Below are 112,256 nucleotides of genomic sequence, written 5' to 3' on the forward strand. Positions count from 1 at the left end.
AGGTCATCGTCAAGCTTCTAACACCAAACCCCCCATCTGCTTACGCAGATGGGGGGTTTGTCTTTGGGCTGCGAAAAAATGCCGCAATAGATTCGACTACACTTAGCTATTTCCGAGGCGTTAAAAAGCCACCCTTGGGTGGCTATTGTTTTGCTGTGCCATCAGTCGCCGCGGTATTCGCATCCACTGGTGCATGTCTCATGTATTCGGATGCGTGAAAGCTCTGGGAGCAGAGGCTTGAGCTCCTGCCATATCCACTTTGCAAGCACCTCACTGGTCGGGTTTTCCAGGCCGGGAATGTCGTTCAGATAGTTGTTTCCAAATACCGATTTTCGGAATGCGCAGCTCAGTTGAGGACTTAGGTTATCCGTTGTCTCAAGCGAGATGGCCGTAGGGTGGGGTTTGACAGCAAAGCGCGTATCCCCTTCCCTAGCAGCGCCAACGCTCGTTTAGAATGAGCGCCCATGAGGCCTGTATGAATAATTCTCCCAGCTCTAAAGAGCTACTCGAGCTTCCGCTTGAAAAGCTGATTGCCTGTCATGAATGCGACCTGTTGATGCTCAAGCCGGAGCTGGCCGACGGTGAAACCGCTGAATGTCCGCGTTGCGGTTTTGAGCTGTATACCAATCGGCATCAGGTTGTACGTCGCAGCATGGCGCTAGTGATTGCAGCATTACTGTTGTACGTACCTGCAAATTTCTACCCGATCATGCGGCTCAATCTCCTTGGGCAAGCCAGCGTGGATACGCTTTGGAGCGCTGTGGTGGGGCTTTACAACAACGGCATGGAAGGCGTTGCTGTGGTGGTGTTTCTCTGCAGCATGGCCGTACCTCTGCTCAAGTTGCTTTGTCAGTTTGCGGTGCTATTGAGCATCCACTTCAATATCGGTCGCAGTTATGGCCTGCTGCTCTATCGGATTTACCACCATATGCGCGACTGGGGCATGCTTGAGGTCTATCTGATGGGCATACTCGTCGCGCTGGTCAAGTTGGCAGATATGGCGGATGTGACCCTGGGCATGGGCCTGATGTGTTTCATCGCCTTACTGCTCGTTCAGATTTGGCTGGAAGTCACCATGTCCCCGCATCAGATCTGGGAAGCGTTATCGCAGGAGCAGCCACATGCGGGCAATTGATGCGGGCTTGCTGCTCTGCCATGAATGTCATCAGCTCAACCCTCTGCAAGCCGGTGCTAAAAAGCAGTTTTGCTCTCGTTGTGGCGGTTTGCTGCATGCACGGCGACCCAACAGCCTGGTGCATACCTGGGCGTTATTGCTGACCGCTGCAATTCTATATATCCCCGCGAATGTTCTACCGATCATGACGGTCAGCTCGCTGGGCTCGTCGGCGCAGGCAGATACCATCATGTCCGGTGTCATCGAGTTGCTGAGCTACGGCATGTACCCCATCGCGGCGGTGGTCTTTGTCGCCAGTATCGTGGTGCCTACCTTCAAGCTGCTTGGTATCGGCTTTTTACTGTATTCGGTGCAGCGTCATCAGGTGATGTCGAGGCGTCAGCGGGTGTTGATGTATCGCTTTATCGAGTGGATAGGGCGTTGGTCGATGCTGGATATATTCGTCATTGCAATCCTGGTCGCGGTCGTTAAGTTTGGCAGCTTGGCCAGCGTCGAACCGGGATTGGGCGCGGCGGCCTTTGCCAGCGTGGTGATTCTGACCATGTTGGCAGCACTAACCTTTGACCCTCGTTTGATCTGGGACGACACGGAGCTGGATGACCACCATGAATGATTTGCCGATGGCTAAAACCCGTCCTGCTTCCAACTGGTCCGCAATCTGGGTACTGCCCCTGATCGCGTTGCTGATTGGCGGCTGGCTTGGTTGGCGGGCTTACAGCATGGCCGGCATCGAGATTCAGGTGATCTTTCCAAGTGGCGAGGGGATCCAGGCGGGTAAAACCGAAGTGGTCTACAAAGGCATGTCGGTCGGCAAGGTCACGGCTCTGACCCTCGACCATCAGGCCGAAGATGCCCGCGTGATCGCCACTATCGAGATGAACCAAGAGGCCGAACCGCAGCTGCGCGCAGGCACTCGCTTCTGGGTGGTCAAACCTAGCGTGACGCTGGCCGGTGTAAGTGGCCTGGAGACGTTGATGTCTGGCAACTACATCAGCATGAGCCCGGGAAGCGGCGAGCCCGCGTTGCAGTTTCAGGCGCTGCGCGAGCCGCCTCCCATGTCGGACACGCAGCCGGGCCTGCATCTGGTGTTGAAGGCGGAGCGGCTGGGCTCGCTTAATCGTGACAGCCCGGTGTTTTACAAGCAGGTTCAGGTCGGGCGGGTAAAGAGTTACGAACTGGCCGCTGATCAAGGCATGATCGAGGTCAAGGTCTATATCGAACCGGCGTTTGCCAGCCTGGTACGCAAACACACACGGTTCTGGAATGCCAGCGGCATCAGCATCGACGCCGATCTGTCGGGACTCAAGATACGCAGCGAATCCCTTTCCAGCATCGTGGCAGGCGGCATCGCGTTTGCCACGCCGGAGCACCGCAAGGACAGCCCGCCAACCGATCCGAGTCTGCCATTCCGCCTCTACGAGGATTTCGATTCCGCTCAGGCTGGCATCAAGGTAATGGTCAAGATGACCGACTTCGATGGTCTTCAGGCCGGACGTACACCGGTGCTCTACAACGGGATACAGGCCGGTACCTTGAAGGCGCTCAAGGTCAATGACGACCTGGCCAGTGCCACAGCGGAGCTGACGCTCGACCCGCGTGCCGAGGACTATCTGGTGGAAGGCACGGAGTTCTGGGTAGTCAAGCCGTCGATTTCCCTGGTGGGCATCACCGGGCTCGATGCGCTGGTGAAGGGTAACTATATCGCCGTGCGCCCAGGCGAAAGTGGCGCCGCGCCCAAGCGCGAATTCGAAGCGAGGCGCAGGGCTCCGCCACTGAATCTGGATTCGCCTGGTCTGCATCTAGTGTTGTTCAGCGCCAGCCGCGGATCGCTGGAGGTGGGCAGCCCGGTGTTGTACCGCCAGATGCCGGTGGGCTCGGTGCAGAGTGTGCAGTTATCCCGTACTAACCGGCAGGTCGTATTCGGTGTGCACATCGAGCCCGAGTACGCCAATCTGGTCAACGGCAGCTCCCGTTTCTGGAATGCCAGTGGCATCACGCTTAAGGGTGGCCTTTCCGGCGTCGAGGTGAAGAGCGAGTCGCTGCAGACCCTTCTGGCCGGCGGAATCGCGTTTGAAACCCCAGACCTTGATGCAGGCAAAGCCACCAAGAAGGTTCAGCGCTTCAGCCTGCACGACAGCCAGGAAAAGGCCCTGCAGAAAGGCCAGGTCGTCACCATCAAAGTTGCCAGCGGGGAAGGGCTGAGCCCAGGTACGGCGATCCGCTATAAGGGCCTCGACGTCGGCAAAATAGAATCCATCGAGCTGACCGACGACCTTCAGGCGGTGATTCTGCACGCGCACATTTCCCAGGCGACCAAGCAGATTGCCCGGGTGGGTACGCAATTCTGGGTGGTTCGGCCCGAGGTCAGCCTCACCCGAGCGGCCAATCTGGAAACCCTGGTCACTGGTCAGTACCTCGAGGTGCTACCGGCCAATAAACCGGGCGCGGAGCAAACCAGCTTTACCGCCAGCGAAGCTCCGCGGTCTGCCAATGTTCGCGAGCAGGGCTTGCGCTTGGTGCTAAGCGCAGCGCGGCGCGGGTCGATCAAGCCGGGCGTGGCGGTCAGTTATCGGGAGATCCCGGTGGGCAAGGTCACCGACTTCGAACTTGGCCCCACCTCGGATCGCGTGCTGATCCATATTCTGATCGAACCGCGTTATGCGCCTTTGGTGCGCAGCGGCAGTCGTTTCTGGAATGCCAGTGGCATTGGCGTGGACGCCGGTCTGTTCAGCGGCGTCAAAGTACGCACCGAGTCCCTGGAGGCATTGATCGAGGGCGGGATTGCCTTCGCTTCGCCGAACAACCCGGAAATGGGCGGCCCGGCCCAGCCAGGGCAGACCTTCGCGTTGCATGATGAAGTCAGGCCGGAGTGGCTGAGCTGGGCGCCGAAGATCGCGCTGGAGCAGTAAACAATAAGGGCCGCATGAGCGGCCCTTAGCATTTCAGGCGGTTACCAAATTAAGCCGGCTCGGTAGTTGCAGTTGCCATTTCGGTTTTGCTCTTGGCGCTTTCGCGGCGCTGGATGTACTTCCAATCCGCCTCGTCGATGTAGATGCCATTTGGCCCGCTGCCGCCTTCCAGGTCGATGGCCACATGGGCCGAGACCTGCGGTTTGACTGACGCCAGGATCGGCACGAAGCCGAGCTGCAGGCTGGTTTCGATCAGCGCCTGCTGGTTCTTCTCGTCGATATCCGCCGCTTCGTCCAGGTAGTACGGCAAGCGCACGCGACCGGCCTGGTCACGGTCCATCAGGTGCAGCAACAGGTACATGTTGGTCAGCGCCTTGATGGTCATGGTGGTGCCGTTTGACGCGGCGCCATCGATGTCGGTGTGGATCACCGGCTGACCGTGCACCTTGGTGATTTCGAAGGCCAGTTCGAACAGATCCTTCAACCCCAGCTGGTTATGGTTGGCGGCGACCAGACGTGCCAGATACTCCTTGGCTTCCTCATTCTTGCTGTCCTGATCCGCGCTCTGTTGCAGGTCGAATACCGAGAGGGTTTCGCCTTCCTCGTATTGGCCGGCGCTGTGGATGATCTGGTCGATATGCTTGAGCGCGTCCTTGTTCGGCGCCAGCACGATGCGGAAGCTTTCCAGGTTGGACACCTGGCGCTTGTTGATCTCGCGGTTGAACAGCGCCAGTTGGTGTTCCAGGTTGTCGTAGTCGCTGCGGATATTGCGCAAGGTGCGCGCGATATCGGTAACGGCTGCGCGACGCGCCTTGGCCAGGGTGATGGCCTCATCCTGGCGGTGGGCATAGGCGTTGACCAGCAGGTGCAGGCGGCGTTCGACGTCATCCTCGCTGTCGAACTTGGCCACGCCTTTCAGGCGCACCTGGGCATACAGCGCGTCGATCTGTCCGTCGATGCGCTGCAGCCCCTGCCAGGCATCTTGGTAATCGTTGAGTAGCGGCAGCAGGTTATCTAGCGAGTCGTCCACCGGATCGGTAAACGGCGTGCCGAAAGGCAGGTCGGCCGGCAGCAATTGTCGGCGACGCAGGGCGTCTTCCAGGGTGCGTTGCTTGGCTTCCAGATCGGCGAGCTGGCGGCCGACCAATTGCAGCTTGGCGGACAGTTGCTGCACGCGCTCGGTAAAGGCATCCGAGGCGCGTTTGAGTTCGTCCTGGGCGGCTTCCAGTTGCGCCAGCTGTTCCAGTTTGCTGTCCTCTTCCACCGCCAGGGTCTGGCTGCGGCGGTAATCTTCCAGGGCTTTTTGCGCGTCCAGTACGGCCTGGTACAACTGCTCGGCCTGGGCCTTGCTCGCAGCGCGGTCGACGGCCACCGCTTGCTGGGTTTTCAGCTGTTTGTACTCGCGGTCGAGACGATCTTTCTGGTCGCGCAAGGCGGCGCGATCGGCCAGCGCTTGCAGCGCCGGTGGCTCGATATGCGAGAGGTCGATGGTCAGGCCGGGTACTTCGAAGTGCTCGCCTTTAAAACCGTCGAGGATGGTTTCGAGGGATTTGACCCAGGCGTCGCCGTCGGCCACCTGAATGCCTTTCTCACCGAGCGGCAGGCTGAACAGCTGGCCGTTGAACAGGCGCATCAGGCGGTCGACATCGGCCTGGGAGAATTCTTCGCGCAGGCGCGAATAACTGTTGTTGTCGGCGTGATCGAGTTGCTGTTTCACCGATTTGAGGCGCTTTTCCAGGTCGCGCAGACGCTCGTCGAGGTCCTCGCTGGAGAATTGCCGCGACTGCGCCAACGCGCCGGCTAATTCGTCGTGGGCATCCTTGGCAGCCAGCAGTTGCGCTTCCAGCACCTGCACATCGTCGATAAGGGCGAAACGGTTCTTCAGCACGGCCAGCTCGCCGAGCCAGCGTTGGATTTCGCTGATCTCGCGTTCCATGCGCATCAGCTCGGCGGTGCCGCCACGTTGCTCGTGTTGCAGGCCATCCTGCTCGGCCTGGTAATGCTCGGCCTGGATCACCAGCTCTTCGCGACGTGCGCCGGCGTAGTCCTGCCAGGTGCCGAGCAGTGAATCGAGCAGTGGCGAGAGGCGATGCAGCTTGCCGCGCAGTTGTTCGCGTTGGGCCACGCCCGCGGCAAGCGCCTCGATCAGCGGGCCGGCGGTAACCAGCGCCTGATAGTCACTCTCCATCCGCCTAACATCGCGAAACGCCTCTTCGGTGGCGGCGATGTAGTCGACGCTGCCCGAACGCAGGCTGTGCTCGAAGGCATCGAGGAACAGCTGCTTGAGCTTGGCCGCAGTAATCTCCCTCATATGCAGCAGGTTGATAAAGAGCGCGCGGAAGGTCTTCAGGCTTTGCTCGCTGGTGGAGCGCAGCGGAATAAGGGTGAGATCCAGCGGGATCGAGGTGTGCCCGCCGACCAGCAGGCGCCGCAGCTCTTCCGGCTTCAATTCATAGGCCTTGATGCCGTCGCGTTCCAGTGCGTTGAACAACTCGCGCTGACGCAGGCAGGTGCCGTCTTTCTGATAGTGAGCCAGGTCCAGTTCACCCTGGTAGGCGAAGAACTGGTGACCGAAGCCGCCGCCTGGACCGCGCCCGGCTACGCCGATCACATGGGGGCCGTGGGGCAGGGCGACTTCGACGAGGATGTAGCTGGTGTCGGTGGCGAAGTAGAACTTGCGCGACTGTTCCAGGCTGTACTTGCCGAAGCTCATGTCTGACATGCGCGCCAGAATCGGGAACTGCAGGGCATTGATCGAGGCAGATTTGCCCAGGTTGTTAGCGCCGTACACCGACAGCGGGTTTTCCAGGGGAAACAGGCCGAGGCTGTAGCCGGCGGTGTTGAGCAGGGCGAAGCGGCGGATGCCATAGCGTTCCTGGGTCATGCGTCTTGCTCCTGTGTGGCGCGTTCTTCGGCCATGGCGCGGGCCAGTGCGGCCGCCTCTGAAAGCTCCGGATCATCGTCGGCGAGGCTGATGATGTCCTCTTCGTGCTCGTCGTCGAGCAGCACCGGTGTCGGCAGCGGCAGGGCGCTGTGCAGGGTGGCGGCGAGGTCGCGGTCCTGTTGCACGCTGAGGCACACATCGAGAAAGCGGTGCATGGGCGCGAGGAAGCGATAGATGCCGTTGTCCTCGCCCGCAAAACCGAGCTGGGTCAGCCGGCGCATAACCTTTTCCTCCAGCTCGTCCTGAGTGGTGACTTCGGCCTGGAGGAACAGGTCGCGGTACTTGTCGAGCAGCGCCGGCAGTTCGTCGCGGCCGAGGCTGCCACCGTCAAGCACGGCCAGCGGGTCGCGGCCCTGGTCGGCGAGGTGCTCGACCAGGATAAAGGTGAACAGCGCCAGACGCTGGGCGGTCTTGTTGACCTGCGCGCCCATCTGTTCCGGGACAAAGTAGTAGAAGCCGCGGCTGTCGCACACCAGTTCATAGCCAAGCGCCCTGAACAGTTCGCGATACTGATCCTGCTGATTGGACAATTGAGCGTACAGCTCCGGATCGCGGCGGCTGACGTGGTAGCCCTTGAACAGCTCGCGAAAGATCGGGGCCAGTTGGGTAAGTTCTTTTAGGTCGATGTGCATGGGTGATCCATTCTGCGGGTGCAGCGCGTTATGCGTAGGGTGCGCCATGCGCACCATGAATTCGGTTGCGGTGCGCGCAGCCTAGTCGGCTCCGCGCACCACTATGTAGTGGCCCGGAGCAAGGTGAACGAACTCAGGTTGACCTGATGTTCGGCAGTCAAATAGTCGCGGCGCTCCAGGCGTTCGCGCTGGAAGCGTGCATCGCGCGACAGGCGCGAGAACCAGTAGAGCAGCTCGTCAGTGGCGCCCTCGGGTTCCTGCTCCAGCAGCCAGACCATCAGGTCCGGCAACGGCAGCGCCTGTTCGCAGCGTTCGAGCATTTCCCGCGCGGTACGGGGCGCGCGTGGCGCTTCGCCTTTGCGCGTGCCACTGGCCTTGGGGAACTGTGCCGGCTTAGGTTCGAAGCGGGCGAGCGCATACACGTAAGCCTCGACCTGCGAAGCGGTGCCGAGAAAGGTGCTTTGTGGCCGGCTAAATAGCGGCAGCGACGCTTGTGGCACGGCGTCCAGCCCCTTACGGCGAATCGCCGCCAGGGCCAGCGCCGCACCACGGGTCACCGCGTTGTGCCGGCGCGCTTCCTCGCGCAGCGGTAACAGCAGCTCGCGGGCGCGGCGCAGGGTCAGCTGGGCGGTGGTTTGCATTTCCAGGATGCGCGCATGGGTGCGCAGCAGCAGGTCGTCGTCGACCAGTTGGCCGAGGCGTTGCTGCTCGCCAAGCAGACGCAGCAGCACGTGCTCGACGCGGTACACGCCTTGCTCGAAGGCGCCGTCGGCGGCGACCAACTGGATCATCGGTTCAACGTATTCGTCCCAGGTCGCCAGCACCTCGGCGTAACGCTGACGCAGCGGAATCTGCCGGTCGCTGGTCTTGGCCCGCTCGGCCACGGCGACCAGGGCCTGCTCGTCGTTGGCCAGCTTCTTCAATACATCGCGCACGCGCATGTCGAGCAAACGCAGCTGGCGCGCCAGGTCGGCGGCGTCGCGTACTTCGAAGGCATCCTTGATATAGCCGGCCAGGCGTTCGAGATGACGCAGGTACGCCTCGATCTCCAGGCACAAACCCAGGCGGTGTTCGCGGCGCAGGTAGGCGAGAAAGTCGTGGATCTGCGCATTCAGCTCGAAGCGGTTCGGGCTCTTGGCCACCGGCACCAGGATGTCGAGGCGGATCCACTGGTCGAGCAGGGCGGTAACGTCCACCGGGGTGCTGTCCGGCAGCTGCGCGGCGAGCTGTTTACGCAGTTCGACCAGGCTCAGGGTGCCGGCATCGAAGCGCTCACAGAGCGGTTCAAGCAACGTCCAGTGTTCGGCGAGGGCGCGCAGTACGCGCTTGGGGTCGATCATTGCGGGAAAGGTCGCTCAAGCGTGGAAAAGCGGCGATTGTACTGCATCGCCGGGCAATCGACTGAGCCCGAGCTGATCGGAGGCGTGGCGGTCGAGGTGACGCATTTGGGCAGTTTCAGCCTACTGCTGCGGGCCTCAAGCGCACTGGCGCGCCACTTTGCGGCTTTTTCAGGCGGGTTGCCGCTGGCACGCTTTCTGCGATGAGCCTGTAACGATGAGTTGTTAAACACCCGCTGGAATCCATGCCATGCCTTCCGCTTCTGCCGCCTACGCCGATGCCCGCTGGGACGAACTGCAAAACCAGCGTGATCTCGCCTGGGACCTGGACGCGATCACTAACCGCAGGGAGGCGATCGCGTTTCTGCAACGCTTTGAAAACCGTTTGTGCATCTATTCCGGCTACGTGGAAAAGCTCTACAGCAACTACAGTTTCGTGGTGCCGCAGAGCGACCGCGGCGACATCACCATCCTGCCGGACGAGCAGGCCTGGCACGATACCTTCAACGATATCCCGGTCGACGCGGTCGAGGCGACCGGTGTGCACATCCTTCCTGGCGAAACCATGGGCTACGCCGGGCTCTACCTGAAGATACCCAGCGAAAATCGCCTGGTGGCGTCCAGGGAAATGCCGTTCCAGGACGGTCTGCGCTACCTGATTCAGCGCTATAAGGCACGCAACGAGCACTTTCTACCGGTGCTGGTCAAAGGCGACCTGCGCGAGTACGAAGCGCGCATGCCGTCGCTGCATCTGCACCGCATCAATACCGCTCGGCTGGGGCATTGCTCGCAGTTGAGCATCAACGCCATCAAGGCGGCGATCGCCGACCATTTGCTCTGCCTGTTTCGCCAGCCTTGAGCGAATCGTCCGTCGCTGGCGCGGCGGCGCCTATCAGCCGATTGCCGCAGTTGTCAGCGTTGGCCTTTCCGGCAGGCGCGTTTACGGCGACAATTCCCTTCTAACGTGCGCCGACAAGGCCACGGTCAGTGTGTGCCCGAGCGCTACCGCGCCGCACCTTGAGGAGCCGCCATGAGCAGCAACGATCGCGTCATCATTTTCGATACCACCCTGCGCGACGGCGAGCAGAGCCCTGGCGCGTCCATGACCGGCGAAGAGAAGCTGCGCATCGCCAAAGCGCTGGAGCGGCTGCGGGTCGATGTGATCGAAGCGGGCTTCGCCATCGCCAGCCCAGGTGACTTCGCCGCGGTCAAGGCGATTGCCGACAGCATCAAGGACAGCACCGTGTGCAGCCTCTCGCGGGCGCTGGATGCCGATATCGACCGCGCTGCCGAGGCGCTGAAAGGCGCCAACTCCGGGCGTATTCACACCTTCATTGCCACCAGCCCGATCCATATGCAGCACAAGCTGCGCATGCAGCCGGATCAAGTGGTCGAGCAGGCCGTGCATGCGGTCAAGCGCGCGCGCAACCTCTGCGCTGACGTCGAGTTCTCCTGCGAGGACGCCGGCCGTTCGGAGATCGACTTCCTCTGCCGCATCATTGAAGCGGCCATCGACGCCGGGGCGCGCACCATCAACATTCCCGATACCGTCGGCTATGCGATTCCGCACCAGTACGCCGACACCATCCGCCAGCTGCTCAATCGCGTGCCCAACGCCGACAAGGCGGTGTTCTCCGTGCATTGCCATAACGACCTGGGCCTGGCCGTAGCCAACTCCCTGGCCGCGGTGGTCGCCGGTGCGCGCCAGGTCGAATGCACCATCAACGGCCTCGGCGAGCGCGCCGGTAACGCCGCGCTGGAAGAGATCGTCATGGCGATCAAGACCCGCGAAGACCTGCTCGGCGTGCACACCCGCATCGACACCCCGCATATCCTCAGCACCTCGCGCATGGTTTCCGGCATCACCGGTTTTCCGGTGCAGCCGAACAAGGCCATCGTCGGCGCCAATGCCTTTGCCCATGAATCCGGCATTCACCAGGACGGTGTGCTCAAGCACCGCGAAACCTACGAGATCATGTCCGCGCAGTCGGTTGGCTGGCACACCAACAAGCTCTCGCTGGGCAAGCTGTCCGGACGCAATGCCTTCCGTTCGCGCCTCGATGAGCTAGGCATCCAGCTGGCGGGGGAAAGCGAGCTGAACGCGGCCTTCGCCCGCTTCAAGGACCTGGCCGACAAAAAACACGAGATTTTCGACGAGGACCTGCAGGCACTGGTCTCCGACACCCTGGCGGAAAAAGCCCCGGAGCACTTCAAGCTGGTGACCCTGGATGTCGCAAGCAAAACTGGTGAAGTGCCCGAGGCAAAGATCGTGGTCAGCGTCGCTGGCGCGGAATGCCGGGGCAATGCCCAGGGCTCAGGCCCGGTGGATGCCACCTTCAAGGCCATCGAGGCAATCGCCAATTCCGAGTCCAGCCTGCAGCTGTATTCGGTCAACGCGATCACCCAGGGCACTGACTCCCAGGGCGAAGTCACGGTTCGCCTGGAGAAGGGTGGGCGTATTGTCAACGGCAATGGCGCTGATACCGACATTCTGATGGCCTCGGCGAAGGCTTATATCAATGCCTTGAACCTGATGCAGGCCGGGCAGAAAGCCCATCCGCAGGTAGCTGACGTTTGATTGCCGAGCTGCGCCGCCGTGCTTACCTGAGCGCCATGCAGGTGGCCACCTGGTTGCCGCGGGTGGAGCTGCCGTTCGCCGCGCCGTCGCGGCCGGAAGTGTTGCTGCCGTGTGATGAGCCTGAACCGCAACCGGTGGAGGGCGCGCTGGAGTCTGTTGCCGAAGCTGCACCGGCTGATGAGACACCTCGGCAGCCGCCTGCTCAGCTCGAGCCGCGGGCAAAGGTTGAGGTGCCGCGCCCCACGCTGGTTGCCCGTACGAGCAAGGCCGATACGGCTGAGCCTGCGGACGAAGCAGAGGCGAAGGTGGTGGCAGTCGCACCACCACGCTTCGCCTTGCAATTGCTCCGTGCCGGCGCCTGCGCGGTGCTGGTCGAGCTGCCCACCGGCGAGCCCCTGCAAGGGCGGGATCCGGCTTACCTGTTGCTCAAGGACCTGCTGCGCGCCGCTGGCTTGCCGGACAGCCCGCAACTGATCGGCGAGCCGGTGCGCTGGCCGTTGTTGGTTCGCGGGCAGATGGACCAGGGGCCGGACGCGGCGTTGGAGTTTCTGCAGAGTTTCGTCAGCGCGCGCCTGGAAGAGCAGGAACCGTGCGCCTGCCTCTGGCTGGTGGGGCTCAGCGCCATTCGTTATGTCGGCGAAGGCGGTGCCGACACCTACAACCGCGAGCTGCAGATTGAAGGGCTGGGTGCTGCCTGGGCATTACCGGGCCTGGAACTGCTGATGGAGGAACCGCAGCGCAAGCGCGAATTGTGGCAGGCCATGCAGCGGGTACGTCAGCGCTGGATGATCGAGTCCTGACGGCTCCGCCAAACTCCGGGCTTTCGTTGGCCCTGCTTACCTTCTCAACGGTTTTTCGAGTCAAGTTCAATGAGTGATGCCATCAGCTTTCGCCCCATGACCGAGGCGGACATCGACGCGGTGCTGAAGATCGAATATGCCGCGTTCAGCCATCCCTGGACCCGCGGCATTTTCACCGACAGCCTGAAATCCTATAACTGCTGGGTGATGTTCGAGGGCGAGCAACAGGTTGGACACGGCGTGATCAATGTGATCATCGACGAAGCACACCTGCTGAATATCACCGTCAAGGCGGAAAGCCAGGGCCGCGGCCTGGGTTTGAAACTGCTCGATCACCTGATGCTGCAGGCCCGCGCCCAAGGCGCCAATGACTGTTTCCTCGAAGTGCGCGCCAGTAATCAGGGAGCCTACCGTCTGTACGAGCGGTACGGCTTCAACGAAGTTGGCCGCCGACGCGATTACTATCCCGCAGTCGGTGGGCGTGAGGATGCGCTGGTGATGGTTTGTCCGCTGTTCGACTAGCGCTCGCAGTGGCGCAAACTGCTCAGCTGCGGTCAGCGGATGAATTGAGCAGCGCGTCGCCATCCAGCGCGGCGCCATCCAGTTCATCGTCGTTCAGGCCAATGCTGTCGTCGTCACGCAAGGTTTCGACCGCGCCCTCGGCGCCCAATGAGTCCTCGGGACCGTCCCAGGGTTTGCCATCCAGGGGGCGGGCACGTCCGAGTTCTGCTTCGTCGAGGCCGGTGCCGGCGCCGATATCCTGACCATTCACTACCGTCAGCTCGCGGTCCATGGGGCCATCGTCGCTGTCGTAGGACTGGCCGTCCTCATCGATCAAGGTCTCGGGGCTGAGGTCGTCGAAATTGACCCCGTCTTCATGACTGCCCTGAGACAGGGCTTCGCCGCCGCTCATCCCGGCGATACGCTCGCGTTCCGGCGATAGCTGGGTTTCACCTGGTCGGCCGCTGTGGATGCCGGCCTCGTCATCGCCGAAGTCCAGGGGCTGTACATCGCCCATTCGATCTTCCACGTCGTCGATTTCCCGGGGTACGTAGTTCTTGCGTGAAGTGCTCATTGGATAACTCCTGCGTTCGCTGGTACTGGCTGTGACTGACGCCCTGCGGGAAAGATTCAGTCGGCGCGACAGCCGTAGCAAACCGGCGAACTAGAGCCGTTGCGATTGATTTGGAAAGGGCGGGCTGGGTCTCGCGACCGGCCGGCGCAGGCAAAGGGCGTGGGTGAGCCGCCACACTTGATCGCCCAGCCTTGCCTCCAAGAAAGCGGTTAGCGGCATCTAAATGACGCGCAGAAAAAGGAGGAACGTGCACGCACCATCATGAGTCATAGCTGCATGAACGATAATTTTCCAAGCCATCGGCTGGACGTTAGCCGTTGTGCTTTTTTCTTCGATTTCGATGGCACCTTGGCCGACATTCAGCCGCGCCCGGAGCTGGTTTTCATCTCGGGCCCCCTACATGCGTCCCTCGAAAAGCTCGCGGCTCTCTGCCCGGTTGCGGTGATTTCCGGGCGACCGCTGGTGCAGCTCGACGAGTTTCTCCGCCCCCTCCATCTACCCTGCGCTGGCGTGCACGGTGTCGAGCGCAGAACGGCGCAAGGCGACGTGCAGCAGCTGCCGCTCGATCATGCATTGCTGCAGCGCATCGAGCAGGAGTTGCGTGCAGCCTGCGCGCCTTATCCCGACCTGTTGTTGGAAAGCAAAGGCGTTGCGTTCGCGCTGCACTACCGCCAGGCCCCGCAGCTGGAGGAGGTAGCCAAGTCGTTGGCAGCGGATTTTGCCGCGCGCTATGCACAGGTCCTGGCGGTGCAGCCGGGCAAGTGCGTATTCGAACTCAAGCCCAAGGGCGCCAACAAAGGCGACGTCATCCGCCGCTTTATGGACGAGCCGCCATTTGCCGGGCGCATCCCGGTATTTCTTGGCGATGACCTGACCGACGAAGCGGGCTTTGCGGCGGTCAATCAGCTCGACGGGTTATCGATCAAGGTTGGGGAGGGCGCCAGCGGCGCGCATAAGCATCTGGATTCGGTTGGCGCAGTTAGCGCCTGGCTCGCAGCGCTGCTTGCGGCGCAAAGCCCCGATCCGGACTACGAAAAAGACAATGGAGACAGTCAATGAGCCGTTTAGTGGTGGTATCCAACCGAGTTGCACCGATCAAGGAAGGCAAGGTCGCAGCGGGCGGCCTTGCTGTCGGCGTGTATGACGCGTTGCGCAGTTCCGGCGGGATTTGGTTCGGTTGGAATGGCGAGGTGACTGCCACGCCGACCCTCAGCAGCGAAACCCACGGCAACATCACTTACGCGACACTGGGCCTGACCCGTCGCGATTACGACAATTACTACCGCGGTTTCTCCAATGCCACGCTGTGGCCGATTTTCCATTACCGCATTGACTTGTCGCGCTATCGCCGCGAGGAATACGAGGGCTATCGACAGGTCAATCACATGCTCGCCGAGCAGTTGCAACCGCTGCTGCGCCCAGACGATGTGATCTGGGTGCACGATTACCACCTGATTCCGTTCGCCGACGAATGCCGTCGCCTGGGCATTCGCAACCGCATCGGTTTTTTCCTGCATATTCCGTTTCCAGCGCCGGAAATCCTTACGGCCATACCGCCACACAACGAGCTGTTCAAGACGCTGTGTTCCTATGATCTGGTCGGTTTCCAGACCGAAGTGGATCGCCAGGCCTTCGAGGATTACATCACCCGCGAAGTGCGCGGGCTGGTCGGTGCCGATGGCAGCATGACCGCGTACGGGCACAACTTCCGCGCCAAGGTCTATCCGATCGGCGTGATGCCCGACGAGATTCAGCAAACCGCCGCCAGCTATAAGGGCCGGCGCAATCTGATCGGCCGCAAGGCGTCGGGCGAGCCCTGCCAGACCATCATCAGCGTTGATCGTCTGGATTATTCAAAAGGTTTGGTTGAGCGCTTTAATGCCTATGAGGAGCTGCTCAACCGCTTCCCCGAACACCGCCGCAACGTACAGTTCGTGCAGATAGCGCCAACCTCGCGCTCGGACGTGAAAACCTACCAGAACATCCGGCAGCAACTGGAAACCCAGGCCGGCCATATCAACGGCCGTTATGCCGAGCTGGACTGGATGCCCTTGCATTATCTGAATCGCAGCCATGAGCGGCGCATCCTGATGGGGTTGTTTCGCAATGCCTGCATTGGCCTGGTCACGCCGCTGCGTGACGGCATGAACCTGGTCGCCAAGGAATACGTGGCCGCGCAGAACCCGGACAACCCCGGCGTGCTGGTGCTGTCGCGATTTGCAGGCGCGGCCCGCGAGTTGAATGGTGCACTGATCGTCAATCCCTATGACACCGCGGGCATGGCCGAGGCGCTGGACCGCGCCCTGCGCATGCCGCTGAACGAGCGCAAAGAGCGCTACGAAAGCATGATGCTGCCGATTCGCAGCGCCGACTTGGCCTCGTGGCGGGATAATTTCCTGCAGGATTTGCGCGGCCCGAACACGCGCACCGTGCGCGCTGAAAAGATCATTCGGGTGGTATGAAAACGTGACTCGTCCGCCGCTGGCTCTTGTCAAAGCGCTGCCCGCTTCATAAGGTGCGGCATCAAACAGGAACGGAGCCAAGCATGAGCGATTTGAAGCAGCTGTTTGACAACAACGAACGCTGGGCGGCCTCGATACTTGAGGAAGACCCGGAGTTCTTCGCCAAGTTGGCCCGCCAGCAAGTCCCGGAATACCTGTGGATCGGCTGTTCGGATGCCCGAGTACCGGCCAACGAAATCGTCGGCCTGCTGCCAGGCGACCTATTCGTTCACCGCAACGTGGCCAACGTGGTGCTGCATACCGACCTCAATTGCCTGTCGGTCATTCAGTACGCGGTCGACGTACTCAAGGTCAAACACATTTTGGTCACCGGCCACTACGGCTGTGGCGGCGTGCGTGCATCCATGCGCGACGGCCAGCTCGGGTTGATCGATGGCTGGCTGCGCAGCATTCGCGATCTCTACTACGAACACCGCGAGCCCCTGGCACTGCTGCAGAGTGAGGAGGAGCGCGTGGATCGCTTGTGCGAGCTGAATGTGATTCAGCAAGTGGCGAATGTCAGCCACACCACCATCGTGCAGAACGCCTGGCATCGCGGCCAGCCGCTGTCGGTGCATGGCTGCATCTACGGCATTAAGGATGGCCGCTGGAAGAACCTCAACGTCACCGTCAGCGGCATGGACCAACTGCCTCCACAATATCGCCTGCGTCCCATCGATCAGAACTAAGCATGGGCTATTCGCGCTCCCTTGCCATGCTGGGGCTGCTGGTCGCGGTGTTGTGCTGGTCCGGCAATGCCCTGGTCGCGCGAGCGGTAGCCGGTGAGATTCCGCCGTTCGCCCTGGCGTTCTGGCGCTGGAGCCTGGCGCTGACGCTATTGTTGCCTTTCGTGCTGCAACCCTTGTGGCACCATCGGGCCGCATTACGCCACGCGGGCTGGCGTCTGCTGGTGCTCGGCGCGCTGGGCATCGCCGGCTATAACTCGATGCTTTACAGCGCGGCGCAGACCACTGCGGCGATCAACATCTCGTTGGTCAATACTTGCCTGCCGCTGATGACGTTTATCGGCGCTGGCCTGCTCCTGGGCGAATGGCCACAGCGGCGTGCCTGGTGGGGGATGGCGCTGGCGGCGCTGGGCTTGCTGGTGCTGATCAGTCAGGGACGGTGGGCGACCCTGGCCAGTCTGTCGTTCAACCGCGGCGATCTGATCATGTTGCTGGCCGTGGCTGATTGGGCGCTGTATTCGCTGCTGCTCAGACGCTGGGCGGTGTTCTTGCAGCCGATCCCGCCGCTGGCGTTGCTGGGTGTGTTGATGCTGGCGGGAATTCCGCTGATTTTGCCGTTCTACCTGTACGAACTGGCACAGGGCGCGCGTTTCGCCATCAACTCGGCCACGCTTGGCGCCATTGGTTACACGGCGGTGTTTGCGTCCCTGGTTGCTTATCTGGCCTGGAATCACGGCGTCAAAGTGGTGGGCGCGGCCAAGGCGGCGCTGAGCAATTACCTGATGCCAGTATTTACCGCGGTTCTCGGCTGGGCACTGCTGGGCGAGGGCTTGCAGCTATTCCACTGGCTAGGCGGCAGCCTGATCTTTGCCGGTCTGCTGCTCGGCAGTCAGCTGGCGCGACGCAGCGCCTAGGCAGGGAAGCAGGCGCGCCGATTAGCGCGCCTGAAAGGCTACACCGCAGGCTTTTCCGGCTCCTTGCGCGCAGGCTCGAACATATCCGGTTCAATCTCCGAGCCCGGGTCTTCATTGCCTGGATCGTTTATCGGGTCCGGTTCTGGCTCCAGGTCCGGGGTTGGTTCTGCCGGGCGTTGCTGATGCATAATCATGGTCAGGCTCTCTTCGCTGGGGTTTATAGGCGCTTTATGTTTGGAGGCGCGCAGCGGGAGTACGTTCCAGGCCATTGCCGTTTGAACCCTTGAACGTATCGCCAACCGCGAGCGGATCGCTCAGCTGTCTTTACCCACATACGGTTCGCGCGCGGCACCTCCCAACCCAAAAGATCCGCGCAAGACCACTGGCGCCGGAGGCTGCGACGCGTGCTAGCGGCTCAAGGCTGCTTCTCGTAAGCACCCAGATCGCAACCGACAACGCCATCGCCTGTTCCATCAATTGGACGTGGCTGGCGCCGCTGGTCATGACCGCTGCACGAGCCGAGCCCGGCATCCAGCGCAGCACTGGCGTCGGGCAGCGCGTAGGTCTTGGTAAAGCCGCCGTTGTCAGCCAGCGGGCTGAGCAGGTGGCTGAATACCCGTTCCTGGGTTTCGTGGCCGTCTGCATAGCAGGTACTTGTGGGCGAGGTGGTCAGGAGGCCGATGGCACGGTAACGCGCATTGGAGCCTGGGCCTGAGGTGCGGCAATCGAATGGCTGGTCTATGTCATAGGGGTCGTAATTGGCGACGATCAGGCTATTGCGGATCAGCACATCGCCATTATTGACCAAGCCGGCGCCGGCAGACTCGGCAATGGTGACGTTGATCAGCGTGGCGCTTGGTAGCGGTTCGCTGGGGTATTCCTCGAAGCCGTTGTACAGCGCGCCGGAGTTTCGGCTCAGGGTGCTGTTGCTCAATTTCAGTACGCCTGCGCGGGTATTGAAGATGGCGCCGCCGCCCCCCATCTCCGAGTGCTGGTTACGGGCGAACAGGCTGCGGGCGATGTCCGCAGAACCGCGGTTATAGATGGCGCCGCCGTGGCCGCGGTCGCCCTGGTCGTCGGCACGGTTGGCTTCGAACAGGCTGTCGCGGACCAGCAGGTCACCGCTATTGAAGATGGCACCGCCGCGGCCCAGGTTGTTGTTGTAATAAAGCCCGCCCGCCCAGCCCGAGGTGAATCTCGAGGCGTAGATCTGCGCCGTCCCCTGGTTGGCGACTGCGCCGCCCTGGCCCCAGGCAAAGGCTTCAGCGAGAGGGGGCGGATTGGCGATGGAGTGGGGCGTCATGCTCTGGTTGTCGTGCAGCGACACCTGGCGCAGCAACAATGCGCCGTGATTTTCCACCGCGCCGCCATTACCCGCCGAGCGACCGCCTTCCAGGCTCAGGCGCAGCAGGCTCAGGCGGGCCTGTGGCAGCACTTCGAACAGCCGGCTGCCGGCTTGAGCGACGATCCGCGTGCGCTGTTCGCCGCGTCCTTGCAGGGTCAATTCGGCGCTGACGTCGAAATCGCCATCAAGGTTGCCATCCTCGTCGCCGGGATAGCCGTTGCCATCCGGCACGCTTGGCCGGGTGAGGACGTAGGTTCCGCTGGCCAGCTGGATGTGCTGCGGCCCTGATGCGAGATTGGCGGCTGCTATCGCATCGCGCAGGGAGCAGTGGCTATCACAGATGCCATCGAATTCATCGGCCGTGGTGTTGACATGCAGCGAAGCGCTGGCATAGGCGGCTGGCGCTGTCAGCACGCCAACGATGGTCACGATAAGGCTGGGTTTAGTCAGGTTCATCGGTATCACTCCTTGTGGGTTATACGACACGGCAGGATGGGTAAAGCGAAGCGCACGGTTCGCGCCAAGGGAGGCGGCGCCGCTGCAATCGATGGTGTGGGCGGGGCGGTGGGGAGCTTGAGGGCGCAGTCGTGCCGGCATACGCAGACAGCGCAGCCGTTACTGGCCACAGACAAGGCGACGTGCATTCATGGCGAATGCACCGGGTGGAGAAAGTGATCGCACTATCCATCCTGGATACCTGCAGGTTGAGCATCAGGTGCGGATACGGCCTCGCTTCCGCTGCGGGAAAACTTTTCAACAGGTGAATCGACAGGCTTGAGCGCTCTGCCTCGATGGTTCAGGTAGGCCAGGCAGAGCCTCGCGACGTGCTCAGCCTTCGCCTGGCCAACTACAGGGTTAAGGTGCCCCTAGCTCGTAGGCACCCAGATCGCAGCCTGTCGTTCCATCTGCGGTCCTATCCACCACACGCAGGTGGCGGCGTTGATCATGCCCGCTGCAGGCGCCCACGCCCGCATCCAGAGCCATGCTGCCTGGCCGCAATGCATAGCTGTGGTTGAAGCCGCCGTTGTCGGCCAGCGGTTCGATCAGGTGGGTAAATACGCGGGCTGGCTGTTCATACAGATCCGCCTCGCATGTGCTCTCGGGGGAGGTCGTCAGCAGGCCGAATGCGCGAAACCGCGAACCGCTGCTGCCCGTGGCGCAGTCGTAGGGAAACTCCAGTTCGAACGGGTCGTAGTTGGCAACGAACAGGCTATTGCGTACCAGCACATCGCCGGTGTTGCTCAACCCCGGGCCAACCGACTCGGCGATGGTGACGTTGTTCAACTTGGCCACCGCGGTGATCTTCGCGGGAAACTCCTCGTAGCCGTTGTAAACCGCATTGATGTTGCTTTTCAGCGTGCTGTTGCTGACCTTGAGCACACCCTGCTCGGTGTTGAAGAGAGCGCCTCCGCTACCCAGCTCGCCATGCAGGTTGCGGGTGAACAGGGTGCGTGCAATATCGGCGGTGCCGCGGTTATAGATCGCGCCGCCATGGCCGCGCTCGCCCTGTTCATCAGCGCGATTCCAGTCGAAATGGCTGTCGCGTACCAGCAGGTCGCCCAGGTTGAAAATGGCGCCGCCGCGGGCGAGGTTGTTGTTCCAGTCCAGGGTCTGCGCGCGGTTGTCATTGAACACTGAGGCATGCACCAGCAGCTTGCCGTAGTTGGCGATTGCGCCACCTTGGCCCCAGGCGAATCCCTCCTCGGCGGGCGGTGGGTTGCCGTCCGAGTGGGGTGTCATGGCCAGGTTGTCGGTAAGCAGCACTTCACGCAGTAGCGCCTCGCCGTGATTTTCCAGCGCACCGCCGGTGCCTGCGGAACGACCGCCTTCAAGGCTCAGACGCAACAGCGACAGGTTGGCGCCAGCAAGCACTTCAAATAACCGGCTGCCTGACTCGGCAACGATACGGGTGTGCTGATTGCCTCTGCCCTGAATGGTCAGCTGGCCGCGCACGTCGAAATCGCCGTCGAGGTTGCTGTCTTCATCCCCAGGGAAGCCATTGGTATCCGGCACGCTTGGTCGAGTAAGCCGAATCACGCCCTTGGGCAACAAAATGTGCTGAGCAGTCGGCGCGCGGTTGGCGGTTTCTATCGCATCGCGCAGGGAGCAGTGAGCATCGCAGAGGCCATCGAACTCATCGGCGGTCACATTGACCTGCAAGGGCTCGATGGCAAAGGCGCTGGTAACCGTGAGCATTGTCATAAGGGCCGCCAGGCGGCCGGTGATAAGGGGTTTCATAAAGACCTCATGCAAGCAGTTAAGGGTGGCAATGACGGCCAGGCAGGACGGCGTCAGCCCCGGTTGCCAGTCGAAGTGGCAACTCGTTACCCGAAAACACTGCTGGGTGGTGGGTGATATGAACGCGGGCGTTAAGTCGAGTCTTCGTCCTGAGGGTGCCTGTATGGGCAACCTGGACCGTCACGATGGGAATGCGGTAGTCCGCGAAAGCCGAGAAAATTGGACGAGCCGTGCCGCCGGCGGGGGGCAAAAAATTGAGCAAGGATGCGAAACGCAACACCCGTGGGCAAGCGTCGAGCGAACGCCGCGCCCATCTGTGTTCGTCACGCAGTATGCGAAGGACATGTGCTTCCACCCTGGACACCTTCCTAGTCAGCAAAGGGCGGACACGACCTCGATTCCGCTGCAATAAACCGCAATGCAGTGGAGTGCCAGGCAGGCGCCTAGTTCAGTCACTTTGTAAACTCACGGACGGAAGGACGGGCAACCTTGCAGGCTTGCGCGGCGGGCCATGCTTTTCAGTGTTAAAGCAGTGAGCCCGCATCCATAGCTGCCAAATAGGCGAATAACGAGGGGGCTGACTGATATCAACCGCGGTGGTTCGCGATGTGGGGTAAGTACTATCAAGAATGCAGGGGCGGTAAAGAAGGATGCTCAGATTGCCGTTATCGATGCATGCGCAAGTTACATACGGCATTTTGATTCAATTGGCGTTCCGGTCACCAATCTTGGGATGCTTGAAATGCCTATGACAACGCTGTAGTTGTTTGGTAGTCACCGGCGCAAACAAAAAAGGGCTTAGCTTTCGCTAAACCCTTGTTTTATATGGTGGCTACGCAGGGACTTGAACCCCGGACCCCAGCATTATGAATGCTATGCTCTAACCAGCTGAGCTACGTAGCCAAGTGGCGCGCATTATTCTCGTGCGGGGGCATGCTGTCAAGCGTGCGCGGGAAAATTGATCGTACTATCAAGCGTCTACAGACAGCTGGCGTGCTCAGCGCGCTCCCAATGCTCAACTTAACCCTCGCTAGCCATTCGAAGCACTAGTTTTTTGAAATATCTCCTCCGAGCATCTCCCAGGCCCTTCGTCGTTTCTGTGGCACCTCGCGTCAAGGGTGGCCACTAATGGTGGAGGCCAGCGGCGCTGGCCTGTCATTCAGCGTTGACGGGGGCTCTTTATCCTTATGCAAAAGATCGGATTCGCCTGCCAGTACCGGCACCCTGTGCGCAGTCTGAAGGTTAAAGAGCTGGAAGATATCGAACTTGCGTTCAATCCTCGCTCGACGACCCTGCGGTGGCTCAACAGTGTCGCACCTACGGTCGCTCGGGATAGGCTGCTGGAGATCATCAGCCATAACCTGGCTGCCCAGCTCCGCCTGCTTGATTACGTAGGTTCGTTACCGAAACCTTTGCATATGTTGCGCTTAAGCAGTGATCTTTTGCCGTTCTATAGCCATCCGGAGGTCGCCGGTTTTTACCGCGAACCTGGGATGCAGGTCTGGCTCGGTGATCGATTAGCGTTGATTGGGGAGAGCGCCAGAACTCAGGGTATCCGCCTATCGCTGCATCCAGGCCAATACTGTGTGCTGGGCTCGGACAAGCCCCAGGTAGTAGAGAACAGCTTGGCTGAGTTCGAGTACCACGCGGACATGATCCGCATGATGGGGTATGGCCGCCGCTTCCAGGATTTCAAATGCAATGTCCATATCGCCGGGCGATTGGGCGGGGAGGGTATTCGCGCGCTCTGGCCACGCCTTTCGCAGGTCGCGCGCAATTGCATTACGTTCGAAAATGAGGAAAAGGTCTATGGCGTGGACGCTTGCCTTGAACTCGCTGACCTGGCGCCAGTGGTATTGGACGTTCATCACTGCTGGATCAACGAAGAGCGTTATATCGATAGTGCCGACCCTCGCATCGAACGCATTCTCGAGAGCTGGCGCGGCGTACGGCCGACCATGCATTACTCGCAGCCGCCGGAAAGCTTGATGGAGGCAGGGTTTTCAGCCAAAGAGCGACTGGAAATGGCCGAGGTGCTCGAACGGGTAAGCAAGCGCGATCTTTATGGCCACAGCAAACGCATGTGGAATCAATGGTGCAATCTATATGCGCGCGAATTTTTGCAGCACTTCGACATCATGTTCGAGGCAAAGGACAAGAATTTGGCTGTGCTTGATTACTATCAGAATTATCTCAAGACTTAGAATTTCAAGAAAAAAAGCCCAGTAGACCGGGCTTATTCAAAGAGCGCTTAGACGTTAAAGCGGAAGTGCATGACGTCGCCGTCTTTGACGATGTACTCCTTGCCTTCCAGGCGCCATTTGCCCGCTTCCTTGGCGCCGGCTTCGCCCTTGTACTGGATGAAGTCGTCGTAGGCGATGACTTCGGCGCGGATAAAGCCTTTTTCGAAGTCGGTGTGGATCACGCCAGCGGCCTGTGGCGCGGTGGCGCCGACGCGGACGGTCCAGGCACGGACTTCTTCGACGCCGGCGGTGAAGTAGGTCTGCAGGTGGAGCATTTCGTAGCCGGCGCGAATGACGCGGTTCAAGCCGGGTTCTTCGAGGCCTAGGGCTTCGAGAAACATGTCTTTTTCTTCACCGTCGTCGAGTTCGGCGATTTCCGCTTCGATCTTGTTGCACACCGGCACCACGATCGCGCCTTCTTCGTCGGCGATGGCGCGCACGACGTCGAGTAGCGGGTTGTTGTCGAAGCCGTCTTCGGCGACGTTGGCGATGTACATCACCGGCTTTGTGGTGAGCAGGTGGAAGCCGCGGATGACCGCTTTCTCATCGGTGCTCATGGTCTTCATCAGGCTGCGTGCCGGTTTGCCTTCGGTGAAGTGGGTGATCAGCTGCTCCAGCAGGCCTTTCTGCACGACGGCGTCCTTGTCGCCGCCCTTGGCGTTGCGGGTGACTTTCTGCAGTTGCTTCTCGCAGCTGTCGAGGTCGGCGAAGATCAATTCCAGGTCAATGATTTCGATGTCACGCTTGGGGTCGACACTGTTGGAGACATGAATCACGTTGTCGTCTTCAAAGCAGCGCACCACATGGGCGATGGCATCGGTTTCGCGGATGTTGGCGAGGAACTTGTTGCCCAGGCCTTCACCTTTCGACGCGCCCGCAACCAGGCCGGCGATATCGACGAATTCCATGGTGGTCGGCAGGATGCGCTTGGGGTTGACGATCGCCGCCAGCGCCGCCAGGCGTGAGTCGGGCATCGGCACGATGCCACTGTTCGGCTCGATGGTGCAGAACGGAAAGTTCTCGGCCGCGATACCGGATTTGGTGAGGGCATTGAACAGGGTTGATTTGCCGACATTGGGCAGGCCGACGATGCCGCAATTGAATCCCATGGTGTGTCCCTCGCGCGAATGGCGGTAAGAAATTAAGAGGTGGCTTTCTGGCTGTGCAGCTTGTGCATCGCTTTGCTCCAGTCACCGGCAAGCATTTCCGGCATCACGCCCAGGGCGAAGTCGATGCTGGCGTCCAGCAGTTCCTGCTCGCTGCGCGGCGCGCGGCCGAGGACGAAGTTGGAGACCAGGCTGCTGTGCCCCGGATGGCCGATGCCAAGCCGTAGGCGATGGAAGTTATTCTGATTGCCGAGCTGGGCGATGATGTCGCGCAGTCCGTTATGCCCGCCGTGCCCGCCACCCTGTTTGAGTTTGGCGACGCCTGGCGGCATGTCGAGTTCGTCGTGGGCCACCAGAATGGCTTCCGGCGCAATGCGGAAGAAATTCGCCAGCGCCGCTACGGCCTGGCCGCTGCGGTTCATGAACGTGGTGGGAATCAACAGGCGAACGTCGCGTCCTTGATGGCTGAACTTGCCCACCAAGCCGAAATATTTGCGATCAACGCTGAGGTTAGCGCGTTGGCTATCCGCCAAGCGCTCAACAAAAAGGGCCCCTGCATTATGCCGGGTCTGGTCGTATTCGGGGCCGGGGTTACCCAGGCCAACGATCAGTTGTACGGCGGTCATACAGGAGCCCTTTCGTGATACTGGCGCGCACTGGGTGCGCAGCCCGCCAATTACTCGGCGGTGCTTTCGCCTTCGCTGTCTTCTACACGAACTCGCGGCATGTGGATGCTGGCAACCGGCAGATCGCTACCGTGGGCCAGGGCAACCAGCTCAACGCCTTTCGGCAGTTTGATGTCGGACAGGTGAACGGTCTGGTCGACTTCAACTTTGGCCATGTCGACTTCGATGAACTCCGGCAGGTCTTTCGGCAGGCAGGAAACGTCGACTTCGTTGGTGCTGTGCAGTACTTCGCCGCCTTTCTTAACGCCAACGGAGGTGCTTTCGTTGATGAAGTGCAGCGGTACGTGAGCGGTCAGCTTCTGGCCAGCGATGACGCGAACGAAGTCAGCGTGCAGTACGAAGCCTTTGGCCGGGTGGCGCTGCAGGGCTTTGATCAGCACGGATTCCTTCTTGCCATCTACGGTCAAGTTCAGAACGTGGCTGAAAGCCGCTTCGTTTTCCAGCAGTTTGGCCAGCTCTTTGGCCAGCAGGCTGATCGATTGTGGAGCTTTTTCGCCACCGTAAATTACGGCAGGAACCATGGCTACGTTACGACGCAGGCGGCGGCTCGCACCTTTCCCCAGGTCGGAACGCACTTCGGCATTCAGGCTAAAATCAGTCATTTCACTTCTCCAAAATAACCAAACCGTCCTTTACGCTTGCGACCAGCGACCGGACGGTTCAGTAAAAAGCCCGTGCTTAAAATGAGCAGGGCGCGTTGCGTTCAGCTTGATGCCCGGTTAACGGAACATCGCACTGATCGATTCTTCATTGCTGATGCGGCGAACCGCTTCAGCGACTACGGGTGCGATATCCAGCTGGCGAATGCGCGAGCAGGATTGAGCGGCGGCGGACAACGGGATGGTGTTGGTCACCACCAGTTCGTCCAGCACCGAGTTTTCGATGTTTTCGATTGCACGGCCCGAGAGTACCGGGTGGGTGCAGTAGGCGAAGACCTTGGCGGCGCCGTGTTCTTTCAGTGCTTTGGCCGCATGGCACAAGGTGCCGGCGGTATCCACCATGTCATCGACGAGGATGCAGGTACGGCCTTCGACGTCACCGATGATGTGCATCACTTCGGAGTGGTTGGCCTTTTCACGACGCTTGTCGATGATCGCCAGGTCAACACCCAGGGACTTCGCCACGGCACGTGCACGCACCACGCCGCCAATGTCCGGGGAAACGATCATCATGTTGTCGAAGCGCTGGTCTTCGATATCGTCCACCAGTACTGGGGAACCGTAGATGTTATCTACCGGGATATCGAAGAAACCTTGAATCTGATCCGCATGCAGGTCGACGGTAAGAACCCGGTCGATGCCGACGACGGTCAGCATGTCGGCCACTACTTTGGCGCTGATGGCCACGCGAGCGGAGCGCGGACGGCGATCCTGGCGGGCATAGCCAAAGTAGGGGATGACTGCAGTGATTCGAGTCGCTGAGGAGCGGCGGAAGGCATCGGCCATCACTACCAGTTCCATCAGGTTGTCGTTGGTAGGCGCGCATGTCGGCTGAATCAGGAATACGTCCTTACCGCGAACGTTTTCGTTGATTTCAATGCTGATTTCACCATCGGAGAACTTACCGACAGAGGCATCGCCGAGTGGGATATGCAGCTGACGTACGATACGTCGCGCCAGATCGGGGTTAGCGTTCCCCGTAAAGACCATCATCTTGGACACGCGCAGTACCTGCCGGCTGAGGGTATACCTGGATGAGTATAGAAAATGGCAGGGGCGGCTGGATTCGAACCAACGCATGGCAGGATCAAAACCTGCTGCCTTACCGCTTGGCGACGCCCCTGTATCGTGTGTGTAACCAATGCCGCTTGTCAGTCGTAGCTGCTCGAAAGCAGTTATGGCAGGGGCGGCTGGATTCGAACCAACGCATGGCAGGATCAAAACCTGCTGCCTTACCGCTTGGCGACGCCCCTGTATCTGATGCTATGCATTCACTTCCTTGCCAGTGCTTCGAGCTTGCGGTGCAACATCGAAACGTTGCGACCCTGGGCAATAAAACTTGGCAGAGTGGCTGGAAGTTGGCGGGCGACTTTATCAGCATCGTCCTGGTTTGGGAAGCTCCCAAACACGCAAGCTCCAGTTCCGGTCAATCTGGCTGGAACAAATTTGTTCAGCAAGATCAAAGCGTTACGAACATCTGGGTAACGCTTCTCAACGACCGGTTGGCAGTCGTTACGACCACCCCCTTCAAGAAGGCTGCGAACTTTAATGGGCGGCGTATCCCGTGTCAACTCGGGGTCGGAGAAAACTTCCGCTGTGCTGACAAGGACTTGCGGAATGGCGACGAGAAACCAGGGCTCGCTCAGTTCGACCGGCTGTAGCTTCTCGCCGACGCCCTCGGCGAAGGCCGCGCGACCGCGTACGAACACCGGCACGTCGGCGCCCAGGCCTAACCCCAGGGCAGCCAGGCGGTCCTCGTCCCACGCCAGTTGCCAGAGGTGATTGAGGCCGAGCAGGGTGGTTGCCGCATCCGAGCTGCCACCGCCGATGCCGCCGCCCATGGGCAGACGTTTGTCCAGCCAGATATCGGCGCCCAAAGCGCAGTTGGCATGCTGCTGCAACTGGCGAGCCGCACGCACGATCAGGTTGTCGTCGTGGGACACGCCCTGTATGTCACTGTGCAGACGGATTTCGCCATCCTCGCGCGGAGCGAAGTGCAGCTCGTCGCCATGATCGAGAAACTGGAACAGCGTCTGCAAATCGTGATACCCATCGGCGCGGCGGCCGAGGATGTGCAGCATGAGGTTGAGCTTGGCCGGCGCGGGCAGGCTTAGGGTGGTGCCATGCATGTCACTGGCCGAGCTGGCGCGGTTGCCAGTCCTTGATCACCAGGGTGATCTGCAGGTCGCGGCCCTGCAACTTGATCCGCTCGGGCAGCCAGTAGCCATCCTGCTCGGCGTAGCGCAGGTAGTCGACCTGCCAGCCATCCTGGCTCAGTTGCGCCAGGCGGCTGTCGCCGTCGAGGGTCAGGCGGCTCTTGCTGTCCGGTGCGGGCAGGCCGCGAATCCACCACAGCAGGTGCGATACCGGCAGGTTCAAACCGAGCTGATCCTGCAGCAGCGCTTCTGGTGAAGCGGCTTTGTAGCGGCCCTGGTTGGCCACCTCCAGCAGAATCTCCCCAGGGCGACCGGTCAGGCGCGCCGCACCGCGGCCGAGCGGGCCGGACAGGCGGATGTCGTAGTAATCCTGTCGCTGCAACCAGAACAGCGTGCCGCTGCCGGAATCCTTGGGCGCGCGAATGCCGACCTTGCCGTTGATCTGCCAGGCATCCAATGCCGCGACATTGCGCTTGTGGGTTTGCCAGTCGGCTGAATTACCCTGGCCTTCGAGGGATTCGCGGGAGGCCATGCCCGCACAGCCGGCGAGCAGGGCGATCAAGCCGATAAGGATGGCATTGCGGATAAGCATCAAAGCGTCTCTGCTCCGGTCAGGCGCAGCAGCGTGCTGCGCAGGATGGCACTGTCAGGTTGTTGCTTGAGCGCGCCGGCCCATACTTCACGCGCCTCGGCCTGTTTGCCCTGGGCCCAGAGCACTTCGCCGAGGTGCGCTGCTACTTCGTGATCGGGGAAGCGTTCCAGTGCCTGGCGCAGCAACCGTTCGGCTTCCTTCAGATTGCCCATGCGGTAATTCACCCAACCCAGGCTATCGAGAATGGCTGGGTCTTCCGGGTTGAGTTGATGGGCCTGTTCGATCAGCTTCTTTGCCTCGTCGTAGCGCGTGGTGCGGTCGGCCAGGGTGTAGCCAAGTGCATTGAGCGCCATCGAGTTTTCCGGCTCGCGCTCAAGAATAAAGCGCAGGTCCCGCTCCAGCAGGTCCAAGTCATTGCGCTTTTCGGCGAGCATGGCGCGGGTATAAAGAAGGTTGAGGTCTTCTGGGAATTCGTCCAGCGCCTGTTGGATAACCTGCCAGGCCTCGTCGTTTTTCTGCTGTTTGGCCAGCGCCTCGGATTCGATCAGGTACAGCTGAATGGCGTAATCGGGCTGTGCCTGACGAGCTTTACCCAGTCGCCGCACGGCTTCGTCGCCACGCTGGCTATCGAATAGCAGTTCGGCCATCCGCGCCTGCGCCGGCAGGTAATCGTTTCCAGGGCCGACCAGCGCGTATTCGGCGATGGCCTGGTTTGGCTGTTCCAGCGCTTCATACGCGCGCGCCAGGTTATAGCGCGCCGAATCGACGTGGCTGTCACGCTCGATCAGCTCCTCCAGATAAACGATGGCTTCGCGCCAGGCGGATGCTTCCAGGCACACCAGCGCCAGGGAGAAGCGCAGGTCGTTATCGTCGGGATACTGCTGCACCAGCGAAGCGAATTCGGCCTGAGCGTCCTCCAGGCGGTCCTGTTCGACCAGCATGCGCGCATAGGTCAGGCGCAGACGCTTGTCGTTCGGGTGCTTGCGAATGCCGTCCTCAAGCAGCGGCAAGGCTTCATCGCCGCGCTTCAGGCCTTGCAGCAACCGCGCCTGCAACAACAGCGGAGCAATTTCAGTCTGCTCGGGTTGCTGCTGGAGCAGCTCAAGCGCCTGTTCTGGCTTGTTGTCCTGCTGCAGGAGCAAGGCTTTGCCGAACAGCAGCTGGCTGTTTTCCGGGTATTTCCCCAGCAACCGGTCGAAGCTCTGCAGCAGCCCCGCACGGGTGTCGGGGTCCGACTCGGCGGCCGACAGGGCAAGGAAGTCGAAATGGGTATTGCCCTGCGCCTGCAGGACTTTCTCCATGGCGCTCATGGATTCGTCGTAACGGCCCGCGCGCGCCAGTTGAATGGCCAGCGCCCGCTGCGCATCGATGCTGTCCGGCGCGTTCTTCGCCCATAGCGCGGCAGTGTCGAGCGCAGCCTGGTCGGCGCCCAGGTATTCGGCGATCCGGAAACCGCGTTCGGCCACTCCAGCGTCCTGGGTGGCGTTCGCCTGTGCGACATAGTTGTCGAGGGCGATATCGAAACGGTTGCGTTGCCCGGCCAGTTCGGCAGTCAGCAGCGCGAATAGCGTTTCCTCGCTGAACGAGCCGTACACCAGCGGTTCTGGCTTTGTCGCAGCTACGGACGGATCTTCCACCGGCGGTACGCCGTCTGGTTCGGAAGGGGCAAATGTTTGACAGCCAGCCAGTAGAGCGGCGGCAGTCAGCAACGCGAGGGATCTATTCATAGGGAGATATGTGGCCAACCTGCAGTCGCGGCATCATGACACAAGCCGTTGGGCAAGCCCATGGGGGCTAGGCCGGATAGGCTAGAGCGGTAATCTTGCCTGCTTAGGACAATGGTCGGCGGTGGTTGTTCTCAATCAGGCGACGTAGGACAATTGCGCGCCTCCCGTTCAGCTCAGCGACCCGCATGGCCTTTCTCGCTCTCGGCATCAACCACAAGACCGCTTCGGTGGATGTCCGCGAGCGCGTGGCATTTACCCCGGAGCAGTTGGTCGAGGCCTTGCAGCAGCTCTGCCTGCGCACAAGCAGCCGCGAAGCGGCGATCCTCTCGACCTGCAACCGCAGCGAACTTTATCTCGAGCAGGACGGCCTGACGGTCGAGTCGGTGCTGGCCTGGTTGGCCGATTATCACAAGCTCAGCCTCGACGAGCTGCGTGCCTGCGCCTACATCCACGAAGACGATGCTGCGGTGCGGCACATGATGCGCGTGGCGTCGGGTCTGGACTCGATGGTGCTGGGCGAGCCGCAGATTCTCGGCCAGATGAAATCCGCGTTCGCCGTGGCGCGCGAGGCAGGTACCCTGGGGCCGCTGCTGGGGCGGTTATTCCAGGCAACCTTCAGCACCGCCAAGACCGTGCGCACCGACACCGCGATCGGTGAAAACCCGGTCTCCGTAGCATTTGCCGCGGTCAGCCTGGCCAAGCAGATCTTCAGCGACCTTCACCGCAGCCAGGCGCTGCTGATCGGCGCCGGTGAGACCATCAGCCTGGTGGCGCGTCACCTGCACGACCAGGGCGTCAAGCGCATTGTCGTAGCCAATCGCACGCTGGAACGCGCCAGCAGCCTGGCTGAACAGTTCGGCGCCCATGCGGTGCTGCTCTCGGACATCCCCGATGAGCTGGTCAACAGCGATATCGTCATCAGCTCCACCGCCAGCCAGCTGCCGATTCTCGGTAAGGGCGCGGTCGAGCGGGCGCTGAAAAAGCGCAAACACAAGCCGATCTTCATGGTCGACATCGCCGTGCCGCGGGACATCGAGCCGGAAGTCGGTCAGTTGGACGATGTCTATCTGTACACCGTCGACGACCTGCACGAGGTCATCGCGGAAAACCTCAAGAGCCGCCAGGGTGCTGCCCAGGCCGCCGAGGAACTGGTGGCCGCCGGCGCCGCCGATTTCATGCTGCGCCTGCGCGAGTTGGCGGCGGTGGATGTGCTCAAGGCCTACCGCCACCAGGCCGAACGCCAGCGCGACGAGGAGTTGGCCAAGGCCCTGCGCATGCTGAGCAACGGCGCGCCGGCCGAAGAAGTGGTCGCGCTGCTGGCGCGCGGCCTGACCAACAAGTTGCTGCACGCACCCAGCGTGCAGCTGAAAAAACTGTCTGCCGAGGGCCGCATCGATGCGCTCGGTGTCGCCCAGGAACTCTTTGCCCTCGACGAGGGCGCGCCGCCTGCTTCGACCCATAGCGGCTCGGTCAACAAATAAGGTCTGCAATGAAAGCGTCACTGCTCAATAAACTCGATCTGCTGCAGGATCGTTACGAAGAACTGACCGCGCTGCTGGGCGATGCGGAAGTGATCGGCAACCAGACGCAGTTTCGCGCCTATTCCAAGGAATATGCCGAGATCGAGCCGGTCAACCAGGCGTTCCGCGCGTTTCGCAAGGTGCAGGACGATCTTGAGAGCGCCCAGGCGCTGCTCAAGGACAGTGACCCCGACATGCGCGAGATGGCCGAGGAAGAGGTCGCCGAGGCCAAGGAACAACTGATCGAACTGGAAGCCACCCTGCAGCGCATGCTGCTGCCTAAAGACCCCAACGACGGCCGTAACGTGTTCCTCGAAGTACGGGCCGGCACCGGTGGCGACGAAGCGGCGATCTTCTCCGGCGACCTGTTCCGCATGTATTCACGTTACGCGGAACGACGCGGCTGGCGCATCGAGGTGCTCTCGGCCAGCGAAGGCGAGCATGGTGGCTATAAAGAAGTGATCGCCCGGGTCGAGGGCGACAACGTCTACGGTAAGCTCAAGTTCGAATCCGGTGCCCACCGCGTGCAGCGTGTGCCCGAGACCGAATCCCAGGGCCGCATTCACACCTCGGCCTGCACCGTGGCGGTGCTGCCCGAGCCGGACGAGCAGATGGCCATCGACATCAACCCGGCCGACCTGCGCGTGGACACCTACCGCTCCTCCGGCGCGGGTGGCCAGCACGTCAACACCACCGACTCGGCGATCCGCATCACCCACATTCCCACCGGCACCGTGGTCGAATGTCAGGAAGAGCGCTCGCAGCACAAGAACCGCGCCAAGGCCATGGCCTGGCTGGCGGCGAAATTGAAGGATCAGCAGGAAGCCGCCGCGCACAAGGAAATTTCCGACTCGCGCAAGCTGCTGGTGGGCTCCGGCGACCGCTCCGAGCGCATTCGCACCTACAACTTTCCCCAGGGCCGGGTTACCGACCACCGCATCAATCTGACCCTCTATTCGCTCAACGAAGTGATGGCTGGCGGCGTGGATGCGGTGATCGAGCCGCTGCTGGTGGAATACCAGGCCGATCAGTTGGCCGCGCTGGGCGATTGAGTCTGCGGTGCGCACTGCGCACCCTACGCCATGCGCCATGTAGGGAGGATGAGGCTTTTTTCATCCACCAGAAGTCGGCGGTGGATTGATAAAGCGCGAGCTACGCGCCCCGATCCGCCCTACGAGAACAATATGGTCACCATCGAATCGCTGCTCAACACCGCCGATCTACCCGACTCGCCAAGCCCGCGGCTGGATGCCGAGCTGTTGCTCGCCCACGTTCTGGGCAAGTCGCGCAGCTACCTGCGCACCTGGCCGGAGCGTGACGTTGATGCAGCGCAGCAGGCGCGGTTCGTCGCGGACCTGGCGCGGCGCCGGACCGGCGAGCCGGTTGCGTACATCCTGGGCCGGCAGGGGTTCTGGAGCTTGGAGCTGGAGGTGGCGCCGCATACCCTGATCCCGCGGCCGGATACCGAGCTGCTGGTGGAAACCGCTCTCGCGCTGCTACCCGCGACGCCGGCCGCGGTGCTTGATCTGGGCAGCGGGACCGGCGCCATTGCCCTGGCGCTGGCCAGCGAACGCGGCGGCTGGCAACTCACCGGCGTCGACCGGGTGGCCGAAGCGGTGGCCTTGGCCGAGCGCAATCGCAGGCGTCTGGCGCTGAACAATGCCGTTTTTCTCGAAAGCCACTGGTTTGGCGCGCTGCAAGGTCGACGTTTTCAACTGATTGTCAGCAATCCGCCGTATATCGCTGTCGACGATCAGCACCTTGCCCAGGGCGACGTGCGCTTTGAACCGAGCAGTGCGCTGGTGGCAGGTCGCGATGGGTTGGACGATATTCGCCTGATCATCGAGCAGGCGCCGGACTATCTTGAACGCGGCGGCTGGCTGCTGCTCGAACATGGTTTCGACCAGGCCGCCGCCGTTCGCGATCTGCTTGCCGCGCGTGGCTTCGGCGCGGTCGAAAGCCGCCGTGACCTGGGCGGCCATGAGCGCATCAGTCTGGGACGCTTCGATAATGAGTGATGCCATGAGCCCGCACGACATGCTGAATGACGAAGAGCTGCTGCGTTACAGCCGGCAGATTCTCCTGCAACAGATCGACATTGAAGGCCAGCTGCGCCTGAAGAACAGCCGCGCGCTGATCGTCGGCCTTGGCGGCCTGGGCTCGCCGGTGGCGCTTTACCTGGCGGCTGCTGGTGTTGGCGAGCTGCACCTGGCCGATTTCGACAGTGTCGACCTGACCAACCTGCAACGGCAGATCGCCCATGACACCCGCAGCATTGGCCAGAGCAAGGTCGACTCGGCCAGCGAGCGGCTGCGTGCGATCAATCCGCAGATTCGTTTGCAGGCCCATCGCAATGCGCTGGACAGTGACTCCCTCGCCGCGGCGGTGGCGGCAGTGGACCTGGTGCTCGACTGCTCGGACAATTTCGCCACTCGCGAAGCGGTCAATGCCGCCTGCGTAGCCGCGGCAAAACCGCTGGTCAGCGGTGCGGCGATTCGCCTGGAAGGGCAGCTGTCGGTGTTTGACCCGCGCCGCACCGAAAGCCCCTGTTATCACTGTTTGTACGGTCACGGCAGCGAAGCCGAACTGACCTGCAGCGAAGCCGGCGTGGTCGGGCCGCTGGTTGGAGTGGTGGGTAGCTTGCAAGCATTGGAGGCGCTGAAGCTGTTGGCGCAGTTCGGCGAGCCGCTGGTGGGCCGTCTGCTGTTGATCGATGCCTTGGGCAGCCGCTTCCGCGAGCTGCGGGTCAAGCGCGATCCAGCCTGCAGCGTCTGTGGCGAAGCCTAGGTGAACATGGCGGCAGTCTCGTCCACCGTTACTGTCTGCGTGGTGGACAAGCCTTCGGCATGTCCACCCTACACTTGGCTGCAGTGGGTAAGTATATGAGTCAGCGAGAGGCGCCAATTGGTGTGTTCGACTCCGGCGTCGGCGGGCTGTCGGTGCTGCGCGAGATTCGCGCGCTGCTGCCCAACGAGTCGCTGCTCTACGTGGCCGACAGCGGCCATGTGCCCTATGGTGAGAAAAGCCCCGACTACATTCGCGAGCGCTGCCGGGTGATCGCCGCGTTTCTCCTTGAGCGCGGCGCCAAGGGGCTGGTGCTGGCGTGCAATACCGCGACCGTGGCTGGCGTAGCAGACCTGCGCGAGCAGTATCCGCAGCTGCCGGTGGTGGGCATGGAGCCTGCCGTCAAGCCCGCTGCGGCGGCCACTCGCACAGGTGTAGTCGGCGTGCTGGCGACCACCGGAACGCTGAAGAGCGCCAAGTTCGCCGCGCTGCTCGACCGCTTCGCCAGCGATGTGCGAGTGGTGACTCAGCCGTGTCCGGGGCTGGTCGAGCGCATCGAAGCGGGCGACCTGAGCAGTGACGAGACCCGCGCCATGCTCTATGGCTACGTGGCACCACTGTTGGCGGAAGGCTGCGACACGCTGATTCTCGGTTGCACCCATTATCCCTTCATCAAACCACTGCTGCGCACCCTGGTGCCGGACTCGGTCAGCCTGATCGACACCGGTGCTGCCGTGGCTCGGCAGCTGCAACGGCTACTCGATGAGCGGAAATTATTAGCCGATGGTCCAGCACGGCCGGCGCAATTCTGGTCCAGCGGCAATGCCCCACAGATGGAAAATTTATTGACCCTTTTATGGGGCGAACAGTCATTAATACAGTCGTTTGACAATATTAAGTCCGACTGCTGATATAAATCGGGTTTCTAAGTACTGGCATTGCGCGACGCTTAGCTGACCCACCGGGGTTGTCTCGTCAAAAAAAGGATATTCCGATGAAGAAACTGATCACCTTGGCTGCATGCACAGCCATCTCCATGGCAGGAATTGGTGCTGCGCAAGCGGCTGATGTGACCTTCGCCATTGGCCAGAGCAGCGAATCCACCATGGTCTATCGCCTGGGGACGCAATTCGATTTCAATCGAAGCTGGTGGCAGAGCGATGTAGGTCGGCTGACGGGTTATTGGGATGCGGGCTACACCTACTGGGACGGCGATGAAACGTCGAGCAACCACAGCGTTTCGATCGCACCGGTATTCGTCTACGAGTTTGCCGGGCAGAACGTACAGCCTTATATCGAAGCCGGCATCGGTATCGCCGCATTCGCCAATACCGAACTCGAAGACCGCGACCTGGGGTCGTCCTTCCAGTTTGAAGACCGCATCGGTGTCGGCATGCGCTTCGCCGGCCAGGAAGTGGGCCTGCGGGCAATCCACTATTCCAACGCCGGTCTGAAGCAGCCAAATGACGGTATCGAGGCCTATACCCTGCATTACCGCATGACCTTCTAGGTCGCCTCAGGGGCATAAAAAACCGGATTTCGATCCGGTTTTTTTATGCGCACCGCTCGGGTTGAATCAGCGGTAGATGCTGGTCATGCCCTTGCGCTCGTCCAGGCACTCTGGGGAGGCAGTTTCGAATTCGCGGCAGATCAGCGGGCGCACCTCGTAGATGGTGCAGCGCATGCTGTCGCGATCCAGTGCCGCGCACCAGCCGTCGTCGAGGCGCAGCATGACTTCGCCGCCCCAATCGTCGGTGTCGATGTAGCGCTGCGGCACGCCGGTGTCGGTAATCAGCATCACTTCTAGCTGGCAGCAGCACGCTGCGCAGTTGGAGCAACTGACGGCTGCAGTGATCGGCAATTGGGTGTGGGGGATGGTGTGGCTATCGCTCATAGTCGCGCAGTGTACGCCATAGGCGTGATCCGGTGATTTGCGGCCGACCATGAACCTGCTCCGGTGGAAAACGCTGCGTGGATCCTAGGTTCATGTGCAAGGTATACGGCCTTGTAGGGTGGACATGCCGAAGGTTTGTTCGCCATCCGGATGTCAGCCGCCAACAAGGCTGCGGCATGTCCTCCCTACCAAAGCGCGCTTCGTAGCCCGGATGCAATCCGGGACATGCACCGCCACCAAATCGCTCCCGAATGCATCTGGCTACAAGTAGATACCGCTTCCGCCTACGCTGGCTTGCGGGTGCGCAGGCTTTGCTGGTACTGCGCGCGGTAGAGCTTGGCGAAGCCGTGCAGCACGGGCATTACCAAGGCCCAGATCAGGCCGATCAACAGCAGGCTTTGCCAGGTGCCATACGGCAGGCCGACGCCGGCGATCTGCGCGCCGCCGTAGTAGGACAATGGTGCACCCAGCGCGCCGAGCAGGCTGGCGCGCCACCAGGGTTGTGCGGTCCAGGCCAGGCAGTGGTTGACGGTAGTGGCCAGCAGCAGCCACAGGCTGGCCAGCCACAGCGGGATCAGGGTGCGTGGCTCGCCGAAGTCGAACACGCCGAGGTTGAGCTGAAAGCTGTCCAGCGCGCTGCCGGCGAGAAACACGCTGATCAGCAGCTTGCCTTCGGCCTGCCAACTGCTGACCCAGAAGAGGTGCACCGCCACTATCGCCGGCACTGCCAGCAGCCAAAGACTGTCGCCGCCGATTACGCAGGCGAGCCAGCCGAGCTGAAACAACAGGGCGTTGGCGATTAATTTAGGCATTCAGGTTTCCTAACAGCGGTTCCGGTTGTGCCGCCGGTTTGGCCAGCAGCAGTTGCGCGGTGCCGATGGTGCGCTCGATAAAGCCGCCCTCGCAATAGCACAGGTAGAACTCCCACAGCCGGAAGAAGTAATCGTCATAGCCGAGCTGTTCGAGGTTGTGCCGCGCCTGACGCAGGTTGTCGTGCCACATGCGCAGCGTGCGGGCGTAGTGCAGGCCGAAGTCTTCCATGTGATACAGGTTCATGTCGGTCTTGGTGGTGACGATGTCCAGCATCTTCTGCACCGAGGGCAGGGCGCCACCGGGGAAGATATAGCGCTGGATGAAGTCCACCGACTTCTTCGCCTGTTCGTAGCGCTGGTCGCGAATGGTAATGGCCTGGAGCAGCATCAGCCCGTCGGGCTTGAGCAGGGCGGCGCATTGTTCGAAATAGGTAGGCAAAAAGCGGTGGCCGACTGCCTCGATCATCTCGATCGACACCAGCTTGTCGTAGCGGCCGGTGAGGTCGCGGTAGTCCTCCAGCAACAGGGTCACGCGTTCGCCCAGGTCCAGCTCGGCGATGCGCTGGGCGGTGTAGGCGTACTGCTCGCGCGACAGCGTGGTGGTGGTGACCTTGCAGCCATAGTGGGTGGCGGCGTAGATCGCCATGCTGCCCCAGCCGGTGCCGATTTCCAGCAGATGGTCGCTCGGCTTCAGCGCCAGCTTCTGGCAGATGCGCTCGAGCTTGTTCAATTGTGCCTGTTCCAAACTGTCGTCCGGGCCGCTGAACATTGCCGCGGAATACATCATGGTCGGGTCGAGGAACTGCTGGAACAGATCGTTGCCGAGGTCGTAGTGGGCGGCGATATTGCGGCGCGAGCCCTGCCGGGTATTGCGGTTGAGCCAGTGCAATCCGCGGATCAGCGGGCGACCCAATTGCGCCAGGCCGCGCTCCATAGCATCGAGCACGTCCAGGTTACTGACAAATACCCGCACCACCGCGGTCAGGTCCGGCGAGCTCCAGTAGCCGTGGATGTAGGCTTCGCCCGCCCCGATCGACCCGTTGCTGGCCACCAGCCCCCAGACCGCAGCGTCCTGAATGTGGATTTCCGCGCTAAGGCTGGAATGCGCGTCGCCAAATTCGAGACGCTCGTCGCCTTCCACGACGACCAGCTGGCCGTGGCGCAACCGGCTCATCTGGCCCAGCACCGCGCGGCGCAACAGGCTGGCACCGATGCCGCTGCCGGCACGTACGGAAACTTTGGCGGAGGCCAGGCTAGAGCTTTTCATGGAGGACTTCCTTGGGGGTGGAACGGGCAACGCGAAACTCGCCGTCGGCGGCCCGGTGGTTGAACTGGGGAATACGTTTGAACAGCAGGCGCAGGGCTTGCCAGTAGATAGCCGCGACGGTTTTGCCGGTCATCCAGGGGAAGCGCAGCAGGTAGTGATGCAGGCTGGCGCGGCTCAGTTCGCTGCGTTGCAGGCTGAGGCTGGCATCGAACACCTTGGCCTGTGCGTTCCAGTCGGCCATGTGAATGCCCAGGCGTTCGCCGGCCGGGCTGAAGCTCATGCGGTATTCCAGTTCGCGCGGCAGAAAGGGCGATACGTGGAAGGACTTGGCCACGGCGAAATGCTGGTGCCCTTCGCCAGTGGCGGGCATCACGTAGTGGTAACGCTCGTGCCAGGGCGTATTGCTGACTTCGCAGAGAATCGCGGCGAGGCGGCCGTCGCTGTCGTGGCAGTAGAAGAAGCTTGCCGGGTTGAAGGCCAGGCCCCAGCTGCGCGGCTGGGTCAGCAGGCAGATCGCACCCTGCGGGACCTGTCCCAGCGCCTCGCCAACATGCTGGCGAACGGCATCGATCAGCGCGATGCCGGCGCGGGTGTACTGCGGCAGGTAGTCGGTCTCGCGGAAGGCGAACGGCGCCCAGCGGCCGCGTCCGGCAAGCGGTGACAGGGCAAGCACCTGCTCCTGTTCGTCCAGGTCGAGGTAGAGCAGGCCCATGCGGTAGCGGAAGTCGTGCTGGCGCGGGCTGAAGCGTCGGTGTTGCACCCAGCCGCTGTACAGGGCGCTGTTCATCACAGCACCTCGCCGAAATCACGGGCCACGCGCAGCGCGCTGACCACACCGTCCTCGTGGAAGCCATTGGCCCAGTACGCGCCGCAGAAATAACTGTGGTGCGCGCCGAGCAATTCTTCCCAGCGCGCCTGGGCGGCGATACCGGCAAGGCTGTACTGCGGGTGGGCGTAGCGGTAACGGGCAAGGATCTTCGTAGGGTCTATCGCCGCGGTCTGGTTGAGGCTGACGCAGAAGGTGGTGTCGCTCTGGATGCCCTGCAGGATGTTCATGTTGTAGGTCACCGCTGCAGGCTGGTCATGGGGCCCGCCGAGGCGATAGTTCCAGCTGGCCCAGGCCAGTTTGCGGGTGGGCAACAGGCGGGTGTCGGTGTGCAGCACCACGTCGTTTTCGGCATAGGGCAGGGCGCCCAGAATGGCCTGCTCGGCCAGCGTGGGCTGGGCGAGCAGCTTGAGCGCCTGGTCGCTATGGCAGGCGAACACCACCTTGTCGAACTGCTCGCTGCCCGCCGCGCTGTGCACCACCACACCGTGGAAGTCGCGTTCGACCCGCTCGACCGGGCAATTCAAGCGGATGTGCTCGGCAAACGATGCCGTCAGCGGCGCCACGTAGCTGCTGGAGCCGCCTTCCACCACCCGCCATTGCGGGCGATCGCTGACGGACAGCAGGCCGTGATTCTTGAAGAAGCGAACGAAGAACTGCAGCGGGAAATTCAGCATGTCCGCCAGCGACATCGACCAGATCGCCGCACCCATCGGCACGATGTAATGCTGGATGAACCGGTCGCTGTAGCCGCCCAGCTTCAGGTAGCTGCCGAGCGTGGTGGACGCGGCGATGCGGTTGTTGGTGAGGTCATCCAGCACCTCGCGGTTGAAGCGCAGGATGTCGCGAACCATGCCGATGAACTTGGGCGAGAACAGGTTGCTGCGCTGGGCGAACAGGCTGTTGAGGTTGTGCCCGTTGTATTCCACCCCGGTTTGCGGGTCGCAGACCGAGAAGCTCATTTCGGTCGGCTTCGAGGCCACGCCGAGCTTGTTCAGCAAGGCGATGAAATTCGGATAGGTCCAGTCGTTGAACACGATGAAGCCGGTATCAACCGCATAGGACCTGCCGCCCACCTGCACGTCGACGGTATGGGTGTGGCCACCTACCCAGTCGCTGGCCTCGAACACGGTGACATCGTGACGGCGGTTGAGCAGGTAGGCAGTGGTCAGGCCGGCGATACCGCTGCCGATAATGGCAATCTTCATGGCGTGTCCTTGGTGGTGGAATCGGTTCGCGCCATGCGCTTGCCGAGAGCCAGCTGCAGGCGTTTGGGCAGGTGGGCAAGCACCTGCAGGATGGCGATGAAGGGTGCGGGAAAGGCGATCTCGTAGGGCCGCCTGTCCAGGTTGGCGGCGATGTGCGCGGCAGCCTTATCCACCGGCCAGCGCATCGGCATGGGGAAGTCGTTCTTGCGCGTCAGCGGGGTATCGACGAAGCCGGGGCTGATCAGGGTGACGTCGATGCCGTTGCCCGCCAGGTCGATGCGCAAGGCCTCGATCAGGTAGCGCATGGCGGCTTTCGAGGCGCCATAGGCCTCGGCGCGCGGCAGCGGCAGGTAGGTCACCGAACTGCCCACTCCGACCAGATGGGGCCTGTTGCCAAGGCGCAGCAGCGGCAGCGCCGCCTCGATGCAATAGCTTGCGGAAAACAGGTTGGCCTTCATCACGCGCTCGATCATGGCCGCTTCGAATTGCGCGACCTCGACGTACTCGCAGGTGCCGGCGTTGAGGATCAGGGTATCCAGCGCACCCCAGACCTGGGCAATGTGCTCGCCAATCTCGCGCACCTGGAGTGCGTCGCTCAGGTCGCCGGGCACCACCAGCACCTGTTGCGGGTAGCGCTTGGCCAATGCCTGCAGCGGCTCGACCGTGCGGGCACTGAGCGCCAGGCGGTGGCCGCGCTGCAGCAGCAGTTCGGCCAGCGCGGCGCCTATGCCGCTGCTGGCGCCGGTCAGCCAGATGCGCCGTACGTCAGCGTTCATGCCAGCCTCCCTTTCAACCAGCGGATCGCCTGGCCAAGCAGCGGCAAATGTTCATAGAGCAGGTTGCCCGCGTCGAAATAATCACGGTGGCGGTACACCCTGGCATTCCACTGCAGGTGCGAGCAGCCTTCGACGCGAATCAGGCGGCCCTTGGCCAGGCGCGGGTGGCGGTAGCTCATGGTCCAGCGCAGGTAACCCTCGCCCTGACGCACCTCATCGAAGGCGTAGAAATCGAAGCGCAGCTCGCTGACGTTGGCGTACAGCTCGGCGAAGTAGCTGCGGATATTGTCCAGCCCGCGCACCTCGTGCAGCGGGTCGCAGAACAGCGCATCGCTGCTGTACAGCTCGTCGAGACGCTGCAGGTTGTTCTTGTTCAGTTCGGCGAAGGTATGTGCGAACTGCCGCAGGAAATCGCTCATGGGGTCATCTCCGTTGCCAGCTGTGGCAGGCTTTTGAATGCCGCCAGTGCGCGGCTGCGGCTCTTGCCGAGATCGACGATGGGGGCGGGGTAATCCACCGCGCCAAACAGACTGCCACCGCTCTGCGAGTGAACACCTGGGCTGTGGATGTCCTTGTTGCTTAGGCTCGCCAGTTCCGGCAGCCAATGGCGGATGAAGCGCCCGTCCGGATCGAATTTCGCCGACTGGCTGAGCGGATTGAAAATGCGGAAGTAGGGTGCGGAATCGGTACCGGTGGAGGAGCTCCACTGCCAGCCGCCGTTGTTGGCGGCCAGATCGCCGTCGATCAGCTGGCGCATGAAGAAACGCTCACCTTCGCGCCAGTCGATCAGCAGGTTCTTGGTCAGAAACATCGCCACCACCATGCGCAGGCGGTTGTGCATCCAGCCGGTGGCGAGCAGCTGGCGCATCGCAGCGTCGATGAGCGGGATGCCGGTGCGACCTTCCTGCCAGGCCAGCAGTTCGGCCGGCGCGTTTCGCCAGGCCAGGGCATCGGTCTCGACGCGGAACGCGCGATGCATCGAGACCCGCGGATAGCCGACCAGGATGTGCTTGTAGAACTCGCGCCAGAGCAACTCGTTGATCCAGGTGACGACGCCGGCGTTGCCGCTTTCGAACTCACCCTGGTTGGCCTGCAGCGCCGCATGCAGGCACTGGCGCGGCGACAGCACACCGGCGGCGAGGTACGCCGACAGCTGGCTGGTGCCCGGTTTGGCCGGGAAGTCGCGGTCGCGCTGGTAGTCCTCGATCTGCTCGTCGGCGAACCTCAGCAGGCGGCGGCGTGCCTCTTCCTCCCCGGCAGGCCAGAGCGCGCGCAACGCATCGCTAGGCGTGGCGAAACCCTCGACCTGAGTCGGCAGCACATCGCTCGCGATGGCCAGCGGCGCCTGGACGTTCGGCCGTGGCACCAGCCCGGGCAGCGACAGGTGCAGGCGCTGATAGCAGACCTTGCGAAACTGGCTGTACACCTGGAAGTACCCGCCGGACTTGGTCAGCACGCTGCCCGGCTGGAAGAAAATCTGGTCGAGGTGGCTGTGTACCTGTATGCCCTGACGGCTGAGTCTGGCCGTCACCGCTGCATCGCGGCGGGTCTCGTGTACCCCGTATTCCTGGTTCAGCTGCACGGCATCGATAGCAAGCTGCTCGCAGAGCGTGCCCAGCGCCTCGGGTGCTGCGCTCCAGTCGTGTACTTCGCGCAGCAACAGCGGCACGTTCAGCTCGGCCAGTTGCGCCTGCAGCTCGGCCAGGTTGCGCAGCCAGAAATCGACCTTGCTCGGGGCGTCGTCGTGCGCCTGCCACTGCCCCGGAGTCAGTAGAAACAGCGCAATCGTCGGCCCGGCGGCCATCGCCGCGGCGAGCGCGGTGTTGTCCTGTACCCGCAAGTCGGTGCGGAACCACATCAGTTGCCTGTTCATTGGGCGCTCAGTAGGTCGAGGTCGGTCAGCAGATTTAGGGCGGCCAGCGGGTCTTTCGCCACGCGCAGCTCGGGGTGCAGCTCAGTCAATACCCGCAACTCCTGCTGGTGGATCACGACCGTTGGTCCGGCGAGCAGACAGGGGCACTCGCAGGCGGCCAGCATGCGCGGCAGGTTCGTGGGGTTGAGGGCCTGGCTCGAATACAGCAGCACCGCGCGCGGTTGCATGTGCTCGACCGCCAGGGCCAGTTCGGTGGGGCTGATCGGCCAGTCGAACACTTCCACCGGACAGTCAGCGCTGCTGGCCAGCCAGGCGCACAGCCACAGACCCGGCTCCATCGGCAGGTCCGAGAGGTTGATCATCAACAGCGAGGCGCCTGTTGCCTGGCGGTTGTTGTGGTAGAGCCGGGCGCCGAGCTTGCTGCGCAGCCAGGAATGGAAGAACACCCGCTCGACCTGCGCGCCGAACTGGCCTTGCCAGCGCTGCTCCAGCGCCTCGAACAACGGCAGCAGCAGCTGTTTGCACAGCGTGTGCGGCGGGTAGAGCGCCAGCTCGCCATTGAAACAGTCATCCAGGCGCCGCTCCGCCAGGTTGCAGATGGCCTCCTGCATGCGCAGACGTTTTTCATCCCACTGCGAGGACGCTTCGGCAAACGCGGGCTGATCGGTGCGCAGCAGGCCCTTTACCTGACTGACCGACACGCCGCGGTTGAGCCAGGTGAGGATCGCCTGGATGCGCGCCACGTGGTCGTCGGAGTACAGCCGGTGACCCTTGGGCGTGCGGTGCGGCACGATCAGGCCATAGCGCCGTTCCCAAGCGCGCAGCGTGACCGCGTTGACCCCGGTGATCCGGGCAACGTCGCGGATCGGCATGAAGCCTTGCGCCAGGGCGGCCTGATAGTCGTCGGTCGTGCTGCCGTCGGCTGAGATTTCGCGGCTCATAGGGCGTTGCGCAGGCTGAGGTTTTCCGGGTGCGGCTGCAGGTACACCTGCTGGGCCACGTAGCTGTGCGGGTTACGCCGCAGGTGGTGCTTGAGCAGCGTCAACGGCACCACCAGCGGCACCACGCCGTGGCGGTACTGGCTGATCAGCTGCTGCATTTCCTGCTTCTCCTCGCTGCTCAGGGCCTGCTTGAAGTAGCCGCTGAGGTGCTGCAACACATTGCTGTGGGTGCGCCGCGTCGCGCACTTCTTCAGCGCCGCCATCAGCGCGCTGAAATAGCGCGGCGCCAGCTCGTTGAGGTCGTGCTGGGTGAGGTTGCCGAGCAATTGACCGAGCGCCTTGTACTGCAGCGGATCGGTGGCCATCAGCAGGTACTTGTGGCGGGCGTGGAAATCCAGCAGTGCCTTGCGCGTCAGCCCCGCACGCAACAGTTGCTGCCACTCGGCGTAGGCGAACACTCGGGTGATGAAGTTCTCGCGCAGGATCGGGTCGTTCAGACGCCCATCTTCTTCCACCGGCAGATCCGGGCGGCGCGCGCAGAATGCCTGGGCGAATATGCCGCGGCCCTTGTGTTCGCTGGGGCGGCCACCCTCCTGATAGACCTTGACCCGCTCCAGACCGCAGGACGGCGACTGTTGCATGAAGATATAGCCGCAGAGGTCATCCGTTTCGCCGGCGACCTTCTCTCCGTACGCGGCCAGCGGCGCGGTGACATCCAGTTCCGGCCGTACGCTGCCAACTGCGCGCGGCGTCTCGGGCGCGCCGACCAGGCGAATCGGTTCGCGCGGAATTCCCATGCCGATGGCCACTTCCGGGCAGAACGGAACGAAATCGAAGTAGTCGCTCAGGGTACGGCTGCACAAGCGTGATTCCTTGTGACCGCCGTTGAAACGCACCTCTGCGCCGAGCAAGCAAGCGCTGATACCGAGCTTGGGTTTGGGGGAGGATAGGGACGCAGTCATGGTAAAACCTCGGATGAATCCTTGTACATATCCCAAGGAATGTACAACTTGTGTTCATCATAGGTTCGGCGTTGTACAAGTCAACCACTTTGTACAAGTGTTAAGTGATTTTGTAGGGGTTTTGTACAGGTTGCTCGTGAGCGATGCTATTTCCAGCCCAGCAACCAGCGCTCACCATCCTGCAGCTCATGCCAGTCCAGGCGCTGATTGCGCTGGCTGTAAACCGCCTGTAGCTCGACCTGCAGCACCGTGCCCTGCTCGTCGCAGAACAGCTCGGTGACCAGGAAGTGTTTCTCGCGGTGCTGCGGACGTGCTGCCGTCCATTTGGACAGCAGCAACTTGCGCGGATTGAGGCGATGCCGAATCGGCGGGTTCATTGCAGGTGTTCGAGCAGTTTGCGCGCGGCTTCCTGGCCGCTCAGCCAGGCGCCTTCGACCCGCCCTGACAGGCACCAGTCGCCGCAGGCATACAGGCCCAGGTCGGCATCCGCCAAGGCGCCCCACTGATGGGCGCTGGCGGGGCGGGCATAGAGCCAGCGATGTGCCAGGCTCATGGCAGGAGCGGGCACGGCGCAGCCAATCAATTCGGCGAAGGCGCCGCGCAGGTGCTCGATCACCTCGTGCTTGGGCATGTCCAGGTGCTGCTTGCTCCAACTGCTGGTGGCGTGCAGCACCCAGGTATCCATCTGCGTGTCGCGGCCGGGCTTGCTGCGATTGCGGGCCAGCCAGTCGAGCGGGCTGTCCTGAACGAAACACCCTTCCACCGGACTGTCCAGCGGCTGTTCGAAGGCCAGCGCCACCGCCCAGGTCGGCTCCATCGCTACGCTGGCGGCGGCGCCGGCTAGCTTCGGTGCGCTGGTCAGCAGGGCGGTGGCCTGGGGTGCCGGCGTGGCGACGATGACGTGGCTGAACGGGCCGTGGCTGTTGCCGTCGGCATCCTGCAGGTGCCAATGCTGCTCGCCGCGAAACACCTCGGTGATGCGGCAGGCGAAGTGCACGGGCAATGCGCCCAGCATGGCGCGGGTGATCGCGCTCATGCGCGGGCTGCCGACCCAGCGTTCCTGCTCGTCGGGCGACGCGCTAAGACGGCCCTCCTTGCAGTGGTAGAGGCTCGGCGTCCAGGCGCTGACCCAGCCGCGGGCCTGCCACTGCTGGACGGCCTCGACGAAGCGGCGATCGCGCGCGGTGAAATACTGCGCACCGAGATCCAGCGCGCCGGCATCGCTGCGTTTGCTGGCCATGCGGCCACCGCTGCCGCGGCTCTTGTCGAATAACTGAACGGTATGCCCGGCGGCGTGCAGGGCCTGCGCGGCGGAGAGCCCGGCAATGCCGGTACCGATGATGGCGATGGGGGCAGTAGCAATCATGACTTACCTCAGGTGCTAGAGCGTTAGGCTACGCTTTAGACAAAAGCTATACAATAAACTTGTTATGTATAGGCTTGATCGGTTTCAATCCAGCCTTCCTATAGTAGTGACAACGCGAGAGGCGGTTAAAGGCACCTCGCCGCGACATAAATCAGACTAGGGCTATTACCTGGTGTTTCGCCACGCGAGGACGCAGCCATGCACATATTGCTGACCGGCGGTACTGGCCTGATCGGCCGTCGGCTTTGCCGCCTTTGGGTTGGGCAGGGCCACCAACTGACGGTATGGAGCCGCGAGCCCGAGCGGGTCGCCGCGCTGTGCGGTAGTCAGGTGCGCGGCATTGGTCGGCTCGAGGAGTTGCACGAGCAACCGCTGGATGCAGTGATCAACCTGGCGGGTGCGCCGATTGCCGATCGGCCCTGGACGCGCAAGCGCAAGAGCCTGCTATGGGCAAGCCGCGTTGGCCTTACCGAACAACTGCTGAGCTGGCTGGACCAGCGGGCAGACAAACCACGGCTGCTTATTTCCGGTTCGGCGGTGGGGGTGTATGGCGATGGCGGCGAGCGCGAACTGCATGAGGATTCGCCACCGGTCAGCGACGATTTCGCCGCCCAGTTGTGCGGCGCCTGGGAAGAGACCGCTTTGCGTGCGCAGGCCCTGGGCATTCGCGTGGTGCTGCTGCGTACCGGGCTGGTGCTGGCGAGCGAGGGCGGATTCCTCAAGCGCTTGCTGCTGCCGTTTCGCCTTGGCCTCGGCGGGCCGCTGGGCGACGGTCGGCAATGGATGCCGTGGATTCATATCGCCGATCAAATCGCCCTGATCGATTTTCTCTTGCGGCAGGAGCACGCCAGCGGTCCCTATAATGCCTGCGCGCCGCAACCGGTACGCAACCAGGAGTTTGCCCGCAGCCTGGGCCGCCAGCTGCATCGCCCGGCCATTCTGCCGGCACCGGCGTTCCTGCTGCGCGGCGTCCTCGGCGAGCTGTCGGTACTCTTGCTCGGCGGCCAGCGCGCGGTGCCCAGCGCCCTGACCGAGGCGGGTTTCAGTTTTCGTTTCACCCAGCTGGATGCGGCTCTGGCCGATCTCTTGAGCCACCCTAAACTAGGAAAAACACATGACTGATCACGCCTTGTTACTGGTCAACCTGGGCTCTCCCGCGTCGACCGAAGTGGCTGAGGTGCGGCGTTACCTCAATCAGTTTCTGATGGACCCCTATGTCATCGATCTGCCCTGGCCGGTGCGCCGGCTGCTGGTTTCGCTGATCCTGATCAAGCGCCCCGCCGCCTCGGCGCATGCCTACGCCTCGATCTGGTGGGAAGACGGCTCGCCGCTGGTGGTGTTGAGCAAGCGTCTGCAGAGTGCCATGCAGCGGGTATGGAACAAGGGCCCGGTGGAGCTTGCGATGCGCTACGGCGAGCCGTCGCTCGAAACGGTGCTGACGCGCCTGGCCAGCCAGGGCATCAAGCAGATCACCCTGGCGCCGCTTTACCCGCAGTTCGCCGACAGCACCGTTACCACGGTGATCGAAGAGGCGCGCCGGGTCGTGCGCGAGCGCGCGCTCGACGTGCAGTTCTCCGTACTGATGCCGTTCTACGATCAGCCCGAGTACCTCGACGCCCTGGTGGACAGCGCCAAGCCTTACCTTGAGCAGGACTTCGATCACCTGCTGCTGAGCTTCCACGGGTTGCCCGAGCGTCACCTGCACAAGCTCGACCGCAGCGGCCACTGCCTGAAAGGCCCGGATTGTTGCCGCACGGCGCCGACCGAAGTGCTCGCCACCTGTTACCGCGCCCAGTGCATGCGCAGTGCCGAAGCCTTCGCCGCGCGCGCGGGGTTGCGTCCGGAGCAGTGGTCGGTGGCATTCCAGTCGCGCCTGGGACGGGCCAAGTGGATCGAGCCCTACACCGAGGCGCGGCTGGAGGAATTGGCCCAGCAGGGCGTTAAAAAGCTGCTGGTGATGTGCCCGGCCTTCGTTGCCGACTGCATCGAAACCCTGGAAGAAATCGGCGACCGCGGGCTCGAACAGTTCCGCGCCGCGGGGGGCGAAAGCCTGCAACTGGTTCCCTGCCTGAACGATCACCCAAGCTGGGTCACTGCCCTGAGGACGCTCAGCGAGCGCGCACCATTGATGCTTTAGCGCCTGTTGAGGATTGGCGGGCATCGGTCGTGCGGGTTGAACACAACCGAGGAGGCGACTCAGGTCGCGCCTCGGCACCTGGTCTGGCGTCAGCTTGGGAAGGTGGATAGAGCTGTGGCGGCAAAGTCATTCGCCCGAAGGGATGCATCGCATTCGCGACGCTGATAACACCTTGGGGCGATACTCAGGGTTACCCGTCTCGGCCTAAGCTGAAAGCACTTTTAACCGTCGCGCCGCGTTGCAACGCGCTGCCGAGGAGACCATCAGTGCCTGACAACAATAACAATTACCCCTCAAGCGCCCGTGCCTGGACCACCGTCTCGATTCTGATGGTGGCCTATGTGTTGTCCTTCATCGACCGGCAGATTCTCAACCTGCTGGTCGGACCGATCCGCCGCGATCTGATGATCAGCGACACCCAAATGAGCCTGCTGATGGGCTTGTCCTTCGCATTGTTCTACACCATATGCGGCATCCCGCTGGGTCGCCTGGCCGATAGCAAAAGCCGCCGCGGCCTGATCGCCATCGGCGTACTGTTCTGGAGCGCCGCGACCGCCGCCTGTGGCATGGCCAAGCTGTACTGGCAGTTCCTAATCTGCCGCATCGGCGTTGGCGTCGGCGAAGCGGCCCTGTCGCCGGCCGCCTATTCCCTGATCGCCGACAGCTTTCCGGCCGAGCGCCGCGCCACCGCCATCAGCGTGTATTCGATGGGCGTCTACCTGGGTTCGGGGATCGCGTTCCTGCTCGGCGGCCTGGTGATCCAGTTCGCTTCCGCCCAGGGCGACCTGACCTTGCCGGTATTCGGCGAAGTACGGCCCTGGCAGCTGATCTTTCTGATCCTCGGCGCGGCGGGCGTGCTGTTCACCCTGCTGATGCTGGCGGTCAAGGAGCCGGCACGGCGTGGCGTCGGCGCTGGCGTCGCGGTGCCGCTGGCCGATGTCGGCCGTTACATTCGCGCCAACAAGCGCACCGTGCTCTGCCACAACTTCGGCTTTGCCGGGCTGGCCTTCGCCGGCTACGGCAGCGCAGCCTGGATTCCAACCTTCTTCATCCGCACCTACGGCTGGGATGCCGGCCAGGTCGGCATCATCTACGGCAGCATAGTCGCGGTGTTCGGTTGCCTGGGCATCGTCTTCGGCGGGCGTCTGGCCGACTGGATGGCGAAACGTGGGCGCAGCGACGCGAACATGCGGGTCGGTTTCTATGCGGCGGTCGGCGCAGTGCCTTTCGTGCTGGCGTTTCCGCTGATGGACAGTGCGCTGTGGGCGGCGGTGCTGATGGCGCCAACGGTGTTCTGCCTGAGCATGCCGTTCGGCGTGGCGCCAGCGGCGATCCAGGAGATCATGCCCAACTCGATGCGCGGTCAGGCCTCGGCAATCTACCTGTTCGTCATCACCCTGATCGGCCTGGGCATCGGTCCGACGGCGGTAGCCTTGGTGACCGATTATGTCTTTGCCGATGACAATGCGCTGCGCTACTCGCTGCTGATCGTCACCACCCTGGCGGTGGCCAGCTCGATTGTGTTGCTGGGCATGGGCCTGAAACCCTACCGCGACAGCGTGGTACGCCTGCAGGGCTGGGCCGCGACGCCGGCCTGAGCTCAGGGCAGATCACTTGCCCGATAACGAAAAAGCCCCTGCTGGTCAGGGGCTTTTTTCATGGGTGAGGTGTATGGCAAAACCTCAGGGCGCGAGCTCGTCGTCCAGCGCCTTGCTCTTCCAGCCCTGGCCGCCCGGCAATACCAGGTTGAGCACCAATGCGCAGATGGCGCAGAGCGAAATGCCCGACAGAGCGAAGTCGTTGCTACCGATCACCATGCCGCCGATGCCGAACACCAGGGTCACCGAGACGATGATCAGGTTGCGGGCTTCGGACAGGTCGACCTGGTGGCGGATCAGCGTGTTCAGGCCGACCACCGCGATGGAACCGAACAGCAGGCAGAGGATGCCGCCCATTACCGGTACCGGAATGCTCTGCAGCGCGGTGCCGAACTTGCCGATAAAGGCCAGGGCGATGGCGAATACGGCGGCCCAGGTCATGATCTTCGGGTTGTAGTTCTTGGTCAGCATCACCGCGCCGGTGACCTCTGCATAGGTGGTGTTCGGCGGGCCGCCGAACATGCCGGCGGCCGAGGTTGCCAGGCCGTCGCCAAGCAGGGTGCGGTGCAGGCCGGGCTTCTTGATGAAGTTCTTGCCGGTCACGCTACCGATGGCGACCACCCCGCCGATGTGCTCGATCGCCGGTGCCAGGGCGACCGGAACGATGTACAGGATCGCGCCCCAGTGCAGCTCCGGGGCAACGAATGCCGGAATCGCCAGCCAAGGTGCGGCCGCGACATTGCTGGTGTCGATCACCCCGCAAAAGGCTGCCACGCCGCAGCCGACGATGATCCCCGCGAGGATCGGCACTAGGCGCAGCAGGCCACGGCCCATGGCCGCGACCAGCACGGTGGTGACCAGCGCCGACATGGAAATCAGCATCGCCGTTTCATAGGGCACCAGCTGCGCGCTGCCGTCGCCAGCCTTGCCCATGGCCATGTTTACCGCCACGGGCGACAGCGCCAGGCCGATGGAAATGATCACCGGCGCGATCACCACCGGTGGCAGCAGGCGGTCGATAAAACCGGCGCCTTTAACCCGCACCACGGCGCTGAGCAGGATATACACAAGGCCCGAGGCGACGATGCCGCCAAGCACGGCTGGCAAACCGAACTCACCTTTGGCGGCGAGAATCGGCGCAATAAAGGCAAAACTCGACGCCAGAAAAACCGGAACCTGGCGGCCGGTCACCGCCTGGAACAGCAGGGTGCCGACGCCCGCGGTGAACAGCGCAACGTTGGGGTCCATGCCGGTGATCAGCGGCATCAGCACCAGGGCGCCAAATGCCACAAACAGCATCTGCGCGCCGGAAATCACCTGGCGCCAGAGTGGGTCGTTGTATTCGTCCTGCATGCTCATGCGTCCTTCTGCTTGGTGCCGAAGATCTTGTCGCCGGCGTCACCCAGGCCGGGAATGATGTAGCCGTGTTCGTTGAGGCGCTGGTCAATCGAGGCGGTGAAAATCGTCACGTCAGGATGGGCCTCGTTGACCGCCTTGATGCCTTCGGGCGCGGCCACCAGCACCATCGCGCGGATTTCCTTGCAGCCGGCCTTTTTCAGCAGGTCGATGGTGGCGACCATCGAACCGCCGGTGGCGAGCATCGGGTCGATTATCATGGCCAGGCGCTCGTCGATTTCCGTCACCAGCTTTTCCAGGTAGGTATGCGCCTGCAGGGTTTCTTCGTTGCGTGCCACGCCGACTGCGCTGACCTTGGCGCCGGGGATGAGGCTGAGCACGCCGTCGAGCATGCCGATGCCCGCACGCAGAATCGGCACCACGGTGATTTTCTTGCCGGAAATCTTCTCGACCTGCACGGCGCCAGCCCAGCCCTGGATTTCGTAGTTTTCCAGGGGCAGATCCTTCGTCGCCTCGTAGGTCAGCAGCGCGCCGACTTCCTGGGCCAGTTCGCGGAAATTCTTCGTGCTGATATCGGCGCGGCGCATCAGGCCGAGTTTATGGCGGATCAGCGGATGGCGGATCTCGAGGACGGGCATTGGCGGGGTTCTCCGGCAGGTCGGGCGAAAAATTGGGTTAGATTAACGCATTGGCGCGCGCAAACGCTGTAGTGCAAAAGGGCGTGCGGCGGCGATTTGTCGGGCAAATGCGCCGATTTCGCGCAGTAACGGTAAATTCGTCGAGCGGCGCTTGCTCCATGGCGGTCGCATGCGTACCTTTGCCGGCTTTTATTTTGACGCATTGATCAGGTTCTCTGGCAGTGCGCCGCTCCCTTACTCAAGAGGAAACAGCATGTCTGCCGATCTCGCGCACATCCGCAAAGTCATGGCCGAAGCCGATTGCCTGTACAGCGAAGCCGACGTGGAAGCAGCCATCGATCAGGTTGCGGTGGAGATTAACGCCGAGCTGGCGGAGCGCAACCCGGTGGTGTTCTGTGTCATGAATGGCGGCCTGATCTTCTCCGGCAAGCTGCTGCCCAAGCTGAATTTCCCGCTCGAACTGTCCTACCTGCACGCGACGCGCTACCGCAACGAAACCAGCGGCGGTGATCTGTTCTGGAAAGCCAAGCCGGAAATCTCGTTTATCGACCGCGACGTGCTGATCGTCGACGACATCCTCGATGAAGGACACACCCTGGGCGCGATCATCGATTTTTGCCGCCACGCCGGCGCCCGCGCCGTGCACACTGCGGTGCTGATCGACAAGGACCACGACCGCAAGGCGCGGCCGGACCTGAAAGCCGATTTCGTCGGTTTGCCCTGCATCGACCGTTACATCTTCGGCTACGGCATGGATTACAAGGGCTACTGGCGCAATGCCGCGGGAATCTACGCGGTTAAAGGTCTGTAAAAGCCGCTGCTGTAGGGTGGAAAACCGCGAAGCGTTTTCCACCAGCAAGGTCCAGGGTGGATAAGCTGCGCGTTATCCACCCTACCTTGCTGATGCTCCATCGGTCTTTGGCGCCAGCCAGCGCAGGGCCTTTTCCCGGGCCTGGGCCAGGTCGCGTACATAGGCCAGCTGCCCTTCAACTCGCACGATCCCGGCGAGGCGCAATTGCAGGCGTACCTGTGGCGTCGGTCCGCTCAGCACCAGGGCGACATGCTGTTCGCGGTAGTCGCGCAGTACGTTGTCCAGCGCGGCGATGGCGGTCATATCCAGCAGCGGCACGGCGCTGATATCGACGATCACCACCTTCACTCCTGGGGTAAAGCGCCTGAGCACGCTCAGGGCCTTTTCCGCTGCGCCGAAGAACAGCGGGCCGCGAATGGCGTAGGCCAGCACGTGTTCGGGCAGGTCATTCAGCGCCTGGTGAAAGTGCTTAGGCAGCGCTTCGGTATCGGTCAGGTCGCTCATGCGCTTGATAAACAGTCCGGCGGCCAGCAGCAGGCCCACGCCCACAGCCAGCACCATATCGAACAGCACGGTGAGAATCAGGCAGGTCAACAGCACCAGCACATCGCCGCCTGGGGCAATACGCAGGGTGTGCCGCACATGGCGCGCCTCGCTCATGTTCCACGCCACCATCAATAACAGCGCCGCCAGCGCGGCCATCGGCAGGTAGCTGAACAAGGGCGCGAGAAACAGGATGGCAATCAGCACCACGCCCGCGTGAGTAATAGCCGCCAACGGCGAACAGGCGCCGGCGCGCACGTTGGCGGCGCTGCGCGCGATGGCCGCAGTGGCTGTGATGCCGCCGAAGAAGGGCGCAACCAGATTGCCGATGCCCTGGCCGATCAGCTCGCCATTGGGGTCATGCTTACTGCCGGTCATGCCGTCTGCCACCACGGCGCACAGCAGCGACTCGATTGCGCCAAGCATGGCGATGGCGAAGGCCGGGGCGAGCAACTGGCGTAACAGCTCGAAGTTCACCACCAGCGGCTGGCCGTCCGCACCAGGCAATTGCCAGGGCCAGGCAAGACTTGGCAGAAAGGGTGGAATTCCCGGGTATTCGACGCCATCCAGGCGATAGCTGAAGCGCTCACCGAGCGTTGCGACCGTTATGCCCCCCGCTTCGAGTGCCATGCCAAACAGCGCGCCGACGGTCAGTGCGACCAGGTGGCCAGGCACCCTCGGCATCCAGCGCGGCCAGATCAGCAGGACTATCAGGCATACCACTGCCACCAGGCTATCGCCCACCTGCAGGCTAGGCAGCGCGACCCCGAGGCCGTGCAGCTGCTGAAAGAAGTTGTCCGGCGTGCTGACCAGCTGCAGGCCGAGCAAATCCCTGATTTGCAGGGTCGCGATCACGATGCCGATACCGGCGGTAAAGCCCAGCGTCACCGGGTAGGGGATGAACTCGATCAGCCGTCCTGCGCGCATCAGGCCCAGGGCAATCAGAATCAGCCCGGCCATCAGCGTGCACAGCAGCAGGCCGCCGAGCCCGAACTGCTGGGTGATCGGCAGCAGTATCACCACGAAGGCGGCGGTCGGTCCCGAGACATTGAAGCGCGAGCCTCCGCACAGGGCGATCAGCGTGCCCGCCACCAGCACCGTGTACAGGCCATGTTGCGGCGCTACACCGACGGCAATCGCCAGGGCCATGGCCAGCGGAATGGCGATGATGCCGACGGTCACGCCGGCGCTCAGGTCGCCGCGCAGGTTTTTCCAGGAATAACCGGCTCGCAGGGTTTGGCGCCAGGCGCTGAACAGCGGAGGTAAGGGCGGCATGATGGCTCCCGAGCGGTCTCCGCGCAGTATAGGCGCGGCGCCGGGCGCATCGGCCCGACCTAAGTCGACTGCCGCGATTCGGCTCGGCATGCTAGGTGCAGTCGAGCGACCGCGCGCGTTGAGCCGTCGCGGCGGCGCAGGTACACTGCCGGCCCCGTGGCCTGGTTAGCTGGAGTGAATGATGCGTAAAGACAAGAAGCAGGTGATTGGCGAAGAGATCAGCGACGAGTCGATCAAACTGTTCCTCGCCGTGGAGCCGGCCGATGCCACGCCGCCCTCGCTGCACAAGCTGATCAAGGCCTACCGGGGTTTGCGTGTCGACGATTTCGAGCGCTTTGTCGGGTTCTTCGTCGAGGCCGGCTACGACCTCAACGCCACCGATGCCCAGGGCAACGACTTTGTTGCCTTGATTCAGGATCAGCGATTTGCCGACGCCTACATCGAAGTGATCAAGACCGCCCGCGGCTGAGTGATCCTGGTAAAGGAGCCCGCCCATGAGCGGGCTTTTTTCTGCCCGCCCCGCTGGCCGTGGTCAGAATACCCCGGCTTTCTTCCAGGCCAGGTAACGGCCGACCAGTTCCGGGCCGAGCTCGCTGGGACGGGCGTCGAGCACCGGCACGTTATGGGCGATCAGCCGCTCGTGCAGGCTGTCGCGGGCGTTCAGGTAATCCAGCGTGCCGCAGTAGGCCAGCGCCGTTTCGAAGTCCTGCACCGGGGTCTGCCGCACGCTGTCGAGGACTTCCTCGCGCAGGCTGGCAACCAGCACGCGGTGCTGCCGGCCGATGCGCTTGACCGCGCCTAGCAGCTCCTGGTCATCCTCGTCACGCAGGTTGGTCACCAGCACCACCAGCGCGCGGCGGCGCTGGCGGCTCAGCAGCGTGTCGGCGGCTGCGGCAAAGTCGGCCGGCAACTGGCTGCTGCGCAGGTCATAAACCGCGTTGAGCAGCACATTGAGCTGCGCCGGCCCTTTGACCGGCGGCAGGAAGCGCTTCTGCTCGCTGGCAAAGGTCGCCAGGCCTACCGCATCGCCCTGACGCAGGGCCACATAGCTGAGCAGCAGGGTGGCGTTGAGGGCGTGATCGAAATGCGCCAGCTCGTCATCCTGGCTGCGCATGCGCCGGCCGCAGTCGAGCAGAAAGATGATCTGCTGGTCGCGCTCGTCCTGGTACTCGCGGGCGATGGGCGTGCGTTTGCGCGCCGTGGCCTTCCAGTCGATCTGGCGCAGGGTGTCGCCGTCTCGAAATTCGCGCAGCTGATGAAACTCCAGACCCAGGCCGCGGCGTGGGCGTTGGCGCACGCCGAGCTGACTGAGCCAGTCGTCCACGGCCATCAACTGTGCGCCATACAGGCGGGCGAAATCCGGGTAGACGCGGGTTTCCCCCGGCACATCGAGGTAACGCCGCGCGTGCCACAGGCGTAGCGGGCTGGGCAGGTTGATCTCGCACCGGGGGAAAACGAAGTGGCCACGCAACAGCGGGCGTACCCGGTAACCGACCCGGGTCTGCTCGCCAGGGTGCAGGTCGATGCGCAGCGGCAGGTGCTCGAACGCCATTTCGCTCGGCAGGTGATCAAACACGTCCAGCGTGAGGGCATGTGGGTAGCTGTGGTGCACGATCAGCTGCACCTCGCTCCAGCGACCCAGCGGCAGGTTGCCCGGCAGTTGGCGTTCGATGCGCGGCGACGGCAGGCGGCGCACCAGCAGGGCGTCGACCAGGGTCGCGCCGAGCAGCACCAGCAGCGCGCCCCACCACAGCGCATGCAGGCTCTGTGGCAGGTCCACATCCAGCGCGGTCAATGCGCCGAGCAGCGTCGCCAGCACCAGCAGGCCGCCAAGCAGGCGCAACAGCATGCGTGATGGCTTCATGCGCGAGCACCCCGGGTCGATGCACTCATAGACGCGGCGCCGGCACCTGATCGAGCAGTTGTTGCAGCACCTGATCGACCGACAGGCCCTCGATGTCCAGTTCCGGCGCCAGGCGTACGCGATGACGCAGCACCGCCAGGGCACAGCCTTTGACGTCGTCCGGCAGAACAAACTCGCCGCCGCGCAGCAGCGCGCGGGCACGGCCGCCACGGACCAGGGCAATCGATGCACGCGGGCCGGCGCCAATCGCCAGGCCCGGCCAGGTGCGGGTGGCGCGGGCCAGGCGCACGGCGTAATCGAGCACCTGTTCATCGATTGGCAGGTCGCTGGCAATCTTCTGCAGCGCCTGCACGTCCTTGGCCTGCAGCAGGGTACGCAGGGTGGCGACTTCGAGCATGTCGGCCTTGGCCGAGCGAGTCACCTGACGGACCATTTCCAGTTCGTCGCCTTGCTCCGGATAGTCCATGCGCAGTTTGAGCATGAAGCGATCCAGTTCGGCCTCGGGCAGTGGATAAGTGCCTTCCTGTTCGATCGGGTTCATCGTCGCCAGCACCATGAACGGCAGCGGCACGGCGAGGGCACGGCCTTCCAGGGTGACCTGACGTTCCTGCATCACTTCCAGCAGCGCAGCCTGGGTTTTGGCCGGTGCCCGGTTGATCTCGTCGGCGAGCAGCAGGTTGGTGAACACCGGGCCCTTGCGCAGCTTGAACTGCTCGCTTTGCAGGTCATACACGGCGTGGCCGGTGACGTCGCTGGGCATCAGGTCGGGGGTGAACTGGATCCGTGCGAATTCGCCACCAAAGCAGCGGGCGAGGGCGCGAACCAGCAGGGTCTTGCCCAGGCCGGGCACGCCTTCGACCAGCACATGGCCGCCTGCGATAAGAGCCGTCAGCACGTCGTCGATCACCGCCGTCTGGCCGACCACGGCCTTTTGCAGCTCGAGGCGCAATGTCTGCGCCAGCTGGCTGGCGCGTTTGCGCTGAGCCGCGGCGGGATTGTTCGGCGTTGGCGTTTCGCTGGAAACGACGGTGGTCACCGGAGCGGCTACGGGTTGCGCAGCGCTGCTTGGCTGTTCGGGCGTGTGTTCGCTCATAGGGCGTTCCTAAGGGTTTGCAGGTGGGCGACCTGGCGGGTGAATTCGGCGGCCGGCAGTTGCTTGATTGGCAACGGGCGCATGGCTTGGCTGATGGCGCTGGACGGCAGGCGGCTGAGGCGACCGAGCACCTGCCACTGTTCGGCGACGCCGAGCCGTTCGAAGCCTGGGTGGCGGCGGCGTGCGCGGCGCTGGATATCCTGTTGCAGACCTTGCAGCAGGGTCTGTTGGCCGCTGCGCCGGAGCAGGAAGTCGGCGCTGCCGCGCAGGTGTTCCTGAAGTTGTCGCCGGCTTGGCTGAACGGGTGCCTGCAGCGGGCCCTGGCGCACGCCGACATGCCAGAGCACAAACAGGATCAGCAGGGCCAGGGCAGCCAGGGTTTCGGCAAAGTTGTCCAGCAGCAGACTGAACAGGTCGTCGCGTTCGGCCCGATAGAGCAGGGTAACCGCGCTGTCCTGGCTGAGGTACCAGAGCAGCCAGGCGTGGTCGTAGTCGGCGATGCTGTCGTTCTGCCAGACCCAGCTGTCGCTCAGCACGGTGATCAGTCCATCGCCGTGATACAGCTGCAACAGATGGGTTGCGGCACCGCTGTTGGCCCAGGCGTGGGCGCGGTCCTCGGCATCGTAAAGGTGGTAGTCGGTGTCGAAGGCGAAATAGGCTGGAGCTTCTTCGTTTTCGAGGTACAACTGGGTCAGTTCGGCATAGGGTGCTGCCTCTGCCTGTTGATCTTCGCTGGGCTGTTCTTGGCCCTCGTTGGTCTGCTCGACCTCGACCTCGACCTCAGCTTCTGCTTCGCTCGCCTCGGCTTCCTCGTCGTCGAGTTCTTCGACGGGGTATTGCTGGATGCCGAGGGCGTCCAGCAGCAGGTCACCGCTTTCGCCGTCCTCTTCGTCCCACATCCGCTCGGCGACGAACAGCAGGTGCCCGCCCTTGCCGGTCCACTCCAGCAGGCGTTCCGCTTGTCGTGGCGTCATGCGATTTCTATCGCCCAGCAGCAACAGCGTCTGGCCGGTGCTGGGCAGGTTCGCCAGTACGTCCAGGCCATCGGCGCGCTGCACGCTGATGCCTTGCTTGCGCAGGAAGTGTTCGGCGGCGAGGTAGGGATTAGCCAGTACTTCCGGCGCCGGGCCGTGCTCAATGGTTTTCTCGTAGGGCTCGGCAATGCTCAGCAAGTAGCTGCCCAGCAAGCCCACGGCGAGCACCAGTAAGGCGCCAAGGCCAAGCACGAGGCGCCGGTTCATGGACGCACCCCGGTGGCGAACAGCTGGCGCCAGCCCTGGCACAGGCCGGCCTTGAGGCTATCTGGCGGTAATCGATGACCGTAGGCGAGGTCCTGCCAATGGCCAGTCAGGGTCTGGCTGAAGCGGCTGAGTTCATCCTTGTCGAGCGCCCGTACCAGGCTCAATACCTCGGCTTCGGTGTAGGCGCTTTTCAGTGGCAAGCGATAGTCGTGCAGCAGTCGGCTGAGCAGGGCGCGATACAGCAGGCCGAGTGCCGCGCGGGGTTGCTCGGCCCACAAGCGTTCGACCTCCGCGGCGACGTCGTCGGGCAGGGTTTCCGGCGCGACTTCCAGGCCGAACAGCTGGCTGGGTGGTATGTATTTCCTGCGCCGCGTGGGCAGACCGAGGCGCCCGGCGAAAGCGCTCAGCCAATCGCGATAGCGCCAGATCAACAGGCCGAGCAGGCCGAGCAGGGCCGCCCAGAGCAGCACTTCAAAAAACAGCGCCACGCCTTCGATGCTTTTCCAGAACTCGGTGAGTTTGAAGAATTTCTCGATCAGCTCGGTCAGGCTCTTGATGTCGTCCTCGCTGAGTTCTTCGGTGGGTTGCTCTTCGCCGAAGCGCCAGCGGGTAACGGTTTCGCGGTTCTCGAACGGCGGCTGGTCGATCAGCTGCTGAATGCTCTGCTGCGCCGCCTTGCTCGTTAGCGGCTGTTCAAGCAGGCGTTCGGCGTCGGGACCGTTCGGGTCCTCGATTGGCAACGGGCAGCTGCTGACTGCTGCCGCCAGGGCCGGCGTGGGCGCGTGCAGCAACAGCAGGCCACAGCCAAGCAGCAGGGCATACGCCACGCCGGTCAGGCGCTGGCGCAGTTGGCGGAATACCAGTTCGATGTCCCAGGCTTCCAGGGCGGTGCGCCGGTTCAGGTAGAGGGTGAAGCCGCACGCCACGTATACCGGCTCCCAGACGATAAGCACCAGCACGTATAGCAGGTTGGACAGGTGCTCCAGCCACAGCCATTCCCCGGCTGCGGCCTCCATCAGGCTTTCCCAGGTCCAGTCCAGTTCGATCTGCTGCGGCAGGAGCATGTAGAACAGCGTGATCAGGCCCATCCACAGCGCCATTTCCAGGTGCACGCCGACCAGGGTGAGCCAGGTCGCGCCACCCGCGTCGCGCTGGCCGAGGACAACCAGGCGCTGGGCACGCGCCGCACCGGAGAGGCTTTCCAGCTGCATCACAGGCAAGTCGAAACTGCGCGTCGGGCTCAGCCGCCGCCAGGTCAGACTGGGGAGAATCTGAGTGGTGATCAGGCGCGGAAACGCCTTCAGTGCCTGGAGGACAGTTGGCGTGTTGCCAAACAGCGCGTTGGACAGGATGTAAAGCGGCAGGCGCTCGTACAGCGGTTTCAGCCACCAGAACAGAAACATCGCCCACCCTGGCGACGACCAGAAAATCAGGCACAGCAGGGCGAAGATCGGTAGCGTAACCAGTGCCCAGGTCGCCATCAGCAGCCCCGCGTGCCGGCGCGCCATCAGCACGCCGAGATCCATGGCCTCCCAGGCGCTGCGCGGGCGGATGGCCACGCTGGCATCAGTCAGGCGCATGGCTACCTCGTCCTGCAAGCAGCAGGTAAGCCAGCACCAACAGCCACAGCATTGCGCCGACGCTGTATTTGACGGTCGGGCTGGCGAGCGTCATCGATGACCAGTAGGCCTCGATAAAAGCAGCCAGCAGGAGGAACACCGTGGATCCGCCAATCAGCCGCACGGCGCGACCGGCGGCCAGGCGCAGGGCTTCACTACGGGGCAGGCGTCCGGGGGCGAGCAGCGCCCAGCCAATCTTGAAGCCGGCACCGCCCGCCAGCGCGATGGCGGTGAGTTCGAAGGCGCCGTGGCCGATGACGAACGACCAGAAGGTTTCGCTGTAGCCGATTTGCGTCAGGTGGCCGGCCACCGCGCCGATCATCATGCCGTTGAATAGCAGGAAGAACAGGCTGCCGATGCCGAACAGCAGGCCGCTGGCAAAGGTCTGAAAGGCAATGCCGATGTTGTTCATGATGTAGAAGCCGAACATCATCCAGTCGTCGCCCGAATCCCGCTCGCTGAAGCGGCCGATACGGCGCGCTTCCGGGTCGTACATCTGCTCCATCTTCTCCACCTGCTCCGGGTCGATCAGGCTGTAGACCAGATCGGGAAACAGGTAGACCAGCATGCCCATGGTCAGCAGGCTGCCGAAGAACAGCAGGCTGGCAACGGATACGCAACGCCATTCGGCACGCACCACCCGTGGGAAACCGACCAGGATGAAGCCGATCAACTGTGCGGCCAGGGGGCTGCGATGGCGGTAGAACTGCTGATGGCCGCGTAACGCCAGTTGTTGCAATTGCTCGATCAGGTGGCTGCTGTAACCGCGGGCCTGGGCCAGCGCGAGTTGCTGGCAAAGGCGTCGGTAATCGGCAGGGAAACCTTTGGCTGCTTGGCCGTCGGCTTTGCCGCGCTCCAGGGTATCGAGCTGAGCGGCGAAGGCTTGCCACTCGGCCTGATGATGGTTTTCGAAGAGACTCTGTTTCATGTCGGCCCCAGCAGACCATGGGCGATGCCATGGATGCGTTGCTCGGCCTGCTCCGGCGTTACCTGCAGCGGCTCGGCAATGATGCTCGCCAGTTCGGCACGGCGTGCCGCGGAGAGGCCCTCGGCGCGCTCGGCAAAACCAAGCAGCGCGCGCTGTTCGGCGAGGTTGAGCGCGATGGGTGCGCGCTGCGGTTCGGCGTGGGGCAGGTTCGGCCGTGTCGGCGGGGTGTCGCAATACACCACCAGGCTGCCCGCCGCGATGTCGCCCAGGCGTTTGAATGCGCGGTGGTTGAGGCAGCTGAGAATGCCGAGGGCGTAGCCGAATGGCAGGATGTCGACGAAGCGCAGGAGATTGCGGGTCAGCGAGGCGGCCCAACCGATCGGCGTGCCGTCATCGTGAATCACCCGCAGCCCGAGCATCTGCTTGCCCGGCGAGCGGCCCTGATTCAGCACCTCGAACAGCACCATGTACCACCAGGTGATGATGAAGAACAGGATGGTTGCCAGACCCATGCCGAATTGACCAAGCAGGCCAAGCGCAATGAAGGCAACGCCGAGTACCGCCCCACGAATCGCCAGGTCAATGGTGAAGGCCAGCGCGCGTGGTACCAGCCCGGCAGGACGCAGGACCAGATCGATGCCCTCGGGGGTTTCCACCTGATAGCGGGTATCCAGCGGCGTGGCTGATGGCTGCTCAGGGGACGAGGTTGTCGAAAAGGGGGGTGAGGCTGTAGGCGGCATCAGCGGACTGCATCGGAGAAAGCCCGATGCTAGCCAGCAGCAGGCAGGTAAGCAACACGTCAGCGAGGCTGACCTGTTGCTTAACAGGTTTGGCGCAGCAAGTTTTTACTGAGCGGCAGGCAATACACCAAAGATGGTGCGGTACAGGATGCCCATGGAAATCACGAAAAGCGGGATGGTCCAGACCAGACCGATACCCAGTGGAATCGCGCTGAGCATGGTGATCAGGCCCAGCAGCAGGAACAGGCCGAACACTTTGAACCAGTGCTGGGTGATCGCTTTGCGCGAGGCTTCCAGCGCCTGCCAGGTTGGCAGACCGCGCTCGACGACCAGGGGGATTGCCAGCATGTAGGCGATCGACAGGTACAGGCCGGGGATGATCAGCAGGATCATGCCGAGGTAAACCAGCAGCATCATCACGATGGCGGTGACCAGCAGCGGTACGGTGCGGCCGAAGTGGCTGAAGATTTCATTGAAGGTGACCGGTTGATCGGCGGCGCGACGGATGCCGACCATGTTGATCCCCGCCATGAAGGGATAGGCCAGTGCCGCGGCGAACACGCCGGTTACCATCTGGCCGATCAGGCCCAACGCGATGTTGTCGCTCATCAGACCGAGCAGCCCGAGAATCCCGCCGAGCACGAAGGAGGCAATCAGGAGCACCGCGTAAAACACAATGAAGCCACCGATGATGATGCCTTTGGTGCCCTTGGTGCGTTGCCAGGCTTCGCTGAGCAGCTCGCCAATGCTGAAATCGTAACCACGGCTCAGTGCCTGCTCGATGCTCAGGGCCTGACCGGCAGCGGCGGTTTCCTGCAACTGGCTGGCTGGCGCGGCGTAAGGGTTGGAAATGCTTGCATCACTCATGGGGCGTCCTTGTAGATGAGCGGAAGAGGTGCGCTACTGTAGCCTTAGTGGCATTTGGCCTACAAGGCGGCTGATTGCCGTCCAGCGTGCGCTGCGTCAAGGTTCTGAACCAGCCGGGCTGCAATGGAGTGAATGCTAGACTGCGACCGTCTTCGACTAAGGACCTGTCCGTGACCTCAAGCCTCTTCTGGTACGACTATGAAACCACCGGCATCGACCCGCGCCGCGACCGCCCGTTGCAGGTCGCCGGGATCCGCACCGACGAAAACCTGAACGAGATTGGCGAGCCGCTGAATATCTACTGCCAGCCCAGCGACGACATCCTGCCGCACCCGGCGGCATGCCTAGTGACCGGCATCACGCCGCAACGGCTGGCGAGCGAGGGCCTGAGCGAGGTCGAGTTCATGACCCGGCTGCATGAGCAATTGGCCCAGCCGGGCACCTGTGGCGTTGGTTACAACAGCCTGCGCTTCGATGACGAAGTCACCCGCTACAGCCTGTACCGTAATTTCTTCGATCCCTACGCCCGGGAATGGCAGGGCGGAAACAGCCGCTGGGACCTGATCGATCTGGTGCGTACCGCCTATGCGTTGCGGCCTGAAGGCATCAACTGGCCGGACGTCGACGGACGCGTCAGCCTCAAGCTGGAGCTGCTCACGGCGGCCAATGGCATCGAACATGGGCAGGCCCACGACGCGTTATCCGATGTCCGCGCTACCATTGCCCTGGCACGCCTGATCCGTAGCAGGCAGCCCAGGTTGTTTGACTACCTTTACGGGCTGCGCAGCAAACAACGGGTGCTTGATCAGGTGCGCTTGTTGCAGCCGCTGGTGCATATATCCGGACGCTTTGCCGGGGCCAGGCACTATCTGGCGATGGTGTTGCCACTGGCCTGGCATCCCCGTAATCGCAATGCCCTGATCGTCTGCGATTTGCAGGCCGACCCATCGCCGCTCTTCGAATTGGATGCACAGACCTTGCGGCAAAGGTTGTATACGCGTCGCGACGACCTGGCTGAGAACGAATTGCCGGTGCCGTTGAAGTTGCTGCATATCAATCGCTGTCCGGTGGTGGCGCCGCTGAGCGTATTACGTGAGCAGGACATAGAGCGTTTGCAATTGGATGTCGATGCAGGTCAGGCGCGAGCAAGCCAGTTACGCGAGCAGCAGAGCAACTGGCAGGAAAAGTTAACGGAAATATACGCCGAAGAGGATTTTGCCGCCTGTGAGGACCCGGAGCAGCAGTTATATAACGGCTTTATAGGCGACCGCGATCGGCGCCTGTGCGAGCAAGTTCGCCACGCAACACCAGAGCGTCTGGCTAAGGAGGCCTGGCCGTTCGATGATGCGCGCCTGCCTGAGTTGTTGTTCCGTTATCGCGCGCGAAACTTTCCTGCAAGCCTGAATGAAACCGAACAGCAGCGCTGGAGGACGTTCTGCCAGCAGCGGCTAACTTCGGTTGAATATGGTGCGCCCAATACCATGGCGGGCTTTCAGGCCGCCTTGAGCGAATTCACCGGGACTGCCACTGCGCCCCAGCAGGAGATACTGCAACTCTGGGCGAGCTATGCCGAACAGCTTCGCCAGCGTTACGCGCTGTAGCACTTAGATATTGTCAGGCAATAGTTCAGCAATAAAAAACGCCAGCAGGGCTGGCGTTTTTATGTACAACGGATGTGTCTGGCGTGACGCTTAGTCTAAGCGTTAGTCCAGCAGAGTTGCCCAGCCTTCAACGACGTCACCGCCCCACTTGGCTTTCCACTCTTTCAAGGTTTTGTGATTGCCGCCTTTGGTTTCAATCACTTCACCGCTGTTAGGATTCTTGTACTGCTTAACTTTGCGAGCACGCTTGGTACCGGAAGTCTTGGTCGCGACACGGTTGTTGGCTTTGCTGCCTTTGGCTTCAGGGTCGAGCATGGCGATGATATCGCGCAAGGACTTCTGATATTCACCCATCAAGGTGCGCAGCTTGCCTTCGAACTCAAGTTCTTTTTTCAGTTTGTCGTCTTGCGACAGATTCTTCAGGCGCTCTTGCAGTTCTTTGATGGCTTCTTCGGTAGCGCGGTATTCGTTGATCAGCGACATGGGAGAGACCTTAATTACGTAGATGGGCGGTTGGCTAAGTGAGGGCAATAATAGTCAGGCACTTTAAACAAGTAAACCGCTTTGCAAAAAATTGCCACAGTTGCTTAAAAAGTTTACCCAAGGTTCATGGGGTCTTGAACTTAGTAACCTGCTGTATGGCGGGTTGCCGCCAACAAATTGTTTGCCCACCTGCCATTATTTATTGCTCTGGATCGCGCTCATTTGCGGGTTTCAGGCAAATACTGAAGTTTTTTCCCATGCTGGCTAGAATGGCTGACTTTTCATGACATCAGCGGAGTTTCCCATGCGCACTTTTCGGCTGGTGATTGCCTGCCCGGACCGCGTCGGCATCGTGGCCAAAGTCAGTAATTTTCTGGCGACCTACAATGGCTGGATTACCGAGGCCAGCCATCATTCCGATAATCAAAGTGGCTGGTTCTTTATGCGCCACGAAATTCGTGCCGATTCACTTCCCTTTGATCTTCAGGAATTTCGTCAGGCCTTCGCCCCGATTGCCCGGGAATTTTCCATGGAATGGCGGGTTACCGATTCGGCCCAGAAGAAGCGCGTCGTATTGATGGCCAGCCGCGAGTCGCATTGTCTCGCGGACTTGCTGCACCGTTGGCACAGTGATGAACTGGACTGTGATATTCCCTGCGTTATTTCCAACCATAATGATTTACGCAGCATGGTCGAATGGCACGGTATTCCTTATTTCCACGTGCCCGTCGATCCAGGCGATAAACAAGTGGCCTTCGACGAAGTGGCACGGCTGGTCGAGAGCCATCAGGCCGATGCGATCGTATTGGCGCGCTACATGCAAATATTGCCGCCACAGTTGTGCAGCAACTTTGCCCACCGGGTCATCAATATTCACCACAGTTTTCTACCGTCTTTCGTCGGCGCCAAACCTTATCACCAGGCATCGCTGCGCGGGGTGAAACTGATAGGCGCGACGTCGCACTATGTCACCGAAGAATTGGACGCCGGCCCGATCATCGAACAGGACGTGGTGCGCGTCAGCCACCGCGAAAGCATCGAAGAAATGGTTCGTCTGGGTAAGGATGTCGAGAAGATGGTGCTGGCCCGCGGTCTACGCTATCACTTGGAAGACCGGCTTCTGGTGCATGACAACAAGACGGTGGTGTTCGCCTAACACTTGGGGTCATGGATAACGTTGCGCCACAGAGGAAGCGCCCATGCTCAAGTCAATTAAGGTTCGCGATTACATGACCCGTCGGCTGGTGACCTTCCGTGCCGAGACCGACTTGTTTACGGCAATCCATCATCTGCTGGAGCACCGCATATCAGGTGCCCCGGTGGTCGATGATTGCGGCCGTTTGGTCGGTCTGCTTTCCGAGGGTGACTGTTTGCACGGCATTCTATCGGGTGCCTACTTCGAGTCGGCCGGGGGCACGGTGGGCAACTACATGACCCACGAGGTCGAGACCATTACGCCGGAAGCCGACATCATCGAGGTTTCGCAGCGGTTCCTGCAGGGCAGACGGCGGCGCATCCCGGTGGTCGAGGACGGACGCCTAATCGGCCAGATAAGCCGGCACGACGTGCTGCGTGCGGTGAAGGAGTTCGCCCAGCATGATGCGGGCAAGCCTTCAGGCCATTGAGCAAAGGTTGCCCAAGCATGACTGTTGTTACGCCAGCGAGGAAACGTTATGACTGACCCTTTGGAGCGCGCGACCTCGAAGGCGCCGGACACCCTGGGCGAAGGTTGCGTCAGGCGCTACGACCCGGATGCGCTGAAACCGGAAGACGGCACCGAGTTCGCCGAGGCCGCCGAGTTGTGGGAACGCTTGCAACGCGACACGAACACCCCGGTCGAGCCTGTAGAAAACAAAACGGGGCGTTAACGCCCCGTTGTTCTATTTTGCCGCTCGATTACCTGAAAGCAGCCCGCTAGATGCGGAAGCTGTCGACCAGTTGCTTCAGGCGAGTGGCCTGTTGCTCCAGGTCGCCGCAGGCGCGCAGCGTTGCGTTGAGGTTTTCCACGCCTTCCTGGTTGAGCGTGTTGATTTCGATGATGTCCACGTTAAGCGATTCGATCACCGAGGTCTGTTCCTCGGTGGCGGTGGCGACCGACTGGTTCATGCTGTCGATCTCGCCGATGCGCTCGGTGACGCTGCCCAGACGGGCTCCGGCCTGATTGGCGATTTCCACGCTCTGTTCGCTGTAATGCTGGCTTTCGGTCATGGTGGTGACCGACTCCCGGGAGCCGACCTGCAGCTCCTCGATCATCTTCTGGATTTCCTGTGCCGACTCCTGGGTGCGGTGGGCGAGGTTGCGAACCTCATCCGCCACCACGGCAAAACCGCGGCCCGCCTCACCGGCACGCGCAGCCTCAATGGCGGCGTTGAGTGCCAGCAGGTTAGTTTGCTGGGAGATACTTTTGATCACCTCAAGGATTTGACCGATGTTCACGGTCTTGCCGTTCAGGGTTTCGATGTTGCTGCAGGAGGCGCTGATCTTGCCCGACAGCTCGTTCATCGCGGCGATGGTTTTCTGCACCACCTGGCGGCCATCTTCGGCCTGCTGACGCGCGTTCGAGGCCTGGGTAGAAGCATCGGCCGCGTTACGGGCGATTTCCTGGGCGGCTGCGCCCAGTTCGTTGATCGCCGCCGCGACGCTGTTGGTCCGGCTCGCCTGTTCGTCGGAGTTGGCCATCGACGAGTTGGATGCATTGACCACCAGCTTGGCGACTTCGTTGACCTGGGTGGTCGCTGACGACACTTCGCGAATCGAGGTGTGGATACGTTCGACGAAGTGGTTGAAGGCGGTGGCCAGGCGGCCGAACTCGTCGTTCGAATGGATTTCCAGGCGCTTGGTCAGGTCGCCTTCGCCCTGGGCAATGTCCTGCATGGCTTTGCCCATCACGGTCAGCGGCTGCATCAGCACACCGATCAGCATGCTCAGCAGCAGGATGATCAGCACCACCGCGATGATGGTCGCGATCATGGCGGAGGCGCGGAATTCGCTGAGCATTGAGTAGGCCTTGGCTTTGTCGATGGACAGACCGACGTACCAGTCAACCGACGGCAAGCCTTTGACCGGCGCGAAGGTGAGAATGCGGGTTTCGCCGTCGAGTTCGGCTTCGCTGAACTCCCTGCCGATGCGCGGAGTTTGTTCGGGGAACAGGTCGGCCAGGTTCTTCATCACCAGGTTGCTGTCCGGGTGGACCAGAATCTTGCCGTCCGCGCTGACTAGAAACGCGTAGCCGATGCCGTCGAAATCCAGCGAATTGATGATATCGACCAGCACCTGCAGGCTCAGGTCACCGCCCACCACGCCCGCCGGCTTGGCTGGCGTGGCAATGGTGATGATCAGTGCCTTGGTCGCGGCGTCGACGTAGGGCTCGGTAAGGGTGGTTCCGCCAGCATTCATGGCGTCCTTGTACCAGGGGCGCGTCCGCGGGTCGTAACCCTCCGGCATCTCGTCGTCGGGGCGCATGGTGAACTCGCCCGCCTCGGTGCCCAGGTAGGTGTAGCCAAAGGTCGAGGTCAGCGCTTTCTGTTCCAGCAGGCTGGTGACGCGCTGCGGATCGGCATCATTGACGATGGACTGGGCGGCGCTTTCGACCAGCAGAATGCGCCCTGACAGCCAGTTCTGGATGTTGCTGGCGGTCACATCGCCCATTTCGTGCAGATAGCTTTCCAGGTCCGCCCGTATCGCGTTGCGTTGCAGGTAGTCGTTGTACAGGGTGAATAATGAAAAAGCCGCGATTACCACCAGCGATGCGGCGAGGAGAATCTTATGGCTGAACTTTAGATTACTGGTCATGGCTACAGGTGTCCGCTAAGGTCTGGCAGCAGTTTGGGGCGCCATGAGGTCTGGCGACGGCGCTCCGTGTCGGCATCGTCTACTGTGTCGGCATATCAGCAGTAAAGCTTGAACCAAGGAGATGGCAAATGGCCGAAATTGATCAGTTTTTTATGGGGGCAGGGCCTGACGGCGAGCCTGTTGGGCAGCCGTTGAAGCTGGCCAATCGGCACGGTTTGATTGCCGGCGCAACGGGTACCGGCAAGACCGTTACCCTGCAGCGACTGATCGAAACCTTCAGCGACGCAGGCGTTGCAGTGTTCGCTGCGGACGTGAAAGGCGATCTGTGTGGCCTCGGTGCGGCCGGCGCGCCGCAAGGCAAGGTCGCCGAGCGCATCGCCAGCATGCCGTGGCTCGGCCATCAGCCCAAACCCTATCCGGTCACGCTATGGGATATTCACGGGCAAAGCGGCCATCCGTTGCGCACCACGCTCAGCGAAATGGGCCCGCTGCTGCTGGGCTCGCTGCTTGAGTTGACCGACAGCCAGCAAGCCGCTCTCTACGCCGCGTTCAAGGTGGCGGACCGGGACGGCTTGTTATTGCTCGACCTGAAAGACCTGAAAGCCCTGCTCGCGCACCTCAAGAATCAGCCCGAGGTGCTTGGCGAGGACAGTGCGTTGTTCACCACCACCTCCGCGCAGGCTCTGTTGCGGCGCCTGTCGAGCCTCGAGCAGCAGGGCGCGGACGCGCTGTTCGGTGAACCGGCGTTGCAGCTCGAGGACATTCTTCATCCCGACCGCGATGGGCGCGGACGAATTCACCTGCTTGACGCCAGTCGCTTGGTGCATGAGGCGCCCAAGGTCTATGCGACCTTCTTACTTTGGCTGCTGGCGGAACTGTTCGAGCAACTGCCCGAGCGAGGAGACGCCGACAAGCCGGTGCTGGCGCTGTTTTTCGACGAGGCGCACCTGCTCTTCGCCGACACGCCGAAGGCCTTGCAGGAACGCCTGGAGCAGGTCGTCCGGCTGATTCGCTCGAAAGGGGTCGGCGTCTATTTCGTCACGCAGTCACCTGGCGACTTGCCGGATGACGTGCTCGCGCAGCTGGGTTTGCGCATCCAGCATGGCTTGCGTGCCTTCACCACTAAGGAGCAGAAGGCCCTGCGCGCCGTCGCCGACGGCTTCCGGCCCAATCCGGCAATCGACACTTTGGCCGTACTCACCGAGCTGGGGATCGGCGAAGCCCTGGTCGGCACCCTGGAAATCAAGGGCACGCCGGCGATGGTCAAACGCGTGGCAATCGCTCCTCCGCAGTCGCGCATCGGGCCTTTGAGCGACGCCGAGCGCCAGGCGCTGATTCCTCAGTCACCTTTATCGGGCCGTTACGACAAGCCGCTGGACCGCGAGTCGGCCTACGAGATGCTGACTGCCCGAGCTGCTCAAGCGAGTACCGCCGAGGCGCAAGAGGCGGCCGGCAAGACTTCTCCGAGCCTGGGCAGCAAAGCAGGCGATCTGCTGGGCAGTCTGGCAGGCCAGGTCATGAAGACAGCCGTACGCCAGGCGGCCAATCAACTTGGTCGGCAACTGGTGCGTGGGTTACTCGGGTCTTTGCTCGGCGGCAAGGGCCGCTGAGTTCGCCTGAAGGCTAAGGTTCGTTGATGATGAGCCTTAGCTGCGAGCCTCTTCGGCTTTTACTTGCAGGTCTTTCTCGATGCGTTCGAGTTCTTTTTCAAATGCCTGGTCGAGTAGGTTGGCTTTTTTACGCCAAGGCTTGCGCTCGGGTTCTGGTTGAGCGGCGTAGGTAATAACTTCTCCGCCGTATACGTCCTTGTAACGCTGCGCCTGGCGCTCGAGTTCGGCGCGCAGTTCGTCTTTCGTCACGTAATTTTCCATAGTCATATCAAGCGATATATCGGCATAAGGCGGGCGCCTAATGCTCAATTCATCTGGTTCGTCGATGGCCGATAAGAGCAGTGCGGCTTTGCAAGTCCTGCGGGCTGGCACCCGACAGACTTATTCTTATTAAAGAAGTATTGGCTAATTAAGCACTGTCTTTAACAGCGGCACTTGATTCGAATCGGCAAGTAATTATGGCTAACGGCTTCCAAAAGTCTATAGCCACTGGGTTGAAGCCCGTAGCCAAGCGGTTTTGCCATGTCCGTTCCGACAATCAATTGAGCCGTTGCGTTCCATTGAATATCAGGAAGTGGCGGATTTATCTGACAATGTCTGATAGTGCAGGCTCAATTGCAGGCGGGTTGCCTCACCATAGCCGAGCAACCGTAATCCCGGTCGGCCGGGCAAGTGATGGGCGTTTATCGGGTGGGTAACGGGCTCGAAACAGAAGAAGTCTTTCTGCAGCGGGCAAAAAATAATGAAGTGGTCAGTGCTGTGGGTGCGGCAGTCGAGTTGGTAACCGGCATCAGCCTGGATGATCTGGAAATTGCCATCCCAACCGCTGAAGGCATTATCAATAAGTATGTCGGGTAAATACCTGGCCTCGGCAAAGTTCCAGTTGGCAGGAACATCAACCATATGGGTCGACAACTGTTGGCTATCGCGTTGCCATAAGTGCTGTGCCTCGACCCGTAACTGGGTGTGGGCGTTGCGCGAAAAGTATGGATGCCAGCCAAGGCCGTGCCAGGCGGCGCGCGGGTCGAGGTGGGTGACCTGCATTTCCAGTTCGAGGCGACCATCCAGCAAGCGAACATGTTGCACGGCGCGGTAGGCGAACGGCACCTGACTGTCGAGCTGCAGCGAGGCCTCCGTGCTGCTGTGGGCGATGACCTGCCAGGGCTGCTGCCAGGCGCTGCCATGGATGGGCAGGGCGTCGCTGGCGCTGTTGGCTGCCAGTGCAAACCAGCCATCCGGCCCGACGAAGCCACCCTGGGCGATCCGGTTCGACCAGGGTGCCAGCGGATAGCAAGCCAGCCGGCGAGGGCTGCACGCGCCCAGCGCCTCGGCGTCGCTGTGGCGCAGCAGCGGCTGCTGGTTATGGTGCGCCCTCCAGTTGACGATGCTGGCGCCAATGTCCGGTGCAAGGGTCAAACGGGTCAGTTCGTCTTCGAGCACCAGCAAGGTCGGGGTCATGCAGGCAGGCTCCCGTAGGGTGATGGTTGATCAGGCAGCGGCTTCGTTCGCGGCGCTCTGTCATGGGTGTCATCGTACAACTCGCTGGGATATGATGGCACCCTAGCCGTTAGCCGAGACAGACCGCCGATATGGATACCCCGATCACCCCGCCACGCGCTCGCAGAAAGCACCGCAGCCTTGCCCAGGAACTGGTGACCGAGCTTTCCCAGCGAATTCGTGACGGCCTGATCAAGCGTGGCGACAAGTTGCCCACCGAGTCGGCGATCATGGAAGAGCAGGGCGTCAGCCGCACCGTGGTGCGCGAAGCGCTGTCGCGGTTGCAGGCGTCCGGGCTGGTGGAAACCCGCCACGGTATCGGCACCTTCGTGCTGGATACCCCGAGCCCCAGCGGGTTCCGGATCGACCCCGCAACCATCGTCACCCTGCGCGATGTACTGGCGGTGCTCGAATTGCGCATCAGTCTGGAGGTCGAATCCGCAGGCCTGGCCGCGCAGCGGCGCAGTGCGGAGCAGTTGGCGGCGATGCGCGAAGCCCTGGACGCGCTGAACGAAAGCGTCTCCCATGACAGCGATGCCGTGGGCTCCGACTTCCAGTTTCACCTGCAGATCGCCCAGGCGACTGGCAACCGCTACTTCACCGACATCATGAGCCACCTGGGTACCAGCATCATTCCGCGTACCCGCCTCAACTCGGCGCGCATCGCCCATGACGACCAGCAACATTACATGGCGCGCCTGAGCCGCGAGCACGAGCAGATCTATGAATCCATCGCTCGCCAGGACCCGGACGCCGCCCGCGCGGCGATGCGTCTGCACCTGACCAACAGCCGCGAGCGTTTGCGCCAGGCCCACGAAGCGGCCGAGGCGCAAGCCCAGTAGAACGTATGGCACAGCCATCGCCGGCATGCCTCAGGCCGGCCGGCGATAAGCCAGCAGGACGATGCCGCTGACCACGATCAGCCCGCCGACGATCTGCACCCCATTGAGCAACTGATCCAGGATCAGCCAGCCGAACACCAGGCCTGCGACCGGCTCCATGTTCATCACCGGCGCGTTGCGGGCGATGTCGAGCCGCGTGACGAGAATGAACAGCGCGGAAAACGCCACGCCGTAGAGCAGCACCAGACACCCCAGGGCGATCCAGCCGGTGGTGGCGTTGGGCAGGCCCATGCCGCCGGGCAGCAACCCGGTGGCGCCCGCCAGCGCCGAGGCGGCGAACACCACCGCCATGGTCAGCATGCTGCGCACCGCCCCTGGCATCACCGAGAGTTTGTGGTCGGTAATCCACAGTGCGCAGGCGAACACCGCCGCGCCAGTGATGCCGAACAACACCCCTTCGATCCAGCGTGCGTCTATGTCGTCCTGCTCGGCGAGGCGCGCCGGTACATTAAGCACCAGCATCAGGCCGAACAGGATCAACCCCATCAGCAAGGCCGCGCGCCGGGTCGGCCTCGGCCCGCCCAGCGCCCAGGTCAGCAGTGCCAGCATGATCGGCGCGAGGTTGACCACCAGCAGCGCCAGCGCCACCGGAATGCGCGCCACCGCCGAATAGATACAGAAGCTCTGAATGGCAATCAGCAAACCCAGCAGCAGCTGCCAGCCCCAGGTCTGGCGCGTCAGCCTGAGCGACTGGCGTTGCCAGATCACCAGGGCGGCGAGTGCCAGCAGCGTCACGCCGGAGCGACAGAGCATCGCCAGCAACAGCCCGGTGTCGTGATCGAAGGCGATGCGCGCAGCGACGTGATTGCCGGCGAAGGAACAGGCGAGTGCCGCCAGAATGAATACGGCGATATGCCGGGGAAGCAGGGCAGGTGCAGACATAGGGCGAGTGGATGTCCTCGGTTAAATGGAAACGCCGCCAGACCAGACTGTGTGAAAACTACTGCGCTCGCTTAGGCGGCGTTAAAAACAGGCTCGGATGCGAGCCCAGTCGGAATGCTCATTTACAACTCGTAAACTCCGCTTCCTCGCCTGTTTTTGCCTTGCCTAACCTTCGCTCGCTACGTTTTCACTCAGTCTGAAACGGCGGCGTTTCTGTTGCATAGCGTCGGTGCGCAGCCGGTTACAGCACCACGCTCGGCAGCCACAGCGAAATGGCCGGAATATAGGTTACCGCCATCAGCACCATAAACAGCGCGGCATAGAACGGCAGCAGCGCCTTGATGGTGTTCTCGATGGTCACCTTGCCGATGGCGGCGCCAACGAACAGTACCGCGCCCACTGGTGGAGTGATCAGGCCGATACCCAGGTTGACCAGCATGATCATGCCGAAGTGCACCGGGTCGACGCCAATATCCACCACTACCGGCAGCAGGATAGGCGTGAGGATCAGGATCAGCGGGGCCATGTCCATCAGCGTGCCGAGGGCCAGCAGCATGAAATTGATGCACATCAGGATCACGTAGCGGTTATCCGACAGGGTCAGGAACAGCGCAGTGATCTTCGAGGGTATCTGCATCAGAGTCATGATGTAGCCGAAGCTGGCGGCGAAGGCGATCAGGATCATCACGATCGACAGCGTACGCACCGTGCGGTGCATCAGCTTGGGCAGCTCGCGCCACTTGTAGTCGCGGTAGATGAACATGGTCACGAAAAACGCCCAGACCACGGCGATGGAGGCCGACTCGGTGGCAGTGAAGATGCCCGAGAGAATGCCGCCGAGGATGATCACCATGGTGAACAGGCCCCAGAGCGCATCTACACAGATTTTCAGCGCCTGCTTGAGCGGGATGACCTCGCCCTTGGGGTAGTTGCGTTTACGCGCGAAGTACAGGCACATGCCCATCATCACCGCGCTGAGCAGCAGCCCCGGGCCGATACCTGCGATGAACAGCGAGGCGATGGACACCGTGCCGCCGGCCGCCAGCGAATACAGCACCGAGTTGTGACTGGGCGGGGTCAGCAGCGCTTGTACCGAGCCACTGACAGTGACCGCGGTGGAGTATTCACGCGGGTAGCCCTTCTTTTCCATTTCCGGGATCAGCACCGAGCCGACCGAGGCGGTGTCCGCCAGGGACGAGCCGGAGATCGCGCCGAAAAAGGTCGAGGCCAGGATGTTGACCAGCGACAGGCCGCCGCGCACGAACCCCACCAGCACGTTGGCGAAATTCACCAGACGCCGCGACATGCCACCTTCGGCCATGATCGCGCCGGCCAGGACGAAGAACGGGATCGCCAGCAGGGAGAATTTGCTCACGCCGCCGCTGATCTGAATCATGATCGCGTGGAACGGAATATCGATGTACCAGGCGCCGAGCAAGGCCGACAAGCCCAGGGAATAGGCCACGGGTACGCGCAGCATGATCAGCACGAGAAAGCTGCCCAGCAGAATTAGCGCATCCATTTACACCGCCTCCTGGCTGTCTTCAACCAGCTCGAAGTTGACCACGCGGCGGTGGCTCTGGTCGCCGAGGAACAGGCGCTCAAGAACGAAGATCAGGGTCAGGAAACCGCCAATCGGAATAGGTGCGTAGCTGATGCCCACGCGCAGTGTCGGTAGCGTACTCATGAACTGGTTCCAGGTGGCCACGCACAGCTTGATGCCCCAGATGGTCATAAACAGGGCGATGGCCGCCATCAGCAGCTGTACCAGCAGGCTGATGCTGGGCTGCCAGGCGGGCGAGAGGCGGTCGGTAAAGGTGGTCACGGCCATGTGTGCGCCAGCGCGGTAACTGGCGGCGGCACCGATAAAGGTGAACAGCACCATCAGCATGATCGCGATCGGTTCCGGCCAGCCGGAGCCGCTGCCGAGCACGTAGCGGGCGAAGATGCCCCATGGAATGATCAGCGCCATGACGACGATGGCAATGCCGGCGACCCAGATGCAGGCCTGGTAGATCACGTCGTTGACGCGTAACAGCAAATTTTTCATGAGACTTCACCACAGCGTGGCGGCGGCCTTCGCCGCCGCCACGTCGTTCTTCAGAGAGAGCGGGTTACTTCACGGCTTCGATGCGCTTGATCAGGTCGGCGTAAGGCGCGCCGTACTTTTCGCGGATCGGCGCGGTGGCGTCGAAGAATGGCTTCTTGTCGACCTCGATAAACTCGACGCCGGCTTCCTTGAGCTTGGCTTCGCTGGCGGCCGACTTCTCGTCCCACAGGCGACGCTCCTCGAACTGCGCTTCCTTGGCGTACTTCTTCACCAGTTCCTGCTGCTCGGCGGTGAGCTTGTTCCAGGTCGTCTTGGAGATCACGATCGGTTCGGGCAGGATCAGGTGCCCGGTCAGGGTGTAGTACTTAGCGTTACGGAAATGGTTGTGCTCAAGCATGGTCGGCGGGTTGTTTTCCGCGCCGTCGATCACCCCGGTCTGCAGGGCGCTGAAGATTTCGCCGGTGTCCATGGCGATGCCGCTGGCGCCCAGGGCGTTGAAGGTTTCGATGAACATAGGGTTGCCGATCACGCGGATCTTCATGCCCTTGAGGTCTTCTAGGCTGCGCACCGGCTCCTTGGTGTAGAGGTTGCGCACGCCGCCATCCATCCACGCGAGGCCGACCATGTTGAATTCCGACTCGGTGATCTTGTCGAGGATTTCTTGGCCGACGTCGCCGTCGATGACCTTGCGCATGTGCTCGTGATCGCGGAACACGAACGGCATGTTGAACACGTTCACGTCCGGTACCACCGGGCCCAGAGTGCCAAGGCTGACGCGGGTCATCTGCACCGCGCCGATCTGTACCTGCTCGACCACTTCCTTTTCCGAACCGAGCACGCCGCCGGCGAACATCTTGAAGCTCAGCTCGCCATCGGTGGCGGCTTCGATCTTCTTGCCCATGTTTTCCTGGGCGACCACGGTCGGGTAGCCGGCCGGGTGGATTTCAGCAATTTTCAGCGACATCGCGGCCTGGGCAAGGCCCGACACGCAGAAGGCGAGGGGCAGGGCGGCGATAAGCAACTTGCGTTTGAAGGTCATGGTGAAGCTCCAGTCTTGTTGTTGTTGGGAGTGCAGCATTGCGAGGCTGAGGCGAGAGCAGGCGAGCCTCAGCCATTGAATCGAGGTTCCTCCAGGCCGGTGATACCCGGCTGCAGGGCGAACACACCACCGGCCAGCGGCTGATCGTCGAGGTCGCCACCGGGGCGAATCGAGGTGACGAACAGGGTGTCCAGGTTGCGACCGCCGAAGGCGCACATGGTCGGTTTCTTCACCGGTACGGCGAGGGAGCGATCCAGGCGACCCTCGGGGGTGAAGCGATGGATCTGGCCGGCATCGTTGCCGCAGATCCAGTAGCAGCCTTCGGCATCCACGGCGGCGCCGTCAGGGCGGCCCGGGTGCTCGCGCATGTCGACGAACAGCCGGCGGTTGTGCGGCGTGCCGCTGTCGATGTCGTAATCGAAGGCCCAGATGGCCTGGACCGAAGGATGCGAATCGGACAGGTACATGGTTGTGCCATCAGGGCTGAACGCCAGGCCGTTGGGCACGATGAAGCCACTCAGTTGTGCGCTGAGCGGCTCGCTCTGGCCCGCCTGGAAGCGATAAAGCGCGCCCGCGTTCACACCTGCGGCCATGTCCAGCAGCATGCTGCCGACCCAGAAGCGCCCTTGGCGGTCGCAGCGGCCATCGTTGAAGCGCATGCCGCTGCTGGCGTGCTCTACGCCGCTCAGGCGGCTGCTGGTCAGGCTGCCGTCAAGGTTGGCCTGCAGGTGGAACAGGCCGTCTTCCATGGCGGCGATCCAGCCGCCTGCCTGGCTGCTGGCGATACAGGCGAGCATCTGTTCGGTTTGCCAGCTCTGCGTGCGGTTGTCCGAGGGGCTCCAGCGATGCAGGCGCTTGGCCGGAATGTCGACCCAGTACAGGGCCTGTTCGACCACGTTCCACACCGGGCTTTCGCCGACGGCATTGCGGGCGTCGAGAATCAGTTCAGCGTGCATGGCAGCTTTCTCTGAGGATTCGTGAGGGATGTTCAGTCGTCGCCGAACGGGCCGGCTGCGACAAAGGCGCCGCCCTGATAAACCATCGCCGGGTCGTCGGCAGCAGGCATCGGTTGCGCTTCGATCTTGTCGCGGAACACTTCCGAGCTGTCCTGCGCCTTGAAGCCGAGGTGCGTGGCCAGGTGGTTGTCCCACCAGACGTCTCGGTTGTCGGACATGCCGTACACCACGGTGTGGCCGACATTTGGCGTGTAGAGCGAACGCTCGATCAGTTGGGTGAGGTCGCTGAAACTCAGCCAAGTGCTCATCATCCGGCGGTTGTGCGGCTCGGGGAACGAGGAGCCGATGCGGATGCTCACGGTCTCGATGCCGTAGCGGTCGAAGTAGAAGCTGGCCATGTCTTCGCCGTAGGACTTGGACAGGCCGTAGTAGCCGTCTGGGCGGCGCGGGGCGTGGGCGTCGATGGTTTCATCCTGCTTGTAGAAACCGATGACGTGGTTGGAGCTGGCGAAGATCACCCGCTTGACGCCATGCCGGCGCGCCGCTTCGTAGATATGGAACACGCCGCAGATATTGGCGCCGAGCACTTCCTCGAACGAACGCTCGACCGAGACGCCGCCAAAATGAAGAATGGCATCCACGCCTTCGACCAGTTGATGCACGGCCGCTTTGTCCGCCAGGTCGCACACCTGCACTTCTTCCTGTGCATTGGCGGCGGGTGCCATGTCGGCGATATCGGACAGTCTCAGAATCTTGGCGTAGGGCCGCAGGCTTTCCCGCAGAACCTTGCCGAGCCCGCCTGCTGCACCGGTTAGCAGCAGGCGATTGAAGGGTGTGTAGGTAGTGGTCATGGCAGTCTCGGCTTCTCTGCTTGTTGTTATTGAAATCTGTTATTGGAATGTCATCGGTTGTCGTATGACTTGATCCGATTATCAGGAGTCTCGCTCGCGTTTGTCAACGCGACTATGGTCGAAAACCTGCCCGATTTGACGGCTGAATGACGGGATAATTTCATCGCGATGATTACCGGACCCAGTGCGGCTAGTGGCGTATTGACGCTCTAGCTCGGCACTTTGATCGGCCCTGGTAAACAGCTCCCGTCAGTACTCCATGCGCGGCCGGGCAAGCTCCAGCCGATAGACAATCTTGTTTGCTCAATTGCTATGTTGTACGACAACTAGGTGCTTGACCTGCCTGGTCCCGCAACTCGTGCGTCAAACCATCGTGAACGCCATTACCGCAATGCCGTTCACCTGGTGGGCGAGCGGCGTTGCGGCATGCCGGCCTACCTCAGGTGCGCAGGATCTCGCTGACCATGCTTTTCTTGGGACGCAGCGAGCTGACGATCTGCCAGATGATGAACGCCAGCGCCAGGCCGAGGAAGCTGCCGGCGATGGGGGTGGTGAAGAAGTCAGCGAAGTTGCCATCGGAGAGCATAAGGCCCCGGCGCAAATTGGTTTCCGCCATGGGCCCTAGGATAAAGCCGATGATAAAGGGCGCTGCCGGCATCCCTGCTTTGACAAAGGCGTAGCCGAGCAAGCCAAACAGCAGGATCGACCAGACGTCGAACAGCCGGCTGGACAGGCCAAAGGCACCGACTACACAGAGCACCAGGATGATCGGCAGCAGGATGTGCTTGGGCACGTCGAGCAGCTTGATAAACAGGCGCAGGCCGTAGAACTCCATAAACAGCATCATAAAGGTGGCGACGATCAGCGCGGCGAAGATGGTGTATACCAACGGGCCCTGGCTGATGAATAGCAGCGGGCCGGGCTGGATACCGTGGATCAGGAAGCCGCCGAGCATGATCGCGGTGACGGTATCGCCGGGAATGCCCAGGGTCATCAGCGGCAGCATGGCGCCACCAATGCCGGCGTTGTTGGCGGTCTCGCTGGCAACCACGCCGCCGATATTGCCCTTGCCGTAGGTGTGCCCGTCCTTGGCGCGCTTCTTGGCGATGATGTAGGACACCAGATTGGAGGTGCCGGCACCGATGCCGGGGAGGATGCCGATGCCCAGGCCGATCAGGCCGGAGCGCCCGGCGTTGGGCAGCTGCTGGCGGAACTCCTTGAGCGAGAAGCCGAAGCCCTTGATGTTCTTCATACTCACCGAGCGGGCTTTGCCTTGCACAGCATGGCGGCCGGTTTCGGCCAGCTTGATGATCTCGGCCACGGCGAACATGCCGATCATTACGGCCAGCATGGAGAAGCCGCCGTTGAGCTCGCTGAAATCGAAGGTGAAGCGGCGAATGGCTTCCACCGGGGCGATGCCAACGGTGGACACGGCGATGCCCAGGCCGCCGGCGAACAGGCCCTTGACCATCGAGCCGGCCGACAGCGTGGCGATCAGGGTCAGGGAGAACACAGCGATGGCGAAGTATTCATGCGGGCCGAAGCGCAGCGCCACCTTGGCCAACTGCGGGGCGATAAACATCAGCGCAACGATGCTGAAAATGGTGCCGAGAAAGGAAAACACGATGCCGACGCCGAGCGCCTTGACCCCATGGCCTTGCTCCATCAGCGGGCCGCCATCGAACACCGTGGCGATGGAGGAGGGCGTGCCGGGGATCTTCAGCAGGATCGCCGAGATCAATCCGCCCGAGGTTGCACCGATAAACAACGCCACCAGCAGCGACAGGCCCGCCTGCGGCCCCATGGTGAAGGTCAGTGGCAGGCACAGGGCCACCGCCATGGTGGCCGACAGGCCGGGCACGGCACCGAAGACGATACCCATGGCCACGCCGACGGCCATCAGCAGCATGATGTTGAGCGAGAAGACGGCACCGAAGCCTTGCTGCAGTAATTCGAGCATGGTCGATCCTCAGATGAAGTTGTTCAGCAGGCCGGCGGGCAGCATCAGATCGAAGGCCTGGCGGAACAGCAGGAAGATGGCGGCCGAGCAGACCACTGAAATCAGCAGGTAGACCAGATGATTGGCCTTGTGCTGCACCGGGGTCAGTACCAGGAACTGCAGGTAGAGGTAGACCACCGTCATCAGCGGAAAGCCCACCGGGCCGAGCAAAGCCATATAGCCGAGGATCAGGCCCAGGGTCAGCAGCACGGTCTTGGGCTCGACGACGCTGGCCGGGGCTTCCTCGGCGTGACTGGCGGGCAGCTCGCCCTGGGCATCGCGAGTGCTTTCGGCACCAAGCGCGGGCTTGGTGGCGAGGGCGGCGAACACCTGCAGCACACCGAGCAGCGTCAGGAAGCCGGCCAGTAGCAGCGGCAGGGTGGCGGCGTCGACGCCTTGGTGGTTGGGCAGTTGGTAGGCCATCACCAGGTAGGCGAGGCTGCAGCCGATCATGGCCAGGCCGATGATCAGCTCTTTCTTGTTAGCGGTAGCGTTCATGGCGAAACCTCGAAGAACGAATGCGCAACGCTGGCGGGATCACCCGGCCAGCGTTGCGTCATGAATCACTTGCCTTGGCGCATCTCATCCTTGAACTGCATGAAGTCGTCGCGGGTCTTGGCCAGGATCGCCTTGGCGTCCTCGGTGCCGAAGTAGGCGACCGGCTGCTTGAACTTCTTCAGGTCCTCGGCGTACTCGGGAATCTCGGTGATCTGCTTCATCAGGTCGGCCATCTTGGCGACGATGGCTGGGTCAGTGCCCTTGGGGAAGGCGACTACGTAGGGCTTGTCCATGGTCAGGTCGAGACCCTGCTCCTTGAGGGTCGGCACGTCGCCGAGCAGCGGGTTGCGCGCGTCGTTGGGCTGGCCGAGGGCTACCATCTGGCCGCCGTTGACGTAGTCCTGTACCGAACCATAAGTGATGGCGCCGAGGTCGAGGCGACCACCGAGCATGCCGACCACGCGGTCTGAAACCGTGCCGCCGTCGACCATCTTAAGCTTGATGCCGGAGAGTTTTTCCAGCATCAGGCCCTGGGCGTGGGAGAAGCTGCCCATCTCGGTGCCGTAGGTGATGCTGCCCGGAGCGGCCTTCGACTTGTCGATCAGCTCCTGCATGGTATTCACGCCCGCGTCCTTGGACGCAACGAAGACGGTGCTCTTGTCGACGCCGGCGAAGCAGCAAACATCGAAAGTCTCATAGCTGTCTTCGGTCAGGCCGGCCACTTCGTTGACGATCAGCTGGCCCGGATGGGTGAACAGGATGGTGTTGCCGTCCGCCGCCGCGCCTTTGACCTGTTCGGCGGCGAGGGTGCCGCCGCCGCCGGCGACGTTGGTCACCACCATGGTCTTGCCGGTGATCTGGTTGAAGTACTTGGCCATCATCCGTGCGTTGAAGTCGGTGTCGCCGCCGGGGTTGGCGATGACCACGACCTGCACCGGGCGGGTCGGCCAGTTGGGAGCGTCGGCCGCGAAGGTGCTGCCGGCAGTAAAGGTCAGCATGGCCGACATCAGGGACGCGCAGAGTGTTTTTTTCATTGTAAGTCTCCGGTGGTGAGGTGTTGCTGAGGCAGCGGTGAACGCTAGGCCGGTTGGCGGCCAAGGCTCGGTTGCTTGGGGTGGTACTGCCAGTCTGGAACCAGGTACTGCATGGCCATGGCGTCGTCGCGCGCGCCATTGGCGACTTCCTTGTAGAGCGCGTGGGCGGCCATGATTCGCGGCATGTCAGGCTCGATGCCAAGGCCGGGTCTGTTCGGCACCTCGACCTGGCCGCCGACTATCCGCAGCGGCTCGCGGGTCAGGCGCTCTTCGCCTTCCTGCCAGATCCAGTGGGTATCGATGGCGGTGATGCGCCCCGGTACGGCGGCTGCGGCGTGGGTGAACATGGCCAGGGAAATGTCGAAGTGGTTGTTCGAGTGCGAGCCCCAGGTCAGGCCGAACTCTTCGCAGACCTGGCCAAGGCGCACGGCGCCCTGCATGGTCCAGAAGTGCGGGTCGGCCAGCGGAATGTCCACGGCTTCCAGGCGTAGCGAATGGCCCATCTGTCGCCAGTCGGTGGCGACCATATTGGTGGCGGTGGGGATGCCGGTGGCGCGTTTGAATTCGGCCATGATCTCGCGGCCGGAGTAACCGTTCTCCGGGCCGCAGGGGTCTTCGGCATAGGCCAGTACATGATTCTGGCCCTTGCACAGGGCGATGGCTTCGTCCAGCGACCAGGCGCCGTTGGGGTCGAGGGTTACGCGGGCATCGGGGAAGCGCGACTTGATTGCACGAATTGCGTCCATCTCCTCCTCGCCGCGCATCACCCCGCCCTTGAGCTTGAAGTCAGTGAAGCCGTAGCGCGTATGCGCCGCTTCCGCCAGGCGAGCGATGGCCGCAGGCGTCAGCGCGGCCTGGTGACGCAGGTGATACCAGTCGTCAGCCGAACCATTGCCGGTCAGGTAGGGCAAGTCGGTGCGCTGACGCTCGCCTATATAGAAGAGGTAAGCGAGCATCGGCACGCGGTCGCGCTGCTGGCCATTACCGAGCAGCTCGGCCACCGGCACCTCAAGGTGCTGGCCGAGCAGATCGAGCAGGGCGGCTTCCACGGCAGTGATGACGTTATCCAGGCGCAGGTTGATTTCGTGCGGCTGTTGCAACACCCGTGCTTCGGATTCCGAGGTGACCTGATGCTGGGTGGTCTGCGGGCCTTTGCCGCGTCCGGCGATGGCCTGGCGCAGGCTATTGAGCACGCGGTTGTAACGGCCGACCGGCTGGCCGATCACCAGGTCGCGGCAGCGTTCCAGTGCCTGGCGAATGCCTTCGCCGCCTGGCACTTCACCGCAGCCCGTGCGCCCAGCGCTGTCGGTGAGCAGTACCAGGTTGCGGGTGAAGTAGGGCGCGTGGGCACCACACAGGTTGAGCAGCATGCTGTCGCGGCCGGCCACGGGGATGACCTGCATATCCGCTATCCGTGGGGTCTGTGTAGGGGCCTTTTCAAACATGGGCATGATTCTCCTGGGGACGGTGCAGGGATAGGCCTAACCGTGAGCGGGCAGGTCGCTCGGCGTTGTGGGTAAGGTGTTTGGCGAGGGAAGCGTGCAGACGTGGGCGCGGTTCGTTGTAGCGATGCGCTGCCTGGCAGGTCGCGGGCTGGCTAAGCGGGCGATGGCTGTTGCTGGGCATGCAAGAGGCGCGGGGGCCTGGGTGCTGATAATCATGGCTAGGGCCTGATTCTTGTTTTTAGAGTGTCATACGTTGTCATACGACTTGGCCCGATTATCAGCAGCGTTTGTCGAGCTTGTCAACGCGTGCCGAGCCGGAAAGTTTTGCCAGTGATCAGGCGTAGCCATTTGGCTCGGTCACCGTTTTATTTTCAGCGCTCTGTTCTGCCGTTTCAGCGGCGTCCGTGGTGAGTAGCGCGGTCTTTTGACTGATGCGTTGCTGTCGATTGGGGTGGGGCGCTATCGACGATGGTCGGTAGTGCAAAGTGATAGCGCTTATCTTTGTTGTACGATAACGTATCTCTACAGCTGCGGCTGACGCTTCCCTCACAATCGATTTACAGGGTGTTCGAATAATGAATCCACAAGAACTGAAGTCCATCCTCTCTTCCGGCCTGCTGTCTTTCCCGGTGACCGACTTCGATGCTGCCGGCGATTTCCGCGCCGATACCTATGCCCGCCGCCTGGAGTGGCTGGCCCCTTACGGTGCTTCTGCGCTGTTCGCCGCCGGTGGTACGGGTGAGTTTTTCTCGCTGACGGGTAAAGAGTATTCGGCCGTGATCAAGACCGCGGTCGATACCTGCGCCGGCAGCGTGCCGATTCTCGCCGGCGTCGGTGGTCCGACCCGTCAGGCCATCGAAATGGCTCAGGAAGCCGAGCGTCTGGGGGCTAAAGGCCTGCTGCTGCTGCCGCATTACCTGACCGAAGCCAGCCAGGAAGGCGTGGCGCTGCACGTTGAAGCCGTGTGCAAGTCGGTGAAGATCGGCGTGGTGGTGTACAACCGCAGCGTCTGCCGCCTGAACGCGCCGCTGCTGGAGCAGGTGGCGGATCGCTGCCCGAACCTGATCGGCTACAAGGACGGCATCGGCGATATCGAGCTGATGGTCTCCATCCGCCGTCGTCTGGGTGATCGCCTGAGCTACCTTGGCGGCCTGCAGACTGCCGAAGTCTACGCCGCCGCATACAAGGCGCTGGGCGTGCCGGTGTACTCCTCGGCGGTGTTCAACTTCATCCCCAAGACCGCGATGACCTTCTACCACGCCATGGCGCGTGACGATCACGCCACTGTAGGCCAGATCATCGACGAGTTCTTCCTGCCGTACCTGGCCATCCGCAATCGCTGCGCCGGTTATGGCGTCAGCATCATCAAGGCGGGCGCAAAGATTGTCGGGCATGACGCCGGCCCCGTGCGCACGCCGCTGACCGATCTGCTGCCGGAAGAGTACGAAATGCTGGCCGCGCTGATCAAAACCCAGGGCGCGCAATAACCCCGCGCAACATCCCCATGTGCCGGTGTTCCGGTACACAGCTTTAGGGGATGGGACCGCCGAGGTCGTGTGCACCGACGTCACGAACGGCTGGTGCGCACAGCGCCCCCTACGGGCGAGACGGCGCCAAGTCACCGTAGGGTGCGCCGCGCGCACCAATGAGCCGCGTGGCGTACCCAGCGACCCGTAGCCATAGATAGCTAGGAGGAATCATGAGCAAGCGTTACGACAACTACATCGGCGGCCAGTGGGTCGCTGGTACCAGCTATTCGAACAACACCAACCCGTCGGATCTGTCCGATGTGATAGGCGAATACGCCCAGGCCGATGCCGAGCAGGTCAAGCAGGCCATCGATGCCGCCCGCGCCGCGTTCCCGGCCTGGTCGACCTCGGGTATCCAAGCGCGCAGCGATGCGCTGGATAAGGTCGGCAGCGAAATCCTCGCCCGCCGTGAAGAGCTCGGCACCCTGCTGGCGCGGGAAGAGGGCAAGACCCTGCCCGAAGCCATTGGCGAAGTCAGCCGAGCCGGCAATATCTTCAAATTTTTTGCTGGCGAATGCCTGCGTCAGGCCGGCGAACTGCTGGCTTCGGTGCGCCCTGGCGTTTCGGTGGAAGTCACCCGCGAACCGCTGGGCGTGATCGGCCTGATCACCCCGTGGAACTTCCCTATCGCCATTCCCGCCTGGAAAGTCGCTCCGGCCCTGGCCTACGGCAACTGCGTGGTGCTCAAACCGGCCGATCTGGTACCGGGCTGCGCCTGGGCAATTGCTGAAATCATCTCCCGCGCGGGCTTCCCGGCCGGCGTATTCAACCTGGTGATGGGCAGCGGCCGCGTGGTCGGTGAAGCCATCGTGCAGAACACCCAGGTCGATGGCGTGAGCTTTACCGGTTCGGTCGGTGTTGGCCGCACCATCGCCGCCAACTGTGTGGCGCGTGGCGCCAAGGTGCAGCTGGAAATGGGCGGTAAGAACCCGCAAGTGATCCTCGATGACGCGGACCTGAAAACCGCTGTCGAGCTGTCGGTGCAGAGCGCCTTCTACTCCACCGGTCAGCGTTGCACCGCTTCCAGCCGTTTGATCGTCACCGCCGGTATCTACGACCAGTTCGTTGCGGCCATGGCCGAGCGGATGAAGTCGATCAAGGTCGGCAACGCCCTGGAAAAAGGCGTGGACATCGGCCCGGTAGTCTCCCAGGCGCAGCTTGAGCAGGACCTGCGTTATATCGAAATCGGCAAGCAGGAAGGCGCACGCCTGGTCTGCGGTGGTGAGCGGGTTTCCTGCGAGCAGGACGGCTACTACCTGGCGCCGACGCTGTTTGCCGACAGCACCGCCGATATGCGCATCAGCCGCGAAGAGATCTTTGGTCCGGTGGCCAATATCGTCAAAGTCGCCGACTACGACGCGGCACTGGCCATGGCCAATGACACCGAGTTCGGTCTGTCCGCCGGTATCTGCACCACCTCGCTGAAATACGCCAACCACTTCAAGCGGCATGCCCAGGCCGGCATGGTCATGGTCAACCTGCCCACTGCCGGGGTGGACTACCACGTGCCGTTCGGTGGTCGCAAAGGGTCGTCCTACGGCAGCCGTGAGCAGGGCAAATATGCCCAGGAGTTCTATACCACGGTGAAGACCACCTATATCGGTTAAGACCGGTGCAGGTCGTAGTCCGGATGTAATCCGGGAGAACCTCCCCGGACTGCGTTCGGGCTACGGTCTCAACCGCGTAGGGTGAATCACGCTTCACCGATCCACCACAGCATCGTTGTGGTGGATGAAAAAGCGTCATCCACCCTACGACTGATCTCCGCAATGCCTAAGCCCGTATAAAAACAAAAGGGGAACGCTTATGAGTGCACAGAATACTGCCGGCGCCCTTGCAGGTGCCCCGATCATCACCGAGCTGCAGGTGGTTCCGGTTGCCGGCCACGACAGCATGCTGCTCAACCTGAGTGGTGCCCACGGCCCATTCTTTACCCGCAATATCCTGATTCTCAAAGACAACGCCGGGCATATCGGCGTGGGTGAGGTACCGGGCGGCGAAGCCATCCGCCAGACCCTGGAAGACGCCCGCACGCTGCTGGTCGGCCAGTCCATCGGCAACTACAACGGCCTGCTTAATCAGGTGCGCCAGACCTTTGCCGACCGCGACTCCGGCGGCCGCGGCCTGCAGACCTTCGATCTGCGTATCACCATCCACGCGGTCACCGCCCTCGAAGCGGCATTGCTCGACCTGCTCGGCCAGCACCTCGGTGTGCCGGTGGCGGCGCTGCTTGGCGAAGGCCAGCAGCGCGATGCGGTGGAGATGCTTGGTTACCTGTTCTTTATCGGCGACCGCGAGAAAACCGACCTGGGCTACCGCAACGAAGCGGATGCCGACGACGCCTGGTTCCGCGTGCGTAACGAGCAGGCGCTAAGCCCGGAAACCATCGTCCGCCAGGCCGAAGCGGCCCATGCGCGCTATGGCTTCAACGACTTCAAACTCAAGGGCGGCGTGCTGCAAGGCGCCGAGGAAGTCGAGGCGATTCGCGCCCTGGCCGCACGTTTCCCGGAGGCGCGAGTAACCCTCGACCCGAACGGTGGCTGGTCGCTGGCCGAAGCCGTGCACCTGTGCCGCGATCTGCACGGCGTGCTGGCCTACGCCGAAGACCCCTGCGGTGCGGAAAACGGTTATTCCGGCCGCGAGGTGATGGCCGAGTTCCGCCGCGCCACCGGCCTGCCGACCGCGACCAATATGATCGCCACCGACTGGCGGCAGATGGGCCACTGCATCCAGCTGCAGTCGGTGGACATTCCGTTGGCCGACCCGCACTTCTGGACCATGCAGGGTTCGGTGCGGGTGGCACAGATGTGCAACGAGTGGGGCCTGACCTGGGGCTCGCATTCCAACAATCACTTCGATATTTCCCTGGCAATGTTCACCCACGTGGCCGCCGCCGCGCCGGGCAAGGTCACCGCCATCGACACCCACTGGATTTGGCAGGACGGCCAGTACCTGACCCGCAACCCGCTGCAGATCGAAGGCGGCCTGGTGCAGGTGCCGAAGACCCCAGGTCTGGGCGTGGAGCTGGATTGGGATGCGCTGGCCAAGGCCCACGAGCTGTACAAGGGCATGGGCCTCGGTGCGCGCAACGATGCCATGGCCATGCAGTACCTGATCCCCAACTGGCAGTTCGATAACAAGCGGCCCTGTCTGGTGCGCTAAACCTCGGTCCGGCGTCCCGGCGTCCCGGTGCTCAACGGCACCGGGCCTGCTTCACGCGAATTTCTCGATGAGTTGGCCAGATGCATGCAGTCAAACCCGGTCGGGTGCGTTACTCCATCCTGCTGATGCTGTTCCTCGTCACCACGGTCACCTTTGCCGATCGCTCCAGCCTGTCGATTGCCGGCGCCGCGCTGCAGGCGGATCTGGGCATCGATGCGGTGATGCTCGGCTATATCTTTTCCGCGTTCGGCTGGGCCTATGTGATCGGGCAGATTCCCGGTGGCTGGCTGTTCGATCGCTTCGGCGCCAAGCGCGTCTATTTCATCACGCTGCTCTGCTGGTCGCTGTTCACCCTGTTGCAGGGCTTTGTCGACATGCTGCCGCTGGCCTGGGCCGTCGTTACCCTGTTTGGTCTGCGCCTGGCGGTAGGCTTTGCCGGCGCGCCGTGCTTTCCCGGCAATGCACGGATCATCGCCGCCTGGTTCCCCACCCGCGAGCGGGCCACTGCCACCGCCATGTCCACGTCGGCGCAGTATGCCGCCACTGCGGTGTTTGCCCCGCTGATGGGCTGGGTGGTGCAGGACATGGGCTGGCAGTACGTGTTTTTCGTCCTCGGCGGCCTGGGCCTGCTGCTGTGTGGCGTGTGGCTCAAGCTGATGCACGGCCCGCGGGAACATCCACGCCTGGGCTCGGCCGAGTTTGCTTATATCGAAGACGGCGGCGCGCTGATCGACTTGGCCCCACGGCCGGCCGGTGCGGGCGGCTCGCAGTGGCGCACTCTCAAACTGCTGCTGACCCAACGCACGCTGATCGGCCTGTACCTCGGCCAGTACTGCAACAACGCCATTACCTATTTCTTCCTCACCTGGTTTCCCGTGTACCTGGTGCAGGCGCGCGGCATGAGCATTCTCTCCGCTGGTTTTGCCGCCTCGTTGCCGGCGATCAGCGGCTTTGTCGGCGGCGTGCTCGGCGGCCTGGTGTCGGACGGTTTGCTGCGTCGCGGCTATTCCCTGACCCTGGCACGCAAGCTACCCATCGTCGTAGGCATGCTGCTGGCGAGCTGCATCGTGCTGAGCATCCATGTCGAGAGTGATAGCGCGGTGATCGGCCTGATGGCCCTGGCGTTCTTCGGCAAAGGCTTTGGTTCCCTCGGCTGGACGCTGGTGGCCGACACCTCGCCCCGGCAGATCGTCGGCCTGTCCGGCGGGCTGTTCAATACCTTCGGCAACCTGGCGGCGATCACCACGCCCATCGTGGTCGGTTACCTGGTCAGCCACACCGGTTCATTCGATGCAGCGCTGCTGTATGTCGGCGCCAACGCCTTGCTGGCGGTGATCAGTTACCTGTTTATCGTTGGTCGTATTCACAGAATCGAGTTGGATGAGCAACCTGGCGGCAGCGTCACGGCTGCGCCGGGCTCGGCATCCTGAGCGAACGAGAGGAGCACATGTCATGCAGTTGATTCCCCATCAGGATTCGCCGCGCTATATCCGCCTGCACCCGGCCGACAACGTCGGCGTGGTGGTCAATGAGCAGGGCGTGGCCAAGGGCGGCCGTTTTGCCGATGGTTTGGTGGCTGTCGAAGGCATTCCGCAGAGCCATAAAGTGGCGTTGCAGGACATCGCCGTCGAGGGCGAAGTGGTGCGCTACGGCGAGGTCATCGGCTATGCCCTGGAGCCCATAGCCGCCGGGCGCTGGGTCACCGAGGCGCAACTGCGCATGCCCGAGCCGCCAGCCCTGGACAACCTGCCCAAGGCGACCCTGGCCGCCGCGCCGGTTGAGCCGCTTACCGGCTACACCTTCGAGGGCTTCCGCAACCCGGACGGCAGCGTCGGCACGCGCAATATCCTTGGCGTCACCACCACCGTGCAGTGTGTAGTCGGCGTGCTCGATCACTGCGTGGAGCGAGTGCGCAAGGAGCTGCTGCCCAAGTACCCGTATGTCGATGATGTCGTTGCGCTGTCCCACAGCTATGGCTGCGGCGTGGCGATCAACGCGCCGGACGCGGTGGTGCCGATTCGCACGCTGTACAACATCAGCCGCAACCCCAACCTTGGCGGCCAGGCCCTGGTGATCAGCCTCGGCTGCGAGAAGCTGCAGGCTAGCCAGTTGATGGATGGCGACCAGCTGACCAATGGCATGGACGAGGAGGACTGGCTGTTCCGTCTGCAAGATTCCAGCAACGGCTTTGCCGCCATGGTCGAGCAGATCATGGCGATGATCGAGGCGCGCCTACAGGTGCTGAACCAGCGCCGCCGCGAGACGGTGCCGGCGTCCGAGTTGTCCGTTGGCATGCAGTGTGGCGGCAGCGATGCGTTTTCCGGCATCACCGCCAACCCGGCCCTGGGTGTAGCCGCCGACCTGCTGGTGCGCGCCGGGGCCACGGTGATGTTCTCCGAGAACACCGAGGTGCGTGACGGCATCCACTTACTGACTCCGCGCGCGGCTTCGGTGGAAGTCGCCGATGCGCTAATCCGCGAGATGGATTGGTACGACGCTTACCTTTCGCGCGGCATGGCCGACCGCAGCGCCAATACCACGCCGGGCAACAAGAAGGGCGGGCTGAACAATATCGTGGAAAAAGCCATGGGCTCGATCGCCAAGTCCGGCTCCAGCGCCATCGCCGGGGTGGTTTCGCCGGGCGAGCGGGTGCGCGGCAAAGGCCTGTGGTTCTGCGCCACACCGGCCAGCGACTTTATCTGCGGCACCCTGCAACTGGCCGCCGGGATGAACCTGCACATCTTCACCACCGGTCGCGGCACGCCCTACGGCCTGGCCATGGTGCCGGTGATCAAGGTCGCCACCCGTACCCAGCTGGCCGAGCGCTGGCCGGACCTGATCGACGTCGACGCCGGGCAGATCACCTCCGGGCGCATGACCCTGGACGAAATGGGCTGGCACATCTTCCAGCTGTACCTGGATGTCGCCAGCGGCAAGCAACAGACCTGGGCCGAAAAGCACAGGCTGCACAACGACCTGACCCTGTTTAACCCGGCGCCGGTGACCTAAATGCGGGTAGGCGAGGCGCGTTTTACGGGCTGGGATCTGCATGCTGGTGCGCATGGCGCACCCTACGGGTCGGCTCGGGTAGGGTGCGCCACGCGCACCAATGCCCATGAAAGAACAGCGAATATGTGGGGTGCGCCCTGCGCACCAATATCCATGAGCAAAGAACCCAATGAATAAGCCAAAGGTCCTGCAGGTCGGCCCGCTGACCGAGCGTTTCAACGCTGCTCTGGCGGCCGCATATGCGGTTACCCCGCTGTGGCAGCAGGCCAACCCTGTGGCCTTTCTGCGTGAACAGGGCGAGCAGTTCGAGCTGCTGATTTCTTCGGCGCGCTTCGGTTGCAGCGCCGAGCAGTTGCTATGCCTGCCTAACCTGCGCGCGATCTGCAGCTTTGGCGTGGGTTATGACTCCTATCCGCTGGACCTGTTGCGCGAGCGGTGCATCGCCATCAGCACCACACCCGAGGTGCTCAACGATTGCGTCGCCGATCTGGCCATGGGCCTGATCATCGACACGGCACGGCGGTTGTCGGAAAGCGACCGCTTCGTCCGCGCAGGGCGCTGGGTCAGCGCCGGCTTTCCCCTGGGGCGCAAGGTCAGCGGCAAGCGCCTGGGCATCGTCGGCCTCGGCCGCATCGGCGAAGCCGTGGCGCGCCGCGCCGCCGGCTTTGACATGCCGGTGCGCTATCACAATCGCACGCCCATCGCGGGCAGCCCCCACGGCTACGCAGCCAGTCTGCTCGAGCTGGCGAGCTGGGCGGATTTTCTCGTGCTGACCTGCCCAGGCGGGGCCGCTACCCGGCACCTGATCGGCCGCGATGTGCTGGCAGCGTTGGGTCGGGACGGGATTCTGATCAATGTCGCCCGCGGCACGGTGGTCGACCAGGACGCGCTGATCGAGGCGCTGCAACAGGGCGTGATAGGCGCTGCAGGCCTCGACGTGTATGCCGCCGAGCCCGAGGTGCCGCTGGCCCTGCGTGAACTGAACAACGTCGTGCTGGTGCCGCATATCGGCAGCGCCAGCGAAGAAACCCGTCTGCAGATGGAACAGCTGGTGCTGGCCAACCTGCAGGCGTTTATCGAACGGGGCGAACTGCTCACGCCGCTGTGAGCGATTCGCCGACCCATATGCAAGCCGAGCCTGCTCGGCCTGCCTATACACCTCGGCGCCACAAGCACCGGGGCGCTTTTCCCAACCTCCCTGCGTGACCGGCGCGCCACAAGCGCGCTGGGTTGTTCCTCACTTTATGGCCGACGAACCGCGACGGATGTCGTCGGTTCGGCTTGGCCGTTACCACACACCCGGAGCCTGAGTTCGGTTGGCCGCATTCGCAGCAAGCAGCTAGGATCTTTTCTTCGCGCGTCTGACCGCGGTTGCCCATGCCAGGCAACGCTGCCAATCGCCGCTGCCGGGAAGGACACCATGAACGCCGCTGCACCGCTGAGCGAAACGCTCGCCACGCTGTACCGCGAAGAGTCGCGGCGCGTGCTCGCCACCCTGATTCGCCTGCTGGGCGATTTCGACCTGGCAGAAGAAGCCCTGCATGACGCTTTTCGCGCCGCCATGGAGCAGTGGCCGCATGATGGCGTGCCGGCCAATCCGCGTGCCTGGCTGGTATCGGCTGGGCGCTTCAAGGCCATTGATGGCCTGCGTCGGCAGACGCGTTTTGAGCCGCTCGACGAGCGCATGGCGCAGACCCTCGCCGCCGACCAGGCGGTCGACGTATGCGAGAGCGTCGAAGACGATCAACTGCGCCTGATCTTCACCTGCTGTCACCCGGCGCTCGGCGCAGATGCCCAGGTCGCTCTGACCCTGCGTGAGATCTGCGACCTCAGCACCGAAGACATCGCCCACGCCTTTCTCACCAGCCCGAGCACCGTGGCGCAGCGCATCGTGCGCGCCAAGGGCAAGATCCGCGATGCGCGCATTCCGTATGAAGTGCCCGGCCGCAGCGAACTGGCCGAGCGCCTGGAGGCGGTCCTGCGGGTGATCTACCTGGTGTTCAACGAAGGCTACTTCGCCAGCTCCGGCGATTCCCTGACCCGCAGCCACCTGTCCAGCGAGGCGATTCGCCTGGGTCGGCTGCTCCATGAATTGCTGCCCGAACCCGAGGTGATGGGCCTGCTGGCGTTGATGCTGCTGCACGAGTCGCGGCGTCCGGCGCGCACCTCGGCAAGTGGTGCACCGGTGCTGCTGGACCAGCAGGACCGTTCACTGTGGTCCGCTGAACTGATTGCCGAAGGCGACAGCCTGGTCATGCAGGCCCTGCGCTCCCGGCGTTTCGGCCCCTATGCGCTGCAGGCCGCGATTGCCGCCGTTCATGCCGAAGCGCCCAGCGCTGACGCCACCGACTGGGCGCAGATCGTCGGGCTGTATGACGCGCTGCTGCAGGCGACGCCCTCGCCGGTGATCGAGTTGAACCGGGCGGTCGCGGTGGCGATGCGCGACGGCCCGGATGCCGGGCTGGCATTGATCGAGGCCTTGCTCGCCCGCGGCGAGCTGGCCGACTACCACCTGGCCCACGCGGCCAGGGCCGATCTGCATCGCCGTCTCGGCCAGCGCGAAGCCGCGCGCCAGGCCTATCGACGGGCATTGGCACTGGCCCAGCAGGGTGCGGATCGGCAATTTCTTGAACGCCGTCTGCTCGAACTGAGCGACGGCTAGGTTGACCGTTGGTCGGCCCCGTGATCTTTTTTCGCCAGTCTGTCGAATTCCCCGACTGCCGCTCGACTACTGGTTACTAGCGCGGGTTACTGCCGCTGAATAGCTACCGCACACGCGCATGCCTGGAGGACGTAATGAAATACCTGTGCCTGGTTTACAGCAACGAGCAACTGCTCCACGACTCCCCCGACAGCCCGCGTGACGAGGAATGCCACGCCTATGCCGAATCGGTGCAGCAGAGCGGCCGCATGATTGCCGCCGAGGCGCTGCAGCCGGTGGACACCGCCACCACGGTGCGCATGCGCGGCGGCAAGCTGGCCATCACCGACGGGCCTTTTGCCGAAACCAAAGAGCAACTGGCCGGCTTCTACCTGATCGAAGCGCGCGACCTCAACGAGGCCATTCAGGTGGCCGGCAAGATTCCCGCGGCGCGGGTCGGCTGTGTGGAAGTGCGCCCCGTCCGCCAACTGGATGTGTAAGCCGCGGCGGTAACTCCGTCGGTCACCTTATTTGGGAGAACCCCATGCAACCGGACCACCCGCTACCCAAGATCGTCAGCCGCGAGCAGTGGCTGGAGGCGCGCAAGGCGCTGCTGGAGAAAGAGAAGGCGCTGACCCGCCAGCGTGATGCGCTAAATGCCGAACGCCGCCAGTTGCCGATGGTGGCGGTGGCGCAGGATTACCGCTTCGAAGGGCCGCAAGGCGAGGTGCGCCTGATCGACCTGTTCGAAGGGCGCAGCCAATTGATCGTCTACCACTTCATGTACCACAGCGACCGTGGCGAGGGCTGCGACGGCTGTTCCTGCCTGGTCGACAATGTCGGCCACCAGTCGCATCTGCATGCCCGCGACACCACCCTGGTGCTGGTCTCGCGCGCGCCTTTGGCCGAGCTGCAAGCGTTCAAGCAGCGCATGGGCTGGACGCTGCCCTGGTATTCCTCGTTTGGCAGCAGCTTCAATTACGACTACCACGCCACCACCGATGAGCGCGTCGCCCCGGTGGAATACAACTACCGCGACCAGGCCGAACTGGAGCGCCTAGGCCTGAACTATCACGTGCAGGGCGAGCAGCCCGGCGTCAGCGTGTTTTTGCGCGACGGCGAGCGGGTCTATCACTGCTATTCCAGCTACGGCCGCGGCCTGGAAATGTTGATGAGCAGCTTTCATTACCTCGACCTGACGCCCTTCGGCCGCAGTGAAGGCTGGGATGGCATGCCTGATCTTGACGGCAAGGGCATGCACTGGACCCGTTTGCACGATGAATACCAGCAGCCTGCCGCGGTTCGCAGCTGCTGTAGCGACTAGACAATCAACGCAATCGATTGAACGAAGGAGAACGAGCATGAACGATCAGACTGCACAGGCTCAAATCAAGCAGGTCATGGACAGCTGGGTACAGGCCTCGCTGGCCAAGGACGTCGAACGCATCATCAGCCACTACAGCAACGATGTGGTGGCCTACGACGCCATCGGGCCACTGCGTTTCGTCGGCCGCGAAAGCTACAAGGCGCATTGGCAAGCGTGCATGGAAATGTGCAGCGGCCCGGCGAAGTTCGAGGTGCACGAACCGAGCTTCATGATCGGCGGCGATCTGGCCGTGGTGTATTTTCTCTTCCATTGCGGCGGCAGCGACGACAGCGGCGAGATGCAGAGCAGCTGGATGCGCGTGACCCAGTGCTTTCGCCAGCAGAGCGGCAAGTGGTTGATTGCCCATGAGCATTTCTCCATGCCCTGCGACATGGAAAGCGGCAAGACCGCATTCGACCTGACGCCTTGAGTCGGCGCGTTCGCCAGCGCCTGGCCACGAATCATCCCTAGAACGACCTCAAGGCCAGCAACGAGGTGCTGTTCCGCTTCACCTTGAAGAGGCAGGCGTGTTCGCCAGCCTGCGCCGCCTCAGCGAGGAAATACTTGGCAACGTCTGCGAGATTGAATTGCCATGGTCGGCACCCTAAATTGGCGCCCGCAACGCCGGGCCCCTCTGACAGCTTCTAGCTGCCATGTCGGAGTTGCAGTTTGTATAACTTCGACGATAGGAGGGGCTCATGACTGCCCTAGAACCGTTCTTCATGGCCGAGTTTCTCGGCACCGCCACCTGGTTGTGGCTGATCTTCCTCGCTGTAGTGGTCAGCTTGCTGGTCTTCGACCTGGGCGTGCTTCACCGCGAGCACCGCGAAATCGGTGTCAAGGAAAGCCTTTTGTTGTCCGCCGGTTACATCACCGCCGGCCTGCTGTTCGGCCTGTGGGTCTGGCAGGTCAAGGGCGGCGACGCCAGCATGGATTACTTCACCGGCTTCCTGATCGAAAAATCGTTGTCGATGGACAACGTGTTCCTGATGGCGATGATCTTCAGCTTCCTCGCCATCCCGCGTAAGTACCAGCACGAGGTGCTGTTCTGGGGCATCCTCGGGGTGATCGTGTTGCGCGCGGTGATGATCGGTCTCGGCGCCGCGCTGATCGCCGAGTTCAGCTGGATTCTCTACCTGTTCGGCGCATTCCTGGTATTGACCGGCGTGAAGATGCTGTTTGCCAAGGTCGATGCCGAGCCGAACCTGGCCGATAACGTGCTGGTGAAGTTTCTGCGCCGCCACTTGCGGGTTACCGAGCAGCTGCACGAAGGCCGGTTCTTTGTCCGCCAGGCCGATGCCAGCGGTAAGCCGGTGCTCTGGGTGACACCGCTGTTCCTCGCGCTGATTCTGATCGAATGCGCCGACCTGGTGTTCGCGGTGGACAGCGTGCCGGCGATTTTCGCCATCACCCAGGACCCGTTCATCGTCTACACCTCGAACATCTTCGCGATTCTCGGCCTGCGGGCGCTGTACTTTGCCCTGGCGGCGATGATCCACCGCTTCGCCTACCTCAAGTACGCGCTGGCGCTGGTGCTGGTGTTTATCGGCTGCAAGATTTTCCTGGTCGGCATCATCGGCAAGATCCCGCCCGTGATTTCGCTCAGCGTGACGCTCACCCTGCTGATCGGTGGCGTGCTGTTGTCGCTGTGGAAAACCCGCGAGGGCAGCGGCTCGGTTCACCAGCAGCCGTGACCAAAGCGGCGGTTCCAAGCCACCGCTGCGCCGCTGCAAATTTCAGGGCGCTTTATCGAGCACCGCGCAGCTGGGCTTGTACTCCTGCGCACAGGCGCTCTGGAACAGCCGGCGCGCCTGGCTGGGGTCACGCGCGACGCCCTGGTCGCCTTTCATGTAGAGGTTGCCGAGGATGTGCTGGGCCATCGGGTTGCCGCCCGCCGCGGCCTGGTTGAGGTATTTAAGCATGCTCTTCTGGTCGGCCAGCTCCGGGTTGTCGCGGCCGGTATACAGGTAGGCGAGGCTAACCGCGGCCATCGGATGGCCCTTGTCGGCGGCCTGTTTCCACCAGTATTCGGCCTGCTGCAGATCCTTTTTCGGCTTGCCGACGAAGTAGAAGCTGCCGAGCTGAAACTGGCTGTCGAGGTCGCCGGAGCTAGCGTGACTCTGCAGCTTGGCCATGGCGGCCTGGGCATCGTCCGTCTGCCCTTGCGGCTGCGGCTCGTCCGCGCTCGGCGTCGCGGCAGTGGTTGGGTCCGACTGCTGGCTGGCGCAGGCGACAAGCGTCAGCAGCACCCAGGCCAGTGCCGCGGGTTTGATGCATTGCCATAGATTGCTGGCCATGTTGGTTTCCTTCTGTCAGGTGAAAGCGGTTGCCCTCGTGACAAGCGCCGGAGGCACGGTTTCGATCCGCCGTACAGGCGAGTAGAGACCGCAGGTCGGCGTGTGAGTTGCGTGGCTGCCGAGGCAACCTTGCCAAGGTGCGGATTGCATATCTGTTTGTCGCCTCTGGCGTTTCTTCGCCCGGGAAGACCTGCGATTCTGGCGGCCACTGATGCGCCCCTTCGACTCTCGAGGTATTCATGCAGATCACGTCCAACTTCGACAGCGGCAACATCGAAGTCATCGATTCCAGCAACCCACAGCGGGTGTTGCTGGCCATGCGTGCAGACCTGCGCAGCCATCACTTCCAGTGGTTTCACTTCAAGGTCGATGGTCTGACGCCCGGCCAGCGTTATGGCTTCAGCCTGACCAATGCCGGTGAGTCAGCCTACCCCCGCGCCTGGCCTGGTTACAACGCGGTGGCCTCTTACGATCAGGTCAACTGGTTTCGTGTGCCCAGCCGTTTCGAGGCGGGTGCACTGGAGTTCGCCCTGGAGCCAGGCGCGGCGCAGGTCTGGTTCGCCTATTTCGAGCCCTACAGCCGCGCCCGCCATGACTGGCTGATCGAGCAGGCTGTGAGCCGTGCTGGCGCCGAGCTGTTCGCCACGGGGAAAAGCGTCGAAGGCCGCGACATCCAGCTGCTGCGGGTCAGCCGCAACCCGGATGCACCGCGCAGGATCTGGATCATCGCCCAGCAACATCCGGGCGAGCACATGGCCGAATGGTTCATGGAGGGCGTGATCGAGCGCCTGCAAAACCGCGATGACGCTGAGCTGAACAGGCTGCTGGAGCACGCCGAGCTTTACCTGGTGCCGAACATGAATCCGGACGGCGCATTTCGCGGCCATTTGCGCACCAACGCCGCCGGCAAGGACCTCAACCGCGCGTGGCAGGCAGCGAGCGAAGCGGAGAGCCCCGAGGTGTTTTTCGTCCAGCAGCAGATGCGCGCGGTGGGGGTCGACCTGTTTCTCGATATCCATGGCGACGAGGAAATCCCCCACGTGTTTACCGCGGGCTGTGAGGGCAATCCTGGCTACGACAAGCGTCTCGAACAGCTGGAAAGCCGGTTCCGCAACCGCCTGGTGGCGGTCGGAGCGGAGTTCCAGACGGCGCACGGCTATCCCCAGGATGCGCCTGGTCAGGCCAACACCACCCTGGCCTGCAATGCGGTCGGTCTGGAATTCGACTGCCTGTCCTTCACCATCGAGATGCCGTTCAAGGACCACGACGACAACCCCGATCCGCATACCGGCTGGAACGGCAAACGCTCCAAGCAACTGGGCAAGGACGTCCTCAGCGTGGCGGCAGCGATGGTGCATGAGCTGCGCTAGGCTCACGCATCGGGCGTAACCCAGCCCGCGCTGAATCGAGGCAGCTCGTCCTTGACCGGCCACCAGTTGGCTTTCGAGTCCAGGTAGAAATGCGCCACCGGTTCGACCGGTAATGCTTCGTTGAGCAGGCCGGCGCGGATGCGCAACACATCGGGCAGGGTGGCCTTCTTGCTGAAGATCGGCGAACCGCACCTGCGACAGAACACCCGTTGTTTGCCAGGCGACGACTCGTAGGCTGCGAGCAACTCGTCACCGTCGGTCAGCACAAAGGCCGCCAATGCCACCGGTATATTGGTCGCGAATGGCGTGCCTTGTGCTCTGCGGCACTGCGAGCAATGACAGATTTGAATGCCTTCAAGTGCGGACTCGATGCGAAATCGAACGCCGCCACATAAACAGTTTCCGCTGTACATAACGCCTCCAAGGGCTCGCATCGAGATGCGCGTTGTGCCGTTCAAACCACTAATGCCAACCACCGTTGAAACAACGCATGTCCTTCGGGCCAGGCACCCAGCCCACTTGCCGCATTGATATGGCCGGCATCACCGATATTCACCAGGGCGCTGCCCCATCGCCCGGCGCAGCGTTCGGCGTATTCGAGACTGCCGAATGGGTCGCTGCTGCTGGCAACCACCAGGCTTGGGAACGGCAACGGCCGTTCGGCCAACGCCGAGAAGCCAGTGGCCTGAGCAGAGAAACTGGGCGACGTGGGATCCGGCACGGCGACCAGCAGGGCGGCCTTGATCGACAGCCCGGTGACCGCCGCCCACTGTGCGACCAGCAGGCACCCCAGGCTGTGGGCAACCAGAACGGTATCGGGGCCACACTGGCGAACGCACTGTTCGAGGCGTTCAAGCCATGCGGCGCACTGCGGGTGTGCCCAGTCGTCCTGGTCTATTCGCAGGTAGCCGGGATACAGCGCGTGCCAGTGGCTTTGCCAATGGTCCGGGCCGGCGTTGTCAATGCCGGGCAGGATAAGAGTCTGCATATGACCACTCCGTGTCGTCTGTCGGTGCAGCGCCAAGGCGGGTATCCGCCGGGTTGATGCGTGGGTGCTGCGAATCGTGGAACAGGATGACGCCTGTAGCTGCTCCGGGCGTTCGCGCAAGCGCCTGGCAGTTATCCGCGCGCGGACTGGCTACGTCAATCAATCGGTCCCGGGTTTGCGGGCCGAGCGTCGCGCTGCAGGGGAAATACCTTGCAACCTCTGGGCAGTTGAGCCGCTCTCAGTTGCTGGATAGATTGGCGCGCCGCTGTGCCCGCGAGGCGCGCGGCTGCCTAGGCATGTGCCGAGCCGGCAATCTTTACGTGGAGTGCTAACCGATGAAGTCCGTTATTTCGATTCCAGCCCTGTTTGGTATGGCGGCGCTGCTGGTAAGCCTGGCCGGCTGCGACGCGGCGGAACAGTCCGCGCAGAAGCTCGCGGAAAAAGCCGAGCAGGCGGTGCAGGAGGTCGCTCGCGAAGCGATCAGCGATACGGTGAAAGAGCTCAACAAGCAGGTCGATCAGATTCAGCAGTCGACCGATGAGTTGCTCGGCAAGCCCGAGCAGGAACAGCAACCGAAGCCGAGCGAACAGGCCGAACAAACCACGCCGGGCACCGAAAACGACCTGTCGGCGCAGGACAGTATCGAGACCTGATCAATCGCTGCTGGCGCCAGGCCGGCTGGGCAGCACGGTAACCGTGCATGGGAGCTGCTCATGCAGCGCCGCCAGGGTAAAAAAAAGCCCGTCGCAAGGACGGGCCAAAGGGCCGTAACACATGGAGAAAAACGATGCGGAGCCGAGCGGGTTAGAGGATCGACAACGGGTAGTTGATGATCACGCGGTTCTCGTCGAACTCGTTGGTGCTGAAGTCGCGACGAATGCTCGCGTTGCGCCATTTCACGTTGAGGTTCTTGAAGGTGCCGCTCTGCACGGTGTAGGCCAGCTCGGTTTCCCGACCCCACTCCTTGCCGTCGTTGGTGGTCGCGGTGTGTACGTTGTCGCCGCTGATGTAGCGGTTCATCAGGGTCAGGCCAGGGACGCCCAAACCGCTGAAGTTGTAGTCGTGACGAACCTGCCAGGAACGCTCCTGAGCGTTGTCGTAGCTTGAGTTGAAGCTGTCGTTCGCCAGGGTGCCACCGCTGGTGCCGTTGACGCGCATCCAGCCGGTGTCACCGCTGACCTTTTGCAGACCGACGAAGAAGCCGTGGCCGCCGATCTTCGCCGAGAACAGGCCCGAGTACGTCTTGTTGTCGAGCTCGCCGGCCAGCTCGCTGCCATCTTCGTCGCCCTGGAAGTAGCCCAGGTTGGCACCAAAGGTCCAGTCGCCCACGGGCTGGCTGTGCGACAGCTGGAGGTACTGCTGGCTGTAGACATCCTTCAGCTCGGCGTTCCACAGGCCTACCAGGGTGCGGTCCTGGTTGAACTTGTATTCGCCGCCGGCGAAGTTGAATCGGTCGGATACACCGCCGCCGTAGGTCATGTCTTCCATGCTCGCGTTGTTACGCTCGCTGTTGCCACGGAACTGGCCGCCGTAGAGCGTCAAGCCGGCAATTTCGTTAGACGTGATCTGGGCGCCTTCGAAGGTCTGCGGCAGCGAGCGGCCATCATCGGCACGCAGGATCGGCAGAACTGGCATCCACTCGCCAACCTTCAGTTCGGTCTTCGACAGCCGGGCTTTGGCAGCGACACCCAGCCGGCCGAAGTCGTCAGCAGGCCGACCGTCATCATGGCGCGGCAACAAGCCGGTGCCATAAGTGCCTCGACCGCCGTCGAGCTTCGCCGACCACATGCCCAGCACGTCCACGCCAAAGCCAACGGTGCCCTGGGTGAAGCCGGAGCGCGCATCGAGAATAAAGCTCTGGGTCCATTCCTCGGCTTTGCTCTGGGCATTGTCCGGGTTGATGAAGTTGCGGTTGATGTAAAAGTTGCGCAGGCCAAGAGTGACCTTGGCGTCATCGACGAAGCCTTCGGCCTGGCTGCTGATCGGCAGTGCGAGGGCCATGCTGCCAGCGCTCAGAATGGCCAGCGAGAGGGCGGTGCGTGAAGTCATTGTTGTTGTGCTCCCGTTTTTTGAACAAGCCGTTCCCCTGTCGCCGGCTGCAAGGCGAGCAGAAAAGGAACGGGTGAGGTGCCCATGCAGGGCGACAAGCGTGTCCGGCACCCGGACACGCCATTGCATGCGGCGCTAGCCGTCTGCGAATTCGGTTGGGGGGTGCCGGCGGAGCGAGTCGGAGCGGTGGCAACGGGGAGCGGGTTGCTGCGCAAAAAGGGTGCAGGTGGTCATGCTGGAGCCCTGACTGTTGTTTTTATAATGTCATATGTTGTCGTACAACAATGGCTGAATTATCGACAGCGGTCTGGAGCTTTGTCAACGTGTCTATAGACCAAAGTCTCAGCAGATTCAGGGCTCTAACTTATGAGCGTTGTTTGTAAAATTTAAAAAATATTCATTTATCAATTACTTGAGATTTATATAGAAGTGTTATTCAGCGCGTTGTACTGAGGCCCATACAGATTTTCAGACGTTTGGTGGCTCAATAAGTTGGTAGCTGTAGTGCTGTTGTCGTGTGATAACGTATGACAAATCAAGTTTTTCTTAACAGGAAGCCGTTATGCCCCATTGCCTTATCGAGGGCTCGAGCAGCCTGACTCGCCTGATCGAGCCGGCCGAACTGGTACGCCTGGTCGACAGCTGTGCGACGGCCAGCGAGCTGTTCGGGCCGGGGGAGGTCAAGGTGCGCCTGGCGCTGTATGAACACTTCAGTGTGGGTGGTGCCCAGAAGGATTTCGTCCACCTGATTTTCTACATCTTGAGCGGGCGTACCCAGGCGCAGAAGGTGGCGCTATCCAGGCGTATCGTCCGCGCTCTGGTAGAACGCCTGCCGGCGGTCAATGCGATATCTCTGGACGTTCGCGACATCGAGCGCGAGTCTTTCAGCAACAAGCGCAACTGCATGAGCGATAGCTAGGCCTGGTCTGGCAGGCCCGCTATTCCCCAGGTCTACTCCTCAGGTGGCGGATCGAGCAGATGCTGTTGCAACGGAGCGGGTGGGCGGTCGCGTTGCGCGAGCCGCGAGAACGGGTGCCTTACCAGGCTGCGCGGTGCTGAAAGAAATGCGCTGGGATGACAGGCGAGCAGGGCTGGCGTAGGGTGCCGATACCTCAGTGTGGAGCCACCGCTATGCCGCTAGCCGCCCCGATTCCAATCCTGCGCATTTTCGACGAAGCCAAGGCGCGGGCGTTCTATCTCGACTTTCTTGGTTTTCGCGAGGACTGGGCGCATCGCTTCGAGCCGAGCCTGCCGCTGTATCTGCAAGTGTCCAAGGGTGGCTGTGTGCTGCACCTGTCCGAGCACCACGGTGACTGTTGCCCGGGCGCGGCCCTGCGCATTGCCACCGAGGGTCTGGAGCACTTCCAGGCTGAGCTGCTGGCAAAGCAGTATGGCAATGCTCGGCCGGGTGTCGAGACGAAGCCGTGGGGGCGGGAGATGAGCATCACCGATCCGTTTGGCAATCGGCTGGTGTTTACCAGCGAGTAAACGCTGCTGACAGGACTCAAGGCGGGCCCGGTATCGCCGGGCCCGCCTTGTCTGCTCAACCGCGGTAGTAGCGCTGCGGCACGAACGGGGTTTTCGCGACTTTCATCGCCACGCGCTTGCCGCGCACCATCGCCCACACCGCTGTGTCCACCGCCATATGGCTGCTCGCGACATAGCCCATTGCAACCGGGCCGCCGAGGGTCGGGCCGAAGCCGCCGCTGCAGACCGTGCCGATCACGTTGCCGTCGGCATCGACGATTTCCGCGCCCTCACGTACCGGTACGCGCTCCTGCGGCAGCAGGCCGACGCGCTTGCTGGCAACGCCTTCCTGCTGCTGGGCGAAAATCCGTTCGGCACCGGGGAAGCCGCCAGCCCGCGCACCATCGGCGCGGCGTGGCTTGGACATGGCCCACAGCAGGCTGGCTTCGATCGGCGTGGTGCTGGTGCTCATGTCGTGGCCATACAGGCACAGGCCGGCCTCCAGGCGCAGTGAGTCGCGAGCGCCAAGGCCGATGGCTTCGACTTCCGGCTCGGCCAGCAGGCTGCGCGCGAGGGTTTCGGTGTGTTCAGCCGGTACCGAGATTTCGAAACCGTCTTCGCCGGTGTAGCCGGAGCGGCTGACATAGCAGTCGACGCCGAGCAGGCGCATCGGGGCGAATTGCATAAAGGTCATCTTGGTCACTTCAGGCGCCAGGCGCGCCAGTACGTCGACGGCTTTCGGGCCTTGCAACGCCAAAAGGGCGCGCTCTTCAAACAGGCTTTGGATCTCGCACTGGCTGCCGATGTGGTTTTGCAGGTGGGCCAGGTCCTGATCCTTGCAGGCAGCGTTGACCACCAGGAACAGGGTGCCGTCGCCCAGGTTGGCGACCATCAGATCATCGAGAATGCCGCCGTTCTCATCGGTGAACATGGCGTAGCGCTGCATGCCCACGGGCAGGTCGATGATGTCCACCGGCACCAGGCTTTCCAGGGCCTTGGCGGCATTCGCACCGCGCAGGACGATCTGACCCATATGCGAGACGTCGAACAGGCCGGCGGCTTCGCGGGTGTGCAGGTGTTCCTTCATCACGCCGAGCGGGTATTGCACCGGCATGTCGTAGCCCGCGAAGGGCACCATACGTGCGCCGAGTTCGATATGCAGGGCGTGTAACGGGGTTTTCGCCAGGGTATCAGTAGTCATTGCGGTTTCCTGTAGGGTGCGCCGTGCGCACCGGGTCGTGATCAATACGTGTGTCGGATGGGATTATTGGTGCGCACGGCGCACCCTACGCCTCAACCCTTTTCCCGAGAGAAAAGGGATAAATCAGCATTCGATGATGTTTACCGCCAGGCCGCCGCGGGCGGTTTCCTTGTACTTGTTGTTCATGTCGGCACCGGTCTGGCGCATGGTGCGGATCACTTTGTCCAGCGAGACGAAGTGCTGGCCGTCGCCACGCAACGCCATGCGCGCGGCGTTGATCGCCTTGACCGAGCCCATGGCGTTGCGCTCGATGCAGGGCACCTGCACCAGGCCGCCGATCGGGTCGCAGGTCAGGCCGAGGTTATGCTCCATGCCGATTTCAGCGGCGTTCTCGACCTGGTTGACGCTACCACCGAGCACTTCACAGAGCGCGCCGGCGGCCATCGAACAGGCCACGCCGACCTCGCCCTGGCAGCCGACTTCGGCACCGGAGATCGAGGCGTTTTCCTTGTACAGAATGCCGATGGCCGCGGCGGTGAGCAGAAAGCGCACCACGCCGTCGTCGTTCGCGCCGGGGATGAAGCGCGTGTAGTAATGCAGTACCGCCGGCACGATGCCGGCCGCGCCGTTGGTCGGTGCGGTGACCACGCGACCGCCGCTGGCGTTTTCCTCATTGACTGCCAGGGCGTAGAGGTTGACCCAGTCGAGCACGCTGAGCGCATCGCGCAGTGCGGCTTCAGGGTTTTTGCACAGCTGGCGGTGCAACGCGGCGGCGCGGCGTTTGACCTTGAGGCCGCCGGGCATGATGCCCTCGTTGCGGCAACCGGCCTCGACGCAATCCTGCATCACCTGCCAGATATTCAGCAGGCGCGCGCGGGTTTCCGCTTCCGGGCGCCAGGCGGCTTCGTTGGCCAGCATCACCTGGCTGATCGACAGGCTGTGTTCGGCGCAATGGGCCAGCAGCTGTTTGCCGGTGGTAAAGGGGTAGGTCAGTGGCGTCTGGTCTTCGACGATGCGGTCGGCGCCGGCGGCCTCTTCATCCACCACGAAGCCGCCGCCCACCGAATAGTATTCACGCGACTGCACTTGCAGACCGGCAGCGTCGAAAGCGCGGAAGATCATGCCGTTGGGGTGAAAGGCCAGCGGCTTGCGGATCATCGCCAGGTGTTCCTTCTCGACGAAGCGGATGCGCTTCTCGCCGAGCAGGGCCAGTTCGCCGGATTCACGAATCGCCGTCATGCGCGCGTCCACCGTGCTGGTGTCGACCGTGTCCGGCTGTTCGCCTTCCAGACCGAGCAGCACCGCCTTGTCGCTGCCGTGGCCCTTGCCGGTGGCGCCGAGCGAGCCGTACAGCTCGACCTTCACCGATTCGGTGCCGGCCAGCAGCTCGTCGCGGCGCAGGCCTTCGACAAAACGTACCGCCGCGCGCATCGGGCCAACGGTGTGCGAGCTGGATGGGCCGATGCCAATCTTGAATAAATCGAAAACGCTTAGTGACATGCTTGCTCCGACTGCGTGTTTTGCTGCCGCCCTTGTGGGGCGGCGAGGATGCGGCGCGCTGGATAACCGCGCCGATAGTGGCAAAAACTACGTGCCGTTCTAGTCAGCGTAGACCGGGAAGCTGGCGCATAAGTCCGCAACCTGACCACGAACGCGCTCGATTACTGCCGGGCTGTCCACGTCGTCGAGGATGTCGCAGATCCAGCCGGCCAGGGTGCGGCATTCGCCCTGCTTGAAGCCGCGGGTGGTCACCGCCGGGGTACCGATGCGGATGCCTGAGGTGACGAAGGGCGATTGCGGGTCGTTCGGCACCGCGTTCTTGTTCACCGTGATATGCGCCGCGCCGAGGGCTGCGTCGGCTGCCTTGCCGGTCAGGCCCTGCTTGATCAGGCTGACCAGCATCAGGTGGTTGTCGGTGCCGCCGGAGACCACGTCATAGCCGCGTGCAACGAACACTTCGGCCATGGCCTGGGCGTTGTCGATTACCTGCTGCTGGTAGGTTTTGAAGCCAGGCTCCAGCGCCTCCTTGAAGCACACCGCCTTGGCCGCGATCACATGCATCAGCGGACCGCCCTGGCTGCCGGGGAATACCGCGGAGTTGAGCTTTTTCTCGATCTCTTCATTGGCCTTGGCCAGGATCAAGCCACCACGCGGGCCGCGCAGGGTCTTGTGGGTAGTAGTGGTCACTACATCGGCGAACGGCAGCGGGTTGGGATACAGGCCGGCAGCGACCAGTCCAGCCACGTGAGCCATATCGACAAACAGCAGGGCACCGACCTTGTCGGCAATTTCGCGGAAGCGGGCGAAGTCCAGGGTGCGCGAATAGGCGGAGAAGCCGGCGACGATCATCTTCGGCCTGTGTTCGAGGGCCAGGCGCTCGACCTCGGCGTAATCGATCAGACCCTGTTCGTCGATGCCGTACTGCACGGCGTTGTACAGCTTGCCCGAGGACGACACCTTGGCGCCGTGGGTCAGGTGGCCGCCGTGGGCCAGGCTCATGCCGAGAATGGTATCGCCAGCATTCAGCAGCGCCAGGTACACCGCGCTGTTGGCCGAGGAGCCGGAGTGCGGCTGGACGTTGGCGTAGTCGGCGCCGAACAGTTGCTTGGCGCGCTCGATGGCCAGGGCCTCGACCTTGTCGACATGCTCACAGCCGCCGTAATAACGCTTGCCTGGGTAGCCTTCGGCGTACTTGTTGGTCAGGCCGCTGCCCTGGGCCTGCATCACCCGCTGGCTTGCGTAGTTTTCCGAGGCGATCAGCTCGATATGGTCTTCCTGACGCGCCTCTTCGGCGTTTATTGCGGCGAGCAGGGCGTCATCGTAGCCTTGCAGTTGGTCGTGCTTGCTGAACATGGTGAGGTCCTCGCTTGTTGTTCTTGTGGGTGCTACTCGCCCGCCTCGGTTGGAGGTGAGCAAAGAATGGGGTGTCCCGATGATCGGGTTCGAGCAGGTCACCGGGTGTTTGCAGCGTGCGCGCTACCTCCCGTGAGTGCCGACACAAGGGAGGTAGCGCGCACGCTGCGAACCTGGTGCAGGCCGCTAGCGTGCATGCAATCCGGGGCTGGCCTGTAGGCCTTGGCGGGTTGCATGCCGGGCGACGGTTAAGCGTCCTGGTAAGCCTCGATCGACGGGCAGGCGCAAATCAGGTTGCGGTCGCCAAAGACGTTGTCCACGCGACCGACCGGTGGCCAGTACTTGGCTTCGATCAGGCTTGCCAGCGGGTACACCGCCTGCTCGCGGCTGTAGGCGTGGGTCCACTCGCCGACCAGTTCCAGGGCGGTGTGCGGGGCGTTCTTCAGCGGGTTGTCGTCCTTGTCCAGGCGGCCTGCTTCCACCGCGCGAATTTCTTCGCGGATGGCGATCATGGCGTCGCAGAAACGGTCCAGCTCTTCCTTGGATTCGCTTTCGGTCGGCTCGATCATCAGAGTGCCGGCCACCGGGAAGGACATGGTCGGCGCGTGGAAGCCGAAGTCGATCAGGCGCTTGGCCACGTCGTCGACGCTGATGCCGCTGCTGTCCTTGAGTGGGCGGATATCCAGGATGCACTCGTGCGCCACCAGGCCGCCTTCGCCGCTGTACAGCACCGGGTAGTGTTCTTCCAGGCGCCGGGCGATGTAGTTGGCGTTGAGAATCGCCATCTGCGAAGCGCGCTTGAGGCCTTCGCCGCCCATCATGCTGATGTACATCCAGGTGATCGGCAGGATGCTGGCGCTGCCGAACGGCGCGGCGCTGACCGCGCCTTCCTTGCGGGCCATATGGCCGTGGCCGGGCAGGAAGGGAATCAGGTGCGACTTGACGCCGATCGGGCCGACGCCCGGACCGCCACCGCCGTGAGGAATGCAGAACGTCTTGTGCAGGTTCAGGTGCGAGACGTCGCCGCCGAACTGGCCTGGGGCACAGAGGCCGACCATGGCATTCATGTTGGCGCCGTCGATATACACCTGGCCGCCGTTGTCATGAATGATCTGGCAGATTTCGCGGATGCCTTCCTCGAACACACCGTGGGTCGAGGGGTAGGTGATCATCAGCGCTGCGAGGCGATCCTTGTGCTCTTCGGCCTTGGCGCGCAGGTCGTCGATATCGACATTACCGCGGGTGTCACAGGCGGTTACCACCACGCGCATGCCGGCCATGCTGGCGGTCGCCGGGTTGGTGCCGTGGGCCGATTGGGGGATCAGGCAGATGTCGCGCTGATCATCGCCGCGGCTCAGGTGGTAAGCACGGATCGCCAACAGACCGGCGTACTCGCCCTGGGAGCCGGCGTTCGGCTGCAGGGAGATGCCGTCGTAGCCAGTGGCCGCGCAGAGCATGGCTTCCAGCTCGTCGGTCAGTTGGGTGTAACCCTGGCTCTGTTCGGCGGGGGCGAAGGGGTGCAGGTTGCCGAACTCGGCCCAGGTTACCGGGATCATTTCGCTGGCGGCGTTGAGCTTCATGGTGCAGGAGCCCAGCGGAATCATGCTGCGATCCAGGGCCAGGTCCTTGTCGGCCAGCTTGCGCAGGTAGCGCATCAGCTCGGTTTCGCTGTGGTAGCGGTTGAACACCGGGTGGCTGAGGATCGCCGACTGTCGCAGCAGGCCCTGGGGCAGGCGCGAGGCAACGCTGGCGGCCAGCTCGCTGAAGTTCGGCAGCGTCTTGCCGTCGGCAAATACCGCCCACAAGGCTTCGATGGCCGCCTGGTCGGTGGTTTCATCGAAGGACAGGCCGAGGCGCTGGTCATCGATCTCGCGCAGGTTGATGCCCTGAGCGCGGGCTCTGCCATGCAGCGCAGCGGTCTGGCCGGCAGTGGCGATGCTGAGGGTGTCGAAGAACTGCGCCTGTTCGACCGTGTAACCAAGCGCGCTTACGCCCTGGGCGAAGATCGCGGTCAGCTGATGGATGCGCTGGGCGATCTGGGTCAGGCCTTTCGGGCCGTGGTACACGGCGTACATGCTGGCGATATTGGCGAGCAGTACCTGGGCCGTACAGATGTTGCTGGTGGCCTTCTCGCGGCGGATATGCTGCTCGCGCGTCTGCATGGCCAGGCGCAGGGCCGGCTTGCCAAAACGGTCGATCGACATGCCGACCAGACGGCCCGGCATGTCGCGCTTGAAGGTATCGCGGGTGGCGAAATAGGCAGCGTGCGGGCCGCCGAAACCCAGCGGCACACCGAAGCGCTGGGCACTGCCCAGGGCCACGTCGGCGCCGAATTCGCCTGGCGCGGTGAGCAGGGTCAGAGCCAGCAGGTCAGCGGCGACGGCTACCAGTACACCGGCGGCGTGGAAGCGCTCGACCAGCTCGCGGTAATCGAAGATATCGCCATTGCTCGCCGGGTATTGCAGCAGGGCGCCGAAGTAGGCGCTGGCATCGCTGATCGCAGCTTCGTCGCCGATCACGACTTCGATGCCCAGCGGCTCGGCGCGGGTGCGCAGCACGTCGAGGGTTTGCGGGTGGCAGTGCTGGGAGGCGAAGAAGGTGTTGCTGGCCTTGTTCTTCGCCAGGCGCTTGCAGAAGGTCATGGCTTCGGCAGCGGCAGTGGCTTCGTCGAGCAAGGAGGCGTTGGCGATCGGCAGGCCGGAGAGGTCGCTGACCAGGGTCTGGAAGTTCAGCAGGGATTCCAGGCGACCCTGGGAAATTTCCGGCTGGTAGGGGGTATAGGCGGTGTACCAGGCCGGATTTTCCAGCAGGTTGCGCAGGATCGGGCTCGGCGTGTGAGTGCCGTAGTAACCCTGGCCGATGTAGGTCTTGAACTGCTGGTTTTTGCTGGCGATGGCCTTGATCTTGGCCAGGGCGTCGGCTTCCGACAGGCCGGGCGTTTGCCCGAGCACGCTGGTGCCCTTGATGCTTTCCGGGATCACGCTGGCGGTCAGCGCGTCGAGGGACTCGTAACCGAGCGCCTGCAGCATGGCCGCGGTATCGGCGTCACGCGGGCCGATATGCCGGGCAATGAATTCGTTCTGGGTGGTCAGGTTAGTCATGGTGATCTCTCAAGCGTCAGCGTTGGCGTTCAGCAGGCGCTCGTAGGCAGCCTGGTCGAGCAGATCGGCGACGGCGCTGGCATCGACCGGGCGGAAGCGAAAGAACCAGCCCTTGCCGAGCGGGTCTTCGTTCACCAGCTCAGGGCTGGCCTCCAGTTCGGCATTCAGTTCGAGCACTTCACCGTCCAACGGCATGGCGATGTTGCTGGCGGCTTTCACCGACTCCAGTACCGCGACTTCTGCCCCCACAGTGTAGGACTGCAAATCCGGGAGCTGTACGAATACCACGTCGCCCAGTGCCTCTTGGGCATAAGCGGTGATGCCTACGGTGACCAGGCCATCGGCGTCCTGACGCAGCCATTCGTGATCGACGGTAAAACGCAATTCGCTCATGTGTACTCCTCAAGGGTCTGGACTCGCCCTTTTTCGTGCGGGCGATGATCAAAAGCGCTCGCTGGCCGCGAGCCTGTGCTTAGCTTGTAGCAAGGCTGGTGCCATCGATATTTTTCCTATTGAAATCAATGGTTTATGGATTTATTCTAACTATCGACCAAGTGTGCTCGTATTGATTTCGATACGGTTGCGCGCAAACCCATCCGCTATGCCTGACACACGCCACCAAATGCGCGCCTGCACGCGTTTTGTATTGATATCGATACGATGTTTGGGTTTCGATACGAGTGGCGATTCCAGCCCCTGCACATCTACCAACTTGGCGATACGGCGGCCGCAGATGTGCAGTCATGCCCAGGGCTTCCCATTCATCGTTTGAATCGCGCTGCTTATGCGGGCCGTAGCAGTGCATTCACTCTTTCGAGCTACAGCGCGAATCCATCCTTCGGGCGCTTATCCGTCCCCGTCGCCCTGGCTAGGGTGCTCCCAGTTCGACCCCAACCAGGAGCGCTTCATGACAATAAGAAAAGGGGCAGGAGTCTTCCAGCCGAAAGTTTTGACCTTGGCAGTGGCAATGGGCATCGCCGCGCCCAGCTACGCCGTGAACTTCAACATCGGAGAAATCGAAGGGCAGCTCGACAGCTCGCTGTCGGTGGGCGCCAGCTGGTCGACGCGCTCTGCGGATCGCGAACTGATCGGCATCAACAACGGCGGTACGGGTTACACCCAGACCGGCGACGATGGCCGTTTGAACTTCAAGAAGGGCGAGACCTTCTCGAAGATCTTCAAGGGCATCCATGACCTTGAATTAAAATACGGCGATACCGGCGTTTTTGTTCGCGGCAAATACTGGTACGACTTCGAATTGAAGGACGAGAGCCGGCCGTTCAAGGACATCAGCGACGAAAACCGTAAAGAGGGTGCGCAATCCTCCGGTGGGCAGATCCTCGACGCATTCGTCTATCACAACTATTCCCTCGGCGATTTGC

General features: G+C 62.4%; 104 protein-coding genes, 3 tRNA genes and 1 pseudogene (1 of these 108 running past the window's edge). 45 read left to right on the top strand and 63 right to left on the bottom strand.

Annotation, left to right across the window (positions count from 1 at the left end):
* Positions 1-161 precede the first annotated feature (161 nt).
* A pseudogene (locus ACX0MV_RS12370) lies at positions 162-317 on the bottom strand (6-pyruvoyl trahydropterin synthase family protein); the annotation flags it as partial.
* Positions 318-475: 158 nt separating this feature from the next.
* Between ACX0MV_RS12370 and ACX0MV_RS12375 the strand changes: the two are divergent.
* Genes ACX0MV_RS12375 through ACX0MV_RS12385 form a run of 3 tightly spaced genes read left to right on the top strand, consistent with a single transcriptional unit; the run spans position 476 to position 4,044 of the window.
* On the top strand, positions 476-1,135 hold the full coding sequence (locus ACX0MV_RS12375) for a paraquat-inducible protein A (protein ID WP_458982818.1): 660 nt from the start codon (positions 476-478) through the stop codon (positions 1,133-1,135).
* Positions 1,122-1,748 (top strand): paraquat-inducible protein A, encoded by a 627-nt coding sequence (locus ACX0MV_RS12380; protein WP_458982819.1) that lies wholly within the window; start codon positions 1,122-1,124, stop codon positions 1,746-1,748. Before ACX0MV_RS12375 ends, ACX0MV_RS12380 begins: the two co-directional genes overlap by 14 nt.
* Positions 1,741-4,044 (top strand): PqiB family protein, encoded by a 2,304-nt coding sequence (locus ACX0MV_RS12385; protein ID WP_458982820.1) that lies wholly within the window; start codon positions 1,741-1,743, stop codon positions 4,042-4,044. Before ACX0MV_RS12380 ends, ACX0MV_RS12385 begins: the two co-directional genes overlap by 8 nt.
* 49 nt (positions 4,045-4,093) lie before the next feature.
* Here the strand turns inward: ACX0MV_RS12385 and mksF are convergent, their stop codons facing one another.
* The 3 genes from mksF to mksB all read right to left on the bottom strand — a co-directional run bounded on the left by mksF (position 4,094) and on the right by mksB (position 8,960).
* Positions 4,094-6,928 (bottom strand): Mks condensin complex protein MksF, encoded by a 2,835-nt coding sequence (gene mksF / locus ACX0MV_RS12390; RefSeq protein WP_458982821.1) that lies wholly within the window; start codon positions 6,926-6,928, stop codon positions 4,094-4,096.
* On the bottom strand, positions 6,925-7,620 hold the full coding sequence (gene mksE, locus ACX0MV_RS12395; protein ID WP_458982822.1) for an Mks condensin complex protein MksE: 696 nt from the start codon (positions 7,618-7,620) through the stop codon (positions 6,925-6,927). Before mksE ends, mksF begins: the two co-directional genes overlap by 4 nt.
* 101 nt (positions 7,621-7,721) lie before the next feature.
* The gene (mksB, locus tag ACX0MV_RS12400) at positions 7,722-8,960 is read right to left on the bottom strand and encodes an Mks condensin complex protein MksB (RefSeq protein WP_458982823.1); all 1,239 of its coding nucleotides are present in this window, start codon (positions 8,958-8,960) and stop codon (positions 7,722-7,724) included.
* Positions 8,961-9,207: 247 nt separating this feature from the next.
* On the opposite strand from mksB, the gene ACX0MV_RS12405 reads away from it, so the two are divergent.
* The 4 genes from ACX0MV_RS12405 to rimI all read left to right on the top strand — a co-directional run bounded on the left by ACX0MV_RS12405 (position 9,208) and on the right by rimI (position 12,857).
* Positions 9,208-9,816 carry a hypothetical protein gene (locus ACX0MV_RS12405; protein ID WP_458982824.1) on the top strand — a complete coding sequence of 203 codons (609 nt, stop codon included), beginning with the start codon at positions 9,208-9,210 and terminating at the stop codon, positions 9,814-9,816.
* Between the two features lie 171 nt (positions 9,817-9,987).
* The gene (locus tag ACX0MV_RS12410; RefSeq protein ID WP_458982825.1) at positions 9,988-11,535 is read left to right on the top strand and encodes a 2-isopropylmalate synthase; all 1,548 of its coding nucleotides are present in this window, start codon (positions 9,988-9,990) and stop codon (positions 11,533-11,535) included.
* Positions 11,532-12,335: an energy transducer TonB gene (locus ACX0MV_RS12415; RefSeq protein WP_458982826.1), complete on the top strand. Its 804-nt coding sequence runs from the start codon at positions 11,532-11,534 to the stop codon at positions 12,333-12,335. Before ACX0MV_RS12410 ends, ACX0MV_RS12415 begins: the two co-directional genes overlap by 4 nt.
* A 69-nt stretch (positions 12,336-12,404) precedes the next feature.
* Positions 12,405-12,857, top strand: coding sequence for a ribosomal protein S18-alanine N-acetyltransferase (rimI, locus tag ACX0MV_RS12420; RefSeq protein WP_458982827.1), 453 nt, complete (start codon positions 12,405-12,407; stop codon positions 12,855-12,857).
* Between the two features lie 22 nt (positions 12,858-12,879).
* Here the strand turns inward: rimI and ACX0MV_RS12425 are convergent, their stop codons facing one another.
* Entirely contained in the window at positions 12,880-13,410 is a 531-nt protein-coding gene (locus ACX0MV_RS12425; protein WP_458982828.1) for a phosphotransferase system, HPr-related protein, read from the bottom strand.
* Positions 13,411-13,686: 276 nt separating this feature from the next.
* On the opposite strand from ACX0MV_RS12425, the gene otsB reads away from it, so the two are divergent.
* From otsB to ACX0MV_RS12445, 4 genes are all read left to right on the top strand, one after another.
* Positions 13,687-14,469 (top strand): trehalose-phosphatase, encoded by a 783-nt coding sequence (gene otsB, locus ACX0MV_RS12430; protein WP_458982829.1) that lies wholly within the window; start codon positions 13,687-13,689, stop codon positions 14,467-14,469.
* Positions 14,466-15,872: an alpha,alpha-trehalose-phosphate synthase (UDP-forming) gene (otsA, locus tag ACX0MV_RS12435; protein ID WP_458982830.1), complete on the top strand. Its 1,407-nt coding sequence runs from the start codon at positions 14,466-14,468 to the stop codon at positions 15,870-15,872. The genes otsB and otsA overlap by 4 nt, the downstream gene beginning before the upstream one ends.
* Positions 15,873-15,955: 83 nt before the next feature.
* The gene (gene can, locus ACX0MV_RS12440; protein WP_458982831.1) at positions 15,956-16,600 is read left to right on the top strand and encodes a carbonate dehydratase; all 645 of its coding nucleotides are present in this window, start codon (positions 15,956-15,958) and stop codon (positions 16,598-16,600) included.
* Positions 16,601-16,602: 2 nt separating this feature from the next.
* Positions 16,603-17,511 carry a DMT family transporter gene (locus ACX0MV_RS12445; RefSeq protein ID WP_458982832.1) on the top strand — a complete coding sequence of 303 codons (909 nt, stop codon included), beginning with the start codon at positions 16,603-16,605 and terminating at the stop codon, positions 17,509-17,511.
* A gap of 38 nt (positions 17,512-17,549) precedes the next feature.
* Here the strand turns inward: ACX0MV_RS12445 and ACX0MV_RS12450 are convergent, their stop codons facing one another.
* The 4 genes from ACX0MV_RS12450 to ACX0MV_RS12465 all read right to left on the bottom strand — a co-directional run bounded on the left by ACX0MV_RS12450 (position 17,550) and on the right by ACX0MV_RS12465 (position 21,997).
* Positions 17,550-17,780, bottom strand: a complete 231-nt coding sequence (locus ACX0MV_RS12450; protein WP_458982833.1) for a hypothetical protein — start codon at positions 17,778-17,780, stop codon at positions 17,550-17,552.
* Positions 17,781-17,926: 146 nt separating this feature from the next.
* Positions 17,927-19,312, bottom strand: a complete 1,386-nt coding sequence (locus ACX0MV_RS12455) for a choice-of-anchor Q domain-containing protein (protein WP_458982834.1) — start codon at positions 19,310-19,312, stop codon at positions 17,927-17,929.
* A 399-nt stretch (positions 19,313-19,711) separates the two neighbouring features.
* Entirely contained in the window at positions 19,712-21,094 is a 1,383-nt protein-coding gene (locus ACX0MV_RS12460) for a choice-of-anchor Q domain-containing protein (RefSeq protein ID WP_458982835.1), read from the bottom strand.
* Positions 21,095-21,920: 826 nt separating this feature from the next.
* Positions 21,921-21,997: transfer RNA gene (locus ACX0MV_RS12465), tRNA-Met, on the bottom strand.
* A 284-nt stretch (positions 21,998-22,281) separates the two neighbouring features.
* Between ACX0MV_RS12465 and ACX0MV_RS12470 the strand changes: the two genes are divergently transcribed.
* Positions 22,282-23,298: a UV damage endonuclease UvsE gene (locus ACX0MV_RS12470; RefSeq protein ID WP_458982836.1), complete on the top strand. Its 1,017-nt coding sequence runs from the start codon at positions 22,282-22,284 to the stop codon at positions 23,296-23,298.
* A gap of 47 nt (positions 23,299-23,345) precedes the next feature.
* Here ACX0MV_RS12470 and ychF read toward each other — a convergent pair whose 3' ends face one another.
* The 9 genes from ychF to ACX0MV_RS12515 all read right to left on the bottom strand — a co-directional run bounded on the left by ychF (position 23,346) and on the right by ACX0MV_RS12515 (position 30,263).
* Complete coding sequence (gene ychF, locus ACX0MV_RS12475; protein WP_458982837.1) at positions 23,346-24,446, bottom strand: redox-regulated ATPase YchF; 1,101 nt, start codon at positions 24,444-24,446, stop codon at positions 23,346-23,348.
* A 32-nt stretch (positions 24,447-24,478) separates the two neighbouring features.
* Positions 24,479-25,069: an aminoacyl-tRNA hydrolase gene (pth, locus tag ACX0MV_RS12480; protein ID WP_458982838.1), complete on the bottom strand. Its 591-nt coding sequence runs from the start codon at positions 25,067-25,069 to the stop codon at positions 24,479-24,481.
* 50 nt (positions 25,070-25,119) lie between these two features.
* On the bottom strand, positions 25,120-25,731 hold the full coding sequence (locus ACX0MV_RS12485; RefSeq protein WP_458982839.1) for a 50S ribosomal protein L25/general stress protein Ctc: 612 nt from the start codon (positions 25,729-25,731) through the stop codon (positions 25,120-25,122).
* 117 nt (positions 25,732-25,848) lie between these two features.
* Complete coding sequence (locus ACX0MV_RS12490) at positions 25,849-26,790, bottom strand: ribose-phosphate pyrophosphokinase (RefSeq protein WP_458982840.1); 942 nt, start codon at positions 26,788-26,790, stop codon at positions 25,849-25,851.
* Between the two features lie 46 nt (positions 26,791-26,836).
* Positions 26,837-26,911: transfer RNA gene (locus ACX0MV_RS12495), tRNA-Gln, on the bottom strand.
* 55 nt (positions 26,912-26,966) lie between these two features.
* Positions 26,967-27,041, bottom strand: a tRNA-Gln gene (locus tag ACX0MV_RS12500).
* Positions 27,042-27,059: 18 nt separating this feature from the next.
* Entirely contained in the window at positions 27,060-27,917 is an 858-nt protein-coding gene (gene ispE, locus ACX0MV_RS12505; RefSeq protein WP_458982841.1) for a 4-(cytidine 5'-diphospho)-2-C-methyl-D-erythritol kinase, read from the bottom strand.
* Position 27,918: 1 nt separating this feature from the next.
* Positions 27,919-28,536, bottom strand: coding sequence for a lipoprotein insertase outer membrane protein LolB (gene lolB / locus ACX0MV_RS12510; RefSeq protein ID WP_458982842.1), 618 nt, complete (start codon positions 28,534-28,536; stop codon positions 27,919-27,921).
* Positions 28,536-30,263 carry a tetratricopeptide repeat protein gene (locus ACX0MV_RS12515; RefSeq protein WP_458982843.1) on the bottom strand — a complete coding sequence of 576 codons (1,728 nt, stop codon included), beginning with the start codon at positions 30,261-30,263 and terminating at the stop codon, positions 28,536-28,538. Before ACX0MV_RS12515 ends, lolB begins: the two co-directional genes overlap by 1 nt.
* A 185-nt stretch (positions 30,264-30,448) precedes the next feature.
* Between ACX0MV_RS12515 and hemA the strand changes: the two genes are divergently transcribed.
* From hemA to ACX0MV_RS12545, 6 genes are all read left to right on the top strand, one after another.
* On the top strand, positions 30,449-31,744 hold the full coding sequence (hemA, locus tag ACX0MV_RS12520; RefSeq protein ID WP_458982844.1) for a glutamyl-tRNA reductase: 1,296 nt from the start codon (positions 30,449-30,451) through the stop codon (positions 31,742-31,744).
* A gap of 8 nt (positions 31,745-31,752) precedes the next feature.
* The gene (gene prfA / locus ACX0MV_RS12525) at positions 31,753-32,835 is read left to right on the top strand and encodes a peptide chain release factor 1 (RefSeq protein WP_458982845.1); all 1,083 of its coding nucleotides are present in this window, start codon (positions 31,753-31,755) and stop codon (positions 32,833-32,835) included.
* Between the two features lie 132 nt (positions 32,836-32,967).
* On the top strand, positions 32,968-33,801 hold the full coding sequence (prmC, locus tag ACX0MV_RS12530) for a peptide chain release factor N(5)-glutamine methyltransferase (RefSeq protein WP_458982846.1): 834 nt from the start codon (positions 32,968-32,970) through the stop codon (positions 33,799-33,801).
* 19 nt (positions 33,802-33,820) lie between these two features.
* Complete coding sequence (moeB, locus tag ACX0MV_RS12535; protein WP_458983194.1) at positions 33,821-34,570, top strand: molybdopterin-synthase adenylyltransferase MoeB; 750 nt, start codon at positions 33,821-33,823, stop codon at positions 34,568-34,570.
* 95 nt (positions 34,571-34,665) lie between these two features.
* Complete coding sequence (murI, locus tag ACX0MV_RS12540) at positions 34,666-35,478, top strand: glutamate racemase (protein ID WP_458982847.1); 813 nt, start codon at positions 34,666-34,668, stop codon at positions 35,476-35,478.
* Between the two features lie 83 nt (positions 35,479-35,561).
* Positions 35,562-36,077 carry an acyloxyacyl hydrolase gene (locus ACX0MV_RS12545; protein ID WP_458982848.1) on the top strand — a complete coding sequence of 172 codons (516 nt, stop codon included), beginning with the start codon at positions 35,562-35,564 and terminating at the stop codon, positions 36,075-36,077.
* A gap of 66 nt (positions 36,078-36,143) precedes the next feature.
* On the opposite strand, the gene ACX0MV_RS12550 is transcribed toward ACX0MV_RS12545, so the two are convergent.
* The 12 genes from ACX0MV_RS12550 to ACX0MV_RS12605 all read right to left on the bottom strand — a co-directional run bounded on the left by ACX0MV_RS12550 (position 36,144) and on the right by ACX0MV_RS12605 (position 46,492).
* On the bottom strand, positions 36,144-36,461 hold the full coding sequence (locus ACX0MV_RS12550; protein ID WP_458983195.1) for a YkgJ family cysteine cluster protein: 318 nt from the start codon (positions 36,459-36,461) through the stop codon (positions 36,144-36,146).
* Positions 36,462-36,745: 284 nt separating this feature from the next.
* Positions 36,746-37,273 carry a DUF2878 domain-containing protein gene (locus ACX0MV_RS12555; RefSeq protein WP_458982849.1) on the bottom strand — a complete coding sequence of 176 codons (528 nt, stop codon included), beginning with the start codon at positions 37,271-37,273 and terminating at the stop codon, positions 36,746-36,748.
* Positions 37,266-38,540, bottom strand: coding sequence for a class I SAM-dependent methyltransferase (locus ACX0MV_RS12560; RefSeq protein ID WP_458982850.1), 1,275 nt, complete (start codon positions 38,538-38,540; stop codon positions 37,266-37,268). The genes ACX0MV_RS12555 and ACX0MV_RS12560 overlap by 8 nt, the downstream gene beginning before the upstream one ends.
* Positions 38,527-39,327 (bottom strand): DUF1365 domain-containing protein, encoded by an 801-nt coding sequence (locus tag ACX0MV_RS12565; RefSeq protein ID WP_458982851.1) that lies wholly within the window; start codon positions 39,325-39,327, stop codon positions 38,527-38,529. Before ACX0MV_RS12565 ends, ACX0MV_RS12560 begins: the two co-directional genes overlap by 14 nt.
* A complete protein-coding gene (locus ACX0MV_RS12570; RefSeq protein ID WP_458982852.1) occupies positions 39,327-40,574 on the bottom strand; it encodes an NAD(P)/FAD-dependent oxidoreductase in 1,248 nt (415 codons plus the stop codon). Before ACX0MV_RS12570 ends, ACX0MV_RS12565 begins: the two co-directional genes overlap by 1 nt.
* Positions 40,571-41,350, bottom strand: a complete 780-nt coding sequence (locus tag ACX0MV_RS12575; RefSeq protein ID WP_458982853.1) for an SDR family NAD(P)-dependent oxidoreductase — start codon at positions 41,348-41,350, stop codon at positions 40,571-40,573. The genes ACX0MV_RS12570 and ACX0MV_RS12575 overlap by 4 nt, the downstream gene beginning before the upstream one ends.
* Positions 41,347-41,769, bottom strand: a complete 423-nt coding sequence (locus ACX0MV_RS12580; protein WP_458982854.1) for a nuclear transport factor 2 family protein — start codon at positions 41,767-41,769, stop codon at positions 41,347-41,349. The genes ACX0MV_RS12575 and ACX0MV_RS12580 overlap by 4 nt, the downstream gene beginning before the upstream one ends.
* Positions 41,766-43,223 carry a deoxyribodipyrimidine photo-lyase gene (phrB, locus tag ACX0MV_RS12585; protein ID WP_458982855.1) on the bottom strand — a complete coding sequence of 486 codons (1,458 nt, stop codon included), beginning with the start codon at positions 43,221-43,223 and terminating at the stop codon, positions 41,766-41,768. Before phrB ends, ACX0MV_RS12580 begins: the two co-directional genes overlap by 4 nt.
* On the bottom strand, positions 43,220-44,164 hold the full coding sequence (locus tag ACX0MV_RS12590; protein WP_458982856.1) for a MerR family transcriptional regulator: 945 nt from the start codon (positions 44,162-44,164) through the stop codon (positions 43,220-43,222). The genes phrB and ACX0MV_RS12590 overlap by 4 nt, the downstream gene beginning before the upstream one ends.
* Positions 44,161-45,126 (bottom strand): YbgA family protein, encoded by a 966-nt coding sequence (locus ACX0MV_RS12595; protein WP_458982857.1) that lies wholly within the window; start codon positions 45,124-45,126, stop codon positions 44,161-44,163. The genes ACX0MV_RS12590 and ACX0MV_RS12595 overlap by 4 nt, the downstream gene beginning before the upstream one ends.
* A gap of 146 nt (positions 45,127-45,272) precedes the next feature.
* The gene (locus tag ACX0MV_RS12600; RefSeq protein WP_458982858.1) at positions 45,273-45,503 is read right to left on the bottom strand and encodes a TIGR02450 family Trp-rich protein; all 231 of its coding nucleotides are present in this window, start codon (positions 45,501-45,503) and stop codon (positions 45,273-45,275) included.
* The gene (locus ACX0MV_RS12605) at positions 45,500-46,492 is read right to left on the bottom strand and encodes an NAD(P)/FAD-dependent oxidoreductase (RefSeq protein ID WP_458982859.1); all 993 of its coding nucleotides are present in this window, start codon (positions 46,490-46,492) and stop codon (positions 45,500-45,502) included. Before ACX0MV_RS12605 ends, ACX0MV_RS12600 begins: the two co-directional genes overlap by 4 nt.
* 198 nt (positions 46,493-46,690) lie before the next feature.
* Here ACX0MV_RS12605 and ACX0MV_RS12610 point away from each other — a divergent pair, with 198 nt between their 5' ends.
* From ACX0MV_RS12610 to ACX0MV_RS12620, 3 genes are all read left to right on the top strand, one after another.
* Positions 46,691-47,614 (top strand): TIGR01777 family oxidoreductase, encoded by a 924-nt coding sequence (locus ACX0MV_RS12610; protein WP_458982860.1) that lies wholly within the window; start codon positions 46,691-46,693, stop codon positions 47,612-47,614.
* Positions 47,607-48,629 (top strand): ferrochelatase, encoded by a 1,023-nt coding sequence (gene hemH / locus ACX0MV_RS12615; protein ID WP_458982861.1) that lies wholly within the window; start codon positions 47,607-47,609, stop codon positions 48,627-48,629. Before ACX0MV_RS12610 ends, hemH begins: the two co-directional genes overlap by 8 nt.
* A 266-nt stretch (positions 48,630-48,895) precedes the next feature.
* Positions 48,896-50,227, top strand: coding sequence for a spinster family MFS transporter (locus ACX0MV_RS12620; protein WP_458982862.1), 1,332 nt, complete (start codon positions 48,896-48,898; stop codon positions 50,225-50,227).
* Between the two features lie 84 nt (positions 50,228-50,311).
* Here the strand turns inward: ACX0MV_RS12620 and ACX0MV_RS12625 are convergent, their stop codons facing one another.
* Together ACX0MV_RS12625 and upp are read right to left on the bottom strand one after the other, a co-directional pair.
* On the bottom strand, positions 50,312-51,580 hold the full coding sequence (locus ACX0MV_RS12625) for a uracil-xanthine permease family protein (protein WP_458983196.1): 1,269 nt from the start codon (positions 51,578-51,580) through the stop codon (positions 50,312-50,314).
* A 2-nt stretch (positions 51,581-51,582) separates the two neighbouring features.
* Entirely contained in the window at positions 51,583-52,221 is a 639-nt protein-coding gene (gene upp, locus ACX0MV_RS12630) for a uracil phosphoribosyltransferase (RefSeq protein WP_458982863.1), read from the bottom strand.
* 253 nt (positions 52,222-52,474) lie between these two features.
* On the opposite strand from upp, the gene ACX0MV_RS12635 reads away from it, so the two are divergent.
* The gene (locus tag ACX0MV_RS12635; RefSeq protein ID WP_458982864.1) at positions 52,475-53,032 is read left to right on the top strand and encodes a hypoxanthine-guanine phosphoribosyltransferase; all 558 of its coding nucleotides are present in this window, start codon (positions 52,475-52,477) and stop codon (positions 53,030-53,032) included.
* Positions 53,033-53,113: 81 nt separating this feature from the next.
* Here ACX0MV_RS12635 and dauA read toward each other — a convergent pair whose 3' ends face one another.
* Positions 53,114-54,850: a C4-dicarboxylic acid transporter DauA gene (gene dauA, locus ACX0MV_RS12640; protein ID WP_458982865.1), complete on the bottom strand. Its 1,737-nt coding sequence runs from the start codon at positions 54,848-54,850 to the stop codon at positions 53,114-53,116.
* A 181-nt stretch (positions 54,851-55,031) separates the two neighbouring features.
* Here dauA and ACX0MV_RS12645 point away from each other — a divergent pair, with 181 nt between their 5' ends.
* A complete protein-coding gene (locus ACX0MV_RS12645; protein ID WP_458982866.1) occupies positions 55,032-55,319 on the top strand; it encodes a PA4642 family protein in 288 nt (95 codons plus the stop codon).
* Positions 55,320-55,382: 63 nt separating this feature from the next.
* On the opposite strand, the gene ACX0MV_RS12650 is transcribed toward ACX0MV_RS12645, so the two are convergent.
* The 7 genes from ACX0MV_RS12650 to ACX0MV_RS12680 form a co-directional block, all read right to left on the bottom strand.
* Positions 55,383-56,714, bottom strand: a complete 1,332-nt coding sequence (locus tag ACX0MV_RS12650) for a DUF58 domain-containing protein (protein WP_458982867.1) — start codon at positions 56,712-56,714, stop codon at positions 55,383-55,385.
* A 25-nt stretch (positions 56,715-56,739) separates the two neighbouring features.
* Positions 56,740-57,807: an AAA family ATPase gene (locus ACX0MV_RS12655; RefSeq protein ID WP_458982868.1), complete on the bottom strand. Its 1,068-nt coding sequence runs from the start codon at positions 57,805-57,807 to the stop codon at positions 56,740-56,742.
* A complete protein-coding gene (locus tag ACX0MV_RS12660; RefSeq protein WP_458982869.1) occupies positions 57,804-59,048 on the bottom strand; it encodes a DUF4350 domain-containing protein in 1,245 nt (414 codons plus the stop codon). Before ACX0MV_RS12660 ends, ACX0MV_RS12655 begins: the two co-directional genes overlap by 4 nt.
* On the bottom strand, positions 59,045-60,628 hold the full coding sequence (locus tag ACX0MV_RS12665; RefSeq protein WP_458982870.1) for a DUF4129 domain-containing protein: 1,584 nt from the start codon (positions 60,626-60,628) through the stop codon (positions 59,045-59,047). Before ACX0MV_RS12665 ends, ACX0MV_RS12660 begins: the two co-directional genes overlap by 4 nt.
* Complete coding sequence (locus tag ACX0MV_RS12670) at positions 60,615-61,595, bottom strand: stage II sporulation protein M (RefSeq protein ID WP_458982871.1); 981 nt, start codon at positions 61,593-61,595, stop codon at positions 60,615-60,617. Before ACX0MV_RS12670 ends, ACX0MV_RS12665 begins: the two co-directional genes overlap by 14 nt.
* Positions 61,592-62,335 (bottom strand): RDD family protein, encoded by a 744-nt coding sequence (locus tag ACX0MV_RS12675; protein ID WP_458982872.1) that lies wholly within the window; start codon positions 62,333-62,335, stop codon positions 61,592-61,594. The genes ACX0MV_RS12670 and ACX0MV_RS12675 overlap by 4 nt, the downstream gene beginning before the upstream one ends.
* A gap of 105 nt (positions 62,336-62,440) precedes the next feature.
* Complete coding sequence (locus tag ACX0MV_RS12680; protein ID WP_458982873.1) at positions 62,441-63,202, bottom strand: DUF975 family protein; 762 nt, start codon at positions 63,200-63,202, stop codon at positions 62,441-62,443.
* 170 nt (positions 63,203-63,372) lie between these two features.
* Between ACX0MV_RS12680 and sbcB the strand changes: the two genes are divergently transcribed.
* Positions 63,373-64,803: an exodeoxyribonuclease I gene (gene sbcB / locus ACX0MV_RS12685; protein ID WP_458982874.1), complete on the top strand. Its 1,431-nt coding sequence runs from the start codon at positions 63,373-63,375 to the stop codon at positions 64,801-64,803.
* A 102-nt stretch (positions 64,804-64,905) separates the two neighbouring features.
* Here the strand turns inward: sbcB and mvaT are convergent, their stop codons facing one another.
* On the bottom strand, positions 64,906-65,286 hold the full coding sequence (gene mvaT / locus ACX0MV_RS12690) for a histone-like nucleoid-structuring protein MvaT (RefSeq protein WP_458982875.1): 381 nt from the start codon (positions 65,284-65,286) through the stop codon (positions 64,906-64,908).
* A gap of 304 nt (positions 65,287-65,590) precedes the next feature.
* On the opposite strand from mvaT, the gene purU reads away from it, so the two are divergent.
* Genes purU through ACX0MV_RS12705 form a run of 3 tightly spaced genes read left to right on the top strand, consistent with a single transcriptional unit; the run spans position 65,591 to position 67,154 of the window.
* Positions 65,591-66,442, top strand: coding sequence for a formyltetrahydrofolate deformylase (gene purU / locus ACX0MV_RS12695; protein WP_458983197.1), 852 nt, complete (start codon positions 65,591-65,593; stop codon positions 66,440-66,442).
* A gap of 43 nt (positions 66,443-66,485) precedes the next feature.
* Entirely contained in the window at positions 66,486-66,911 is a 426-nt protein-coding gene (locus ACX0MV_RS12700; protein ID WP_458982876.1) for a CBS domain-containing protein, read from the top strand.
* Between the two features lie 48 nt (positions 66,912-66,959).
* Complete coding sequence (locus ACX0MV_RS12705) at positions 66,960-67,154, top strand: hypothetical protein (protein ID WP_458982877.1); 195 nt, start codon at positions 66,960-66,962, stop codon at positions 67,152-67,154.
* A gap of 46 nt (positions 67,155-67,200) precedes the next feature.
* Here the strand turns inward: ACX0MV_RS12705 and ACX0MV_RS12710 are convergent, their stop codons facing one another.
* Positions 67,201-69,078, bottom strand: coding sequence for a methyl-accepting chemotaxis protein (locus tag ACX0MV_RS12710; protein WP_458982878.1), 1,878 nt, complete (start codon positions 69,076-69,078; stop codon positions 67,201-67,203).
* A 128-nt stretch (positions 69,079-69,206) separates the two neighbouring features.
* Between ACX0MV_RS12710 and ACX0MV_RS12715 the strand changes: the two genes are divergently transcribed.
* A complete protein-coding gene (locus ACX0MV_RS12715; RefSeq protein ID WP_458982879.1) occupies positions 69,207-70,688 on the top strand; it encodes a helicase HerA-like domain-containing protein in 1,482 nt (493 codons plus the stop codon).
* A gap of 36 nt (positions 70,689-70,724) precedes the next feature.
* Here the strand turns inward: ACX0MV_RS12715 and ACX0MV_RS12720 are convergent, their stop codons facing one another.
* A complete protein-coding gene (locus ACX0MV_RS12720) occupies positions 70,725-70,937 on the bottom strand; it encodes a hypothetical protein (RefSeq protein ID WP_458983198.1) in 213 nt (70 codons plus the stop codon).
* Positions 70,938-71,255: 318 nt separating this feature from the next.
* Positions 71,256-72,146 carry an aldose 1-epimerase gene (locus ACX0MV_RS12725; protein WP_458982880.1) on the bottom strand — a complete coding sequence of 297 codons (891 nt, stop codon included), beginning with the start codon at positions 72,144-72,146 and terminating at the stop codon, positions 71,256-71,258.
* 131 nt (positions 72,147-72,277) lie between these two features.
* On the opposite strand from ACX0MV_RS12725, the gene ACX0MV_RS12730 reads away from it, so the two are divergent.
* Positions 72,278-73,027, top strand: coding sequence for a FadR/GntR family transcriptional regulator (locus ACX0MV_RS12730; RefSeq protein WP_458982881.1), 750 nt, complete (start codon positions 72,278-72,280; stop codon positions 73,025-73,027).
* 30 nt (positions 73,028-73,057) lie between these two features.
* Here the strand turns inward: ACX0MV_RS12730 and ACX0MV_RS12735 are convergent, their stop codons facing one another.
* The 10 genes from ACX0MV_RS12735 to ACX0MV_RS12780 all read right to left on the bottom strand — a co-directional run bounded on the left by ACX0MV_RS12735 (position 73,058) and on the right by ACX0MV_RS12780 (position 83,841).
* Positions 73,058-73,969 (bottom strand): EamA family transporter, encoded by a 912-nt coding sequence (locus tag ACX0MV_RS12735; protein ID WP_458982882.1) that lies wholly within the window; start codon positions 73,967-73,969, stop codon positions 73,058-73,060.
* A 241-nt stretch (positions 73,970-74,210) separates the two neighbouring features.
* A complete protein-coding gene (locus ACX0MV_RS12740; protein ID WP_458982883.1) occupies positions 74,211-75,491 on the bottom strand; it encodes a TRAP transporter large permease in 1,281 nt (426 codons plus the stop codon).
* On the bottom strand, positions 75,492-76,019 hold the full coding sequence (locus ACX0MV_RS12745) for a TRAP transporter small permease (protein WP_458982884.1): 528 nt from the start codon (positions 76,017-76,019) through the stop codon (positions 75,492-75,494).
* A gap of 64 nt (positions 76,020-76,083) precedes the next feature.
* Positions 76,084-77,058 carry a TRAP transporter substrate-binding protein gene (locus ACX0MV_RS12750; protein ID WP_458982885.1) on the bottom strand — a complete coding sequence of 325 codons (975 nt, stop codon included), beginning with the start codon at positions 77,056-77,058 and terminating at the stop codon, positions 76,084-76,086.
* A gap of 68 nt (positions 77,059-77,126) precedes the next feature.
* A complete protein-coding gene (locus tag ACX0MV_RS12755) occupies positions 77,127-78,014 on the bottom strand; it encodes a glucurono-1,5-lactonase (protein ID WP_458982886.1) in 888 nt (295 codons plus the stop codon).
* Positions 78,015-78,046: 32 nt separating this feature from the next.
* The gene (locus ACX0MV_RS12760) at positions 78,047-78,865 is read right to left on the bottom strand and encodes an NAD-dependent epimerase/dehydratase family protein (RefSeq protein WP_458982887.1); all 819 of its coding nucleotides are present in this window, start codon (positions 78,863-78,865) and stop codon (positions 78,047-78,049) included.
* 439 nt (positions 78,866-79,304) lie between these two features.
* Entirely contained in the window at positions 79,305-80,825 is a 1,521-nt protein-coding gene (locus ACX0MV_RS12765) for a tripartite tricarboxylate transporter permease (RefSeq protein ID WP_458982888.1), read from the bottom strand.
* Positions 80,826-80,834: 9 nt separating this feature from the next.
* Entirely contained in the window at positions 80,835-81,362 is a 528-nt protein-coding gene (locus tag ACX0MV_RS12770) for a tripartite tricarboxylate transporter TctB family protein (RefSeq protein ID WP_458982889.1), read from the bottom strand.
* 65 nt (positions 81,363-81,427) lie between these two features.
* Positions 81,428-82,396: a tripartite tricarboxylate transporter substrate binding protein gene (locus tag ACX0MV_RS12775; RefSeq protein WP_458982890.1), complete on the bottom strand. Its 969-nt coding sequence runs from the start codon at positions 82,394-82,396 to the stop codon at positions 81,428-81,430.
* Between the two features lie 44 nt (positions 82,397-82,440).
* Entirely contained in the window at positions 82,441-83,841 is a 1,401-nt protein-coding gene (locus tag ACX0MV_RS12780) for an enolase C-terminal domain-like protein (RefSeq protein WP_458983199.1), read from the bottom strand.
* A 575-nt stretch (positions 83,842-84,416) separates the two neighbouring features.
* Between ACX0MV_RS12780 and kdgD the strand changes: the two genes are divergently transcribed.
* From kdgD to ACX0MV_RS12835, 11 genes are all read left to right on the top strand, one after another.
* Positions 84,417-85,328, top strand: a complete 912-nt coding sequence (gene kdgD / locus ACX0MV_RS12785; protein WP_458982891.1) for a 5-dehydro-4-deoxyglucarate dehydratase — start codon at positions 84,417-84,419, stop codon at positions 85,326-85,328.
* A gap of 212 nt (positions 85,329-85,540) precedes the next feature.
* A complete protein-coding gene (locus ACX0MV_RS12790) occupies positions 85,541-86,977 on the top strand; it encodes an aldehyde dehydrogenase family protein (protein WP_458982892.1) in 1,437 nt (478 codons plus the stop codon).
* 199 nt (positions 86,978-87,176) lie between these two features.
* Entirely contained in the window at positions 87,177-88,532 is a 1,356-nt protein-coding gene (gene gudD, locus ACX0MV_RS12795) for a glucarate dehydratase (protein WP_458982893.1), read from the top strand.
* 80 nt (positions 88,533-88,612) lie between these two features.
* Positions 88,613-89,962 carry an MFS transporter gene (locus ACX0MV_RS12800; RefSeq protein ID WP_458982894.1) on the top strand — a complete coding sequence of 450 codons (1,350 nt, stop codon included), beginning with the start codon at positions 88,613-88,615 and terminating at the stop codon, positions 89,960-89,962.
* A gap of 22 nt (positions 89,963-89,984) precedes the next feature.
* Complete coding sequence (garD, locus tag ACX0MV_RS12805) at positions 89,985-91,541, top strand: galactarate dehydratase (protein ID WP_458982895.1); 1,557 nt, start codon at positions 89,985-89,987, stop codon at positions 91,539-91,541.
* Positions 91,542-91,710: 169 nt separating this feature from the next.
* A complete protein-coding gene (locus ACX0MV_RS12810) occupies positions 91,711-92,649 on the top strand; it encodes a 2-hydroxyacid dehydrogenase (protein ID WP_458982896.1) in 939 nt (312 codons plus the stop codon).
* A 312-nt stretch (positions 92,650-92,961) separates the two neighbouring features.
* On the top strand, positions 92,962-94,203 hold the full coding sequence (locus ACX0MV_RS12815; RefSeq protein ID WP_458982897.1) for an RNA polymerase sigma factor: 1,242 nt from the start codon (positions 92,962-92,964) through the stop codon (positions 94,201-94,203).
* Positions 94,204-94,337: 134 nt separating this feature from the next.
* A complete protein-coding gene (locus tag ACX0MV_RS12820) occupies positions 94,338-94,682 on the top strand; it encodes a YciI family protein (protein ID WP_458982898.1) in 345 nt (114 codons plus the stop codon).
* Between the two features lie 44 nt (positions 94,683-94,726).
* Positions 94,727-95,506: a DUF899 domain-containing protein gene (locus tag ACX0MV_RS12825; RefSeq protein ID WP_458982899.1), complete on the top strand. Its 780-nt coding sequence runs from the start codon at positions 94,727-94,729 to the stop codon at positions 95,504-95,506.
* A 37-nt stretch (positions 95,507-95,543) separates the two neighbouring features.
* Positions 95,544-95,978: a YybH family protein gene (locus ACX0MV_RS12830; RefSeq protein WP_458982900.1), complete on the top strand. Its 435-nt coding sequence runs from the start codon at positions 95,544-95,546 to the stop codon at positions 95,976-95,978.
* 268 nt (positions 95,979-96,246) lie between these two features.
* Positions 96,247-97,242 (top strand): TerC family protein, encoded by a 996-nt coding sequence (locus ACX0MV_RS12835; protein ID WP_458982901.1) that lies wholly within the window; start codon positions 96,247-96,249, stop codon positions 97,240-97,242.
* A gap of 42 nt (positions 97,243-97,284) precedes the next feature.
* Here ACX0MV_RS12835 and ACX0MV_RS12840 read toward each other — a convergent pair whose 3' ends face one another.
* On the bottom strand, positions 97,285-97,845 hold the full coding sequence (locus ACX0MV_RS12840; protein WP_458982902.1) for a tetratricopeptide repeat protein: 561 nt from the start codon (positions 97,843-97,845) through the stop codon (positions 97,285-97,287).
* 239 nt (positions 97,846-98,084) lie between these two features.
* Between ACX0MV_RS12840 and ACX0MV_RS12845 the strand changes: the two genes are divergently transcribed.
* Positions 98,085-99,215 (top strand): M14 family metallopeptidase, encoded by a 1,131-nt coding sequence (locus ACX0MV_RS12845; protein WP_458982903.1) that lies wholly within the window; start codon positions 98,085-98,087, stop codon positions 99,213-99,215.
* A 2-nt stretch (positions 99,216-99,217) separates the two neighbouring features.
* On the opposite strand, the gene ACX0MV_RS12850 is transcribed toward ACX0MV_RS12845, so the two are convergent.
* The gene (locus ACX0MV_RS12850) at positions 99,218-99,649 is read right to left on the bottom strand and encodes a GFA family protein (protein ID WP_458982904.1); all 432 of its coding nucleotides are present in this window, start codon (positions 99,647-99,649) and stop codon (positions 99,218-99,220) included.
* Positions 99,650-99,669: 20 nt separating this feature from the next.
* Positions 99,670-100,203 (bottom strand): RBBP9/YdeN family alpha/beta hydrolase, encoded by a 534-nt coding sequence (locus ACX0MV_RS12855; protein WP_458982905.1) that lies wholly within the window; start codon positions 100,201-100,203, stop codon positions 99,670-99,672.
* 335 nt (positions 100,204-100,538) lie between these two features.
* Between ACX0MV_RS12855 and ACX0MV_RS12860 the strand changes: the two genes are divergently transcribed.
* Positions 100,539-100,856: a hypothetical protein gene (locus ACX0MV_RS12860; RefSeq protein WP_458982906.1), complete on the top strand. Its 318-nt coding sequence runs from the start codon at positions 100,539-100,541 to the stop codon at positions 100,854-100,856.
* A 151-nt stretch (positions 100,857-101,007) separates the two neighbouring features.
* On the opposite strand, the gene ACX0MV_RS12865 is transcribed toward ACX0MV_RS12860, so the two are convergent.
* A complete protein-coding gene (locus ACX0MV_RS12865; RefSeq protein WP_458982907.1) occupies positions 101,008-102,252 on the bottom strand; it encodes an OprD family porin in 1,245 nt (414 codons plus the stop codon).
* A 562-nt stretch (positions 102,253-102,814) separates the two neighbouring features.
* On the opposite strand from ACX0MV_RS12865, the gene ACX0MV_RS12870 reads away from it, so the two are divergent.
* On the top strand, positions 102,815-103,171 hold the full coding sequence (locus ACX0MV_RS12870) for a 5-carboxymethyl-2-hydroxymuconate Delta-isomerase (protein WP_458982908.1): 357 nt from the start codon (positions 102,815-102,817) through the stop codon (positions 103,169-103,171).
* A 212-nt stretch (positions 103,172-103,383) separates the two neighbouring features.
* A complete protein-coding gene (locus tag ACX0MV_RS12875; protein WP_458982909.1) occupies positions 103,384-103,740 on the top strand; it encodes a glyoxalase superfamily protein in 357 nt (118 codons plus the stop codon).
* A gap of 55 nt (positions 103,741-103,795) precedes the next feature.
* On the opposite strand, the gene gcvT is transcribed toward ACX0MV_RS12875, so the two are convergent.
* The 5 genes from gcvT to gcvH form a co-directional block, all read right to left on the bottom strand.
* Complete coding sequence (gene gcvT, locus ACX0MV_RS12880; RefSeq protein WP_458982910.1) at positions 103,796-104,920, bottom strand: glycine cleavage system aminomethyltransferase GcvT; 1,125 nt, start codon at positions 104,918-104,920, stop codon at positions 103,796-103,798.
* A gap of 123 nt (positions 104,921-105,043) precedes the next feature.
* Entirely contained in the window at positions 105,044-106,420 is a 1,377-nt protein-coding gene (locus ACX0MV_RS12885) for an L-serine ammonia-lyase (protein ID WP_458982911.1), read from the bottom strand.
* A gap of 99 nt (positions 106,421-106,519) precedes the next feature.
* Positions 106,520-107,773 carry a serine hydroxymethyltransferase gene (gene glyA, locus ACX0MV_RS12890; RefSeq protein ID WP_458982912.1) on the bottom strand — a complete coding sequence of 418 codons (1,254 nt, stop codon included), beginning with the start codon at positions 107,771-107,773 and terminating at the stop codon, positions 106,520-106,522.
* A gap of 248 nt (positions 107,774-108,021) precedes the next feature.
* Complete coding sequence (gcvP, locus tag ACX0MV_RS12895) at positions 108,022-110,874, bottom strand: aminomethyl-transferring glycine dehydrogenase (protein ID WP_458982913.1); 2,853 nt, start codon at positions 110,872-110,874, stop codon at positions 108,022-108,024.
* A 9-nt stretch (positions 110,875-110,883) separates the two neighbouring features.
* Positions 110,884-111,267 carry a glycine cleavage system protein GcvH gene (gene gcvH / locus ACX0MV_RS12900; protein WP_458982914.1) on the bottom strand — a complete coding sequence of 128 codons (384 nt, stop codon included), beginning with the start codon at positions 111,265-111,267 and terminating at the stop codon, positions 110,884-110,886.
* Positions 111,268-111,781: 514 nt separating this feature from the next.
* Here gcvH and ACX0MV_RS12905 point away from each other — a divergent pair.
* Positions 111,782-112,256, top strand: the start of a protein-coding gene (locus tag ACX0MV_RS12905) for a DUF1302 domain-containing protein (RefSeq protein ID WP_458982915.1). 1,334 nt of this gene lie beyond the right edge of the window; 475 of the gene's 1,809 nt are visible here — the first part of the coding sequence; its start codon is at positions 111,782-111,784; its stop codon lies beyond the right edge, outside the window.

This window comes from Pseudomonas cistanchae, assembly GCF_054483635.1.

Excerpts from the sequence above, each read along its gene's own strand:
- ACX0MV_RS12375 (WP_458982818.1), top strand. The coding sequence starts at position 476 with ATGAATAATTCTCCCAGCTCTAAAGAGCTACTCGAGCTTCCGCTTGAA.
- ACX0MV_RS12380 (WP_458982819.1), top strand. The coding sequence starts at position 1,122 with ATGCGGGCAATTGATGCGGGCTTGCTGCTCTGCCATGAATGTCATCAG.
- ACX0MV_RS12385 (WP_458982820.1), top strand. The coding sequence starts at position 1,741 with ATGAATGATTTGCCGATGGCTAAAACCCGTCCTGCTTCCAACTGGTCC.
- mksF (WP_458982821.1), bottom strand. The coding sequence starts at position 6,928 with ATGACCCAGGAACGCTATGGCATCCGCCGCTTCGCCCTGCTCAACACC.
- mksE (WP_458982822.1), bottom strand. The coding sequence starts at position 7,620 with ATGCACATCGACCTAAAAGAACTTACCCAACTGGCCCCGATCTTTCGC.
- mksB (WP_458982823.1), bottom strand. The coding sequence starts at position 8,960 with ATGATCGACCCCAAGCGCGTACTGCGCGCCCTCGCCGAACACTGGACG.
- ACX0MV_RS12405 (WP_458982824.1), top strand. The coding sequence starts at position 9,208 with ATGCCTTCCGCTTCTGCCGCCTACGCCGATGCCCGCTGGGACGAACTG.
- ACX0MV_RS12410 (WP_458982825.1), top strand. The coding sequence starts at position 9,988 with ATGAGCAGCAACGATCGCGTCATCATTTTCGATACCACCCTGCGCGAC.
- rimI (WP_458982827.1), top strand. The coding sequence starts at position 12,405 with ATGAGTGATGCCATCAGCTTTCGCCCCATGACCGAGGCGGACATCGAC.
- ACX0MV_RS12425 (WP_458982828.1), bottom strand. The coding sequence starts at position 13,410 with ATGAGCACTTCACGCAAGAACTACGTACCCCGGGAAATCGACGACGTG.
- otsB (WP_458982829.1), top strand. The coding sequence starts at position 13,687 with ATGAACGATAATTTTCCAAGCCATCGGCTGGACGTTAGCCGTTGTGCT.
- otsA (WP_458982830.1), top strand. The coding sequence starts at position 14,466 with ATGAGCCGTTTAGTGGTGGTATCCAACCGAGTTGCACCGATCAAGGAA.
- can (WP_458982831.1), top strand. The coding sequence starts at position 15,956 with ATGAGCGATTTGAAGCAGCTGTTTGACAACAACGAACGCTGGGCGGCC.
- ACX0MV_RS12445 (WP_458982832.1), top strand. The coding sequence starts at position 16,603 with ATGGGCTATTCGCGCTCCCTTGCCATGCTGGGGCTGCTGGTCGCGGTG.
- ACX0MV_RS12450 (WP_458982833.1), bottom strand. The coding sequence starts at position 17,780 with ATGGCCTGGAACGTACTCCCGCTGCGCGCCTCCAAACATAAAGCGCCT.
- ACX0MV_RS12455 (WP_458982834.1), bottom strand. The coding sequence starts at position 19,312 with ATGAACCTGACTAAACCCAGCCTTATCGTGACCATCGTTGGCGTGCTG.
- ACX0MV_RS12460 (WP_458982835.1), bottom strand. The coding sequence starts at position 21,094 with ATGAAACCCCTTATCACCGGCCGCCTGGCGGCCCTTATGACAATGCTC.
- ACX0MV_RS12470 (WP_458982836.1), top strand. The coding sequence starts at position 22,282 with ATGCAAAAGATCGGATTCGCCTGCCAGTACCGGCACCCTGTGCGCAGT.
- ychF (WP_458982837.1), bottom strand. The coding sequence starts at position 24,446 with ATGGGATTCAATTGCGGCATCGTCGGCCTGCCCAATGTCGGCAAATCA.
- pth (WP_458982838.1), bottom strand. The coding sequence starts at position 25,069 with ATGACCGCCGTACAACTGATCGTTGGCCTGGGTAACCCCGGCCCCGAA.
- ACX0MV_RS12485 (WP_458982839.1), bottom strand. The coding sequence starts at position 25,731 with ATGACTGATTTTAGCCTGAATGCCGAAGTGCGTTCCGACCTGGGGAAA.
- ispE (WP_458982841.1), bottom strand. The coding sequence starts at position 27,917 with ATGCATGGCACCACCCTAAGCCTGCCCGCGCCGGCCAAGCTCAACCTC.
- lolB (WP_458982842.1), bottom strand. The coding sequence starts at position 28,536 with ATGCTTATCCGCAATGCCATCCTTATCGGCTTGATCGCCCTGCTCGCC.
- ACX0MV_RS12515 (WP_458982843.1), bottom strand. The coding sequence starts at position 30,263 with ATGAATAGATCCCTCGCGTTGCTGACTGCCGCCGCTCTACTGGCTGGC.
- hemA (WP_458982844.1), top strand. The coding sequence starts at position 30,449 with ATGGCCTTTCTCGCTCTCGGCATCAACCACAAGACCGCTTCGGTGGAT.
- prfA (WP_458982845.1), top strand. The coding sequence starts at position 31,753 with ATGAAAGCGTCACTGCTCAATAAACTCGATCTGCTGCAGGATCGTTAC.
- prmC (WP_458982846.1), top strand. The coding sequence starts at position 32,968 with ATGGTCACCATCGAATCGCTGCTCAACACCGCCGATCTACCCGACTCG.
- moeB (WP_458983194.1), top strand. The coding sequence starts at position 33,821 with ATGCTGAATGACGAAGAGCTGCTGCGTTACAGCCGGCAGATTCTCCTG.
- murI (WP_458982847.1), top strand. The coding sequence starts at position 34,666 with ATGAGTCAGCGAGAGGCGCCAATTGGTGTGTTCGACTCCGGCGTCGGC.
- ACX0MV_RS12545 (WP_458982848.1), top strand. The coding sequence starts at position 35,562 with ATGAAGAAACTGATCACCTTGGCTGCATGCACAGCCATCTCCATGGCA.
- ACX0MV_RS12550 (WP_458983195.1), bottom strand. The coding sequence starts at position 36,461 with ATGAGCGATAGCCACACCATCCCCCACACCCAATTGCCGATCACTGCA.
- ACX0MV_RS12555 (WP_458982849.1), bottom strand. The coding sequence starts at position 37,273 with ATGCCTAAATTAATCGCCAACGCCCTGTTGTTTCAGCTCGGCTGGCTC.
- ACX0MV_RS12560 (WP_458982850.1), bottom strand. The coding sequence starts at position 38,540 with ATGAAAAGCTCTAGCCTGGCCTCCGCCAAAGTTTCCGTACGTGCCGGC.
- ACX0MV_RS12565 (WP_458982851.1), bottom strand. The coding sequence starts at position 39,327 with ATGAACAGCGCCCTGTACAGCGGCTGGGTGCAACACCGACGCTTCAGC.
- ACX0MV_RS12570 (WP_458982852.1), bottom strand. The coding sequence starts at position 40,574 with ATGAAGATTGCCATTATCGGCAGCGGTATCGCCGGCCTGACCACTGCC.
- ACX0MV_RS12575 (WP_458982853.1), bottom strand. The coding sequence starts at position 41,350 with ATGAACGCTGACGTACGGCGCATCTGGCTGACCGGCGCCAGCAGCGGC.
- ACX0MV_RS12580 (WP_458982854.1), bottom strand. The coding sequence starts at position 41,769 with ATGAGCGATTTCCTGCGGCAGTTCGCACATACCTTCGCCGAACTGAAC.
- phrB (WP_458982855.1), bottom strand. The coding sequence starts at position 43,223 with ATGAACAGGCAACTGATGTGGTTCCGCACCGACTTGCGGGTACAGGAC.
- ACX0MV_RS12590 (WP_458982856.1), bottom strand. The coding sequence starts at position 44,164 with ATGAGCCGCGAAATCTCAGCCGACGGCAGCACGACCGACGACTATCAG.
- ACX0MV_RS12595 (WP_458982857.1), bottom strand. The coding sequence starts at position 45,126 with ATGACTGCGTCCCTATCCTCCCCCAAACCCAAGCTCGGTATCAGCGCT.
- ACX0MV_RS12600 (WP_458982858.1), bottom strand. The coding sequence starts at position 45,503 with ATGAACCCGCCGATTCGGCATCGCCTCAATCCGCGCAAGTTGCTGCTG.
- ACX0MV_RS12605 (WP_458982859.1), bottom strand. The coding sequence starts at position 46,492 with ATGATTGCTACTGCCCCCATCGCCATCATCGGTACCGGCATTGCCGGG.
- ACX0MV_RS12610 (WP_458982860.1), top strand. The coding sequence starts at position 46,691 with ATGCACATATTGCTGACCGGCGGTACTGGCCTGATCGGCCGTCGGCTT.
- hemH (WP_458982861.1), top strand. The coding sequence starts at position 47,607 with ATGACTGATCACGCCTTGTTACTGGTCAACCTGGGCTCTCCCGCGTCG.
- ACX0MV_RS12625 (WP_458983196.1), bottom strand. The coding sequence starts at position 51,580 with ATGCAGGACGAATACAACGACCCACTCTGGCGCCAGGTGATTTCCGGC.
- upp (WP_458982863.1), bottom strand. The coding sequence starts at position 52,221 with ATGCCCGTCCTCGAGATCCGCCATCCGCTGATCCGCCATAAACTCGGC.
- ACX0MV_RS12635 (WP_458982864.1), top strand. The coding sequence starts at position 52,475 with ATGTCTGCCGATCTCGCGCACATCCGCAAAGTCATGGCCGAAGCCGAT.
- dauA (WP_458982865.1), bottom strand. The coding sequence starts at position 54,850 with ATGCCGCCCTTACCTCCGCTGTTCAGCGCCTGGCGCCAAACCCTGCGA.
- ACX0MV_RS12645 (WP_458982866.1), top strand. The coding sequence starts at position 55,032 with ATGCGTAAAGACAAGAAGCAGGTGATTGGCGAAGAGATCAGCGACGAG.
- ACX0MV_RS12650 (WP_458982867.1), bottom strand. The coding sequence starts at position 56,714 with ATGAAGCCATCACGCATGCTGTTGCGCCTGCTTGGCGGCCTGCTGGTG.
- ACX0MV_RS12655 (WP_458982868.1), bottom strand. The coding sequence starts at position 57,807 with ATGAGCGAACACACGCCCGAACAGCCAAGCAGCGCTGCGCAACCCGTA.
- ACX0MV_RS12660 (WP_458982869.1), bottom strand. The coding sequence starts at position 59,048 with ATGAACCGGCGCCTCGTGCTTGGCCTTGGCGCCTTACTGGTGCTCGCC.
- ACX0MV_RS12665 (WP_458982870.1), bottom strand. The coding sequence starts at position 60,628 with ATGCGCCTGACTGATGCCAGCGTGGCCATCCGCCCGCGCAGCGCCTGG.
- ACX0MV_RS12670 (WP_458982871.1), bottom strand. The coding sequence starts at position 61,595 with ATGAAACAGAGTCTCTTCGAAAACCATCATCAGGCCGAGTGGCAAGCC.
- ACX0MV_RS12675 (WP_458982872.1), bottom strand. The coding sequence starts at position 62,335 with ATGCCGCCTACAGCCTCACCCCCCTTTTCGACAACCTCGTCCCCTGAG.
- ACX0MV_RS12680 (WP_458982873.1), bottom strand. The coding sequence starts at position 63,202 with ATGAGTGATGCAAGCATTTCCAACCCTTACGCCGCGCCAGCCAGCCAG.
- mvaT (WP_458982875.1), bottom strand. The coding sequence starts at position 65,286 with ATGTCGCTGATCAACGAATACCGCGCTACCGAAGAAGCCATCAAAGAA.
- purU (WP_458983197.1), top strand. The coding sequence starts at position 65,591 with ATGCGCACTTTTCGGCTGGTGATTGCCTGCCCGGACCGCGTCGGCATC.
- ACX0MV_RS12700 (WP_458982876.1), top strand. The coding sequence starts at position 66,486 with ATGCTCAAGTCAATTAAGGTTCGCGATTACATGACCCGTCGGCTGGTG.
- ACX0MV_RS12705 (WP_458982877.1), top strand. The coding sequence starts at position 66,960 with ATGACTGACCCTTTGGAGCGCGCGACCTCGAAGGCGCCGGACACCCTG.
- ACX0MV_RS12710 (WP_458982878.1), bottom strand. The coding sequence starts at position 69,078 with ATGACCAGTAATCTAAAGTTCAGCCATAAGATTCTCCTCGCCGCATCG.
- ACX0MV_RS12715 (WP_458982879.1), top strand. The coding sequence starts at position 69,207 with ATGGCCGAAATTGATCAGTTTTTTATGGGGGCAGGGCCTGACGGCGAG.
- ACX0MV_RS12725 (WP_458982880.1), bottom strand. The coding sequence starts at position 72,146 with ATGACCCCGACCTTGCTGGTGCTCGAAGACGAACTGACCCGTTTGACC.
- ACX0MV_RS12730 (WP_458982881.1), top strand. The coding sequence starts at position 72,278 with ATGGATACCCCGATCACCCCGCCACGCGCTCGCAGAAAGCACCGCAGC.
- ACX0MV_RS12735 (WP_458982882.1), bottom strand. The coding sequence starts at position 73,969 with ATGTCTGCACCTGCCCTGCTTCCCCGGCATATCGCCGTATTCATTCTG.
- ACX0MV_RS12740 (WP_458982883.1), bottom strand. The coding sequence starts at position 75,491 with ATGGATGCGCTAATTCTGCTGGGCAGCTTTCTCGTGCTGATCATGCTG.
- ACX0MV_RS12745 (WP_458982884.1), bottom strand. The coding sequence starts at position 76,019 with ATGAAAAATTTGCTGTTACGCGTCAACGACGTGATCTACCAGGCCTGC.
- ACX0MV_RS12750 (WP_458982885.1), bottom strand. The coding sequence starts at position 77,058 with ATGACCTTCAAACGCAAGTTGCTTATCGCCGCCCTGCCCCTCGCCTTC.
- ACX0MV_RS12755 (WP_458982886.1), bottom strand. The coding sequence starts at position 78,014 with ATGCACGCTGAACTGATTCTCGACGCCCGCAATGCCGTCGGCGAAAGC.
- ACX0MV_RS12760 (WP_458982887.1), bottom strand. The coding sequence starts at position 78,865 with ATGACCACTACCTACACACCCTTCAATCGCCTGCTGCTAACCGGTGCA.
- ACX0MV_RS12765 (WP_458982888.1), bottom strand. The coding sequence starts at position 80,825 with ATGCTCGAATTACTGCAGCAAGGCTTCGGTGCCGTCTTCTCGCTCAAC.
- ACX0MV_RS12770 (WP_458982889.1), bottom strand. The coding sequence starts at position 81,362 with ATGAACGCTACCGCTAACAAGAAAGAGCTGATCATCGGCCTGGCCATG.
- ACX0MV_RS12775 (WP_458982890.1), bottom strand. The coding sequence starts at position 82,396 with ATGAAAAAAACACTCTGCGCGTCCCTGATGTCGGCCATGCTGACCTTT.
- ACX0MV_RS12780 (WP_458983199.1), bottom strand. The coding sequence starts at position 83,841 with ATGTTTGAAAAGGCCCCTACACAGACCCCACGGATAGCGGATATGCAG.
- kdgD (WP_458982891.1), top strand. The coding sequence starts at position 84,417 with ATGAATCCACAAGAACTGAAGTCCATCCTCTCTTCCGGCCTGCTGTCT.
- ACX0MV_RS12790 (WP_458982892.1), top strand. The coding sequence starts at position 85,541 with ATGAGCAAGCGTTACGACAACTACATCGGCGGCCAGTGGGTCGCTGGT.
- gudD (WP_458982893.1), top strand. The coding sequence starts at position 87,177 with ATGAGTGCACAGAATACTGCCGGCGCCCTTGCAGGTGCCCCGATCATC.
- ACX0MV_RS12800 (WP_458982894.1), top strand. The coding sequence starts at position 88,613 with ATGCATGCAGTCAAACCCGGTCGGGTGCGTTACTCCATCCTGCTGATG.
- garD (WP_458982895.1), top strand. The coding sequence starts at position 89,985 with ATGCAGTTGATTCCCCATCAGGATTCGCCGCGCTATATCCGCCTGCAC.
- ACX0MV_RS12810 (WP_458982896.1), top strand. The coding sequence starts at position 91,711 with ATGAATAAGCCAAAGGTCCTGCAGGTCGGCCCGCTGACCGAGCGTTTC.
- ACX0MV_RS12815 (WP_458982897.1), top strand. The coding sequence starts at position 92,962 with ATGAACGCCGCTGCACCGCTGAGCGAAACGCTCGCCACGCTGTACCGC.
- ACX0MV_RS12820 (WP_458982898.1), top strand. The coding sequence starts at position 94,338 with ATGAAATACCTGTGCCTGGTTTACAGCAACGAGCAACTGCTCCACGAC.
- ACX0MV_RS12825 (WP_458982899.1), top strand. The coding sequence starts at position 94,727 with ATGCAACCGGACCACCCGCTACCCAAGATCGTCAGCCGCGAGCAGTGG.
- ACX0MV_RS12830 (WP_458982900.1), top strand. The coding sequence starts at position 95,544 with ATGAACGATCAGACTGCACAGGCTCAAATCAAGCAGGTCATGGACAGC.
- ACX0MV_RS12835 (WP_458982901.1), top strand. The coding sequence starts at position 96,247 with ATGACTGCCCTAGAACCGTTCTTCATGGCCGAGTTTCTCGGCACCGCC.
- ACX0MV_RS12840 (WP_458982902.1), bottom strand. The coding sequence starts at position 97,845 with ATGGCCAGCAATCTATGGCAATGCATCAAACCCGCGGCACTGGCCTGG.
- ACX0MV_RS12845 (WP_458982903.1), top strand. The coding sequence starts at position 98,085 with ATGCAGATCACGTCCAACTTCGACAGCGGCAACATCGAAGTCATCGAT.
- ACX0MV_RS12850 (WP_458982904.1), bottom strand. The coding sequence starts at position 99,649 with ATGCGAGCCCTTGGAGGCGTTATGTACAGCGGAAACTGTTTATGTGGC.
- ACX0MV_RS12855 (WP_458982905.1), bottom strand. The coding sequence starts at position 100,203 with ATGCAGACTCTTATCCTGCCCGGCATTGACAACGCCGGCCCGGACCAT.
- ACX0MV_RS12860 (WP_458982906.1), top strand. The coding sequence starts at position 100,539 with ATGAAGTCCGTTATTTCGATTCCAGCCCTGTTTGGTATGGCGGCGCTG.
- ACX0MV_RS12865 (WP_458982907.1), bottom strand. The coding sequence starts at position 102,252 with ATGACTTCACGCACCGCCCTCTCGCTGGCCATTCTGAGCGCTGGCAGC.
- ACX0MV_RS12870 (WP_458982908.1), top strand. The coding sequence starts at position 102,815 with ATGCCCCATTGCCTTATCGAGGGCTCGAGCAGCCTGACTCGCCTGATC.
- ACX0MV_RS12875 (WP_458982909.1), top strand. The coding sequence starts at position 103,384 with ATGCCGCTAGCCGCCCCGATTCCAATCCTGCGCATTTTCGACGAAGCC.
- gcvT (WP_458982910.1), bottom strand. The coding sequence starts at position 104,920 with ATGACTACTGATACCCTGGCGAAAACCCCGTTACACGCCCTGCATATC.
- ACX0MV_RS12885 (WP_458982911.1), bottom strand. The coding sequence starts at position 106,420 with ATGTCACTAAGCGTTTTCGATTTATTCAAGATTGGCATCGGCCCATCC.
- glyA (WP_458982912.1), bottom strand. The coding sequence starts at position 107,773 with ATGTTCAGCAAGCACGACCAACTGCAAGGCTACGATGACGCCCTGCTC.
- gcvP (WP_458982913.1), bottom strand. The coding sequence starts at position 110,874 with ATGACTAACCTGACCACCCAGAACGAATTCATTGCCCGGCATATCGGC.
- gcvH (WP_458982914.1), bottom strand. The coding sequence starts at position 111,267 with ATGAGCGAATTGCGTTTTACCGTCGATCACGAATGGCTGCGTCAGGAC.